The organism is Chryseobacterium artocarpi (assembly GCF_001684975.1).
Lineage (GTDB): Bacteria > Bacteroidota > Bacteroidia > Flavobacteriales > Weeksellaceae > Chryseobacterium > Chryseobacterium artocarpi.
The window spans coordinates 1-115343 of sequence record NZ_MAYH01000034.1 but is presented as its reverse complement, the minus strand read 5'-3'; the positions used below and the strand labels follow the sequence as shown (position 1 = coordinate 115343).

Here is a 115343-nt window from a genome sequence, read left to right as displayed (position 1 = left end):
GGGAATATTATTTGTTTTAATTATTCTTGTAACCTTTGTTATCAGTAATTACAAAGCATATAAAAATCGTAAACTAGCTATAAATACTTAACGTTTTAAGTACAACAGATTGAATTTCATATTGTAAATTTGCAGGTATGAATAAAGCAGAAGTTTTAAAAGAAATTATAGAGCAAAGGAAAAGTATTTTCCCAAAAGATTATACGGATGCAGAAATCTCTCAGGAGATTATTGATGAAATTTTACATTCAGCCACACTTGCTCCTAATCATAAACGTACGAAACCTTGGCGTTTTAAAATATTCAAAGGAGAGGAAAAAGCAAAATTGGCTTCAGAAATGCAGGCTATCTATAAGGCTACTCAGCCTGAACAACTTTTTTTGGAGAAAAAGTATAATGATATTGGCTTTAAAATCAATAAAGCAAATGTTATCGTTTCCATAGTTGTTAATTTCAGTGGAATGGTCCCTGAATGGGAAGAGATTGCAGCAACATCTATGGCGGTTCAGAATATGTATTTAAGCTGTACTGCTAATAATATAGGTTGCTACTGGAGTTCCCCTAAAATTGTTGACTATCTTAAAGAATCCTTGACAATAGAAGAAAACCAGAAATGCCTTGGACTTTTCTATATGGGAGAAGTATAATTAATGAAGAATATTTACCGTAATTATAATGAAGAAGATCTGCTTGTGGCTTATCTTCATATGACTGATCATACCGGCACAATAAATAATGAGATGCGTGAGGTGATCAATCAAAAATTTAATTATAATGAGTTTGTAAGTAAGGCTGAACAGCGGAAAGCTTTGATTAAAGAAAAGGGTAGAGTTGCTTTTGAGGTTTATCATAGTGTACAGAAAGGAGAAACAATCAATTCTGTTCACAATAATATCTCATCAGAAGTAATGGACCAAAGAAGATTTTAAAATTTTTATTCTTGAAAAGTTTGAACAGTTTTCGAGAGTGAGGGAAAATGATAGGATTGATAAAAAAACAATTTATAGAAGTCTTTTAGGAATTGTTATTGCTTCTATTAATGGTTTACTTTTTCTTTATACTATACTTTCGTTTACTTCTGAATTTTCATTCTTTTTACTTATACCGGTTTATATCTTAAATTATTTGGTGATTAGATGGATTACAAAGAAAACCAAGGATAATATTATTGTATTTTTGGCTGTTTTGATTTCGGTCATTATTTCAACCGTTTTGCCCTTTATTTTGCTGGTTTGAAAAAAATATAAAATTATATCAATTTAAGATTATCTAATTGGAAAATTTATTCTATCTTTGCACTCTTAAATATTTAACTGGGACGAGTTCCCGTAAAATTCAAACATTATGTCAGTAAAAATCAGATTACAAAGACACGGTAAAAAAGGAAAACCTTTCTTCCACATCGTGGTTGCAGATTCTAGAGCTAGAAGAGATGGTAGATTCATCGAGAAACTAGGAACTTACAACCCAATTACTAACCCAGCAACTATCGAGTTGAACGTTGATTCTGCTGTACAGTGGTTAAACAACGGTGCTCAGCCTACTGATACTGCTAGAGCTATTTTATCTTACAAAGGTGCTCTTTACAAAAAACACTTACAAGGTGGTGTTGCTAAAGGTGCTTTTGATCAAGCTGAAGCTGAAAAAAGATTTAACGCTTGGTTAGAAGCTAAAGAATCTAAAGTACAAGGTAAAGTTGAAGGTTTAGCTACTGCTAAAGCTGATGCTAAGAAAGCTGCTTTAGAAGCTGAAGTAAAAGTAAACGAAGCTAGAGTTGCTGCTGCTGCACAAGCTGAAGCTGATGCTAAAGCTGCTGAGGAAGCTGCAAACGCACCTGCTGAAGAAGTTGCTACAGAAGGAGAAGCTGCTGCTGAAACTGAAGAAAACACTGAAGCTTAAGAACATTCTTGTTATGCGTAAAGAAGATTGCTATTTGTTGGGGAAAATTACACGCAGACACGGACTTGCGGGCAACGTTATTCTTAAATTGGATACCGATCAGCCCGAGCTTTACAATAAATTGGAATCAATATTCGTTGAAATCAACGGATTATTGGTTCCATTTTTTATTGCAAAATCATCATGGAGCAAATTAGATGCTCTGAACATTGCGTTCAAAAACTCTTCTGAAGCTATGGTAGACCAGTCTTTAGGCAAAAATGTTTACCTTCCTTTAGCTTCTCTTCCCAAGCTTACAGGGAAACAATTCTATTACCACGAAATCATCGGATTTGAAATCTTTGATGAAAACGATAACAACTGTGGAGTGATCAGATCTGTAAATGATCAGACAGCACAGGTGTATTTCATTACCAATCTGGATGGAAAAGAAGTGGTAATTCCAATGATCAAAGACTGGATTCTTGAAGTAGATAGAGAAGAAAGAACTATCAAAATGGTACTTCCTGAAGGGCTTATTGATGTTTTTCTGGTTCCTTCTAAGAAAGACGAGTAAATAATTTTCTTTTTATGCATGATCAGTTTCCTTATTGGTCATTCGCTTTTCATAAATAATCTTTATCATTTCCCTGAAATCAATTTCTTTTTGATTTTCAGAAATACTTCCATTGTGAACATTTATAATATACTTAAATGTCTAGATCTTTTGTGATGTCTTTTCAGAGTAAAGAAATTTTATAAAACCTGCTGTAAGAATACAACCTAAAGCGGTCATCAGTACATCGTAAATATCCATTGGAGAGCCCATAAAAAACTGAATAACTTCCCAAAGTATTAATCCGAAAAAAGTAAATAATATTGAAAAGATTAATTTTTTTGAAGAAGAAGCATCTGTACGAAAAAGAAGTTTGTAGAATACAAATATTGATACACAAATTCCAGTAGCAGCGAAAAAGTTGGGCAATGTTCCCTGAAGAAAATCCTGAGCTTCAGAAAGATGCATGTGTTTGGCTCTTATCCATTTTAAGATAAATACACCAATCATAGAAAATAATCCCCAATACCAAATTGCTTTTACTTTTTTATCTGTTTTAATCTCAAGTTTAATTTCTTTCTTTATTTCGTTGAATGTCATTGTTTGTATGGGATTAGTTTTACTAAAAATTGATTATTGTTCAAATATACATAATTTAGTTTCTGGTGAAAAAATATTTTAATACAACCTATAATTATCTCAAAAGTTGATTAAATATTATAATTTTTGATTTAAATTTTCAATCTGTTCATACATTTTATTAAAGAACATCTTTCTTTCCCGGTTTCCGGATTCATTCAATGATCTTGAATTTTTGATCTGGTGTTCAAAATAGCTTAAAGAATCTTCACAGGTTATTTTATCATTGGTCATCATGTATCCAAACATACTGAAAGGGATAAAGAAAGAACATTGTTGCTCATTTTTAAACAAAATACTGTTGTTTAAAATCACCAGATCGTTGATGTAAATCTGAAAATTAGATTTTTCCAATGTTTTATTTTCCAGATCCATTAATAATTTCTTCAGGTCTTCGAGAATCAGTTCAATGTCATTTTTTCTTAGTAAACCCATTTCAGAGTAAAAGGTAATCTGTCTTAAAGCGCTCAGAATGGTAGTGTCATTCCAAATTTCTGTAACATTTTGCTTGTCATATAGGTCCTTAAGCATTTCATTTTTAACAGAATGATATTGCATATTAAATTCATGAAAAGGACTTAAAAACTTATCCTGATTCAACAGATTCATCCAGACATAAAATTTGAAACGGGACAAAACAGAATCTGAAATGGTATAGAAAAACGGAATATCTTTAGCGGAATAATATACTTTAGAATGGGTAATATCCTGAAATACATTCAGAATTTTAAGTGAGTTTTCAAAGTAATTTAAAAGATCTTCGGTAGTTTTTACTGGTTGTGTTCTCTTAACAACTAATTGATTTTCCGCGCCTAAAAACTGGTCAAGAGAGATTTGATAATATTTTGCAAGTTCCAGCGCTTCTTCAAAACTGAATTTTGCTTTTTGTGAAGTCCTCCTGTGAGCAGCATCATAGCTGATATTAAGAATATTAGCAATCTCGTCGTTTAGTGACCGGTCGCCAATTTTTCTCCGGATTTCTTTTAATAAAGCTTCCTGGTGCATAGTTTTGTGATTTTCACAAATGTAATATTTTTTTTAATGTGTTTTCACATTCAGAAATCTTCCTTGAGCGGATAATTTTGAGCTATAATTTTAAAGTTAGAAGTTATGAAAACACAATTTTTTTTAATACCAATACTTTTATTCAGTAGCATGATCTATGCATCAGACACTATAAAAGCAGATTCTTTAAGACCTCAAGTTTTTGGATTTTCACCCTCAAAAAATGTAAAAAATATAAATGGTATTTTATTTAAATACTTTGAAGAGGATGGTGATCTCGTTCCCAAGAAAGTAAACGGACTGGTTATGGGAGCAAATATAGTGGGCATTTTTTATCCTTTTTTATTGGCTTTTAATTTACCGGATGCATTAAGTAAAGGAAGTTTGAATGATGACTATGAAGTTGTTTCTGAAAATAAAATGAATAAAATCAACGGGCTTCAGTTATCTCTTATTAATATGGAGCCTACAATGACCAATGGTTTGGAGATCAATGTTTCAAGTAATATTAATTCATATGCTATCACCAATGGAATGGCTGTTTCTCCACTTTATAATTTACATCATGAAATAAAAGGTGTTTCTGTAGCTCCTTTTGCGAACGTCGGGCAGAAATGCAGAGGACTTCAGATATCATTGTATAACAGTTGTGAGGATTTTCGGGGAATACAGATCGGAGCATGGAATGAGAACGGAAAAAGAAAGCTTCCTTTTATCAATTGGAATTTTAGAAAACAAAAAAATCAAAAGCCATGAAAAATTTAGTTTTAATAATGGTATCAACAATAATGACTTTTAGCCTGAGTTCTTGTGTGAGTTTTAGAAAATCAATGATTAAAGATGATTGGCTGGAAGTGAAAAAAGAAAATGTTCACATGATTGACGGAGATTATGATTACAATGGATATGAGTATGTAAGGAATGATAATGTAAAATCAGATACAGCAGGGAATGTTGGAGATATACTTGATGTGCAAAGTTCATTGATTAATAATTGTGATCGGGTGAGGATAAAATCTGTACCATTGGTGAAAGACAAAATGTATGAGATACAGTTTGCCTTTTTAAAGGGTAATGAAGTTAAATATCTTTTTAAATATGATGCCGAGCTTAAAAAAGGAATGCTTTTACTTAAAAACTACACTTCAAAATGCCACGGAGTTCCTTATTTATTAGGAGGTTGTCAGGTTTCCCAATCAAGAATGGGATTGACAAGGGATAAAAATCTTCTTATTCAGAACTATAAGGATAATAGTGGAGCCTTACTGCTTTTCTTCTGGTCCGGATACACGATCAATTATGCAGAAAAATATAAAAGAATCAACCGATGAAAACAATATTTTTAATAGCATCTTTATTTCTTTTTCAAGGAATGATATATGCACAGGACTCTCTTGTTGCTACAAAAAGCAAAGTTGTTTCAATAACACCTTTGAGCGGAAAAATAAAAGAAGTAAACGGGTTTGCTGTAGGGTTGGGCGGAAGCCTCATGGATAATAGCAGATATAGCCAGAAGATTAATGGTTTTAATTTGGAGCTTAACCCTTTGGGACTTGTGATCTGGATGTTTTATGACCCATCAAAACCGAGAGATGATAGTTCCCCACTTACAGTAAACGGGCTTAATATTTCAAGTGCAGGGTATGGTAGAGAAGTAACTCATCACGGGCTGTCTGTCTCCCTTTACAATTATAGTAAAAAAGTAAGTGGTGTTTCAGCTTCAGGACTTATGAATTATATGGATAAAGGAAATGGTGTTTTCATTTCAATGATGGGAAATAATGTAGATGTATTGAAAGGGGTGAGCATATCAGCTTTTAATTCATCAGAAAAGATGGAAGGGGTACAAATAGGAGGTTTAAATGGAGCAGATGAAATAAAAGGAGTTCAGATAGGCATCATTAACAAGTCTAAAAAAGGAAAGGGACTTCAGATAGGGCTATGGAACAAAAATGCCAAAAGAAGTCTTCCGATCATTAATTTTTAAAAATAAAAGATGGAAAAACAGGTCTTAATCCCTTCGTCTTAACCGGTTGGATAGGGTAAAAGAAAACAGTTTCTTTCATTGGATACATTAAATAATTGATAAATGATTTTTAACGAGGGCGCAATCATCAAGTTGCGCTGTTTTTTTGTAACTTTGCAACCATTAATTTTTATACAAAAATTTATTATCAACAAATGAAAAAGCAAACGATCAAAGAAATCCTAAAGGATTACAAGAAAGTATTACATCATGACATTACAGTTTACGGATGGGTAAGATCATTCCGTGCTAATCGCTTTATAGCACTTAATGATGGTTCTACGATTAATAATTTGCAGATAGTTGTTGATTTCGAAAATTTTGATGAAGAGATCATCAAGAAAATTAGCACAGCTTCTTCCCTTAAAGTAGTAGGTGAAGTGGTGGAAAGTCAGGGAGCTGGTCAATCTGTGGAAATTGTTGCTAAAAAGATCATTATTTTAGGAGATAACTTTACAGAAGAGCTTCAGAACACGATCCTTCAGCCTAAAAAACATAGTCTTGAAAAACTTCGTGAGCAAGCACACTTAAGATTCAGAACGAATTTATTCGGAGCTGTTTTCAGAGTACGTCACGCGGTAAGTTTTGCTGTTCACTCATTCTTCAACCAAAATCAGTTCTTTTATATCAACACACCGGTAATTACAGGGGCTGATGCAGAAGGTGCAGGAGAAATGTTTGGCGTGACGAACTTTGACCTAAACAATATGCCAAGAACCGAAGAAGGTGAAATTGATTTTGCTCAGGATTTCTTCGGAAGAAAAACGAATCTTACCGTTTCAGGACAGCTTGAAGGAGAAACTGCTGCAATGGGATTAGGAAGAATCTATACTTTCGGACCTACCTTCCGTGCTGAAAATTCAAATACAACAAGACACCTTGCAGAATTCTGGATGATTGAGCCGGAAGTAGCATTCAACAACCTTGAAGATAACATCGATCTTGCAGAAGATTTCTTAAAATATGTGATCCAGTATGTATTGGATAACTGTAAAGATGATCTGGAGTTCTTAGATAACCGTTTTGCAGAAGAACAAAAGACAAAACCGGAAAAAGAAAGAGCAAAAGAAGGTCTTATTGAAAAACTTCAAAATGTAGTAGCAAAGCGTTTCAAGCGTGTAAGCTATACAGAAGCTATCGAGATCTTATTGAACTCTAAAGAGAACAAGAAAGGAAAATTTGCTTATCCTGTTGAAAAATGGGGCGCTGATCTTCAGTCTGAGCACGAAAGATATTTGGTGGAAAAACACTTCGAGTGCCCGGTTGTATTGTTCGATTATCCAAAAGAAATCAAAGCTTTCTATATGAAGCTGAACGAAGACAACAAAACAGTTGCTGCAATGGATGTTCTTTTCCCTGGCATCGGTGAAATCATCGGTGGATCAGAAAGAGAAGCAAGATTAGACGTATTAAAAGAGAAAATGGCAGATATGCATGTAGATGAGCATGAACTTTGGTGGTACCTTGATACCAGAAAATTCGGTTCTGTGCCACATGCAGGGTTCGGTTTAGGGTTGGAAAGACTGGTTCTTTTCGTAACAGGAATGACAAACATCAGAGACGTGATTCCTTTCCCAAGAACGCCGAAAAGCGCTGAATTCTAGAGTAATAAAAAAAAGCCTTAACATTTGTTTAAGGCTTTTTTTATTTATTAATAGTTTATTATACTGGATGTATAAAGCAAAAATCATGCTAAATGTATTTTTTGTCAAATAAATTTATTAAATTCGTAGAATATGTTATGTTAAAACGCCAATATTAATATGCTTAAACAACACTTACAACTCAAATTAGGACAGAAGCTGGCACCTCAGCAGATCCAATTAATGAAGCTTATTCAGCTTCATACTCTTGAATTTGAAGAGGAGTTGGAGAGAGAGTTAGAAGAAAACCCTGCTTTGGAAATTGCCAAGGATGATTCTAAGGAAGATGAGTATTCTTCTTTGGAAGATGCTTATCAGGATGAGGGTACAGAAAGCATTGAAACAGACTTCGACGTTAATGAGTATATCTATGACGACGAGCCAAGCTATAAAACCGCGTCCAGCAACTACTCTCCGGATGATGAGGAATTTGATAATGAAAGTCTTTTAACGGAAGGGCAGTCTTTGTATGATTATCTGATGGAACAGATTCATCTGGTGAATATCAGTGATGAAGATCTTAAGATTGCAGAATATTTGATCGGAAACTTAGATACAGACGGATATTTAAGAAGAGAGATCAAATCCATTGTTGATGATCTCGCTTTCTCCCAAGGAATCTACACGACCAAAGAAAAAATAGAGGATATACTCGAAAATTATGTTCAGAAGCTTGATCCACCTGGTGTGGGTGCGAGAGGTCTGCAGGAATGTTTATTATTGCAGATTGAAAAGAAAGTCAGTTCAGATAAAGCTGTTTCTTTAGCAGCCAATATTCTGAGACATCAGTTTGATGCTTTAACGAATAAACACTACAATAAGATTATTCAGAAGTATGATATTGAAGAAGATGATCTAAAGGATGCACTGGATGAAATTTCAAAACTTTCACCAAAAGTTGGAGGAAACTTTGATACACAAACGATTACCATCAACCAGGAAATTATCCCGGATTTTGTGATCCAGGTAAAGGATGGACAGGTAATTCCTATGCTTAACAGTAAAAATGCTCCTACTTTAAGAGTATCTGAGGAATATAAAGACATTCTGACAACATATTCACATGATAAAAACTCTTCAGAACACAAACAGGCTGCTTTATTTATTAAGCAAAAACTAGATGCAGCAAAATGGTATATTGATGCAATTAATCAGCGTCAGAATACATTATTGCAAACAATTACAGCTATTGTAAAGTTCCAGAAAGAGTACTTTATCACAGGTGATGAGAAATCTTTAAAGCCAATGATCTTGAAAGACGTGGCAGATATCACAGGTTTTGATATTTCTACAATCTCAAGAGTGGTAAAAAGTAAATATGCTGATACTCCAAACGGTATTGTTTATCTTAAAGACCTTTTCTCAGATAGCTTAACGAATGATGATGGGGAAGAAGTTTCTACAAAAGAGATTAAGACCCATCTTCAGGAAGTGATCAGCAAAGAGAATAAAAGAAAACCATTAACAGACGATGCTTTAGTGGTAATTTTAAAAGAACAGGGTTATAATATTGCAAGAAGAACGATTGCTAAATATCGTGAACAGCTCAATATTCCTGTGGCAAGATTAAGAAAAGAACTTTAATAAAATAAAAAGCATTTCAATTTGAAATGCTTTTTTTGTTTGTATTGGGTATCATTGAAAGTTGGGTTGTTTATTAATGACGGCTTTCATAAAACCACCTCGTCAAAAATTCGAAGAATTTTTGCCACCTCTCCAGGGGAGGAGAATATGCAGTCCTTCAACTGTAATATTCATTATAATATCAATGAAAATAAAAGATCTCGATAAATTAAGTGCTCTTCTCAAACAGTTAGTAGTATCTTAAAATAATTAAAGTGTTCAAAAAACTTTGTGGTTAAGTCATTCAATTAAGCTTTATGGCTTTCCAAACCAAGTTCTTTCATAGAGATTTCTCGCATTTCCACTTTTCTTATTTTTCCTGAAATCGTCATTGGAAATTCATCCACAAACTTCCAGTACTTTGGAACTTTATAATGAGCAATTCTTCCCTTGCAATATTCCAGAAGTTCTTCTTCGGTGATATTAAATCCTTTTCTCACCTTTATCCAAGCCATCACCTCTTCCCCGAATTTATCGCTTGGAACTCCAATGATCTGTACATCCAGAATATGAGTGTATGTATATAAAAAGTCTTCAATTTCCTTAGGTGAGATATTTTCTCCACCACGAATAATTAAATCTTTAATTCTCCCCGAAATGGTAATATATCCATCTTTATCCATTACAGCCATATCTCCGGTGTGCATCCATCGGGCATCATCCAATACTTTTTTGGTGTTTTCAGGATCATTCCAATACTTTAGCATAACGGAATAGCCCCTTGTACAAAGTTCACCATGTTCGCCACGTTTCAGAATTCTTCCATTTTCATCAACAATCTTTATTTCCAGATGATCCTGAACAGTTCCTACTGTGCTTACCTGTTTTTCGAGAGGTGTACCTATTAAAGTCTGTGTAGATACCGGAGAGGTTTCTGTCATTCCATAGCAGATGCTCATTTCTTTAATGTTCATAAGGTTTTCCACCTTTTTCATAATTTCCGGAGGGCATACAGAGCCAGCCATTACTCCAGTTCTTAGGCTTGAAAAATCATAAGAGTCGAAATCCTTAACCGCTAATTCGGCAATGAACATGGTAGGAACTCCATATAAAGATGTACATTTTTCATCCGAAACCGTTTTTAAAGTAATATCGGGATCAAAGCTATCATTGGGAATAATCATACAGGCTCCGTGAGCTGTACAACATATGTTTCCGATGACCATTCCGAAGCAGTGATAAAATGGTACAGGAATACAGACACGGTCTTTTTCAGTGTATTTTAATCGTATTCCAATAAAATAACCATTGTTCAGAATATTGTGATGTGAAAGAGTTACTCCTTTGGGAAAACCTGTGGTTCCGGATGTATATTGAATATTTACAGGATCATCAAACTGTACATGTTCTTCAAAGCTGTGAAGCACTTCATCCGATATTTCCTGTCCATTGTTTACAAATGTCTCCCAGTTATCATCAAAGAAAATTTCATGTTCAAGCGTAGGACACACCTCTTTGGCGTATTCTACCATTTCTTTGTAATTGCTGGATTTAAAACTTAAAGAAGAAAAAATAAAACGAACTTCGGACTGATTCAGAACATAAGTCAGCTCATGAGTTCTGTATGCGGGATTGATATTAACTAAAATAGTCCCAATTCTGGCGGTTGCATACTGTAATAATACCCATTCATAACGGTTGGAAGACCATATTCCTATTCGGTCGCCGGCTTTTGCACCTAAAAAGATCAATGCTTTGGCAATAGCGGTTGTCTGGTTGTAAAATTCCTGGTAAGTAGCTCTGTAATCCTGATGAACGCAGACTAATGCTTCCTGATTGGGGTATTTTTCGACAGTACTTTTAAGATTGGCTCCGATAGTCTGTCCTAATAATGGAACCTCTGAGGCTCCATAAATATAAGATAAAGGCATAGTAAAAAGATTTGGTGAAATAAAATTAACAATAATATCTTGACTATAGCCTATGAATACTAATTTTCCTGTGAGTTTATTTCTTTGAGCTGTTTTAAATTTTTATCAAGTTTTTTAATAATACTGCCGTATACCAATCTATAGTAAACCCAGATCATGGATATAGCGAGTAAAGTACTGACTATAATTCCAACAATAAAGATGGTAAGGTTGGAACTGGTAGGCTGTATATTCTGAGAATTTAAAGTATAAAATATGAAAGATGTTAATACAAGCATAAACGCAATCAATAATACGATACTGATGAGGATGAATGCATTGACTGTTTTTTTGAAATTAATAATTCGGGTAATAAGCCCTTTAAGATTTTCTTCAATCTTGATTCTGCGGTAATTTTGATAGAATTTTAATACGAAATATGCTGTGATTAATAAGCTGAGTATTTTTATGGCAAGATAAGCATGCCCGAAATTATTTTCCACTTCGGGAGCTTCTTGTGCTCCAAGTCTTTCAAGCATTTTACGGAAACTGTCTGATTCTTCCTCCTGAAAGAAGTAAAACAATCCTGCAACAGAAAAGAATAAGAACTCTACAACGCTGATCCAGAAAATATATTTTATGTAATTACGTGACTTTCTGTTCAACATTTGAAGGATCTCAAGGTTGTCATATTTTGGCTGAACAGGTTGTTCCTGCCATGTTTTCTTAAAGCTATCTAAATCAAATTCAGGCATATTTTTCCATCTGTTCTTTAAGGGTTTTCTTTAATCTGTTCATTTTCACGCGTGCATTCACTTCGGTGATTCCTAGGTTTTCTGCAATATCCTTGTAAGGCAGATCATCAAGATACATCATGACAATGGCTCTTTCTATATTAGGAAGAGTCTTGATTACAGTATACAAAAGCGATATCTGTTGTTGTTTTTCATCGTCATCTTCCACAAAATCTTTATGGTTGATGTCCAGTTCATTGGTAGGAAGGCTTTTGCTTTTTTTTCTAAAGAGGGTAATGGCTGTATTAAGCGCTACTCGGTACATCCATGTGGAAATCTTGGAATTTCCTTTAAAAGAATCATAACTCCTCCAGAGTTGTAGTACAATCTCCTGAAAAAGATCCTCCTCGTCTTCCAGAGAATTGGTGTAAAGACGCGATACCTTAATAATCAGACCCTGATTATCTTTGATAAGCTGCGCAAATTCTTTCTCTCTGGAATCCATAGATGTATAATGCCACGAAGATAATAATAATGTAGGAATCAGTGAAAAATATAATACAAAATCGTAAGGAGGTAAAAAATATAAAAATTGTATTTATGAATCAATGTCATTTGTATAGAGGTAAAACAGCTTTACCATTTACCTTTTTACCGTGAAATTTGCGTATCTTTGTCCCACGAGAAAATCGGCTTGTTGATTTCCCGTTTTACGGGAGGTAGGAAAGTCCGGACACCATAGAGCAGCAAAGCGGATAACATCCGTCACCCGTGAGGGTAGGACAAGTGCAACAGAAAGCAGGTACAGTTCGGCTGTAGTGAAACCAGGTAAACTCTTTGCGGTGCAATGGTAAGTATATCGGTTCTTTTCAGTAATGGAAATAGGGGCGGCTCGTCCTGAAAACCGAGGGGTAATCAGCTCAAGTCTTGCAGTAATGTAAGACGTAGATAAATAACAGGCACTTCTTCGGAAGGACAAAATCCGGCTTATAGGTTTTCTCGTAATTTTTTAATGAACGTAAATAGAAATAAAAAATCCTCAGAACTATCTGAGGATTTTTATTTATTCGTTTTCCAGTATTTTCTTGGATTCTAAAAGTCCCTGTTTATCTTTTTCAGACAGCTGAGGATACTTAAGATTCATTTTTTCAAGAGTATCTATGATAATCTGGATGGCAGCCATTCTTGCAAACCATTTATTGTCAGCAGGAAGTACATACCATGGTGCATGATCCTTTGAGGTTTCATTGATAGCCGTTTCGTATACCTCCATATATTGGTCAAATAAAGCTCTTTCCGGAAGATCCCCAGAAGAGAATTTCCAGTTTTTATCCGGCTCGTTTATTCTGTCCAGAAGCCTTTTCTTTTGTTCATCTTTGGATACATGTAAGAAAATTTTAATAATGGTTGTTCCATTTTGAGCAAGATGTTTTTCAAAATTTCGTATGCTTTCATAGCGGTTTTTCCAGAATTTATCATCAAAATCATCCACAGAAGACCATGTTTTTTCACTTAAATTATATTCAGGGTGAACCTTACATACTAAGACACTTTCATAATGAGAACGATTAAAGATTCCGATCATTCCTTTTTGAGGTAAGGCAAGATAATGTCTCCATAAAAAATCATGAGAATATTCTTTCGAACTTGGAGTTTTAAAGCTTGTTACATTACAGCCCTGTGGATTTACCCCACCAAAAACATGCTCAATCATACTGTCTTTCCCTGCCGCATCCATAGCCTGGAGAACTACAAGAAGAGACTGGCTTCCATCAGCATAAAGCTTTTCCTGAAGCTCACGAAGTTTTTCCTTTTCCTGAATTAATAATTGTGTACCTTCTTCTTTCGTAAGTTTTCCTTTATAAGCTGTAGCCGCTTTTTTTATTGAAAATTTTCCGTTTACTTTAAAATCGTCTGAGAAATTGATGTCCATGTGTTTTTTGATTAAAAGATTAAAAGATTAAAAGATTAAAAGATTAAAAGATTAAAAGATTAAAAGATTAAAAGATTAAAAGATTAAAAGATTTTGTTGATAAATTTCAAATGAATATAAGGTTTCATCAATAGAGGTGGACTTTAGCCCGCCTAAATAAATGAAGCAAATTCCACAGGCTTTAGCCCAAGCCTAACGGCCATTTAAGTTGCCATAATTAATCCAAATAATTTACCCCTTCTAATACTACATCTAAAGGTAATAAAAAAACCGCCTCTGATGGAGACGGTTTCTTTATTTTTTTAGTAGAGCTTACTTTGCAGCAGCCTTTTTAGCTAGTTTAGCAGCTTTTTTCTCAGCTTTAGCAGCTTCTTTCTGTTCAGCAGGAGTCAATACTTTTGCTTCTGGAGCGTTAGGATCTACATTACCTTTGATGTAGATTACACTTCTGCTGTTTGCAGGGTCATTAGAGAACACTTCGATCATTTTGTTGAATCCTCCTGTAAGAGCAGTGTTGTATCCAACTTTGATTTTAGCAGATTTTCCAGGCATGATCGGATCTTGGCTGAACTCAGGAGTTGTACATCCACAAGAAGGTTTTACGTTTGAAAGGATCAAAGGCTTATCACCTGTGTTCGTTACTGTAAAGAATCTTGTACCTTCAGAATTTGGCTTAATAGTACCATAGTCAAAAGTAGTTTTATCAAACGTAATAGTTTGTGCAGATGCTAAAGCAAATGTTCCGAATAATGCAATTCCTGCGATTAATTTCTTCATATTCTTGAATGTTAATATGTTTGTTAGATAAATTTTGTGAAACAAAGTTAAAAATTATTTTAATTCATGCTTAAAAATTTTTTTCTTTAGACTATTTTTGCAAATTGCAAGCCAAAGAAATAGAATTTATGCAGATTTCAGAAAAGTACAATCCACAGGAAACAGAACAAAAATGGTACAATTACTGGTTGGAAAACAAATATTTCCACTCAGAGCCTAATGACAAACCACCATATACCATTGTAATTCCACCACCAAACGTGACGGGAATATTACACATGGGACATATGTTGAACAATACCATCCAAGATGTTCTGGTCCGTCGTGCAAGAATGCGCGGGTTTAATGCTTGTTGGATTCCGGGAACAGATCACGCTTCCATTGCTACCGAAGCTAAAGTTGTTGCTAAATTGAAGTCTGAAGGAGTCAATAAGTCAGACATTACCCGTGAACAATTCCTTGAGCACGCTTGGGAATGGACTAATAAATACGGAGGAACAATCCTTGAACAGCTTAAAAAATTAGGTTGCTCTTGTGATTGGGACAGAACCCGTTTTACAATGGAAGACAAGCTTTCACAGCAGGTTATCAAAAGCTTTGTAGATCTTTATAATAAAGGATTAATCTACAGAGGTTACAGAATGGTAAACTGGGATCCGGAAGCAAAAACCAATATTTCAGATGAAGAGGTAATATTTAAAGAGCAGAACGGAAAATTATATTTCCTTAAATATAAGATTGAAGGTTCAGAAGAGTTCCTTTCAGTAGCCACTACACGTCCTGAAACCATTTTTGGGGATACTGCGGTGTGTATCAATCCTAATGATGAGAGATATGCTCACTTAAAAGGTAAAAATGTAATTGTACCAATTGTTGATAGAGTAATTCCTATCATTGAAGATGAATATGTTGACATTGAGTTTGGAACAGGTGCTTTAAAAATCACTCCTGCACACGATATTAATGACTACGAAATCGGACAGAAATATCAGTTAAAGATGATTGATTCTTTGGATGATGACGGAAATCTTAACGAATATGGTTTACATTATGCCGGAAAAAACAGATTTGATGTAAGAAAACAAATCGCAAAAGAATTAGAAGAAAAAGATCTTTTATTAAAGGCGGAAGACTACGTAAATAAAGTAGGTACTTCCGAAAGAACCGGAGCTGTTATTGAACCGAAAGTTTCAGTACAATGGTTCCTTAAAATGTCTGAAATCGCTAAACCTGCTTTAGATGTAGTGATGGATGATGAGGTGAAGTTCTATCCTGAGAAGTTTAAGAATACTTACAAGCACTGGATGGAGAACATCCGCGACTGGAATATTTCACGTCAGCTTTGGTGGGGACAACAGATTCCTGCGTATTACTATGGTACAGGAGATGAAGATTTTGTAGTAGCTGAAACAAAAGAAGAAGCTTTAGAATTAGCAAAACAAAAAACAGGAAATCAGGATTTAACAATAGAAGGGCTTAGACAGGATGATGACGCACTAGATACATGGTTCTCTTCATGGTTGTGGCCAATGTCTGTATTCGATGGATTACTTGATCCTGAAAATAAAGATATCAATTATTACTATCCAACTTCTGACCTGGTAACAGGACCGGATATTATTTTCTTCTGGGTAGCTAGAATGATCATGGCTGGATTGGAATACAGAAAAGAAGTTCCTTTCAAAAATGTTTACTTCACAGGAATTGTAAGAGATAAGCAGAGAAGAAAGATGTCAAAATCTTTAGGAAACTCTCCGGATCCTCTTGAGTTAATGGATAAGTATGGTGCTGATGGTGTTCGTGTAGGAATTCTATTAAGTTCTGCAGCAGGAAATGACCTTCTTTTTGATGAAGATCTGATGCTTCAGGGAAGAAACTTTATGACGAAGATCTGGAATGCATTCCGTCTGATCAACATGTGGAATCATGAAGATAAACCAGCAATAGCTACAGACAACCAGGCAATAGAATGGTTTGAAAATAAATTAAATAAAACAATCGCTGAAATTAATGATCAGTTTGAGAAATTCAGAATTTCTGATGCTCTTCACTTGATCTATAAATTAATTTGGGATGATTTTTGCGGTTGGTATCTTGAAGCGATCAAGCCTAACTACGGAGAAGGTATTTCTAAAGAAGTGTATAATAAAACAATATACTTCTTTGAAGAACTGATGAAATTACTTCATCCTTTCATGCCTTTCTTAACGGAAGAATTATGGCAGACGATTTCAGAAAGAAGCATTGAGGAAGCTTTAATGATTGCTCAACAGAAAGAAGCAGGTGCATTTGACGAAGCAATTATTAAAAACTTTGAAACGGCAGCAGAACTCATCTCCGGAGTTAGAAATTACCGTCAGACAAAAGGTATTTCACCAAGAGAAGCAGCTGAAATATATACCAACGCCTCTGAATTTGCTAATGAAGCAGTAATAAGAAAACTTGCTAACGTTTCTGAAATCCATTTTGGGCAGAAAACAGATAAGCCAAGCTTTACATTCCTGGTTGGAGCAACGGAAGTTTCAATTCCTTTAAGTGAAAACCTTGATTTAGGAGAAGAAAAAACTAAAACTGAAGAAGAATTAAAATATCTGAAAGGATTCTTAATTTCAGTAGATAAAAAACTTTCCAACGAAAAGTTTGTTGCGAATGCAAAACCTGAAATTGTAGAGGTAGAGCGTAAGAAACAAAAAGATGCTCTTGATAAGATTGCAATCTTGGAAGAGAAGCTGAAAAGTTTGTAAATTTAAAATAGGCAATACGTTTGTCTTAATATCAGGCTGGGTACAGATGAAAACTTGTATCCAGCCTGATGGTTTAAAGAAAAGAAATAAAATGACACATATAGAAAACATAAAAAAACTATTCTCGAGAGACTTTGTAGAAAGTCCGTTGTTAGAAAGTTTTGAAGTAGGAAAAATCTATCTTTCCAGTGGAAAATTAGTTGCCTGTGATCCTTTGATCACAAATGATATGCTCCCTTTTTCTACAGAATTTCCTAAAGGAGAATTTTCTGTTACCTTACATAAAGAAAGAGAAAGCAATTGTGTAGCGTATGCGGAAATTGTTTTCAATGCCAAAGAAATCGTAGATTGGAAGTTAGCAACTACCGCAGGGCAGAATATCAAAGAGCTTGCTGAAGAAGAAGTTTTCGGTTATCCTGTAGAAAGTGGAATGGGATGCTTTATGGATGTTGATACTCAAAACAGTCTTAATGAGCTGGAGCAAAAACTTTATCATAACAAAGGAGGTGACTTTATGGGAATCTATGAAGAATTTTTCCATGAATATTTCTTTGATGAAAACGGAGCGATAGATCAATATGCATTTTTAAAACCTTCAGAATCACACCCTGGAACTATATTTGCTTTTGAGACCGGATACGGAGAAGGTTTTTATGCCAGCTATATAGCTTATGATAAGGATAAATCTCCTGTAAAGATAATTACTGAATTTATTGAAATTAGTTAAGTAAAATTAGTTATTTTTGAAAGTAGAATTTTTGTCTGTTATTAATTTAAAAACTACATAAAACACAATGAATTTCTCATCAGAACAACCCAAAATTATTGTTGTAGGCAGTTCTTCAATAGATCTGGTTTTAGAAACCGATAAACTTCCTTTACCTAATGAAACTGTATTAGCAGTGAATTCAGACAGTTATTTTGGAGGAAAAGGAGCTAATCAGGCAGTAGGTACAGCAAGACTTGGAGCGAGTGTTTACTTCGTTGGTTGTGTAGGAATGGATCCCTTGGGACAACAGATTATGAGAAATCTTGTGGGTGAAAATGTGAATGTGGGTTTTGTTCATGAAACAGATAAAGAATCTACTGGCACAGCTTATGTAACTACATGTGAAGGGAATGCTGCGATTGTAGTAGTTCCTGCCGCTAATAAATATCTTAGTAAGTCTCATATTGATGAAGCGGATCGTTATTTCCATACAGCAGATTTAGTATTGGTACAACTTGAGGTTTCCATGGAAGTGGTAGAGTATACGGTGAAAAAAGCTAAGAAATATGGTAAAAAAGTAGGTTTATATGCATCTCCGGCAATGAGAGTTAGCGAAGAAATTATTGAAAACGTTGATTTTATAGTGGCAAAAAGCAGTGAACTGTATATTATTTTTGGTGAAGAGCAACGAGAAGAAGTACTTAGAAAGTATTTTAATAAGGTTTTCGTAAGAGATGATACGAATTCAACCATTTATTTTGATGGTACTGAAATGAAATATTACAGAAATAATAACGAAAATGCAGTCTATAAAATGGGAATGGGAGACGCATTTACTTCAGGATTTGCTATTGCACTTTGTCATGGAAATTCCGTGGAAGAATGTGTAAAGTTCGGAAATGAAGTTTCATCAAGAGTTTCCAGAGGTAAAGGATCGCAAACAGGATTGCCAAGAATTTCAGATTTCCTGTCTTAAAGCTATTTACGACATATTAAAAGTTCAAAACTTAACATAAAAAGATATAGAAAATGTCCACTTTTATAGTGGATTTTTTCTTTTTATCCTATGGAAAAACTAATACTGACCACAGAAGACCATGCCTCTCTCTCTGTTCATCTTTTTCACCCTGAAAAAAATAACAGAAAACTATTGCTGATTAACTCTGCGACAGGTGTAAAACAACAGGTATACTTTTCCTTTGCCAAATATTTTTCTGAACAAGGATTTACTGTAATCACTTATGATTATAGAGGAATAGGACTTTCCAAACCTAAAGAAATGAAAGGATTTCAAGGGTCTATGAGGATTTGGGGCTCTCGGGATTTTAAAACTTTAACTCAATATATCAAAACTCACTTTTCCGAATATAGAAAATATTGTTTAGGACATTCTGTAGGCGCATTGATTTTGGGAATGAATAAAGATTCGGAAATGTTTGAAGAGTTTGTATTCGTAGGAACTCAGAATGCGTTTGTCGGTAATCTGAGATTGAAAACTAAAATAGAAGCTTATCTGGGATTCGGAATTGTTCAGCCTTTAACTACTTCTTTATTAGGGTATTTTCCGGCAAATTGGTTTGGGCTTGGAGAAAGTCTTCCAAAAAATTGTGCATATGACTGGAGAACCTTAATTTTAAACAAGAAATCAACCAACCGGTTGTTGGAGAAAATTGATGATTATTCTAAAAATTTAACACAAAAAGTCTTTGTGATCCGGGCTGAAGATGATGTATGGCTTACTGAAAAAGGAGTATTAAGCTTACTGAATAATACATATCCCAACCTTAAACCTACCTATAGACTTGTAAAAACTTCCGAATCTGAGAAAAAAGAAATTGGACATGTTAATTTTTTTAGAAGCTACAATCATAAACTCTGGGATATTATTTTAAATGAATTGATAGATAAATGAAAAGTACCATTGAAAACACCGTAGAATTTGTAAAAGAAAAATTAGAAGGAGCAGAAGCTGGACACGATTGGTTCCATATTGAAAGAGTCTGGAAGCTGGCAAAAAAAATAGGAGAAACAGAAAATTGTGATCAGGATGTAGTAGAATTATCTGCATTATTACATGATATTGCTGATCCTAAATTTCACAACGGAGATGAGACGATAGCTCCAAGAATATCAAGAGAGTTTTTAGAATCACAAAATGTTCCCAACGAAACTATTGAAAAAGTTTTATTTGTTATCGAAAATATATCATTTAAAAATAGAGGAAATGCTCCGGTAAATCCATCTCTGGAATTGCAGATTGTACAGGATGCAGACCGAATTGATGCCATTGGAGCCATAGGAATTGCAAGAACATTTAACTTCGGCGGATTCAAGAATAATCCAATGCACGATCCCGCAGTGCAGCCAAGTTTGAATATGTCTAAAGAAGAGTATAAAAAATCAAACGGAACGACGATTAATCATTTCTATGAGAAATTATTACTTCTGAAAGATCTGATGAATACTGAAAAAGGAAAAAAAATGGCCGAAGAAAGACATGATTATATGCTGAATTTCCTCGACCAGTTTTATAAAGAATGGAATGTAGACTAAAAAATATTATATCCAAAAATTAAAGAAAAAGATTTAATATCTGCATGCGGTAGATCCTTATCCAATATATTGCTGCGGGTATTAAATCTTGCTTCTAAACTATATTTACTGTTATAGTTATAGCCTACTCCAAAAGAAGCATTTCTGAAACTTTGAGTAGATGCCAATTCTAATTTATCAAATAAAAATCCGTCATAATCTACATCTATAGAAGATGGAGAACTTGTTTTTATAGTAAAGACATTGATGCTGGCATTTACAAATATCTTTGATTTATCATTGATATACATATAATGTCTTACCCCTAGAGGAATACTGATAGATGAATAACTATCCATTGTTATATTATACAGATTGTCATTCGTACGAACGGTTGTTTTCTTATTGGAATACTGAGAAAATGTAGGTTCGAGAATAACAGACCATTTATTTCTGTTGAAAGGAAGAATGAGCTCTGCTTCCACACCAATCCTAAAATTAGTTTTTGATGACGCAAGTTCAGGAGAAGGATAAGACTCTTCCAATTTTAAAGGAGAATAAAAATTAACTCCGGGTCTTATATTGAGATTAAGCTTCACTTCTTTTTTCTTAGTGGAAACAGCTACTTCAGACGGACTGTTTGAATTTACTGCTGTTTTACCATTATATTCAGTGAAAATTCTTGTTAAGCTGGATGTAGAATATTGTGTCCTGTCTACCTTAGAAAGTGTGCTTGTATCATCCGCAAAAAGAGCTTTCAACTGATCCAGATACTCATCATTGGTTGCAACTAATGATTTATTACCATCCAATAAATATTTTTTATAGATCAAAGGCTTTATAACAGAATCTGAATCAGAATAAAAATATCTGGTAATATGACCTTTATAAGTGTATAATCTCTTATTTCCAGAGGCAATTTCCTTTAAAAATACTGAACTTTTAACAAGTTTAGGCTCTTTATTATGAGTCAGGCTGGCAATATCATCTGAAGAGTAATCTATGTCCCCATTATAGGTAATATACTTTACCTCATTATAAACCCCAAATTCTTTGATATTAGATGGAATACCAGTGGATTCCTGAGCGTTATCATCTTTTTTGTAGCTGAACGAATCCGGATTACTTACCCATCCTTTGTTTTTGATAAGTACTTCTGTTTTTATATTATCATTATTAATAATGTAACCTTTTTCGTATTTTACTTGAGCATAGATAGAAGTTATGCTCAAAAAAGCAAATACTGAAAATGCGTTTTTCATGGTTATTAAAATTTGACGGCAAATATAAATAAAATATAGATTAAGTATCTTTGTAAAATATGACACTGATTATTTTTATAATATTTCTAGCTTCAGTTTTGTCTTTAATGTTGTTTAAGGTCAAATCAGGAAGGATGGCAAAATGGGCAAGACTGTTTCGCATTGTGACAGTGGTTTCCTCAATCTCTGTTTTTACGTATTGGTTTATCAAAAAAAGTGCAGTGGCATTTGTGGATAATTCTGTAGGATTACAGGTTATCAATAAGCTTCCACAAGCATTGGATTTCTATCTTATTAATGTAAATAAAATTGATAATAATACAATACTGGAGCCTAAGCATATAGGAAAAGTACGTCCGGAATATTATCGAATAGAATACCTGAAAATGGATAAGTCTGATGAATATTGGATTGTCGGTTATCTTGGGAAAAAGAATCTGGTATACTTTTCCCAGCATTCAGTTCCCAATAAGAATATAGATCAGATTGTGGAAGTACAGAATTATATTAATCAGAGTATGAAGCTTTCTGAGGCTGCAAAAAAGCAGGTGGATGCCTATAATTATGAAAATACCAAGCTTGGAATCTGGATTACATTGGATTTTCTCCTTTTATTCCTGAATCTGGTATTGCTTTTAAAGAGAAATAAATAGTAAATTTATATAATGCTCTCGCAGATTTTGCTGATCGTAGATGTTTTATCAGTCTACTTTAATTGGTGAAATCTGCGAGAGTTTTTTATTAAGGATAATCAAGAATCTGCATGATTCTTTCCTTGAATTCTTCGGGACAATTCTTTATGATCTTGTCTTTACTTTGATTGCTGATTTGTTGAGGTTCCAGCCATTCAGTTTTGTTGGAATTTAAACTGTGGTTATCATATACTCTTTTTATGGTGTGATTCTCATAAAAGGTATATTCATCACCAAGCCAATTGCCCGCAACACTGATTTTACAAATTTCCTTTTCCATGATATTAATTTTTTTAAGTATACCAGATTCTTTACAATATGGTATACTCTAATGTAAATATTTTTCCAATAAGAAAAGGCGTTTGTTACTAGCTGAAGGTTAAATTAAAATGAATCTATTTAATTTTTTTATTGTTGAATAATTATTGTTTTTAAATAATATTTATCAATTTTTTCTAAAAAAGAGTACCCGTACTTTCAGTTGCCATTTGAGGAATATGGATATCAGTTTTCCATTCCTCATTCATTTTTTTAATAAAATAAGCAGAGAGTAGAGGAGATGCTTTTTCAACATTTTGATGAACGAAGAAATAAAGGTTTTGCAATCCATCCTTTTTCCATTGAGTAAGATGTTTCATCCAGTCATCCAATCTGTCATAATCACTTTCTGCATTGGCTCCAACATAACGGATAAATGCATTAGGTGTTGTAAGACGCATATGAAGCATATCTCTTCTTCCGGCTGTATCCACGATGATATTCGTGATATTATTGGCTTCAAAGAGCTCGCAAGTGGTATTTAAGATATCCTCGTTAGTAAACCATTCCGTATTTCTAAGCTCTATAGCAAGAGGAACTTCTTTAGGCCATTCTTTTACAAATTTTTCCAGCCTGTCATAATCTTTTGGCTTAAAATTATCGTGAAGTTGAAGAAAAGCCATACCCAATTTTTCATCAAAATTCATTACAGCTGATGCAAAATGGGTAACAGGTTCAGTAACGTCAATTAATCTTCTGAAGTGTGATACTGTATTGGTGATCTTAGGGAAGAATTTAAAGTCAGCTGGAGTTTTTTCCTTCCATGTTTTTACCTGATCCGGAGTTGGCATTCCATAGAAGGTGGCATTCAGCTCAATAGAATTAAACTGAGTAGCATAATAAGTCAGTTCGTCCTTGGTTCCTCTGGGATAAAATCCCTTAAGATCCGTTTTATTCCACTTGGCACATCCGATAGAGATGTTTTCCAATCCTTTTTTATTAAGACTTAAAATCTCTTTGGTTTTGGAATGATCCTTTGGAAGAGTAAAATCTATCTTTGAAGGATCTTCTACTTGTCCGAATTTCATATCTGTAATTTTGTAGTGTTAAACAATCAACACAAATATAAACCAAAAAAATCATAGAAAGTTCTATGATTTTTGGTGAAAAGAGTTGTATTGAAAAGGATTATTTCTTGATAATTTTCTCTGTTGTTTCTGATTTTTCTGTTGTAATTTTCATAAAATAAAGAGCGCTTGGATAGCTTGAAAGATCAATTTTTACTGCTTTCTGATTGAAGTTCTGATTAAAAATAATTCTTTGCTGGCTATCAATAAGCTTAATGTTTTTTACAGGATATTCTGAGTTGATTTGTAAGATGTCTTTTACAGGGTTCGGGAAAACTTTAGTTTGAGGTGTATTCGTTTTTAGATTAGCTGTAGATAAAGTCGCCCCACAATTCGTGGTAAAGTTGATATCAGGATATGAAGTTTGAAAATCACTTAATTGCGCATCATCTACACAAACAGATAAGTTAGAATTATAGTTCATGAATTCCCAGAAACTTTCTAGAGATCCGTTTCTAAGGTTTACATATGTTAGTTCTGGCATGTTAACAAGAGCGACTGCTCCAAGATGAGGTGATGTGGAAAAATCAAGATGAGTAATCTGTAGACAAATATTGAAATAAACGTTTTTTAAATTAACATTCCCGGAAGTATTGACTTGTGTAAGTAAAAACAGAGCTGAAAGTGATAATGATTCTAAGTTTGAATTATTGGAAATATTGAGTGAAGTAAGAAGGTGATTGTAAGACAAAGTTAAGGATTGTAATGCTGAACAATCTTTCGTATCCAGTGTTGAAATTTTTGTTGAGCTTACAGAGATCTCTTTGAATCCGGTACATTGCGTAAGATTAATTTCTTGTAAATTAGGGAACTTATCTGCTAAAGAGGTTCCTATTGTTAAATATTGTAGCCCTGGGCAGTTTTCCAAATCAAGCTTTCTTAAATCACTATTGTAATCAAATTGAAAACTGGTTAATGCTGTACAGTTTTTAGTGATAAGATTCTGAAGATGATCAGCACCTGTTGTACCATCAGTATAATGACGGTTGGCTCTTAAAGTATGCAGATGAGAAAGGTTACTTACGTTTACGGTATTCATATAACCACAGCTGTTCGTAATATCAATGTTTTCCAAAGCCTGTGCTGAACTGAAATTCACATTGTTGGATATTTTTTGATTAAATGCCTTTAAAACTTTAAGTTTTGGAAGACCCGCAAGATTTAATGATGTTACCTTACCAAAATAAATACCGGATGTAGTATTGTATCCATATCTGTTATAAAATGAACAGTCTAATTCCTCAAGGTTAATTAATCCTGCCGTACTGAAATCAATAGACGCAGCATTTAAACCCATTATTTTCTTTAAAGCTGAGCAGCCGTTAAGGTTTACTGAAGAAAAATAAGCGCCATTTGTTTCATAATGATCCGTATTAGCAATGATCTCCTCCAAATTTGTACAATTATTGACTATAAGTTCAATATTTTGTTCATTAACGCTGCTGTTTCCCACAACTGAAACCTTTGTTAAAGAAGTAAGATTGGGTACCGAAATTTTAGATAAGAACTTACAGGAATTAAATGTTAAAGTACTGACATTAGTGTTTTGGATATATAGTTCTCTCAGTTCAGTATTATCGATAACTAAGTAGCTGTTAGTTAACTGAATATTTTTGATGCTTAAACTATTTTCAGGTGAATACCAAGGATTTCCTGAAGCCTGATAAGCAATCACATCATTTATATCCTGAATTCCTGGACAGTTATCAAATGAAAGATTTATCGCAGCAGCAGTATATTGCCCTGATTGAGAGAAATCATAATAGAAAGGTCTTCCTTGTACCTTCTTTATCTTTCCATGATTCGTGAAGCTGATATTAGCAGCTTTTGTATTCCAGAAGTAAAGTTCTTCAAGATTGGAAAAAAGTAAAGCATCTGAAATACTATTGGGAAGGTGACTGTCGTAATAAGTCGTATTGATATTTCCAGGGTCAGATCTATTGCCATTGGGATCAATATACATTTCATCGCTGATCTTAATATTCAATATTTTTACCTGCTGTGCCTCTGAAAGTTGGATTTCACCATCCCCGTTTTGATCTATAGCAATAGAGTTTCCATTGAAATCTTTTACAATCTCATTTGTAGTATTTGAACTTAAAAGAAGAGCTTTGAATTTCGAATCTGTAAAATTGAGATTCTGCGAGTAAGCTATGGATGCACAGCTTACAGATAGTGTAAGTAGAATTTTTTTCATGATTTTAGTTTTTTCATTTATCGGATTTTAATCAAGTGTTTTTAAATTAATTTCCAGTGTGACAAAGATAGTTAATTTTTAAATTTTTGAGCATTTAAAAGATTTTATCTTGTTTTTTTTGATTTAAATAGAGGTGAAATTCAATTTTTATAGAAAAAATATTGGAATGATTTTATTATTTGTATTAAGTTTTTTTTAAGGAAATCTTAAACATTGTGTTACATAATGTTAATTTTATGTTACCATACTTCATATTTAGTAGATATACTTTTACACCAAGTTTTTAGAAGAAAAAATATGAAGAAAAAAATAATCTGTGCTTTTGCTTTATTATCTTTTGGTTTTGCATTCTCACAGGAAACCAGTTCTAAAATTTTTGGAAGATTAAAAGGAATTTCTTCCGAAGTCACCGTAAAGGTAGTGCATATTCCTACCAACAGTACCTTTGAAACTAAAACCAACAGCAAAGGACAATACAGTTTGGATAATCTTCAGCCGGGAGGACCTTATAAAATTGAGATTTCCGACGGATCACAGATTATTTATGAAAACCCCGCTCTTCAGCTTTCTTTAGGGAATAATGATTTGCCCATAGTGGAAATAGGAAATAAAGAAAAGACCATTGATGAGGTTAAAATTACCTCAAAAAGGACTGCCGTAAAAAACGGAGTAGGAATCAGTCAGGCACAAATTTCAGGATTACCTAATATCAATCGTGGTATTCAGGATGTCACAAAACTAGTTCCTCAAAGTGCCAACAATTCATTCAACGGAACAAATTTCCGCTACAATAACGTTACAATCGATGGTTCTATTAATAATGATGCCATTGGTTTCAGCCCTTCATTAGGTGGGCAGACGGGAACTTCAGGAATGCCTGGAAGTAGTACGCGTTCCAATTCTATCAGTTTGGATGCTATTCAGGATGTACAGGTGTATATCGCTCCTTATGATGTGAAACTTGGAAATTTCCTTGGCGGAAGTATCAATGCCGTTACCCGAAGTGGAAGTAATGAGGTTACCGGATCTCTTTATACCTACGGAAGAAATGCAGCAATTACAGGAAACAACAGGGTAGGAGATAATTCAAAAATGCCAAAGGATTTCTCTGACTTTATCTATGGAGGGCGAGTAGGATTACCAGTGGTGAGAGACAAAGTATTCTTATTCACGAATCTGGAATATACCAAAAGAACAGATCCTATTTTTTATAATGCCGGTGATCCAAATGCTTTGATTGATCAGACTGTTGCTCAGCAGATTTCAGATTTTGTGCAGAAGAAATATGGTTTCAATGTAGGAAGCTTTAATCAATACAATAACTTCTCCGAAAGTTCTAAGCTTTTCAATAAGTTAGATTGGAAAATTAATGACCAACATACATTATCGATTAAAAACAATACGGTATTTTCTCAGGCATCCAATTTAGAGAGGGATGGTGCCAATTTCCGGTTCTCAAGCATGGATTTTGTTCAAAAGAATACCGCTTCTACTACAACCCTTGAGTTGAAAAGCCGTTTTAACGATAAATGGAATAATAATTTAGTCGTAGGATATTCCTCAATTCATGATTACAGAGACCCTACTTCCGCAAATGCTATGTTCCCACAGGTTGAAATTACCCATAACGGAGGAACTATTCTATTAGGAAATGACAGGGAGGCAACTGTTTTCAATATGAAACAGAAAACTTTTGAAATTACAGATAACCTTACTTATAAAACAGGACATCATACCTTTTTACTAGGAACACACAATGAACTATACAATATCAATTACGGTTTTGTAAATGCCCTGAACGGAAGAATATCCTATAAAAGTTTAAATGATTTTTATAATGGAACTCCTGCAAGAATAAGAGGTACCTATCCTTTTAACGGAGAAAGCAGACAAACTCTTTTTGACAATCCTTATGCTCAGTATAAAGTGAATCTTCTTTCACTATATCTTCAGGATGAAATTAATTGGGGTAGAGTAAGACTGTCACCAGGAATCAGAGTAGATTACACTGATTTACCAAACAAACCGCAACTAAGCCCATTGGTGAACAGCTCACCTCAGGATCCTAATTATGGAAATACTTATAATTATACTCCATTGAGCCAGCTTACCAATACTTATCTTAATAAACCAACATTATCTCCAAGACTTGGATTTACTATTGATGTTACAGAAGACAGATCTATGGTGTTGAGAGGAGGTTCAGGAATCTTTGTAGGAAGAATTCCATTTGCATGGTTAGGATATGCTTATTATAATGACGGGGTAGGTTTCGGAAGCTATGATTATAATGCTCCAACTGCAGCGCAACTCGCGGCTAATGGAGATCCTTTAGTAGGTTCCAATTTCTCTAAATGGCAAAATTCTTCAAAAGTACAGGTGGATCTTATTGATAATAATTTCAAAATGCCACGAGTTTGGAGAAGTTCACTGGCATTCGATTATACGCTTGGCGGATATAAACTTACACTGGAAGGTATTTATACTAAGGTTCTTTATGATCTGAAATTCCAACAGGTGAATAAAACGGATAATGTGACCTATTACAGCTATGATGTGAATCACGAAATGCCAATCTATACAACGAATATCAACAGTAAGTTTTCAAATGCATACCTTTTATCCAATACAAAAGAAGGATACCGTTATAACCTGACGGCTCAGATTTCAAAATCATATAGCTTCGGATTTAATTTCTTCGCTGCTTATACTTATGGAGATGCAAAAGATATTACAAACGGAATCCGAAATTCAATGGAAAGTAACTGGCAGATGAATCAGTCTTTGACTCCGAATGATCCTAAGTTAACAACTTCCAATTTCGCTATCAAAAATAGAATTGTTGCTAATCTCGGATATGCTTTTAATATTTCCAATTCAAATAAACTGTATACTAATGTGTACTTTAATGCTCAATCAGGAAATCCATTCTCTTGGGGATTTGTAAACAGTACTATTGCTAATACGGGGCAGGCTGCAGGTCTTGCTTATGTGTTTAAAGATGCTGCCGAAGCTGCGAAATATATTGTTCCTATTAAAGACGGATCAGGAAATATTTTAGTAACGGCTCAGCAACAGATTGCAGATTATGAGAACTTTGTCAATAATAACGATTATCTGAAATCCAGAAGAGGTACGTTTACAGAAAGAAACGGAGATACAACTCCTTGGAATGTTCAGGCTGATATCAGAATTATGGACGAAATCAGATTGAGTGAAAAATCAAAGAGCAATATTCAGATTTCTTTGAGCATCATCAATTTTACCAATTTATTAAACAAAAACTGGGGTAAAGTATACTTTGTACCAAATACCTTTAACTCTACAGCAAGTGTAGGCTTAACGAAAGTAGGAAATGTAGCTGCGGGGCAACCTGCTGCAGGAGACCCAACTTACAACTTTAAAACCCCAGGGTTACCTTATACAATCGATCAGTTTGCTTCAAGATTTCAAGCACAGTTAGGAGTTAGATATAATTTTTAATTACTGCTTTATTTTACTTTTATACAATTCTTTCATAGGTTCGGATTTTCTTTCCGGACCTTTTTTATAGATAATAAGTAATGAAGGAAGTAATGATGTTAAATATCTATTCTTTTTTGTAAATAATCATCGGTGAATAAATATAGAAATTGATCAATCTATTTATAGTTATTAGTTTTTGTAATTCAATAGAAACGGGCTTTAGCCCGTTCTATAATTAAATTATATATCCAACGGCTTTAGCCAAAACTTATAAAGCTAAAAAACGACAAAAGCACACCTTTCGGTATGCTTTTGTAAATATAGAGTGTTTATTACTTGATCTTATGCTTCACAGCTTGAACATGATACAAAGTTCACCATCATTTCTTTTGAAACAGAAGAACTTCTTTGATAGTAAAGAGTTTTTACTCCTTTTTTCCAAGCTTCAATGTATAGATAGTTTACATCTTTTACTGGCATTGTAGAAGGAATCTGAAGGTTTAGAGATTGAGCCTGATCAATGTACTGTTGTCTCTGTGCTGCCTGTGAAATGATTTCCATAGGAGAGATTTCCTTAAACGTTTTGAATACTGCTTTTTCTTCAGGAGTAAGTTCGTTCAGGTGTTGTACAGAGCCATGGTTCAACATGATAGTTCTCCATGTTTCCTCATTATCTAAACCTTTTTCTTTCAATAGTTTTGCCAGGTATTTGTTCTTACGCATAAAGTTTCCTTTCGCAAGACCTGCCTTATAATAGTTTGATGAGAAAGGCTCGATTCCCGGAGAAGTTTGCCCTAAGATTGCAGAACTTGAAGTAGTAGGAGCAATAGCCATTGTAGTGGTATTTCTTAATCCGTATCCTTTCAGTACATCTGGTTCTCCATAGATGTTAGCTAGTTCTCTTGAAGCCTGCTCAGCCTGTTCTTTAATGTGTCTGAAAGCTCTTGCATTGAATTGAGTCGCCTCAAAGCTTTCAAACGGAATCATATTTTTCTGTAGGTAAGAGTGGTATCCTAAAACTCCTAATCCTAGCGCTCTGTGACGCATTGCGAAGTTTCTTGCTCCCTGTAAGTAGTAGTTTCCTTCAGTTTTATCAATAAATTCTGATAATACAGCATCAAGGAAGTATACTGCTAATTTAACGGCATCTGTATCTTTCCACTCATCATATAGTTCAAGGTTCATAGAAGATAGACAGCAGATGAATGATTCTTCCATTGTAGAAGGAAGCATGATCTCAGAACAAAGGTTACTTGCGTTTACCGTCATTCCAAGGTCTTTGTATACCTGAGGTTTGTTTCTGTTTACGTTATCAGTGAAGAAAATATAAGGAAGACCTTTTTGCTGACGGCTTTCTAATACTCTTGCCCAAACTTTACGTTTGTCCATATCACCATCAATCATATCCTGCATCCAATAATCCGGTACACATACTCCGGTGAACAGGTTCTGAATCGGGCTACCGATATCTTTGATTGATAGGAATTCTTCAATATCTCCGTGGTCAATATCTAAATAAGCAGCAAATGCACCTCTTCTTACTCCTCCTTGAGAAACAACATCCATTGCCGTATCAAAAAGTTTCATGAAGGAAACAGCTCCTGAAGACTTTCCGTTATCCGTTACGGCTGTACCTCTGTTTCTAAGCTCTCCAAAATAACCTGAAGTACCACCTCCGATTTTAGTCTGCATGATTACTTCACCCATTTTATGAGTAATTCCTTCAATGCTGTCCGGAATGTGAGCGTTAAAACAAGAGATAGGAAGACCTCTTTCAGTTCCCATATTAGCCCATACAGGAGAAGAGAAACTGATCCATCCTTTTGTGATCATTTCCTTGAAAGCCGGCTGAAGTTCAGGTTTGTATAACCTTTTTGCAGCAGCTGTAGTGATTCTGTCGATAGCTCCGTCTACCGTTTCACCTTTCAACAGATATCCTCTGTTCAGCATTTGCTCAGACTCCTCGTTGAGCCACCATATATTTGAATTTTGCTCTTCCATAGATGTTATATTTTCGAATTCCGGGATGAGATGATCGCCCCGGAATTTTGTTTTTTTATATTATTGGTTGTAAAATTTCGACTTTATGAGAGTCATTCAGTCCACTTTCATCTCTCAATCTTTGAAATTCCTTAAAAGACGGAACATTCAAAACTTCATGCTGAACTTCTTCATTGATATAGTTTGAATAATGTACAAAAGTAACACCGTCTTCCTTTACATAGACTTTATATTCAAATGTGGTTTGATCCAGATTTTTGAAATCATTCAAAAACTTTTGAATATTTGCCTTATTTGCAGGAACAAATTCAGGATTTACGGTATAGCTTACAATTACATTAATCATATTTTATCTTTGTGTTATTAAAAGCTTAGTGTTCTTGAAAAATAATAAATTTATTCATCATACAAAAACGCTAATACGGTGTGCTTTGACGCTCGCTTCGCTCGCGCTTTTACAATTTATATTAGAATAAATCGTTTGCCGTAATACTCTTATCGTGTTTTGTGTAATCTACAGGTCTTTTTGCAAAGAAATCATCCAGAGAATTCGCGAAAACTTCCTCTTCGAACCATACCATTGGTCTGTATTGTTCAGGAGTGATGTTGTATCTTGTTTTCATGTTGATTTTCTTCAAGCTGTCGTCTACACGATATTTCATGAAGTTCAATAAGTCTTCTTTAGATACATTGTCGATTTCTCCAAGTTCAAAAATCCAGCTAAGAATATCACCTTCTCTTGCAATAGATTCATCCACAAGGGTGTATATATCTTCAATATCGCTGTCTGTTAATAGATCAGGTTGTTCCTCACGGATTTTGTTGATTAAGTAGATTCCTGCATTAGCGTGAATTTGCTCATCTACAGAAGTCCATGCGATAATGTTAGAAACATTTTTCATGAATCCTTTGAATCTTGTGAAAGAAAGGATGATTGCAAACTGAGAGAAAAGAGAAACGTTTTCTACTAAGATACTGAATAGTAATAATGCAGAAACGTATTCTTTAGGTGTAGCAGAGTTAGCATGTTTTAACGCATTTCCAAGGAACTCAATTCTACCTTTTACAGCAGGAATTTCAATTACATTAAGGAATTCGTCATTATATCCTAATACCTCCAATAAACGGGAATATGCTTCAGAATGACGGAACTCACATTCTGCAAAAGTAGATCCTAATCCATTGAATTCCGGTTTCGGAAGGTGGTTGTATAAATTCCCCCAGAATGTCTTTACAGACACCTCGATCTGTGCAATGGCTAAAAGCGCATTTTTCACAGCATGCTTTTCATGTGGTTCCAACTGCGAATGAAAATCTTGTACATCTGCAGTAAAGTCCACTTCCGAATGTACCCAGAACGATTTGTTGATCGCTTCCACGAATTGAAGGACCTCCGGGTATTCAAATGGCTTATAACTTACTCTCTTATCAAAAATTCCCATATTAAAATATCTTTATAATTAAATAATTCAGATCTATGTGGATAACGTTCAGAAAATGTATAACTTTTTGTTTTTGTGATGGTTGTGAATTTAAGTTATTCACATTCTAAGTTTGTGCTTCTGATCAGAATCTAAATACAAAGTTCGAAAAAAAGAACTGATTTTGAAAGAGGTAAATACTAATAGGCTGACTTTTAGCTGTAAAAGTTTTCCACATTTACATGAAACAGGCTCGAATAATAGGCTAGGCAGCTTTCTTGGGGATAAATACATGGAAAACTTAAGTTACCGTTAAACAAAAAATGGTAAAATGCTTTAAATAAAGGATAAAGTCATTAAACAAAAAAATATTTGAATAAATTTTCATTCTTGTAACAATTTGAAAATATCATCTACTTATTGGGTATAAAACATAGATCACTTAATGTTAGTAATTCAGGATTTACATAAATCATACGATACGGGAAAAAGCAAACTTCATGTTCTGAAGGGAATCAATCTGAATATCTCAGAAGGCGAGTTTGTATCTATTATGGGAAGTTCCGGTTCCGGAAAGTCTACGCTTCTTAATATCATTGGGATTTTGGATGAAAAAGATTCAGGAACCTATGAATTGGACGGTGTTCCGATAGAGCACTTATCCGAGGTGAAAGCTGCGGAGTACAGAAGTAAATTTTTAGGATTTATTTTTCAGTCCTTTAACCTGATCAATTATAAAACTGCTTTAGAAAATGTAGCGCTGCCTTTATATTATCAAAATGTCCCGAGGAAAGAACGTAACCAGAAAGCAATGGAGTATCTGGAAAAAGTAGGTCTTGCACAATGGGCAAATCACCTTCCCAGTGAACTTTCAGGTGGACAGAAACAAAGAGTTGCTATTGCCAGAGCTTTGATTACAGATCCAAAAGTGGTACTGGCGGATGAGCCTACCGGAGCATTGGATTCAAAAACGACACATGATATTATGAAGCTTCTTCAGGATATTAATAATGAAGGAAAAACAATCATCGTTGTAACCCACGAACCGGATGTTGCTGCACAGACAAAACGAAACGTTGTTTTGAAGGACGGAATCATTGAAAGTGATGAGTTTATTAAGCAGATTGTGCTTTAAACAATTTGAAAATTTGAAAATGAGATAATTTGAAAATTAAATGATTTTAATTTTTCAATCTTTTAATACTAATAAAAATGTTTGACCTAGATCGTTGGCAGGAAATATTCAGTTCTATCCGTAGTAATGTACTTCGGACGGTGCTTTCAGGGTTTACGGTGGCTTTGGGCTTATTTATATTCATTGTTCTTTTCGGAATAGGGAAAGGGCTTCAGAACGCTTTCTCGGAAGGGTTTTCAGGAGATGCTAAAAACCTGATTACAATTTCTACAGGGAAGACTACTTTAGCTTATAAAGGTTTACAGTCTGAACGTACCGTAACCATGAATAATGATGATTATGATTTTCTGGTCAATGCAGAAAAGAAAAACGTTGGAGCAGCCAGCCCAAGGTATAATGCCAGTCTCATGGTAAAATACGGTAAAGAAAGCGGAATCTATCAGGTGCATGGGGCTGAACCTGGCGAGCAGATCATTGAAAACAGAAAAATGATTGATGGGCGTTACATTACTCCCAGAGATCTTGAAGGAAAACAGAATGTTGCTGTAATCGGAAGAATGGTTCAAAGAGACTTGATTAAAAACGGAAGTCCGGTTGGGAAAGAATTGGATATCAACGGAACCATGTTTAAAGTTGTAGGTGTATTCTCTGATGACGGTGGAGACTGGGATGAAAGACATATTACCGTTCCGATTACGACTTTACAGCAAATGAAGAAAGGTTCTGATACGGTAAATATTGCCTACATCACATATAGTGATAAAATGACTCCTCAGGAAGCTATTAAATATGGTGATGAGCTGAAGGATAAATTAAAATCAAGAAAAAGTGTTTCTCCTGACGATGAAAACGGTGTTCGTGTCTGGAATAATGCCAAAAACATGAACGATACTTTTACCTTCATGGCAGTTCTTACAGCTATTGTTGGTTTTATCGGGATGGGAACATTACTGGCGGGAATTATCGGGATCAGTAACATCATGGTGTATATCGTAAAAGAAAGAACCAAAGAAATAGGAGTGCGAAAAGCCATTGGTGCAAAACCAAGAGGAATTGTAGCGCTTATTGTTCAGGAAAGTGTTGTGATTACTGTGATCTCCGGTATTGTAGGAATTGCAGTCGGTGTTTTAACATTAAGCATGATTGGTGACAGCCTTGAAGAGTTTTTCATTAAAAGTCCGAGTGTAGGATGGGGTGAGATCTTTATGGCATTTATAGCATTGGTTTTCTCTGGGTTTATAGCAGGATTTGTGCCGGCTTACAGAGCTTCAAAGATCAAACCTATTGAAGCGTTGAGAACAGAGTAATGTATATCATTTATAACTAATAATTCAGAAAGGTGAATATTATATTTAAAAAAGATACCTGGCAGGAGATTTATTATTCTTTGAGAAATAATAAGCTTCGTACATTTCTTACCATGATTGGAGTGGGATGGGGAATGTTCCTGTATGTGAGCCTTCTTGGGGCAGCAAAAGGTATGGAGAATGGTTTTGATAAATTATTTTCCGGGTTTGCTACCAATTCCATTTTCCTGTGGGCACAGAAAACCTCTATTCCTTACGAAGGGTTTCCAAAAGGAAGAGAAGTTCACCTGAACCTTTCCGATATGGAAATGCTCAAAAGAAAAGTAACACAGGTAGATTATATATCGCCCCAGAATGCCAGAGGAAGCTTTACGGGAACTCCTGGAGAATCTATGTCCAGAAACGGTAAAAGTGCTACCTATTCTCTTACGGGAGATTACTCGGTGGGGAATAAAATTTCAGAAAAGAAACTTATTTTCGGACGCTATATCAATGATGCAGACGTTTCCGGTAACAAAAATGTAGTGGTTATAGGAGAAGAGATTTATAAGAACTTCTTTGATTCCAAGAAAAAAGAAAACCCAATAGGACAATCTATCAACATCAAAGGACTATTCTTTAATGTAATCGGAGTATTCAGAGTAAAAAAAGGAGGAGGTTTTGAAAATGATCAAACGGCTTTCATTCCACTCTCTACATATACGAAAATGTATAATGCAGGAGATCAGATTGATATGTTTGCGATCGTAAGTAAGCCAAATGCTAACGTGAACTCAGTGGAAGAAGAGGTAAAACAGGTCTTAAAAGCTAAAAATAAAGTCTCCCCTGAAGATACCAATGCATTCGGTAGCTTCAATCTTGGAAAAGAATTTAAAAAACTGACAGGTTTCCTTACCGGAATGCAGCTTCTGACTATTATTGTAGGAACACTAACGATTTTAGCCGGAGTAATTGCGATCTCTAATATTTTGTTGATCACCGTAAAAGAAAGAACTAAAGAGATCGGAATCAGAAGGGCATTGGGAGCAAAGCCTGCTGAAGTAAGAAATCAGATTCTTCTGGAAAGTGTTGTTATCACGCTCTCCTCAGGATTATTAGGATTTATGTTCGGGATTTTTGTACTGATGATCCTAAATGCTGTTACTCAGGGACAGGATTCCTTCCCTTTCTATAATCCTACGGTAAACTATGGAAACGTATTTGCCGCGATGGCAGTGATGGTAATATTGGGACTGATTATCGGAATGATTCCTGCGCAGAGAGCTGTAAAAATCAGACCGATCGAAGCTTTGAGAACAGAATAATAATTTGAAAATGATATAATTTGAAAATTTGAAAATGAAAAATGATCCGTAACCATGCGGTATTACTCTTTTAATTTTTAAATCTTTTACTCTTTTAATTAAAAAAAAATAAACTAGACATATGAAAAAGAAATTCACTTGGAAAAAAGCCATTTATATTGTGTTGGGGCTTTTATTTGCAGTGGCATTGTTCTCAGGGATTGGTTATCTTGTGAAATCAAATTCAAAAGAAGGCGAATCCTTCCTTACCCGTAAACCAAACATTCAGAATATGGATGATAAGGTGATGGCTACCGGAAAAATTGTTCCCAAAGAAGAAATTGAAATTAAACCCAATATTGCAGGGATTATCGATAAAATCTTAGTAAAGGAAGGAGATAAGGTAGAAGTAGGTCAATTGATTGCAACCGTGAAAATTGTACCAAGCATCTCAGAAGTAAATGCCTCTCAGCAGGAAGTTCAGAATGCTCAGATTCAGATCAGTAATGCTCAGATGAATGTGGCGAACATGCAGAAACAATTTGAAATGCAGGATAAGTTGTACAAGCAAGGCGTTGCTTCTAAACAAGAGTTCCTGAACGCTCAGCAACAATTGTACTCACAACAACAGACCCTTAAAAATGCTCAGCAACAATTGAATACTGCTCAGAAAAGATTACAAATCGCAAAAACCGGAGCTACTCCTGAACTACAGGGACAAGGGCTGGCAACTACTCAAATCCGTTCAAAAGTAGCAGGTACCGTTCTTGAAGTTCCTGTAAAAGTAGGAAGCCAGGTAATTGAAGCGAATAACTTCAACGCAGGAACTACGATCTGTTCTATCGCAGACCTAAACTCTTTGATCTTTAAAGGAGAAATTGATGAAGCACAAGCAGGAAAGCTAAGCGAAGGAATGGATATGAATATTGTAATCGGGGCGTTGCAAAATAAAACTTTCCCTGGAAAACTTACAATGATTGCTCCTAAAGGAAAAGATAACGCAGGTACGATCAAGTTTCCGGTAGAAGGAAATGTAGAAAACCCTAATAACGAATATATCAGAGCTGGTTTCTCTGCTAATGGTGAGATTGTATTAAGCTCTCAGAAAAATGCTTTATTACTGGATGAATCTTTAGTTCAATATGAGAAGAAACAAGGTAAAGATGTTCCTTTCGTAGAAGTGAAGCAAAAAGATGGTAAGTTTAAAAAAGTATACCTAAAACTTGGTGCTAGTGATGGAATCAATGTTCAGATTCTTCCTGGATCGGATATTACAAAAGATTCAGAAGTGAAAGTTTGGAATCCGTCAGATAAAGATAAAGAAGAACTGAAAGAAAAATCAAAGTCAAAATAATAAACTGACATTATAAATTGGTAAATCCCGGAGAATTTTCTTCGGGTTTTTTTATTGATAAAATTTAGCTTGATCATCAAATTAAATTTAAAATGTAATAAAAATAGAGTTTAAAATGTTTTAATTTTAGTTTTAAATTATAACCATGAAGAAAAGCTATCTGATTTTGTTTCTGTTTGTTATTGTGAAATTTATTCTTCAATACACACTGATAAATCCTGAATACGAGCTACAACGGGATGAATACTTGCATCTGGATCAGGGAAATCATCTTGCCTGGGGATATCTTTCAGTTCCTCCAGTAAGCTCATGGATTTCATGGCTCATAAAGATATTGGGTGGTTCTGTATTTTGGATTAAATTTTTTCCAGCTTTATTCGGAGCATTTACGATGATTGTTGTATGGAAGGCTATTGAAGAATTAAAAGGCGGTCTTTTTGCTCTCCTTCTTGCATCCTTAGGATTACTGTTTTCTTCATTACTTCGCTTGAATATGCTGTATCAGCCCAATTCACTAGATGTTCTGTTGTGGACTTCCTTTTTCTATATTCTGATAAAATATATCAATACTGAAAAGATAAGTTGGCTTTATTGGGGTGGAGCCATCTTTGGAATTGGAATATTAAATAAGTACAATATTGCTTTTCTTGCATTAGGATTTATTCCTGCGCTTTTATTAACAAAACAAAGAAGAATTTTTGCAAATCCTCACACATATGGTGCAGCACTCTTAGCTTTAATAATTATTTTTCCTAACCTTGTCTGGCAGTATAATAATGGTTTTCCGGTAATTCATCATATGAAAGAGCTTTCCGAATACCAGTTAGTAAATGTCAATAGATTTGACTTCTTGAAATCACAATTACTATTCTTTATCGGAGTTACTTTTGTTATCTTGTTTGGCTTTTATGCATTGCTGTTTTATAAGGCTTTTGAGAAAATCAGGTTTTTCTTCTGGGGATATGTTTTCACTATGTCATTGTTTATGTTCTTTAAAGCAAAAGACTATTATGCAATAGGTCTTTATCCTGTTTATATAGGTTTTGGTGCTGTTTATCTAGAGGATATTTTAAATGGTGGATGGAAAAAATATCTCAAACCTGTTTGTCTTCTGCATCCTGTTATTTTGTTTTTACCCATATATAACTTAGCATTTCCAAATAAAACCCCTGAATTTATAGTTCAGAATCCGGACTCTTATAAAAGATTTGGACTCTTGCGCTGGGAAGATGGTCAAGATCACCCTTTACCTCAGGATTTTGCAGATATGTTAGGTTGGAAAGAACTAGCTCAGAAAGTTGATAAAGAATATTCACGATTGTCAAAATCAGGAAATACCCTCGTACTTTGTGATAATTATGGACAGGCAGGAGCAATTAATTTTTATTCAACAAAAGGAGTAAAAGCTGTTTCATTTAATGCTGATTATATTGATTGGATGGATTTAAGTAAGAATTATAAAAATCTAATTAGAGTTAAAGATAACTCAGAAAATGAACTTGAGGAAACAGGTGATTTTTTTAAACATGCTGAAATCGCTGATTCCGTGACAAACCCATATGCAAGAGGAAGAGGAACAGTTATTTTTAGTTTTGAAGATGCGAAAATTGATATACGAAACAGGATTCAGAATGAAATTAATGAGGTGAAAGACCGATGGAGTAGTAAGTAAAGGAATGATACATAAATACTATCGCAACTGAATTGCATTAATTGGTTTTTGCTTTATCTTTGTAAAATTGAAATTTAATCTCAACTGAAACATGGAAAACAAAAAAAATGATGTTATAATCATAGGCGGAAGCTACGCAGGCTTGTCAGCAGGAATGGCATTGGGCAGATCTCTCAGAAATACCTTAATTATTGATCATGGAAAACCTTGTAACAGACAGACTCCTCATTCACATAACTTTGTAACTCATGACGGGAAAACTCCAAAAGAAATTAGTGAACTGGCAAAAAATGATGTCGAAAAATACCCCACAGTTCAATTTTATGATGGAACAGTTATTTCTATAAAAAGAAATGCATTAGGTTTTGAAATTGAAACATTTGATGGTGAAAAATTTCAGGCACGAAAAGTAATTTTAGCGTCCGGAGTGAAAGATATAATGCCGGATATTCCGGGATTTGCAGAATGTTGGGGGATTTCCGTATTACATTGTCCGTATTGCCATGGCTATGAAGTTAAAAGCGAAGAGACAGGGATTCTTGCTGATGGAGATATGGCATATGAATTTTCAAAATTGATTTTTAATATGACTAAAAATCTGACTTTGTTTACCAATGGAAAAACTCAACTTACCGTTGAGCAGATCGAAAAACTAAAAAGCAATAATATTAATCTCAATGAAGATAAAATTGAAAAACTTGAACATAAAAACGGACAGCTTCAAAAAATTGTTTTTAAAAATGGAAATAATGTTTCTTTAAAAGTATTATATGCTAAAATTCCTTTTGAGCAGAATGTCAATATTTCACAAAGTTTAGATTGTAAACTAACAGAGCAGGGATATATCCAGGTTGATTTTATGCAAAAAACAACAACGCCCGGAGTTTTTGCCTGTGGTGATAACGTAACGATGATGAGGTCTGTAGCAAATGCTATTGCACAAGGTAATTTTACAGGAGCAATGGTGAATAAAGAACTTTCAGAAGAAGATTTTTAAAACAAAATATTGATAATTTAATTTGAATTAATTCTTTTTTTGCTTCAAAAATCATCTTTTTCAATGCTAAAATCTCAACGAAAATTCCGTACATTTGGGGTGAAAAATTTCAAAAACTAAAAGTAAAATGGATATTATTTTCGACCTGATTGAAAAGGAAAGACAAAGACAAGCTCATGGATTAGAACTTATTGCATCGGAAAACTTTGTTTCTGAAAATGTAATGAAAGCAATGGGAAGCGTACTGACAAACAAATATGCTGAAGGATATCCCGGAAAAAGATATTACGGAGGATGTGAAGTTGTAGATGAGGTTGAAACATTGGCGATCAACAGAGCAAAGGAACTTTTCGGAGTAGACTATGTGAACGTACAGCCACATTCCGGTTCTCAGGCGAATGCAGCCATTTATCTTGCCGTTTTGAAACCTGGAGATAAGATTATGGGAATGGACCTTTCAATGGGAGGGCACCTTACTCACGGATCTGCTGTAAACTTCTCAGGAATCCAATATGAAGTGGTTTCTTATGGAGTTGAAAGAGAAACAGGTCTTATTGATTACAATCAGATGAGAGAAGTTGCTTTAAGAGAAAGACCAAAAATGATGATTGCTGGTTTCTCTGCTTATTCAAGAGATCTTGATTATGCAAAATTCAGAGAAATCGCAGACGAAATCGGAGCCACTCTTTGGGCGGATATCGCACACCCTGCTGGTTTAGTAGCGAAAGGATTATTAAACTCGCCATTTGAACACTGCCACGTAGTAACTACTACTACTCACAAGACTTTAAGAGGTCCAAGAGGAGGAATGATCATGATGGGGAAAGATTTTGAAAATACTTATGGGCACAAAACTCCAAAAGGAGAAACGAAAATGATGAGCCAGGTATTGGATGGTGCTGTATTCCCAGGAATTCAAGGAGGACCGCTAGAGCACGTGATTGCTGGTAAGGCAGTGGCTTTCGGTGAAGCTTTAGACGGACAATTCGAAACTTACGCAAAACAGGTTAAAGCTAATGCTCAAGCATTATCAAAAGCAATGATCGATAGAGGATTTGACATTGTAAGTGGTGGTACAGACAACCATTTAATGTTGGTAGACCTTAGAAATAAAGGAGTAAACGGTAAAGAAACTGAGAAAGCATTAGTACTTGCTGATATTACTTGTAATAAAAACATGGTTCCTTTCGATGATAAATCTCCGTTCATTACATCAGGTATCAGATTAGGAACTGCGGCAATTACAACAAGAGGTCTTAAAGAAAATGATATGGATACTATTGCAGGATTAATTTCTGAAGTGGTAGACAATATCAAGAATGAAGAAGTTCTTACATCTGTAAGAAAGAAAGTTAATGAATTAATGGAAGGTAAAGCATTATTCAACTACTAATAATAGAATATAATATCATATAAAGAATGGGCGATAGCTCATTCTTTTTTTATCCATATGGAAAAGAAGTCTTTTACTTTTGACGAAATTAAACTGAAACTGGTAAACTATTGTGTATATCAGGATCGTTGTCATGCGGAAGTTGAACAGAAAATGAAAGAGTTTCTGTTAATAGATGAAGCAAAAGAAGAAATCATTCTTTATCTGATGAAGGAAAACTATCTTAATGAGGAAAGGTTTACAAGAAGCTATATCAGAGGAAAGTTTTACATCAAGCATTGGGGACGAAATAAGATTAAAATGAATCTGAAGCAGAAACAGATCTCTGAAAAGCTGATCAATATGTGTTTTGATGAAATATATGAAGAGGATTATTTTAAGACAATTCAGAGAATTTACGAAGATTATTCGTCCAAACAAAAAGGATTACAGGAATATCAAAGAAAATCAAAGACAATAAAATATTTGATGAGCAGAGGCTTTGAATATGAGAAAATAAATGATATTTTTGACTGATTAAAAAACAAACACAAAAAGCTTGCAAGGGGAAAAGATTTGGCTGTCACCTCCACATTTGGGAGGAAATGAATTGAAATATATACAAGATGCATTTGATACCAACTGGATCTCTCAATATGGTTCAAATATAGACGCATTTGAAAAAATTATTGAAGATCATCTTGGATATAACTCATTCGTAACAGCTCTGTCTTCCGGCACGGCAGCAATACATCTTGCTTTGAGATTATTAGATGTGAAGGAAGGAGATTTTGTTCTATGTCAGTCTTTTACGTTTGTAGCTTCTGCTAATCCTGTTCTTTATCAAAAAGCTATTCCTGTTTTTATAGACAGTGAAGCTTCCACCTGGAATATGTGTCCTAATGCTTTAGAGGATGCAATTAAATACTGCCTGGAACAAGGAAAAAAACCAAAAGCTATCATTACAGTTTCGCTTTACGGAATGCCATTTATGGTAGATGAAATTATTGGGATATCCAAGAAATATGAAATTCCTATTATTGAAGACAGTGCAGAAGCTTTAGGAAGTAAATATAAGGGTAAACCATGTGGTACTTTTGGTGATTTTTCAATTATCAGTTTTAACGGAAATAAAATTATAACAACTTCGGGAGGAGGTATACTTATTTCTAGGAATCAACAATATAAAGATAAAGCACTATATTTTGCTACACAGGCAAAAGAAGATAAAGATTATTACAGCCATTCAGAGGTGGGATACAATTACAGAATGAGTAATATTTCTGCCGGAATTGGTCGAGGACAGATGGAAGTTTTGGAAGATAGAATATCAAAACGTAGAGAAAATCATAGTTTTTATAATGAAGTTTTTAAAAATTATGATGAAATATCACTTTTTAAAGAACCCAATAATGACTTTTTTTCTAATTATTGGCTAAATACAGTTATCATCGAAGAAAATGATTATGAGGTAACGAAAGAAAAGATAAAAAAAATATTTTTAGAAAATAGTATAGAAACTAGGTATTTATGGAAACCAATGCATTTGCAGGCATTGTTTAATAAGTATAAATTCTTTGGAAATAACCTTTGTGGTATACTTTTTGACAAGGGTTTATGTTTACCATCAGGCACGAATTTGTCTGATAATGATAAAGATAAAATAAAAAGTTTGCTGATTAATCTCAGATACTAAAATTTTATTTTTCTAGATTTAGGGAATTGATGAGATTTTATTTTAATTTTGCATGAATTCCCAAGTATTAATTGAATTTAATAAATAGGGTCTTGTACCGAATAATAACACTATGAACACAAATAAGGACAATGTATAATTCTTTCAGGAAAAAAATATTTGGAGGGGATAATGTTGTCAATCTCTCAGATGTAAGATACCTTCCAAGGTGGATAATACTTATAATAGATATTATAATTTTGGTAATATCTTTGTTTCTTTCTACATATATCATAGAAAAGATAACACAAAAAGAATTTGTATATCATGAAGATAAAAGTGCTGTTTTTGCTTTTATCATATTAGTGAATACTTTTTTTATGTATATTTTCAAGACTTATGCAGGAATAATCAGACATTCTACTTTTATAGATCTTTTTAAACTTTTTGTATCATGTTTTTGTACAATGTTTGTCGTTGCAACAATTAACGTGATATATTTTTGGATGACAGGAGGTAAATTTATTCTGACGCCTTACCTTGTTCTGTATTTTGTTATATCATTTATGGGCTTATTTCTCTTTAGACTGTATGTTAAAGAGTTTTTTCACATTGTAAGAGAGTATAGAAGAAGTGCTTTAAAAAAGAGAATTTTAGTATTAGGAATCGATGAACAATCTATTGCTATAGCAAGAGCCATTCTAGACAATCCAAACCTTCCGTATCATGTAGTTGGCTTTTTGACACAGAGAACTGATTCAAAAAGAGCATCACTTCTTGGTAAACCAATTTACGCTAAAGAAAAAATTGAAGAAAATACAAAAGAAGATCTTGTTATCGATGGAGTTATCATCGTCAAAGAAATGATGTCCAAAAATGAAATGAATTCTTGGGTAAATTTATTCTTGGAAAAAGATTTGAATGTATTTAAAGCTCCTTCGGTACGTAAGTTGAGAGATAGTGATTTGGGAGGCTCTATCAGAAATCTTCAAATTGAAGACCTTCTTAATAGAAAGCCTATTAAAATAGAGAATGAAGAGGTAAAAAGCAGACATTACGGTAAAAATGTGTTGGTTACGGGTGGAGCAGGTTCTATTGGAAGTGAAATTATAAGACAAGTTGCTCAGTTTACACCATCTTTAATTGTTGTTCTAGATCAAGCAGAGACACCTTTATATGATATTGAGCTTGAGATGAAGGAAAAATTTCCTCATATCAGATTCAAATTTGTACTTGCTGATGTTTCCAATATTCATAGAGTAGAGCCGTTATTTCAAACTTATAACTTCTCAATGGTATATCATGCTGCGGCATATAAGCATGTCCCTCTTGTAGAAGATAATCCAAATGAGGCAATCCGTGTAAATGTTTTAGGATCAAAAAATATTGCTCTTTTATCTAGTCGTTACAAAGTGAACAGATTTGTAATGATTTCAACAGATAAAGCTGTAAATCCAACTAACGTAATGGGAGCATCTAAAAGAGCAGCAGAGTTATTTGTTCAGTCTTTACAACATGCAGAAGGTAATACTACAAAATTCATTACAACTAGATTTGGAAATGTATTAGGATCAAATGGATCTGTTATTCCTCACTTCAAAAAGCAAATTGAGGCAGGAGGTCCGGTTACTATTACCCATCCTGATATTGTAAGATACTTCATGACTATTCCTGAAGCTTGTGAATTGGTTCTTCAGGCTGGAACTATGGGGCAAGGAGGTGAGATTTTTGTTTTTGATATGGGTGAACCGGTGAAAATCCTTGATCTTGCAAGAAGAATGATCAAACTATCAGGTTTTGAGCCTAATATTGATATTAAAATTATTTATACTGGGTTAAGACCTGGAGAAAAATTATACGAGGAACTATTAAGTGATAATGCAAAAACACTTCCTACTCATAATGAAAAAATTATGATTTCTAAAGATCCTACGATGTCGTTTTCAGAAATAGAAAGTTTGGTAAACCAGATAACCGAAGCCTCTATAATGCAGGAAAAAGTGGAAGTGGTAAAGATTCTTAAACTGATTGTACCGGAATTTATAAGTAATAATTCCATCTACGAGGTTTTGGATAAATAGGAAAAAATATAAATGTATATTTGTACAATTTTAAAATATGAAAAGTAGAATATTAGGACTGTTTTCTATACTCTTATTAGTATCATGTAAGGTTAAGGATAATGCTGGTCAGAATGATTTAAACTATATGCAGAATATAGAACAAGTGGCTATTGAATCATCTGCAAAAAACTCTGGAAATACAATTCAAACAGGAGATCAGCTGGTTATCCTGATTACTGCAAAAGATATGGATGTTGTAAAGCCATTTAACCAGAGCTATTCTTCCGCTGAAATGATTCAGACTAATAATACCTATGCTGGAGGAAATATGCCTAATCAAGGAATGTCTACATTGTCAGGACCTACTTACATTGTAGATAATAACGGTAATATTGATTTTCCGGTTATTGGTAAAGTTAACACCACTGGTAAAACTCTGATTGATGTTAAAGATGAATTAAGAGAAAAAGTAAGTCAGTATGTTATAAATCCAACTGTAAGTGTAAGAATTGCTAATTTTAAAATTACAATACTTGGGGAGGTTAACAGACAAGGAGATTATACTGTGACTAATGGGCATGCAACTATTTTGAATGCTTTAGGACTTGCTGGTGATTTAACAGGATATGGGAAAAGAACAGACGTATTGGTCATAAGAACTGAGAATGGAACCGTTACCCATGGTAAAATTAATTTACAGGATGCTAATTTAATTAACTCTCCATTTTATAACCTAAAGCAAGGTGATGCAATTATTGTTCAGTCAACTAAAGCAAAAGAAATTGCTTCACGACAGAATCCTAATACCGGGCTTTATCTAACCGCTATTTCTATTGGAGTTACAGCTATTGCCGTTGTTATAGGTTTATTTAAAAAATAAAAGTAAAGTAATTAAATTATCAAAAATATTAGTTTTAATTTTTTGATAGAATCACAAACGAATGAAATCATATAATATAGCCATTATTGGACAAGGATATGTAGGGTTACCTTTGTCTTTAGAGTTTGCTCACCATTATCCGGTTTTGGGTTTTGATATTAATATAGAAAGAATTAATGAGCTTAATAATGGCCATGATGCAACATTAGAAGCGGATATTGATAAACTTAATAAAAGTTTAAATCGTTATAATGAGTCAGCAGGAACTATAGGCTATAAAGGAACAAGTAATATTCAGGAAATCGAAGGATGTAATGTATTTATTGTAACGGTACCTACTCCTATTGATAAATATAATGCTCCGGATTTGAATCCATTGCTTACTGCATCAAAGATGTTGGGAGGAATTCTTAAGAAAGGAGATATTGTGATATTTGAATCTACTGTTTTTCCTGGTTGTACAGAAGAAGAATGTGTTCCGATTCTGGAGAAATATTCTGGATTAAAATTTAATGAAGATTTTTTTGTAGGGTATTCTCCTGAAAGAATCAATCCTGGAGATAAGATAAATACTTTAACCAGTGTAATGAAAGTAACTTCCGGATCTACAGCTGAAATAGCACAGGAAGTTGATGATTTATACAAAAAAATTATTACAGCAGGTACTCATAAAGCACCTAGTATCAGAGTAGCAGAAGCTTCAAAAGCAATTGAAAATGCACAAAGAGATGTAAATATTTCTTTTGTGAATGAATTAGCGCTCATTTTTGATAGAATGGGGATCGATACTAATGATGTCCTTGAAGCTGCCGGAACAAAATATAACTTTCTGAAATATAAACCAGGTCTAGTTGGAGGGCACTGTATTTCAGTAGATCCATATTATCTTGCACATAAAGCTGAGCAATTAGGATATCATCCTGATGTCATATTATCAGGACGCAGAGTAAATGATTCAATTGCAAAATTTATAGCATCAAAAGTGGTAAAACTGCTTATTGCTAAAGGGAATATAATTAAGAATTCTCAGTCTTTAATTTTAGGAGTAACTTTTAAAGAAAACTGTCCTGATGTAAGAAATACAAAAGTTATCGACATCTATAATGAACTAAAAGATTATGGAGTAGATGTAGATATTTTTGATCCATGGGCGGATAAGGAAGAAGTTAAGGATGAATATGGTGTAAATATTCTTGATCAACTGGATAATAATAAAAAGTATGATTCTATTATTATTGCAGTATCTCACAAAGAGTTTCTCACATTAGATTTTGAAAAAATAAAAAAAGAAGATAGTGTCATTTTTGATACTAAAGCATGTATAGACAGAAGCTTAGTTGATGCAAGACTCTAATTTAATAATAAAAACTAATCAATCTCTGTTATTAAACATAGCGGATAATTTATAAAAATATAAAACTAGATAATGGATAATCCAATTATTGAAGGATCAGAAAAGGAAATTAATATTCAGGAGATAATTAAACCCTATTTAATAAACTGGGTATGGTTTATAATTGTTCCTATCATATGTCTCATTGCAACTTACTTTTACTTAAAGTTTGCTACACCTATATTTAATGTTCAGTCATCAGTGCTGATTAAAGATGCTAAAAAAACACCTTCTGTAGGAGGTGAATTTGGTGTTTTACAAGATTTATCAGGTTTTGGAGGAATGGGAACCAATAGTATTGATAATGAAATAGAGATTTTCAAGTCTAAAAAACTCATGAATGAGGTAGTAAAGCAGAATAACCTGCAGACTTCAATATATGCGAAATCTAACTTAAATGATAACGAATTATATAAAGAAACCTCACCTATAATCATTCAGGTTATTAATGAAAAAGATTACGTAAGTAAAATAAAACCTGTAAGCATTAAAATTTCTGGACAAAATATTATTTTGACAAGTGATAATTTTCCAGAAGTTAAAACACAATTCAATAAAACAATTAGTTTACCTTATGCTAATTTATTAATTATCAAAAATCCTACATACAATAAGTCTAAAGCAGGAGATGTTAGTAATATGTATTTTACTTATTCTTCCAAAGAAGCTACTGTGAATTATTTACAAAAAATAGTAGGTGTAAGCTTAGCTAATAAAGATGTAACAGTTATAAATCTATCTTTAAACTATGCAAATATAAATAAAGCTAAAGATATTGTAAATACTTTAGTAACGGTATATAATAATGATGCTATCAGTGATAAAAATTCTGAGTCTCAGAAAACTAAAGACTTTATTGATGATAGAATCAATCTTATATCAAAAGAGCTGGGACAGGTTGAAAATGAAAAAGAACGTTTTAAATCAAGTAACCAAATTACAGACTTATCAACAGAAGCAAGAATAAGCCTTGAAACATCAGCTGAAGCTAGAGCAAAACAAATAGAATTAGAATCTCAACTTGAGCTTACCAATGCTTTAGTGGATTTTATGGGAAGACAAAATAACACACAGGTATTACCTTCCAATGTAGGGTTAAATAATTCTACAGCATCTTCTAATATAGCTGCTTATAATCAACTTGTTTTAGAGAGAAATAGATTGCTTGAAAATGCTACACCTCAAAACCCTTTAGTAATTGATCTTAATAAACAAATATCTTCATTGAGAAGTTCTGTAATGGAAAGTTTATTGAAAAATAGAACAGGATTACAATTAGCTAAAAATCAATATCAGGGTGAACAAAATACTATAAGTTCTAAAATTACCAAAATTCCTGCTCAGGAAAAAATGTTTAGAAGTATTGAGAGACAACAACAAATAAAAGAGAATTTATACTTACTCTTATTACAGAAAAGAGAAGAAACTGCAATATCTTTAGCGGTTACAGCAAATAAAGCCAGAATTATCGATTATGCTTATGCATCACCAACCCCTGTAGCTCCCAAAAAAGTACTTTTCCTATTAGGAGCATTATTAGTTGGACTTATTTTACCTGCCATTTTTATATATCTTAAAGATATATTAAATAACAAAGTTAAGAGCAAGAATGATTTAGAAAAACTTTCTCATGCCTCTGTATTAGGAGAATTACCAACGGTTTTAAAAGGAGACTCAGATATTGTACAGGTTAATGATCTTTCTCCAATGGCAGAAGCATTCCGTATTTTAATTACAAATATGAACTTTTTACTACCTAAGAAAGAAAAAGGGAAAGTAGTTTTTGTGACTTCTTCGGTTAAGGGTGAAGGTAAGACTTTTGTTTCTGTTAATTTAGCTTTGACTTTAGCAACCCCTAAAAAGAAGGTGATCATTATTGGTTCAGATATAAGAAACCCTCAGCTTCAGCGTTATAATACATCCAGAAGAGGGTTAACTGGTTTGACAGAATATTTGTATTCAGATCAAACAAGATTGGAAGATATAATACATGTTACTTCATTTAATCCACATTGTGATGTCATTTATTCCGGGATGATTCCACCAAACCCAACAGAATTACTAAGTAATGGTAGATACGAAGAGTTATTAGATAATCTGAGAACTAAGTATGACTATATTGTTATAGACACTGCTCCTCTATTATTAGTAACAGATACTTTCTTATTTGCAGATCTAGCTGATGCTACATTATACGTTGCAAGATCTAGATATACCGAAAAATCTCTTGTGGAGTTTGCTAATAATAATATTGATAGCAACAAAATTAAAAATGTAGGATTTGTACTTAATGATGTGGATAAGAATCATTATGGCTATGGAAATAAATATGGCTATGGCTATTCAGCTAAAGAAAAAACGTGGTTGGAAAAAATTAAAGAGAGACTTTAGATTGTAATGACGAAAATTATTAATGTAATACTTTCTGGAGGAGTGGGCAGCAGGCTTTGGCCTTTATCCAGAAAAAATAAGCCTAAACAGTATCTGAATATCTTTGGTGAAAAATCTCTTTTTCAGTTGACTGCAATGAGAAATATTACTCTTTGTGATGGTTTAACAGTAATAGGTAATATGGATAATTTCGAATTATCTTCTGAAGCATTAAAAGAGATTGATATTCAAAAATATCAGCAAATAATAGAAGCTTCACCAAGAAATACTGCAGCAGCTATAGCTTTTGCAGCATTCTCTGCAGATAAAAATGATATCTTACTTATTACACCTTCTGATCATTTAATAGAAGATGAAGATGAATATGAAAGAGCTGTTAACGAAGCAATTGAACTGGCAAAACAAGATTCAATTGTCACATTTGGATTAGTTCCGACTAAACCAGAAACAGGATTTGGTTATATCCAAGTAGAGGGTAATAATGTATTAGGATTTAGAGAAAAACCCAATCTTGAAACTGCTCAGGAATTTATCGTAAAAGGTAATTTTTTATGGAATTCAGGAATGTTTTGTTTTAAGGCTGGAATCTTTTTAGAAGAGCTTAAAAAGCATCAACCTGAGGTTTATACAAAATCCGAAATTGCTTTTAATGCAAGAACAGATGATAGATTACCTGTTGAGGAGAGTATGAATATTCCATCCATATCTGTAGACTATGCAGTAATGGAAAAGACAGATCGCCTTAAAGTAGTAAAATCAAATTTTAAATGGTCTGATATGGGCTCTTTTGAGTCTCTATATACTTACTTAAAAGATAATGGGCATCCAACAGATGAACATGGAAATATGGTAATAGGAACAAATATTCATACAGAATTTCTAGGGATCAAAAAAAGTATTTTGGTTGTTACTCATGACGCAATTTTAATATTGAAAAAAGAAAAATCTCAAAAAGTAAAGGACATTTACGAAAACCTTGAAACAGAGTATAAATAGATATGAGTAGAAGTAGAAACAGTTTATTTAATATTATATTCTCTGTATTTTTTTATTTAATAATTTTAATATTGACTTTTTTTTATAGAAAGTCTTTTGTTTCTAATTTAAATAATGAAATATTAGGTCTCAATACAACCCTGACAAATCTACTCAGTTTTTTAAATTTAGCAGAACTTGGTGTTGGGGCAGCTGTTACATATTTTCTATATCAACCTCTTCATGAAAGGAATAGTAATAAGATAAAGGAAATTATAGAAATACTAAAGGGAATTTATTCTAAAATTGGATTTATTGTATTATTGGTTGGAGTCGTAATTTCTCTTTTTTTTAAAATTATTTTTTCTGATGTAGATATTCCAAATTGGATTATATTTTCCACATATTTTGTATTACTATTTTCATCTTTATTCTCTTACTTTTTTAACTATAAACAAATTCTCTTACTGGCAGATCAGAAGAATTATATAAATATTTTTATATTTCAAGGTTCTCGTGCAATTAAGGTATTGCTTCAGATTTTTGTTTTAAAGTATGGGATTACAGGATATATATATTGGATTGCTCTAGAAGCTCTATATCCTATATTTTCATCAATTCTTTTACATTATTTTGTGCAAAGGTCTTATAAAAATATATTGGCAAATAAGAGTATTAATACTCAAGATGAATCAGAGAGAAAAGAGCTATCTGAAAAAATATATAGTAAAACTAAACAATTATTCTTTCATAAACTGGCTGGTTTTATTTTAATTCAAGGAAGTCCACTGATTATTTATTTTTATACCGACCTTAATTCAGTAGCAATTTATGGAAATTATTTAGTTGTTATTACTGGTATTACAACAGTTGTTACGATGATATTCTCTAGTATTACTCCTAGTGTTGGTCATTTTTTAATATCTAATAAAATAGAAAATAATTATAAATTATATCGAGAAGTTCAGATTATAGAGCTATTATTAGTTTCTGTTATTTGCCTTGTTTATTTTGTTTTAGTAAATCATTTTATGATATTCTGGATGGGAGGTAAGTATATTTTCCCAGAAAGTACTATTTTACTAATGACAGTTTTTATATTTTTATCATTGGTTAGAGTTAATGATACTTTTTTAACAGCAAATGGTCTTTTTAGTGATATCTATGCGCCAATTATTGAATTAATAATCAATTTTGTATGCTCAGTTATCTTTGGCTATTTCTGGGGAATAAACGGAGTTCTTATTGCTATTAATTTAAGTCTGTTTGTTATCGTTTTTTGCTGGAAGCCTGTTTTTCTTAATTATAAGTATTTTAATAGATCGCTACTTCGTTATTTTGTTACGATTTTTATGTCAACAACATTGCTGATTTTACTATATTTTATTTCCAAAATGTTTGTTGATAAATTTTTAAAGTTCGATTTATTAATAGAAAATTTAATTATTGTCTTCATAACCATCGTTACTTATATATTGATTTTATTTTGTTTTAATTTAACATTTAGAGAGTTATTAAAAAAAATAATATCGCATGTTCTTATATTGGTAAATAAAAAAGTTTTAAAGTAATGTTACCTAAACTATTATTTTTTATGTTAGATTCATCTCTGCTTGGAGGTGTAGAAACAGTATCTAATAGACTTATTAAGGCTCTTAGTAAAGATTATGAAATTTCCATTCTTTCATTATATTGTAAAAATAAAGAAGCTGTAAATTTATTTCCAGATTATGTAAGTCAGCATAAATTAGAATTTTCAGACGAGGTTGAGATGTTTGCTGCTATGGAATTGTTTTTTAAAAATAATTCTTTTTATGCGTGTATTAATCAAATTCAAGAACTTAACATTAGTTCTGCAGTTGCTAAAAATTGTTATGATAATGATATTAAGGTTTATAGTGTTTTACACAACAGCCCACTTTTGTATAAAGTAGGATTTGAAGACTCAAATTATTTCATTATCAATTTTTTAAAGAAAATAAAAAGAAAATTTGTTTGGCAAAAAAATAGAAAATACTTTTTAGAGTTATTAAAATATTCAAATAAGTTTGTTTGTATAAGTGAAAACTGTTTTCAGGAATTTAAAAATTTAAATTTTAATATGCAGAATGTGATCATGTTATACAATTTATTAGAGTCCTCATTTGCTAGTGAATATGATGTCTCAAATAAAGAAAATATGGTTATTTATGCGGGAAGACTTGTTGTTGAAAAAAGAGTATTAGAACTTTTACAATGTTGGGAAAGTCTTAAAAATAAAAATGACTGGACTTTGTATATTGTTGGCAGTGGGTATCAAGAGACTTTTTTGAAAGAGTATGCAGAGAAAAAACAAATCCAAAATGTTGTTTTCACAGGACATAAAAGCGATATAAGAAACTATTTAGCAAACTCTAAAATTGCAATACTTAATTCATTGACAGAAGGGTTACCAACATTTCTCATTGAAGCTGGTGTTTTTAAAAATGTTTTAATCGGAAGAGATAGCATTGGTGGAACACGAGATGTTATAAAAAACAATCAAAATGGATTTCTAATAACATCAAAAAATGAATTATTAGAAAAATTAGAATTACTTATACATAATAACGAGATACTTGATGATTTAGCTAAAAAATCAAATTATGTGAATAAGTTTTTTGATCCTAAAATCATTGAAGATTGGAAGACAATATTAAAAAATTAATGACAAAAGTAAATACTTAAAAAATGATTAAGTATAAAAAAAATAACTTTTCATGCTGTTACTCTCATTAGCTATAGTATTATTTCCATTTGCTTTTTTAGATAAATTTATTAAGAATTTTAATAAAAAAGTTATAATATTGATTTTCTCAATATTGTTTGTTTTTTTAGGAGGCTTTAGATGGCTTACCGGTACAGACTGGTATGCATACTATTATGGATTTATTGTATCCGATAATTATTATGATGCTACCCAAGATACATTTTCTTTCGAATGGGGCTTTGGAATGCTCAATTATATCATTAATATAACTTTCGGGTCATATACTGTTTTTTTAGTAGTGTTTACTTTCTTAAAAGTTTTCCTTCGATATAAAGTTTTTATAGATAAGAATTTTATTCAATATTCCTTACTGTCCTTTTTCTTATTTTATTGTTATGAAGGTGGTGCAATATTGGGTACAAGACAAATGCTAGCCGGAGGTTTTGTATTATTGTCAATTTTACCAATTATTAATAGGAAATTCTGGCATTTTTTAATTTTAGTTCTAATAGCGACCTCAATACATAGAACCGCTGTTATTTTTATGGTAGCATATCCCTTGTTTAAATACTCTTCATCACGAAACTTTTTGCTATATACTTTTTTAGGATCTTCATGTGTTTATTTTATTTTCTTAAATAGCAATGTTTCTTCATTATTAACTAATTTACCAATAATCAGTAGTTTTGATGCTTATCAGAAGAAACTTGAAGGCTATTCTGAGATTGGGCAAACAACCTATGGTCAAATAGATTCTCAAACCACTATTATTTTAGGATTTTTAAAGAAAGCTTTTGTTGTACTGCCTTTGATTTTATCATTTAATATGATGAAAAAACAATTAACTGAGCAGACTTTTACTCTATATAAAGGGATGCTAAATCTGATTGTTTTTGGTTCAGCTATTTATTTTGTTCTGGGTGGTATTGCATCTGATTTTAAAAGATTAAATGGTTTCTTTGATCCATTTGAAGTTTTAATTATTCCAATATTTGTTTATAATGTCAAAAACAAAAAACTCATACCTTTTTGGATTATATATTTTGCAGCAATAGCATTTTCAAAACTGTATACTTCAACCATGATGTTCCAAGATTTAATAGATCCTTTTTATTTTATTTTTGACAAACCATTTTATAGAAAAATGTATTAATTATACCTTTATTATCTCATGAAAGTGCTTTATATAGGAAATAGTATTGAAAAAATTACATGTGGTGCTGATGCAGTTAATAAAAGAAACATACAGCTACTGCAGGATTTTTTTTCTGAAAAACTGATATTTCAAAACTTAATAGAAAATACAACTAAAGATAAGCTATTAGGTTATATGGGAGGGCTAACTCCTTTGGTTGAAAAACAAATATTACAGACAATAAAAGATAATAATATTCAGGTTGTTTTTATTTCGCACTCTGCCTTAGGAAGGGTAGCCAAAAAAATAAAAAGTAATTTTCCTAATATTAAAATTATTACATTTTATCATAATATAGAAAAACAATACGCAAAAACATATCTTAAATACCAAGGTTTAAAAGCATTACCTTTTTATTTTTTAGCTACTACTAATGAATATCTTTCAGTGAAATATTCTGATATCCACATAGTATTGAATGATAGAGATAACAATTTGTTTTTTAATTACTATGGCAAATATGCAGATGCGGTATTGCCAGTTTCCTATGAAGATAAATTTCAGGAAGATAAATTGCAACTTTTTAGTTCGGCAAATGAAAAATTTACAATTTTATTCATAGGAGTTGCATTTTTTCCTAATGTATCAGGAATAACATGGTTTATAGACAACGTGTTGATTAATATAGAGGCTGAACTTATTATTATTGGAAAAGGGATGGATGATTATTTCAAAGATCTAAAGAATAAAAAAGTCAAAGTCTATGGGTATGTTGAAGACCTTTCGAGTTATTATTATAATGCAAATGTAGTAATAGCACCAATTTTTACGGGAGGAGGAATGAAAACCAAAATTGCAGAAGCAATGATGTATGGAAAAAATATTTTGGGGACTGAAGAAGCTTTTGAAGGATATGAGCTAATTAAGGAAACTCATTTTTTATTTAATACCGCTGAAGATTGTCATGAAATAATTACTGTTTTAAAAAATAATGAAGAAACATCTAAATATAATAAGCTGTCCAGAAAATGTTTTTTAGATAATTATTCAAACGCGATAATTAAACAAAAATTTACTGATCTTTTTGTAGAGATCAATAGTAAGTAAATGTATAATAGGACAAATGCAGAATATTATTGTAAATATCTCTGAATTTTGTGGCTACTAGTGATAATTCAATATTTTTTTTTAGAATGAACAAGGGTATTGTTTATGAATATAAGGAATTAAGATTATAAACAAAGAAATTATCAAAGAGAAGATGAATTGAAAAATATATCGAAAGCTTTGAAAATACTAATTATGAAAAAATGATTATTACAATTTTTACACCTACATATAATAGAGCAGAATACCTTCTGAAACTTTATGAGAGCCTATTAAACCAGACCTCAAAAGAATTCGAATGGGTTATTGTTGACGATGGCTCATCAGATAATACCTATGATGTTGTAACGAACTTTATAGAGGAAAATAAAATACTTATCAAGTATTTCAAACAAGAGAACTCTGGAAAACATATTGCAATCAATAAAGGGGTAGAGTTAGCCCAAGGAAAGTTATTTTTTATTGTTGATAGTGATGATTATTTATTACCTAATGCAGTTGCTTTTGTTAGTGATAAATATGAAGAAATAAAAGATGTTCCTTATATCGGCGGTTTGTCTGCTCGTCGTGGATATGATATAAATCAACCGATTGGATCCAATAATTTCTCTAGTTCTATGATAACAGATGTATTTGAATTTAGATATAAGCACAATATTATGGGAGATATGGCGGAAGTGGTTAAAACATCTGTTTTAAAGAAATTTCCGTTTCCTAAGATAAATGATGAGAGATTTTGTCCAGAAAGTTTAATATGGAACCGTATAGGAGTACAATATAAATTTTTATGGCTACCAGATATCATTTATATTGGAGAATATCTACAAGGAGGGCTTACGGACAATAATTTTAAAATTAGGAAAAAATCTCCAGAATCTACTCTTCTATTTTACAAAGAGCTACAGGAAATGCCTGTTCCATTTGTCCAGAAGTTGCGAGCTAATATTAATTACTGGAGATTTGCTAAATTTTCTAAAACAAAATTTAGCAATAAATGGAGTAATACCAATGCATTATTATCTTTATTAGGTCTTCCTCTAAGTTTAATATTTCTAATGAAAGATACTAAATGAAAATTCTTCAAATTATAGATAGCCTGGGAACAGGAGGAGCTGAAAAACTGATTTTGGAAACAGTTCCATTAATGAGTGATGCTGGACACGAAGTTGATGTATTATTGTTAAATGGTGAAAAAACACCTTTTTATGAACAACTAGAATCAACAAACTCTTGCTCAATTTTTTCTTTAGGAAAATCATTCTACAATCCGTTTTATATATTTAAAATAATTCCTTTTTTATTTAAATATGATGTCGTCCATGTACATTTATTTCCCGCTCAATATTTTGCTGTATTAGCCAAAATTCTTTCATTTTCTAAAGTTAAATTAGTTTTTACTGAACATAATACAGAAAATACCAGATTAAATAATTCAAAGTTTAGGTGGATCGAAAAATTTATATATAAGTATTATCAGAAAATTATTTGTATCACACCCGAGGTTAAAAAAGTGCTTAAGGCAAAATTAGATATTGATGACAATAAATTAATTGTTATACAAAATGGAATTAATACAAGCAATATAAAAATATCTACTGCTGCAGATAGAAAAAAAATAGGTTTTTCCGATCATGATAAATTATTAATTATGGTTGCAGGGTTTAGGGCACAGAAAGATCAGGATACTTTAATTAAGACATTGAAAGAACTTCCAGAGGAATATAAACTATTACTTGTAGGGGATGGTGAAAGGAGGAGTATTTTAGAAAATTTGATAAAAGAATTAAATATAAAAGACAGAGTTATTTTATTGGGAGTAAGATCAGATGTTTATTCTTTACTGAAAATGTCCGATATTGCAGTATTGAGTTCACATTGGGAAGGGTTTGGGCTTGCTGCAGCTGAAGCAATGGCATGTGGAATTCCAGTTTTAGCTTCAAATGTTGAAGGTCTTGCACAGGTAGTTGAAAACGGAGGTATATTATTTGAAAAAGGAAATGTCGAAGACTTAAAAACAAATATTCTAAAGTTAAATGATACACTTTATTATAAAGAAATAGTGAAAAGTGGAATAGAAAAATCTCAACAATATGAGATTCAGACAATGGTGGAGAAATTATTATGTTTATATACTGAAACTAAACACACGATATGAAAGATATAAATGATGAAACTAAAATCAATTCCAATAATGTTTTGCATATTATAACAGTTTCCTTTGTTATTAATCATTTCTTTGGAAATCAATTTAATTACTTGCAAAAAAAAGCAGGGAATAATTATTTTTTGGGCTGCTCTGTATCTAAAGAGTTTTTTGATCTTTCAGAAAGTCTCAATTATAAGACATTTCCTGTTGAAGTTACAAGAAGTATAAACCCAATTGAAGATTTGAAAGCGATCTTCAAAATTTATAGATTTATAAAAAAGAATAAAATAGATACAGTTGTAGGGCATACTCCGAAAGGAGGAATGGTAGCAATGATTGCATCCTTTCTTGCAGGAATTAAAGATAGAGTATACTTTAGACATGGGATCATATATGAAACAAGTACAGGATTTAAAAGATTACTTCTTAAAAATATTGATAGACTGTCGGGAACACTAGCTACTAAAGTAGTTTGTGTAAGTAACTCTGTAAAAAAAATCAGTGAAGATGACCATTTAAATGCTTCATCTAAAAATATTATACTAGGTCTTGGTACCTGTAATGGAATTGATACTGAAAACAAATTTAATCCACAAAAACAAGATATTACTTTAATTGAAGAAATTCGTAAGGAACTTAATATTAAAGAAGAAGATTTTGTAATAGGATATGTTGGAAGATTAGTTAAAGATAAAGGGATTAACGAACTTATCGCAGCATGGGCGATTCTTAAAGAAAAACACCAGAATATTAAGCTTCTATTAGTAGGTCCTATTGAAGAGAGAGATCCTATCAGTGAAGAGTCGAAAAGAATTATTGAAACTGATCCAAATATAATTAATACAGGATTTGTATTAAATGCTGCCCCGTATTTTAATGTAATGGACATATTTATACTTCCAACTTATCGTGAAGGATTTCCTACAGTATCTTTAGAAGCCTCTTCAATGAATCTACCTGTTTTGATTACCAAGGCTACTGGTTGTACTGAATCTATTATCGAAGGACAAACAGGGCTTTTTATAAAAAATGATCCTGAAGATATTATTAATAAAATAGAATTATATATTGAGAACAATGATATGAAAAAACTTCATGGAAGTAACGGAAGAAACTTTGTAAGACAAAACTTTGAAGAAACGAAGATTTGGGATGTTATACATGAAAAACTAGGCTATTAATTAATATGAAAATAATTATCACAGGAGTATCCGGTTTTGTAGGGCAAAACTTGTCAACATATTTAAACGAACAGAATTATTTCCTTTCAGAAATTTCTTTGAGAAAAGAATGGAAATTAGAAAAAGAAGCCCGTGCAATTATCCATTTGGCTGGTAAGGCTCATGATACCGCAAATACTTCCGCAGATGAAGAGTATTTTAAGGTAAATACAGATCTGACAAAAAAGCTTTTTGATGAATTTCTAGATTCAAATATAGAAGACTTTATATACTTTAGTAGTGTGAAAGCGACTGCAGATACCGTTGAGGGAATTTTAAATGAAGAACATGTATCAGATCCTAAAACACCTTATGGTAAATCTAAACTTTTTGCAGAAGAATATTTGTTATCCAAAACTCTTCCTGCGGGAAAAAGAGTATTTATTATCCGCCCATGTATGATACACGGTCCTGGAAATAAAGGTAATCTGAATCTTTTATATAACGTCGTAGAAAAAGGAGTTCCCTGGCCATTAGCAGCTTTCGAAAATAAACGTTCATTTCTGAGTATTGATAATTTAAATTTTTTAATACACGAAATACTTAAAAATAAAAACATTCTCTCCGGAATTTATAACTTTGCAGACGATAAAAGTATTTCTACAAATGAACTGATAGAAATTATAGGAAAGGCATCCGGAAGAAAAAGCAAATTATGGAGAGTTCCTTCAGGAATGATTTCTTTACTTGCAAAATTAGGAGACACATTAAAGCTACCTTTAAACTCTGAGAGATTGAAAAAACTGACAGAAAGCTATGAAGTTTCTAATGAAAAAATTAAGAAGGCTTTAAATCTAAACAAACTTCCTGTCTCATCAGAAGAGGGATTAATCAAGACCATAAAAAGTTTTCAATCAAAATAATGGAATATATTCTTATTACAATTATACTATTTATTTCAATTCTGATATATTTCAAAATTGCAGATAAATATAACATTATAGATAAACCTAACCATAGAAGTGCCCACACTCAAATTACATTAAGAGGAGGTGGAATTATTTTTCCTGTGGCATTTATTATTTTTGGATTGTTCAATCCAGGCTTGGTAATAGAGGAGTATTGGTCGTTTGGTTTAGGTTTGCTTGCGATATGCACGATCAGTTTTATTGATGATGTTAAAACATTGTCTAATAAAATAAGACTAGCAGTTCATTTAATTTCTGTGATTCTTCTTTTGTATTTTACAGGAGCCTTTACTTTAACACCTTTTTGGGTATGGCCTATTTTATTTGTTATCATTATTGGGACATTAAATGCCTATAATTTTATGGATGGTATTAATGGTATGACTGGGGTTTATAGTTTAGCTACATTGAGTTCTCTTGCTTATATCAATAGAGATATTATTAAGTTTACAGATAATGACTTCATTTATTACCCTATCTTAGCTTGTATTGTCTTTTTATTTTTTAACTTCAGAAAAAAAGCAAAATGTTTTGCAGGAGATGTTGGTAGTATGGGAATTGGTTTTTGGGTCATCGGTCTCATTACCCTTTTAATTATGAAAACAGGTGAATATAAATATATTCTGCTTCTTTCTATTTATGGAATGGAGGTTGTGCTGACAATAATAGAAAGACTTTTATTAAAAGAAAATATTTTTGAAGCACACAGAAGGCATTTATATCAGCTTTTTGCAAATGAAAAAAAGGTTTCCCATTTGGTAATTAGTGGTATTTACGCTATTTCACAATTGGTGATTAACATATTTTTAATTTATTCACAACTTCCACTTTGGACGATTATTTTAATTATATTTATTCCTGCAGGTGGAATTTATTTAGGATTAAAATGGAACCTGAAAAAAGAATACAACTTATAGAGCCAGATAAATGAAAATTAAACAAACTCCATTAAAAGATTGTTACATTATAGAACCTACCATCTTTGAAGATGAACGAGGCTATTTCTTTGAAAAGTACAATGAAAAGCGATTTGAAGAACTGACAGGTATGAATGGTCACTTTGTACAGGATAATATATCAAAATCTTCTTACGGAGTGTTAAGAGGAGTACACCTTCAAAAAGGAGAACATGCTCAGGCAAAATTAGTATCTTGCCTTGAAGGAAGAGTTTTTGATGTAGCCGTAGACCTTCGTAGAGAATCTCCTACATTCGGAAAGTGGTTCGGGGTGGAATTGACTCCGGAGAATAAGCTTCAACTATATGTTCCAAGAGGATTTGCCCACGGATTTTCCGTATTAAGTGAAACTGCTATATTCTCTTATAAATGTGATAATTTTTATAATAAAGATTCAGAAGGAAGTGTAATCTGGAATGATCCGGATTTGAATATCGACTGGAAATTACCACTGGATGTAATTCAGCTGTCTGATAAAGATAGAGTCTTACCAACATTTGCTGAAGGAAACTTTTAAATAAAGCACTAAAAACCACTTTTTTAAAGTGGTTTTTATTTTTTAATTTTTACTCTATCAATATTTTGTATCTTTGCACACTCAAAATCAAAAAGATGCGTACAAAATCTGTAGGGAAGAAGAAAATCAATGTAGTGACACTTGGATGTTCCAAGAATGTATACGATTCCGAAGTATTAATGAGCCAGCTGAAAGCCAATGGTAAAGAAGTGGTTCATGAAGACCGTGGAGATATTGTAGTAATCAATACCTGCGGATTTATTGATAATGCAAAAGAAGAATCCATCAATACAATTCTTGATTATGTAGACGCAAAAAACAGAGGAGAGGTAGAAAAGGTTTTCGTTACAGGTTGTCTTTCTGAAAGATATAAACCGGATTTGATAAAAGAAATACCGGATGTAGATCAATACTTTGGTACAAGAGACCTTCCGGTGCTATTGAAGCATTTAGGAGCAGATTACAAACATGAACTGGTAGGGGAGAGATTAACAACTACTCCAAAACATTATGCATATCTGAAAATTTCAGAAGGATGCGACAGACCATGTTCTTTCTGTGCCATTCCTTTGATGAGAGGTGGTCACGTTTCTACACCTATTGAAAAACTAGTTACTGAAGCTCAGAAATTAGCGAAAAAAGGAACAAAAGAATTAATTCTTATTGCACAGGATCTTACTTACTATGGATTAGATCTTTATAAAAAACGTGCACTTGGTGATCTGCTAAAAGAATTGGTAAAAGTAGAAGGGGTGGAGTGGATCCGTCTTCATTATGCTTTCCCAAGCGGTTTTCCTGAAGATGTTTTGGATATTATCCGTGAAGAACCTAAAGTTTGTAACTATATAGATATTCCACTTCAGCATATCAATTCTGATCTGTTAAAATCAATGAAGAGAGGAACTACTCATGAAAAAACAGATGCTCTTTTAGGAAAATTCCGCGAGAAAGTACCTGATATGGCAATTAGAACAACCCTGATCGTAGGATATCCGGGAGAAACTGAAGAAAGATTCCAAGAACTTAAAGATTGGGTAAGAGAACAGAAATTTGATAGATTAGGATGTTTCACATACTCTCATGAAGAAAATACAACGGCGCATGTATTGGAGGATGATATTCCACAAGAAGTAAAAGAAGCAAGAGTAGAAGAGATTATGGAATTGCAGTCTCAAATTTCTTGGGAAAAGAATCAGGAGAAAATAGGAAAAGTATTCAGATGTATTTTTGACCGTAAAGAAGGGAACTATTTTATCGGAAGAACAGAATACGATTCTCCGGATGTAGACAACACTGTTTTGGTATCTGCTGAAGATACTTATATCTCTATCGGAGAGTTTGCAGATGTGAAAATTACTTCAGCCGAAGAATTCGACTTATACGGCGAATTATTGTAAAATATAAACAGCTATTAATCAGTAAGTAAAAATCATATTTTACTTACTGAAAATTTAAAATATTAAAGGATTTTAACATAGATGTTTTTCGTTGAAAAATTTTATGTTATTGAAATTCAGTATGTTGTGTTTTTAAGGTATTAAGATTTATTTAAATTTCTTTTATAAAGTATATAAATTAAAAAATTATGTCTTAAATTTGCACAATAAGCAATGTTTTTAAATCATATGCTTTCAGTAAGTTATTCATTAAAATGAAGCAAAAATCAATTGAAAAGATATTTTCTGTATTTTAGCTTCAAGAGGATAACAAATTAGCATGTATCTTCCTTTTTGGAAATATTGATGAAAAATAATGTAATTAAAATCTTTAAAAACTTATGAAAAAATTTTTATTAACAGCGACTATGCTCGTTGCCTTTACGGCGCTTTCAAAGGCTCAGCAAGGGAGAGTGGGGATTAACACAACCACACCTGCCGCTACTTTAGATGTTGTAGCAAATACTACAGATAATGCTAGACCTGATGCTGTATTGGTCCCTCGTATGTCAAGAGCTGAATTAGAAGCTAAAAATAATGCATATGCTAATGGATCTGCAAGTGGTGCAAGTGCACAAAACGGAGCGTTAGTATTCGTTAATGCATTAGGAGGAACTGGAACCGGTAAAACAGTGAATGTTGTTGCTACTGGTTTTCACTACTATGATGGTACAAACGGTAACAATGTTTGGAGACCACTTGTTGCTAATACTGCACCAGCTGGTATGTCTGTAAGATTACAAACAGCAAATACTATTTCTGATGCTGATTTAGGTAATGCAATTATTGTAAATACTATTGGATCTTCATTTAATCTGGATGCTCTAACTAAGAGTAATGGTAAAATTATCACATTTATTGATAACACATCTGGTTTTGGTGGATTCAGCGTAACAGGTACTCCTGGAACTATCAGCCCTCAAGCAACTGTTTCCCCAACAGGACCCGGTGGAGCGTTAAGCTATATCTGTGATGGAGCAGTTTGGTATAGTTATAGTAGCTTTTAATCTTAAAAACACATTTATATTATGAAATTATATTTAACCTCAATAGTTTTAGCCATTACAGCATCTGTAAATGTAACATTTGCTCAGTTAAGAGCTAATAATGCTATTAGTACAAACATTGCAGGGCAATCTGCGTTTTTAGATGCATCTGCCAATGGATTCTCAAATGGAGCTAATAATGGTAAAGGTCTTGCGTTCCCTAGAACAGATCTAACTGTTTTTACCTTTGCTACAGCTACGACAAGTAACTTTAACTTCCCTACTGCATACGATGGTATGATAGTATATAATACTAAAGCAGGTTCTACACCAACTACTGGATCAGGTGTTGGTAGTCAGACTGTTGCTCCGGGATTCTATTATTTCTCTAATCCAACAGGAGGTGCTACCAATTCTTATGCAACTTCTACAGGTCAGTGGATTGCTGTAGGTGCTTCACCTAAAGTAACTATCGGAACTAATGAAGTAGCTACTAATACATTAATCAATGTTAGTGCAGGAGTTGATAAGCAAGTATATGCAATCAAAGGAAGCTTTACTACAACAGGTACTTCTACTTCAGTGACTATTCCTTCACCTTCAGGTATGACTTCTTTATATGGAATTACTATCTATAAAGTGAACGGAACAGGAAATAAAGTAGTTTATTCAAGAGACCTTTATTCTTATAATATCGGTGCTACGAATAATGCTGTTACAGGTTCTCCTAGTATGTCTGTTGTGTATCCTGCTGATACATATGATTATGTATTAGAATACATCAAATAAGATTAATATTTTAATTATATAGAAACCAATGAGCAATCATTGGTTTTTTTGTTTTTTAGATACTTCAATTCTTTTATAAGAACATTACATAAATCGTTTTGTGATAATAAGATGATTAACTTCTTAAATAGCTTTTTAAAGCTTAAAAATGATCTATTATAAAATAATCTTGGCTTTAGATCTTTAGCGGGAAAAAATTCAAATTTACCTTTCCAATACTTTATAGGTTGAAATTACTATCATCTCATTAAAATTTCAATACAAAACAATTCATTTTTTAGGCTAAAATTTTCTAATCTGATCATTAAAACTTATTTTTGAAGTATTCACATGAGCGCATTCGATCATTTAATTTGTTGAAATCCAAAAACTTTTTCTTTAAAATATGACCCAGTAATGATTTTTTATATTTTTTGAGGGTATTTTTATTGTTAAAATAACTATCTGTAGAGAAGCTTAATGCCATTCAGCCTTTTGTTTAACATGGATTTGAGTGATTTTAAACCTTAAGACTTTTATATCTCTTACCTATTTATCCCTTTAAAAAATATAAATTTCGCTAATATTTAAAATATTGATTATCAGTGTTTTATTATTTTAAATTTATGAAATTATGCATTGATTAGTTAAATAAATTAACATTTTAGTGTTTTTTTTAACACTTTTTAACAGTGTCTTTCAAAGTCCCTATTTATAGGTGGTTACAGAGTTAATTAACATTTTGTTTTTATTTTGTTAACAGTTTTTAACAATTGGAATAGGGAGATAAAAAGATTCCTGATACTTTTGCTCCGTCAAAACCAATAAAAGTTCAAAATGATGAAAAGATTCATTCTCGTAATCATAATGATGATTTCAACCTTAGGAGTTTATTCATTTACGAATAATACCTTAGATGCGAAAAAAACAAGTTATGCATCGTACTACCACGATAAATTTAACGGTAGAAAAACCGCTAGCGGAGAAATTTTTGATAACTCAAAGTTTACTGCAGCAAACAGAACGCTTCCATTTGGAACAAACGTTAAGGTAACAAACCTTAAAAATGGTAAAGAGGTAATAGTGAGAATTAATGACAGAGGACCTTACCATTCATCAAGATCTTTAGACATGTCTAAAGCTGCGTTCGATGAGATCGGAGATATCAGTCATGGTACAATTCCGGTTGAATATGAAATTGTCGATTAATTTTATGATTTAAATTAAAAAAAGCCAGCTGAAATCCAGCTGGCTTTTGTGTTGGTGGATATTAGCTTGTTATTATACATCTATTTCCAGTAAGGCAGGGCAATGGTCGGAATGTACAGCTTCCTTTAAAATAACAGCTCTTGTAAGCTTTTCTTTTAAGCTATAAGATGCAAAGTTATAATCTAGTCTCCAGCCTTTATTTCTTTCCCTTGAATTTTGTCTGTAGCTCCACCATGTATAATTATCGGGTTCATTATTAAAGAACCTGAAACTATCAATCAATTCACATTCATTGATGAAATTGGTCATCCATTCTCTTTCCATAGGAAGGAATCCTGAAACGTTCTTTAAGCCAACAGGATTATGAATGTCAATTGCCTCATGGCAAATATTAAAATCCCCAGATATAATAAGGTTTGGAATTTCCTTTTTTAAGTTTTTAATGTAAGCGAGAAAGTCATGGCAGAATTGCATTTTAAACTCCAGTCGCTCAATATTAGATGCAGACGGAACATAGACCGAGATGGCAGAGAAATCATCAAAATCTGCACGGATAACTCTTCCTTCATTATCATAGCTTTCAATACCGCAACCATATTCTACGTGATTGGGTTTGATTTTTGAAGCAATTCCGACGCCGCTATAGCCTTTTCTTACAGCTGAGTGCCAATAACTGTGGTAACCTAATTTTTCAAGGCTTTCGATATCTATCTGATCGTTTCCGGCTTTACTTTCCTGAATACAGATCACATCCGGGTCTGCAGTCTTTAGCCAGCCAAGGAAATCTTTGGTAAAGGCAGCCCTGATTCCGTTGACATTGTATGTAATTAATCTCATTAGTCTTTTATAAAGAATTTAAAGTTTTCGTTGTATTTCGATGGGAGAAACTCAGTGATCTCATAATCTGCAATCTGGTGGATATAAAAAGGATCCTCTTTGATGATTTCCAGAACTTCTTCCTTAGATTGAGCATTGCTTATGATAATACCACCAGTTCGAGGTTCTTTTCTTCCTGAGGCGATAAAAAATCCTGAGTCATAGTATTTCTGAAGAAAGATATTGTGTTCCGGAATATGCTGTTCCACATTCTCAAGAACAACTTTGTACGTTAGCGAAATAATAAACATGATTTATTTTTTACGAAGATATGAACTCTTGAAGACTATAAAAAAAGAAGCGGGAAAAATCAACCGATTTTTCCCGCCTAGACCCAAAATTAAATAAACTATGAAAAAAACTACTTGGGTTCTAAAATACTGATAGGAATAATACATTCTTCCAATGATATTCCACCGTGCTGGTAAGTCTCTTTATAGTAATTTACAAAATGATTGTAATTCTTTGGATAAGCAAGGAAGGTGTTGTTTTTTGCGAAAATATACTTCGAGCTTAAATTTCCTTTTGGAAGGAAAAGTTTTTCAGGATTGGTAATTGCCCAAACGTCACTATCATCGTAAGTTAAACTTTTACCTGTTTTATATCGGATGTTGGTAGATGTTTCTCTGTCTCCAACTACTTTACTTGGTTTTTTAACGTAAACAGTTCCGTGATCGGTAGTAATCACTAATTTATATCCATTTTCAGCAGCAGCTTTAATAATCTTCAATAACGAAGAGTTTTCAAACCAGTTGAATGTTAATGAACGGAAAGTTTTATCATCACGGATAAGCTGATCCACGATATGGTTATCAGTCTTAGCATGTGAAAGAATATCGATAAAATTGTAAACAATTACCAATAGATCATTGTTCTTGTGTTGGTTGAAATCATCATAGATCTTTCTTTCAAAATCTGCATTAAGTACTTTAAGGTACTTCATAGACTTAGAACCAAGTCCGATTCTTTTCATTTGATCTTCCAGGAAATCGCGCTCAAATTCGTTTTTGTTTCCTTCTTCATTGTCGTTGAACCATTTATCCGGAAATCTTTTTTCAATTTCTGACGGCATCAAGCCTGCAAAGAAAGAGTTTCTTGCATATTGAGTAGCGGTAGGAAGAATACTGTAATAATAATCTTCTGAAATTTTGTTATAATACTTTGTAAATAATGGTTCTATTACCTTCCATTGATCATAACGAAGGTTGTCTACCATCAATAAAAGTACCTTGTCTTTTTCAACCTCAGGCTTTACTTTTTCTTTGAAAAGAGTATGGCTCATCATAGGTTTGTCTGAATCGGTAAGCCAGTCCTCATAATTTTTCTCAATAAATTTAGCAAACTGAATATTGGCTTCTTCTTTCTGAGATTGTAAAAGATCTGCAAATTCATTGTCTGCTACTTTATCAAACTTAATTTCCCAACTTAGGATCTTTTTGTAATATTCAGCCCATTCCTGATACGTTCTCAGATAAGAAAGTTCCATAGAAAGGTTTCTGAATTCCTGCTGGTACTGTAAGATGGTTTTTTGTTCCACCAGATTTTCCTGCTGAAGATTTTTCTTTAATGAAAGTAATATTTGGTTTGGATTTACCGGCTTTAAGATATAATCGGCAATTTGAGACCCGATCGCCTCTTCCATAATGTGTTCTTCTTCGCTTTTGGTAACCATTACGATCTTTAAGGAACTATCTTTTTCCTTAATCATAGGAATGGCTTCCAACCCGGAAATTCCGGGCATATTTTCATCAATTAGCGTTAATGCAAATTTCTCTGAATCCATAAGTTCCAAAGCCTCATTCACGTTATTAACAGGGGTTACCTGATAACCTTTCTTTTCTAAAAATACGATATGAGGTTTAAGTAAATCTATTTCATCATCGATCCATAATATCTTTTCTGACATAATTTATTTTTTACATGATTATTCTATCAAAATGTTGACCAAATCCTTTTAAAATCTCACAAAATCGAAAGATTAAAAGTTAAATATTAGTTAAATGAAAATACTTCATAATATTTCATCTTTCCGGGCTATCTATTCATTGGTCTTTATATATTGTAAAGCCCTTTCCAGAACTTCATCTTTACCGTTTTTAATTCCTTCCACTGTAGGTTTTATAATAATATCGGGAATGATTCCTATTCGTTGTGTTTCTCTGCCGTCAGGATAATAGGCTCCAAGCCCGGTGAAGCATGTATCAAGATCCGCAATTTTAAATTTAATAATATCACCATTGGCGCCGGAAGTATTACTGCCAATTACTTTTGCCTTTGGATGTTGTTTGAACATCATTGTGGTAGTTTCTGCCTGGCTTTGGGTATTTTCATCTACCAAAACTATTACATTTCCTTTATAATAATCAGGATTTTTTCTGCCAATACTATTTACCCTGCTATAAAATTTACCTGGATAAGTTGTTTCCGGGAAATTAAACTGATAATAAAGGCTAGCGTTAGGAAGAAGTATTTCACTCAATGGAATGATGGTGAGTTTAGGATAATTTCTAAGATCGAAAATGATAGATTCTGTAGATTTCAGGTTTTTGTACATTTCATTCAAATCTTCTTTGGTAATGATTCCCATATTAACATATCCTATTTTCTTCTCCTGATCGATGAAGTACCACTTTTTAGGAGCAGGTGTTTTTTTGACAGCGATATCTTTGATCAGGTAAGTTTTAGCGATAATTTCTATATTTTGCCCTTCTCTTTCAACTTTAAGACTAAGCGAATCATCTTTACTGAAAAGAAGTTTACTTTTAATCTTATTCATTTTTCCCCAGGAATTGGAGGCAGGAATAAATTTTCCAAGACGATTAATGATCTGAGGAATTGTTTCCCCATTAATATCATAAATAACATCATCTACTTTTAAAGGTGTCTTTTCATGAAAACGATTTGTATTGATTTTTGTAACAACCAATTTACCTTCCGCATAAGAATATTCTACGGGGATTTTTTTACTTCCATACAAATGAAGACTTATTGGTGTTGAAAATAAATAGGCGTGAGAGTCATCGGTCTTAGCAACCAGTTCCGCTAATGTAAGATGATAGTCCGTATCATTATTAGCCGATAGAAATCTGGGAATCATTTCTGTTAAAACAACATTCCAGTTTTGATCTGTTTCATATTTATAAGGAAAGAAATATTCAACATAATTCCAGTATCGGAATAGTTCCAATAAACTTACGGAGCGTGACGTGAAGTTTGAACCATATAAGTTTTCATTCTTAAAATATATTTTCCTTCCGCCTTTTCCTATATAATGATTAGCTGCAATATTTCGGTTGTTTTTAATGTATTGTAGTTTTTGTGATGTGTTTTTCGTGAATACATCAGAATTGTCGATCCAGCCCAGATCAAAATTTTTCAAAAAATAAGGTGCATTGTCTTCTTTTAAACAATCTTTACAGATTTCTACTTCTCCTAAACTGTCTATCCATTGAGAATAAAGGGTATTGAGTTCAGTTTTATTATTGATTTTATCAAGCTCATCAATCTTTTGAAAAAGTTGCTGATCCCAGTTTAGATTGCCTGTTGCTACGTTTGGATGATAATATTTTAAAAATCCCCAAACTCTGCAAAGGGATTCCAGTTTTTGATTTTCGGATAAAATCTGTGCGGAAAATGGTAGACTTAGAAATAATAAAATGAAAAGAAAATATTTTCTCATCAAAAGGTATTGGTTTTTCTCAAAGATAAATGTTTAAAGTAACAACAGCAAGGGTTTTTCATGAATTATTAGAGAAAGGAAGCTAGGAAATGAAAGGAGTAAGTTATGATGAGTTCACAACGACTAAAAATCAATATATATAAAGTGCTCTGAAGAATAATATTTCTTCTTATTTGTTATATTCAATAACTGATAATCTGCCTTTTCCTGCTTTCAGTCTTTTAATACTAATTTAATCACCTTCAAATTTAAAATTCCTAACTTTGTTTACTAATATTGACGATTCAATGCAGAACAAGCTAAAAATTATCAACGATCCTGTTCATGGATTTATCAAAATTCCCCACGAAATTTTATTTGATATTGTTGAACATCCCTATTTTCAGAGATTAAGAAGAATCGGGCAGACCGGGCTTTTGAACCTGATTTTTCCGGGAGCGACACATACGAGGTTTCATCATGCCTTAGGGGCAATGCATTTGATGTTTACAGCATTGGAAACCTTAAAGCAGAAAGGGGTTAAAATTTCTGAAGAAGAGGAAAAAGGGGCTATGTTGGCAATTTTAATGCATGATATTGGGCATGGACCGTTTTCCCACGCCTTGGAAAGCATGTTGATGGACGACTGGCATCACGAAAATCTTTCGCTTTTGCTGATGAATAAATTAAATGAAGAATTTGGCGGACAGTTATCTTTAGCGATTGAAATGTTTCAGGGAAAATACCACCGAAAGTTTTTTAATCAGCTTATTTCTTCCCAATTGGATGTGGACAGACTAGATTATCTGAAAAGAGACAGCTTCTTTACAGGAGTTTCAGAAGGAAATATCAATACACAAAGGATCGTTTCTATGATGAATGTTTGTGAGGAAGGAGAGTTGGTGATTGATGCGAAGGGAATTTATTCCATAGAAAACTTTTTAACAGCAAGAATGTTCATGTACTGGCAGGTATATTACCATAAGACATCTGCTTTGGCGGAATTTCTTTTGGTTAAAATTCTTGAAAGAGCCAAATATCTGATTTCTCAAGGCATTGAACTTCCTGCAACTGAAAATCTGAAATACTTTTTATATAGAGGAAAAAGTGCTGCTACGGATGAAGATGTAGAACGTTTTACTCAGCTGGATGATAATGATATTATTCAGGCAATGAAAGAATGGCAGAATTCAGATGATTTTGTTTTGTCTTACTGGTGCAAATGCGTTATTCAGAGAAATCTTCCTAAAACAATTATATCATCACATCCTTTCGATGAAAAAATTATTGATGAAAAAGTAAAAAATATCAATGAATTTTTTGGAATAGATAATGGTAATGAATTGGTACATGAGATAAAAAGAAAGCTTTTACCTTATGACACGGAAAAGCAACCGATCTATTTGCTGCAGAAAAATGGCAGAAGAATAAAGCTTCATGAGTCTGAAGACCAGCTTTTATCAGGTTTAATGACGAATAAAACGACGCGCTATATCCTTATGTTTCCGAGAGATATATAAAGACAGACTCTTAAATAATATTAAAATTTACGATCTGAATTCAAAAAATGTTTGCAAATTATAGAATTTCTTATCTTTGCAGAATATGGAATTTACAGCTTCGCAAATTGCAAGTTTTATTGACGGAAAAATAATAGGTGACGAGAATGCACTTATTACAGGGGTTTCTCCAATTGAAAATGGAGAATCAGGACATCTTTCTTTTATAGCACAAGATAGATTTTCTCATTTTTTAGATACCTCAAAGTGCTCTGTTATCATCGTTTCGGAAAAACTTCTGAATGAAAATAGTTATATCCCTACCTTAATCGTAGTAAAAGATGCCTACTTATCTTTTCAGGTTCTGATGAATTTATATCAGGAAATGAGAGGAAGAAAAGAAGGTATTGAAGATGGTTCATCTATCCACGATTCCGCGGTGATAGGTGATCAAGTTTATATCGGAGCATTTACATATGTTTCAGAAAAAGCTAAAATAGGTGATGGTTCACAGATTTATCCACATGTATATATCGGGAAAGGGGTAAAAATTGGTAAGAACTGTAAAATAGACAGTGGTGCCAGAATTTACGATTACTGTATTATCGGGGATAATTGTGTTATTCACTCCAATACTGTAGTAGGAGGAGACGGATTCGGATTTCAGCCCACTGCTGAGGGATTCAAAAAGATTCCACAGCTTGGAAATGTAATTATTGAAGATGATGTTGAAATCGGTTCAAACTGTAGTATAGACAGAGCAACAATCGGCTCTACAATCATTGGAAAAGGAACGAAAATTGATAATCTGATCCAGATTGCTCACAATGTGAAAATCGGACAGAATAATGTAATTGCAGCACAAGCCGGAATTGCAGGTTCTACTACCATCGGAGATTGGAACCAAATTGGAGGTCAGGTAGGAGTTGTAGGACATATCAAAATCGGAAACCAAGTGAAGATTCAGGCTCAGAGCGGTGTGAATTCCAGTGTTAATGATAGAGAAACATTGTATGGTTCACCGGCAATCAGCTACAATGACTATTTGAGAAGCTATGTTCATTTCAGGAACTTACCTGGAATCGTAAACAGAATAAATAATCTTGAGAATAACTCAAAAGATAATACTAATGAGTGATATGCAAAAAACGCTTCAGGAAGAGGTAACACTTTCTGGAAAAGGTCTTCATACTGGTAAAGAAGTAAAACTTACCATCAAACCCGGGAAAGAAAATACGGGATTTGTATTTGTAAGAACAGATCTAGAGGGAAATCCTCAGGTTGAAGCTGATGTTAATTATGTAGTAGCAACAGAAAGAGGAACAACATTAGAAAAGCTTGGCGTAAAAATCACTACCTGTGAGCACCTTTTGGCTGCACTTGTAGGTTGTGACATAGACAACGCAGTGTTGGAAATGGATGCATCCGAGCCACCTATTTTGGACGGATCTTCAAAATATTTTGTTGAAGCCATTGAAAGTGTAGGAGTAGTAGAACAAAATGTAGCAAGAGAATATTTAGTAGTAAAAGAAGTTCTTACTTATAGTGACCCGGCTACAGGTTCGGAGATCACAATCATCCCTTCAGATACATACGAAGTAACTACCATGGTAGATTTTGGGACTAAAGTTTTAGGAACTCAAAATGCCACTCTTAAAAATATTTCAGAATTTAAAGACGAAATCTCTTCAGCAAGAACATTCAGTTTCTTACATGAATTAGAGATGCTTTTAGATCACGGATTGATCAAAGGAGGAGACATCTCCAACGCGATCGTTTACGTAGACAAGGATCTTACCCCTGAAACTACAGAAAAACTTAAAAAAGCCTTTGGTAAAGACAATGTGTCTATCAGACCAAACGGTATTCTTGATAATCTTAACTTAAACTATCCTAACGAAGCTGCAAGACACAAATTACTTGATGTAATCGGTGACTTAGCGCTGGCAGGTGTGAAAATTAAAGGTAAAGTTATTGCTAACAAACCAGGACACTTCGTAAATACTCAGTTTGCAAAAAAACTGAACCGTCAGTGGAAATTACAAAAGAAAAAAAATGTTCCTGATTTTGACTTAACGAAAGAACCTGTATTTGATATTAACGGAATTATGAAGCTTATGCCTCATAGACCTCCGTTCTTATTAATTGATAAAGTTCTTGAATTATCAGATTCTCATGTTGTAGGGTTGAAAAATGTAACAATGAACGAACCTTTCTTCGTTGGACATTTTCCTAAAGAGCCTGTAATGCCCGGAGTACTTCAGGTAGAAGCATTAGCTCAGACAGGAGGAATTTTAGTATTGGCAAGTGTGCCGGATCCTGAAAACTATTCTACTTATTTTATTAAAATTGATAAAGTGAAGTTCAAGAGAAAAGTAGTTCCGGGAGATACTATTATTTTCAAAATTGAATTGATAGAGCCTATCAGAAGAGGTATCGTTCACATGCAAGGGTACGGATATGTAGGAGACACAGTGGCAGTAGAAGCAGAGCTAATGGCTCAAGTTGCAAAAAATAAAGTTGATTAAATGATTCATCAATTAGCAGCCGTAGATAAACGTGCGAAAATCAGCAAAAATGTAGTTGTAGAACCTTTTACTACAATTGCAGGGGACGTAGAAATTGGAGAAGGAACATGGATTGGTCCCAATGTTACCATCATGGATGGAGCAAGAATCGGTAAAGATTGTAAGATTTTCCCAGGAACAGTAATTTCAGCTATTCCTCAGGACTTAAAGTTCGATGGTGAAGATACACAAACTATTATTGGAGATAATACTACATTAAGAGAGTGTGTAACTGTAAACAGAGGTACAAAAGCTTTAGGATTTACAAAAGTAGGAAGTAACTGTCTTATCATGGCGACTTCACACGTTGCCCACGACTGCATCATTGGTGATAATGTTATCATCGCAAATGGTTGTGGTATCGCAGGACATGTGGAAATCGGTGACTTTACCGTAATGGGAGGTTTATCAGCAGTTCAGCAGTTCGGTAAAATCGGAAAACATACGATGATTTCCGGAGGATCGTTGATCAGAAAAGATATTCCACCTTATGTGAAAGTGGCAAGAGATCCTATTTCTTATGCAGGTATCAACTCTGTTGGTTTAAGAAGAAGAGGATTCTCCAATGAGAAAATCTTTGAAATTCAAAAAATTTACAGAGCGATATTCCAAATGAAAATGAACGTTTCTCAGGCATTGGCATACATTGAAAAAGAAATGTTACCTACTGCTGAAAGAGATGAGATTCTACAGTTTATCCAAAACTCTCCAAGAGGTATTGTGAAAGGCTATGGAACAAGCAAAGACAGCAACTAATAAGACAAAAGGCTAAAATACAAATAAAGCTGAGTCAGTAGTTTGCTAATTGATGCTGGTAAAAATTAAGTAAAAAAATATAATACATATTAATGGCAACAAGTAACGATATCAAAAAAGGTCTTTGCATCGAGTATAGCAATGATATTTTTAAAGTAATCGAGTTCCTTCACGTAAAACCAGGGAAAGGACCTGCTTTCGTAAGAACAAAATTAAAGTCAGTAACTAACGGTAAAGTAATTGATAATACTTTCTCTGCAGGACATAAAATTGATGAAGTAAAAGTAATCACAAGAAAGTTCCAGTATCTTTATGATGATGAGAACGGATTCCACTTCATGAATAACGAAGATTTCTCTCAGTTATATATCAACAAAGAAATGATTGAAAATGCTCAGTTTATGAAAGCAGGTGAAGAAGTAACAATCATTCTGAAAGAAGCTGATGAAACTCCACTTTCTGCTGAACTTCCTCAGTCTGTATACTTAGATGTTATCGAGGCTGATCCAGGAGTAAAAGGAAACACTGCAACAAACGCTCTTAAAAACGCAATCGTTGAAACAGGAGCAAGAGTAATGGTTCCTTTGTTCATTGAACCGGGAGACAAAATTAAAGTAAGCACTGAAGACGGTAGCTACTTAGAAAGAGTAAAATAAATAAAATTTACATAAATTCGGGTTGCATTAGCAGTCCGAATTTTGTTTTATAAGAAAAACATTGTTATGAGGTTTCATTCTCCACAAAAGCTTAAAACAATTGCAGATTTAATAGGCTCAAAATTTGTAGGTCCTGAAGACTTTGAAGTCTTAGGCTCCAACGAAATTCATATGGTAAAACCGGGAGAGATCGTATTTGTGAATCACCCGAAATACTATGATAAAGCATTAAATTCTGCCGCTACTATTATTTTAATTGATAAAGAAGTAGAATGCCCGGAAGGAAAGGCACTTCTTGTTTCTGACGATCCGTTCAGGGATTTTAATAAAATCAATACTCATTTTACAAGAATATACAACTTCACAGAAGAACTTCATGACGTTGAAATTGGAGAAGGTACGAAAATACATTCTTCAGCAGTGATTGGAAACAATGTGAAAATTGGAAAAAATACCTTAATTTTCCCGAATGTTGTGATCGGTGACAGAACGGAAATTGGAGACAATGTAATCATTCAGTCAGGAACGGTTTTGGCAGGTGATGCCTTTTATTACAGAAAGCTTAACGGAAACTTTGACCGTCTGATATCCGTAGGAAACGTTGTTATTGAAAACAATGTTGAAATAGGGAATAACTGTACCATTGACAGAGGAGTTACTGATTCTACCATCATTGGAGAAGGATCTGTATTGGATAATCAGATTCAGATCGGGCATGACACCGTTATTGGGAAAAAATGCCTTATTGCTTCTCAGGTTGGAATTGCCGGATGCTGCGTTATCGGAGATGAGGTAACATTATGGGGACAAGTTGGGATCGCTTCCGGGAATAAAATTGAAAGCGGATCTGTGCTTTTAGGAAAAACGGGAGTGAACAGAGACCTGGAAAAAGGTACCTATATTGGGATGTTTGCAGAAGATTTTAAAACTTACCTGAAAAAAGAAGTAAAACTGAGAAATCTCAAATAAACTATTCCAAAGGTTTTATCCAAAATCAAAGAAATTTGAGTAAATTTGTGAGCATTAATAAAATAATAAATAAATTAAAACAACAATAAAATGTCAATTTTAGTAAACAAAGATTCTAAAGTAATTGTACAAGGATTTACAGGGAACGAAGGTACTTTCCATGCTAGCCAGATGATTGAATACGGAACAAACGTAGTAGGTGGTGTTACTCCAGGAAAAGGAGGTAGCGAGCACTTAGGAAAGCCAGTATTTAATACAGTAGCTGACGCTGTTGAAAAAGCAGGAGCAAACGTAAGTATTATCTTCGTACCACCGGCATTCGCAGCAGACGCTATTATGGAAGCTGCTGAAGCAGGGATCAAAGTAATTGTATGTATTACTGAAGGTATTCCTGTAGCTGATATGGTAAAAGTAAAATCTTATATCGCTGACAGAGACTGCAGATTAATCGGACCAAACTGCCCTGGAATCATTACTTCTGAAGAAGCTAAAATTGGTATTATGCCAGGTTTCGTTTTCAAAAAAGGTAAAGTAGGTATCGTTTCAAAATCAGGTACCCTTACTTACGAAGCTGCTGATCAGGTAGTAAGAGCAGGTTACGGTATTTCTACAGCTATCGGTATCGGTGGTGACCCAATCATCGGAACAACTACAAGAGAAGCTTTAGAATTATTCATCAACGACCCTGAAACTGAAGCTGTTGTAATGATCGGTGAGATCGGTGGAGGATTAGAAGCTGAAGCTGCTAGATGGTACAAAGCAAGTGGATCTACTAAACCAGTTGTAGGATTTATCGCTGGACAAACAGCTCCAAAAGGAAGAACTATGGGACACGCTGGTGCTATCGTAGGAGGTGCAGAAGATACAGCTCAGGCAAAAATGGAAATCATGAGAGAAAACGGTATCAACGTTGTTGACTCTCCTGCTGATATTGGTGCTACTGTAGCTAAAATTCTAGGATAATACAAAAACCAAAACATATGAAAAAACTTTTATTAGCCTCAGCTTTGACTCTTTCTGCTTTATCCTTTGCACAAGTGCAGTGGAAAAACACAAGATTCGGTCTTACAGGAGGTTTAAACTATTCCCGAGTTGCAAATGCCCATAACCCTTCAGGTCCAAGATACACCTTCCAAGGTGGTGCTTTGGCTCTGATTCCGGTAGGAAAAGCAAATCAGTTCTACATTCAGCCTGAAGTTCTGTATTACGGTGCAGGAGAAACAGGAAAGGATAAAGATGCAAAAGGAAAAGATGGTTACGATGCAGTGTATGCTAATAACTATTTAAGTGTGCCTTTATATTTTAAAGGTTACTTTTCTGAATCAGCATCTGAATTCTTTGGATTGGTAGGTCCAAGGTTTAATTTTCTGGTAAGCCAGGATGTTAAAAATCCACCTGCAAACAGACCTTACTATGATCCTGATGTTACAGATCCTACTCAAGCACCGGGAGTAAACGGTAAAGCAAAAAGCTTTAATTGGGGAATTGGACTGGGAATAGGATATAGCTACAAGAGACAGCTGGAAGTAGCTCTTAAATATGATTTAGGACTGTCTGATACTTATCCAGGTCTTGCAAAAGAAAAAGGAGGTAGCGACAAGAAAAAATCTGAGCAGGTTGTAGCGCTTACCTTAAGCTATATATTCAAATAGAAGTTATTCATCAGAATATAAAAATCCCGGAAAGTAATTTCCGGGATTTTTTGTTTCTTTATTGGCAACATGGTAAAAGATAAAACATCAAATTTGCATTCATTTTTTTCTAAGAAGCTTTATAACTACGAGCTTTATTTTCGTGAAATAAAAAAAGGATAAATTCACTTATGTAAATTTATCCTTCTTATTTTTTAGCTTCTCAGCTTTTTGATAATTAATTTATCCCTTAATCCATTTCCAAAGCTCTTTTAAAGTCGCTTTATTACCATACATTAAAATACCTACACGATAAATTTTTCCGGCAAGGAATATCATAAAAACAGTTGTTCCTAATAATAAAACAATAGATAATGCAATCTGCCATGCAGGAACCCCAAAAGGTATTCTTGCAATCATTGCGACCGGAGAAGTGAATGGAATGATCGATAACCAGAATCCTAGAGGACCGTCAGGGTTATTCATTAATGAGAAACTTCCATACATTCCCAGTGTTAATGGTAAAATTGCGAATAAAGTGAACTGTTGAGTTTCAGTTTCATTATCTACTGCAGAACCAATAGCAGCATAAATAGAACTATAGAAAATATATCCTAAAAGGAAAAATACGATGAATACAAAAATGATCAGCGGGAAATTCATTTCCAATAAGCTGTGGGAAATTTGAGTAGCAAGCTGCGTCATATCCAGTTTACTTGTAATCTGCTCACTTCCTCCGGGTACAGTTTGCTGAAGAGGGGAGAAGCCTGTATTTAAAACCAAAGCACCAATCACTGACATCGTAATCCAGATTAAGAACTGTGTCAAGGCAACCAAAGTTACCCCAAGGATTTTACCCATCATCAGCTCAAAAGGTTTCACGGATGAAATAATGATTTCCACCACACGGTTGTTCTTTTCCTCCAGAACACTACGCATAACTCTTACTCCGTAGATAATGATGAACATAAAGGTAACATACATCAGAACCATACTAAGCCCTGATTTTACCCCAAAAGTTAAATCAGAATCTTCTTTATTGTTATCTGCAACATTAATCGTTTTTAAACTAAAGCTTTTATCAAGATCATTAAGCTGTGCTTCCTGAATACCCAGCTGCTTGATTTTTTCCTTTTTAACAACATTACTGATATCAGAAACAATTTTTTGTTTCGTATCAAACCCCATTTTACTGTTGATCACTAGTCTTGTTCCTGTTTCAAGCTCGTCATAATTCTGACCTTTTAGCTCAGGAAGGATAAGAACACCATCTAGTGATTCATTGCCCTTTAAATTATTGATCTTGGACTTTTCATCCGCAGCAGAAACAAAAACATAATTAAGTTTATCATTGGATTTAAGTTGATTAATAAATAATCCACTTTTGTCAACCACCTCAATGATGCTGTGAGATTCATTGGCTTTAAACATCAGCCCGATTACCGCACCAAAAGCAATAATCATTACTGGAGCCAACAAAGTCAATATGATAAAGGATTTTTTCTTAACCTGTGTAAGAAACTCCCTCTTTGTAATTAAAAAAATATTATTCATAAATTAAGAATGGTTACTTACAGCATTAATAAACACTTCATTCATACTAGGAATTCTTTCATCGAATGATCTCACTTTACCTACGTTCACAAGATCAATAAGAATATTATTCTGATCAGATTCGTTTTTCAGATCAAAAGAAACAAGACTGTTTTCATTGGTGAAATTGAAGATCTCATACTTGTTCTTAAAACTTTCAAACTGCTCACTGTTTATCTCAGAAAGAGTAATTCCAAAAATATTTTTCTTAAATTTTTCCCTTACATCAAAAACTCTTCCGTCAATGATCTTCTTGGAATTATTGATCAATGCAACATAGTCACACATCTCCTCCACGCTTTCCATTCTGTGCGTAGAAAGAATAATTGTGGTTCCGTTATTCTTAAGATCAATGATTTGATCTTTAATGAGATTGGCATTTACAGGATCGAAACCAGAAAAAGGTTCATCAAGAATTAAAAGATGAGGTCTGTGAAGAACAGTTACTACAAACTGAATCTTTTGAGCCATACCTTTAGAAAGTTCAGACAGCTTCTTCTTCCACCATTGGTCAATATTCAGTTTTTCAAACCATTTTTTTGCTTCGTTCAGAGCATCATTTTTGCTCATCCCTTTCAGTTCTCCAAAATAAAGAATCTGATCGCCCACACTCATGTTCTTATAAAGCCCTCTTTCTTCCGGCATATAACCGATGTCTTTGATATGACTTGGATTCAGTTTTTCACCATTGATAAAGATATCTCCGGAATCTGCCTGAGTAATTTGATTGATGATACGAATGAAAGAAGTTTTTCCGGCTCCATTGGGTCCTAAAAGCCCATAAATACTGCCTTTTGGAACATGGATGCTAAAATCATCCAGTGCGACCTTTTTTCCGGCATTATAGGTCTTTTTAATATGTTCAGCTTTAAGCATTAAATTGTTTTTACAATTAGTATAAAAAAGTTCCTAAAGTTACGGAAATATTAAAATAAATTATTGCAAAAGAAAAAATCCTGATGATTATCAGGATTTTATTTTATTGTTTCACGATTTGAGTAACTTTCTGCGTATTGTCACTTAAAATATAACGAATCATATATTTTCCGGGTTTTAATTTTTCAATATTAATCTCACCCGAATTCATATTGACTGTGTAATTAGCGACTTGCATACCCAAAATAGAATAAAAAGTCACACTTTTGATTCTTAAAGAAGAATCTTTTGCCTTAATAATAAGGAAGTCCTTTGCAGGATTTGGATAGGCAAGTAAAACACCATCATCAGCTTTCTGTGAGATGGAACTCGGCTCTCTAAGCTGAGCTTGTAAATTGTTGGAAAATCCAACAAAAGTGCCTACAAATAAAATTAAAAGTAAAAGTTTTTTCATCAAATTTATATTTTCTCTAATATATATAACAAATATAACAAATTCTATAATCTCGTACAATAGTTTTTTATAGAACTTGTAGTAAATTTGTAGAAACTTATTCAAAAAGTATTCCAAAATGATACATTCAAGAAATAGAAGACTTAGAGTTAATGAATCTATCAGAAGTTTGGTAAGAGAAAATGTGCTTACAACTGATGATTTTGTAATGCCAATCTTCGTAATGGAGGGCGAAAACATGCAGGAACCGATCCCATCGATGCCGGGAATTTTCAGGCGAAGCATAGATTTAACAGTGAAAGAATGTAAGGAATTATTTTCTTTGGGCGTAAAATCTGTCAATTTGTACATGAAGGTGTCTGAACATCTGAAAGACAACACAGGAAAAGAAGCCTGGAACCAAAACGGATTAATGCAGAATACGATCAAAGCGATCAAAGATGCAGTGCCGGGAATGGTGGTAATGCCTGACGTAGCTTTAGATCCTTATTCTATTTACGGACATGACGGGATTATCGAAAACGGAAAAATCTTAAATGATGCAACCAATGATGCTTTGGCAAGAATGTCAGTATCTCATGCAGAAGCAGGGGCGGATCTTGTAGCGCCAAGTGATATGATGGACGGTAGAGTACAGGTAATTCGTGAAGCATTGGAAGAAAGCGGATTTACTGATGTAGGGATTGTAAGTTATGCTGCAAAATATGCTAGCTCTTTCTATGGTCCTTTCAGAAGTGCTTTAGATAGTGCTCCGAAAGATGATATGGAAATTCCGAAAGATAAAAAAACATATCAGATGGATTATCACAATTCTCGTGAGGCAATGAATGAAGTATTTAAAGATATTGAAGAAGGTGCTGATGTGATTATGATCAAACCTGGACTTCCTTATCTTGATATTGTTTCTAAAGTACGTGAAGCGATTGATCTTCCGATTGCAGTTTACAACGTAAGTGGTGAATACGCAATGGTAAAAGCTGCTGTTCAAAACGGTTGGCTGGATAATGATAAAACGATCATCGAAAGCCTTACTTGCTTCAAAAGAGCAGGTGCGGATATGATCTTTACTTATTTTGCTAAGGAAGCAGCGATGATCCTTAACAAATAATCAATTTTATATTAATAGAAAAGAGATTGCTTTATCAGCAATCTCTTTTTTGTATATAATATCTGGTTACCCATTTCCAAAGCATGCTCTGTAATGACGGTGTCCTTCATGAATAGGATTTTGTCCGCCGTCATCATCCACACAGATATTGGTTGGGCATAAATACCAGCCAGCCGGACATCTGCCTTCTGAATCAGGAAAACGAAGACTTCCTCCATTGATATTCTTCAAATCTTTTTTACTTAATTTTTTCATGATAATTATTTTTTAGTTTGTGAGCCTAAGATAATAAAAAATATCACACGGTGATGAAGTATTTAATCTTTTTGTAAACAAAATGTCTTTATGACATCTTTTAAATTAAGATATGGCTGGTTATATGTGAAAAATTGAGAGGTTAGAAGTAAATAAATTTAACAATTAAGATGATGAACGTTAAATCAGATATAAACAATGCTTTGAGGTATTCAAACTTGTTTGCATTTTTGATATATTTGCGCTATGATTTTACGCGGAGAAAACTTAATCAAAGAATACGGTCCTAAAAAAGTTGTAAAAGGCGTTTCTGTACAGGTTCAGCAGGGAGAAATTGTAGGTTTGCTTGGTCCCAACGGAGCAGGGAAAACCACATCGTTTTATATGATCGTAGGGTTGGTTAAGCCCACTTCAGGAAAGATTTTTCTTGATAAACAGGAAATTACCACAGATGCAATGTACCGAAGAGCACAAAAAGGAATCGGTTATCTGGCACAGGAAGCTTCTGTTTTCAGAAAATTATCCGTTGAAGAGAATATTATGGGAGTATTGCAGCTGACAAAGCTTTCGAAACGTGAGCAGCAAATCAAATGTGATGAGCTTATCGAAGAATTTTCTTTACAACATGTTCGTAAAAACAGAGGGGACCTTCTTTCCGGTGGAGAAAGACGTAGAACGGAAATTGCCCGTTGTCTTGCTACAAGCCCAAACTTTATCCTTTTGGATGAACCGTTTGCAGGGGTAGACCCGATTGCAGTGGAAGATATCCAGAAAATTGTAAGAAGTCTTGTAGATAAAAATATCGGAATTCTGATCACCGACCACAACGTACAGCAGACGCTGGCGATTACCAATAAAACCTATATCATGTTTGAAGGTAAAATTCTTAAGGAAGGACTTCCGGAAGATCTTGCCAATGATCCACAGGTAAGAGAAGCTTATCTTGGTGAAAACTTCGTGTATCAAAGTATTCTTGATAAGCCGAAGAAGAAAAAATATGCTTATAATATCTGGGCGGGTAATTTTGATTCAAAAAGCCAGTTACAGGGATTTGTAGATGAAAACTTCAAACAGTATGATGATCTTAGATTGATGTATGGCTTTGAAGATATCAGTTTCGCTTCCCTTGCGAATTCTGAAATCGAGCATATCTTTAATGATGTAGTAGATAAAAATGCCAATAACTCATTTGTATTCCAGAAAAAAGAAATCAATACCAATTATTCTTTGGAACAGGCACAAACAGAATCTAAAAAAGCAGGTAAACCGGAATTGCATTATCTGACGACATATATGTACGAAGGATAAATTCCCAGATTAATATTTGCTTAAAACCATAATAAAAACGTACCTTTTCTCTTGGAAACGGTACGTTTTTCAGTTTAAATAATTCCTATGGCAAAACCATTCAACAGAACAGTCACTTTATTCGGGATTTATAAACAGCTTGTTCCATTCATCAGACCTTATCGATTAATGATCTACGGAACATTGTTTCTTACTTTTCTAGGTGCTTTGGCGGCACAGGTAAACCCAATTGTATTGAAGTATACTGTGGATGAGGTGACGAAACTTACCCATCTTCCGCATCCGATGACAGAAGGTATTCATATTCTGATTATTATCTCAATCATCTTATTGGGAAAGGAGTTGTTGAATATTTTTATCAATTTCGGGCAGAAATTTTATGGTGAAAAGATCAGAATCAATGTAAGTTCGGTTCTGGCTCAATCGGCTATTGATAAAATTTTAACCTATCGTGTTGCTTACTTCAATGATGAAAACCATGAGTCAGGAAAATTACAGATCAGAATTGACCGCGGAATTGAAAGTTTAACAAAATTGGTTCAGAACTTTTTCATTGATATTTTACCTCTGTTTTCTAATGCTATTATTGCTTTGATAATCATGTATATGCAGAATGTATATGTAGGAGCGGTTTCTACGATTATTGTCCCGATTTATTTTTATATAAGCTCTTTACAGGCAAAAAAATTGGGAGGAGTACGCCGACAGCTTAGAAATCAGAGAGAGAAGAAGACTTCGGGTCTGCTGAATCTTATCAATTCCATAATGGTGATCAAAAGTTTTGTTCGTGAAAAATTCGAAGGAAAGAAACAGTATGATTTACAGATGCAGCTGATGGAAAGCCAGATGTTTACAAGAAGAACTAATTTTATTTATGATGGCTTAAAGACTTTTATTGAACAGTTTGGAGTGGTTTTAATTATCCTTCTAACTGTTTATCTGGTACTTGATCAGCAAATGACAATTGGGGCAATTATGCTTCATATTATGCTTTTCAATAATGTTTCGGCACCTATTCGTCAATTGCACAGGATTTATGATGATATGAATGATGCAATGATCTACGCCGAAGGATATTTTGAGATTCTCAATGCAGATAATGAAGCCGAACCAAATGGAAAATTCACAGAAAAAGATATCAAAGGAACCTTTGAACTTAAAAATGTAGACTTTACTTATCCCAACGGAACAAAAGCACTGCACAATGTTTCTATGAAAATTGAACATGGAAAGACTACTGCACTTGTTGGATTGAGTGGTGCCGGAAAATCTACGGTCATCAACCTTTTATGCAAATTCTACCTTCCGGATTCCGGAGAAATTTTGCTTGATCATGTGAATCTTGATGAATATAATAATACTTTTCTTAGAAGTGATTTAGGGCTTGTTCTCCAAAAGAATCATATTTTCCAGGGAAGTATTGAAGACAATATACGTTACGGGGACATGAATGCTGATTTTGAGAAAATTCAGGAAGCGGCTAAAAAAGCATATTTACATGAGCAGATTATGGATCTTCCCGATGGATATAAACATGATGCTACCCAACTTTCAGGAGGACAGCAACAGAGAATAGCCATTGCAAGGCTTTTCCTTAAAAATCCACCTATCATTTTTCTGGATGAACCTACGGCAAGTCTTGATGCCATTGCTACTGAGCAAATCAAAAACTCCCTTGATGCCATAAAAGAAGGAAGAACAGTTATCATTATTTCTCATTCACTATCCCAGATTTTAGACTCAGATATTATTTATGTCATGAAAAAAGGAAGAGTAGTGGAAAACGGAACTCATGACGAACTTTATAGTAAAGACGGTACTTATCGGGAAATTTTTGATGCTTCAGCACGCAGCTTAAATCTGGATAAACTGGTGAATACTCTAAAAGATAATTAATAATTTTGCTTACTGTAAACCTTCAGCCTGCAACGACAACACATGAACGATCACTATCTTAAAAAACTCGACAGAGTAACGGCAATTCTTACTCAGCTGCAATCAAAATCTGTTGTAAGAGCACAGGATCTTGCTGAAAAATTTGATGTCAGCATCAGAACCATCTATCGTGATGTGAAAACACTTGAAAATGCAGGAATTCCAATTGTAGGAGAAGCAGGGAACGGATATTCATTGATGGATGGATATAAGCTTCCTCCGATCATGTTTAATAAAGAAGAAGTCCTGAGCTTTATCACTGCCGAAAAGCTTATGCAGAAATTCTCCCATCAGAGTTTGGGAAATCATTATCAGACGGCAATGGAGAAAGTACGCTCTGTATTGAGACATTCCGATAAAAATTTAATTCAGAATATTGAGAAACAGATCGATGTTTTTAATTTTCATACACATCAGGCTGAAGACTCTCTGAAAAATGTAATTCCTATTATTTTGGAAAGCATAGCTGAGAAGACCCAGTTAAATATAGAATATCAGACTGTAGATTCAAAAATTTCCAACAGAACTATTGAAGCCGTTGGGATTTTCTTTGAATTTAATTTTTGGTACATCATGGCATATTGTACACTGCGGAATGATTTCAGACAGTTCAGAGTAGACCGTATTCTGAAAATTTATAAAACACAAACTCCTTTCTTACAGGAATACGGACAGATTGCTGACTACAGAAAATCACACGGAAATAAAGTGAAAGCTAAACTTTTGGTGGATAAAAAGATAATGGCTCATCTTGTGAATTCAAAAAAATACTATGGCTTGATTGAAGAGGTAGAAACCGACCAGGGTGTTGAACTTACCTTTGAAACAGAATGGATTAATGACGGATTTCCACGTTGGGTAATTACTTTTGCAGATTATGCTACAGTTCTTGAGCCGGAAAGCCTTCGTACAAGATTGAAAGAACTTCTTACCAATATGATAGAAAGGCATCAATAAAACCTCAACAAATTATATGTTGAGGTTAAGATTATGCAAATAGATGAAATGGTTTGAAGTAAAAAAGTAATGTTGCAAAAAAGTAAATTTGTTTTTCTCTTTTTGCAATTTTACCGCTTGATTAATTATTAAAACCTCTCCCAGAAGAAAGGAGGTTCCATTCCTAAAGCTCTCAGATAAACATATCCTTGTGCACGGTGATGAATTTCGTTATCTACGAAATAAAGAATATTCTCATATACCGGGAATTCATATTCACCAAATAAATTAAAAGTTTCCTGGAATCTTTCCTCAGAGATTTGTCTGAAATAATGATTGATCACTTCAGTTTCCTCATCCCATTTTTTTAGAATCTCAGCTTTTGTTGTTGGATTAAAACCTTCTTCATTATAAGCGTCCATTTTGTTTTCAACGATTCCCTTTAAAGCAGTTCCTCCAATCATGATAAGTTCTACTGCCATTTTAGCGAATGGTCTCATTCCACCTATAGAAAATTCAAATAATTCCTTCTCAGGAAAAGCGTCGATTACTCTTCTTGTCAGGTTTCTATGCCCCTGCCAGTCTTTTAATAATTGCTCAGTAGTCATGAATTGCTGTGTTGCCGTTGCTGTAGTTGTCATAATGTATCGTTTTTGTTTGTTATTGTTGATACAAAGGTAGGAGCAGGTAATGACAACAGTTTGTCAGCAGGATTTTTAATGCTGAAAAATATTTTATTTCTTTGCTAAAATATTACACCTTACTTTTCCGTTAGAAGGAAGTATATTAATAAAAACAAATTGATTAATTAAAATTATGAAGAAGTATATTTTGCCTGTAGTGACAACCTTTTTATTAGTATCATGCAACAAAATTGAGGAGAAAATTGACCAGACAGTTCAGGAAACTACTGAAAAAGTGCAGCAAAAAGCCCAACAGGCAGTAGAAGAAACCGTTAAAAAGACAGTCAATGAGTCTATAAATTCTATCACAAACTCTCAGGATGTAAAATTTAATGAAGTTTTTCCTAATTCAAAATCCCTGATTTCAGAAGAGAAAGGCAAAAAGATAAAACTTCCTACAGGTACTGAAGGATATGTCTTTAAATACAAAGCAGATATTGCAGTATTACTTCCTTTTTTAGAAAAACAGGCAACTTCTGATGAAAGTAAATCAGAAAAAACGGCAAGAAAAATTGACGGACAAAGTATTATCAGTAAAATCAGTCTTGTTTCGAAATTTTTACCTGAAAATACTTTTGATACAAGCTTTTTAGAAGATATCAAAACTGATAAAAGCATTCAGTATTATAAGCTGAAAAGATTCCCGAATAGTAGTACAATCATCTACAACCCCAAAAATCAGACCATCATACAATACGTAGAGGTAAATAAATAATTTGGATTGACCGGTTTTTAACCGGTCATTTTTTTACTTCAAGATTACCGATAGATTTGAATGTTTTTTCACCTTCAACATAAATATTCGTAAAAATCAAAGATTCGTGTTTTTTGTAGTTTAGCTTTTACAAATAATACCAGATAAGTACATCATCAGTGCATTTTACTTTTTACATTGTACAAAAAAAAGTATTTTAGTAGTATGAAAATTTATACAAAGACAGGAGATAAAGGTCAGACTGCACTTTATGGAGGAACAAGAGTTTCCAAAGCGAGTGCAAGAGTAGACAGCTACGGAAATATTGATGAGTTAAATTCATTCATCGGAATTGCAAAAAGCCATATTGAGGATGAAGAAGTTTTAAAGCAACTGAAAAAAATTCAGTTCGATTTATTTACAGTAGGTTCAGAAGCTGCAACTCCAGTAGATAAGCTAATGCTTGCTAATGGAAAATCACGTCTTCCAATCATTATTTCAGATACAGAAATTGAAGAATTGGAACAATGGATGGATGCTTTTGATGAAAAGCTGGAGCCTCTTCAGTATTTTATTCTTCCTGGCGGAGGAAAACCAGCAACATTTTTACATGCAGCAAGAACAATTTGCAGAAGAGCAGAACGTTCATTGGTTTTCTTAAATGAAGCTGAGGAAGTACGTCCGGAATTGATTAAATATTTAAACAGACTATCAGATTATCTTTTCGTATTGGCAAGATATATTTCAAAAGTAAATAACGAACCGGAAGAATATTGGAACCCGAATGAAAGATAAAGTATTACTTTTCATCAACGGAGATGCTCCAAAATCTTTACCGAATCTTGAAAATTATGAATTGATTGCCTGTACAGACGGTGCTTTTCATTATTTAAAAAGAATGGGCTTACCTTTAGATAAACTGGATTTTATTTCCGGTGACTTTGATTCCCATTCAGGATCAGATGAGGATATGTATCAGGAAAAATTTATTCTTACTCTAGATCAGGATAAGACAGATTTTCATAAGGCTCTGGAAATTATTTTGGAAAAAGGGTTCTCAGATGTGGATGTTTTTGGAGGAAGTGGAGGAGAACAGGATCATTTTCTTGGGAATTTGACGGTTGCTTTTGCCTTTAAAGATCGTATGAAGATTAAATTTTATGATGAGTTTTCAGAATATTATTTTATTCCTAACAATTTTAAATTGAAAGGAGTAAAGAATAAAATGATTTCTCTTTATCCTTTTCCATCGGTGAATAGTATAACAACCAAGGGGCTCAATTGGTCTTTAACAAACGGAAGTTTAAGTATCACCTCAAGGATTGGAACCCGTAATTTTGCTATTGAAGATGAAGTTTCGGTAGAATATGAATCAGGAGATGTGTTGTTTTTTGTTGGCATCAATGAGATAGAATATCCAACGATCTATTAATTATATTTCCGAGAAAATTATCGATAGAAACGGGCTTTAGCCCGTTTAATAAAAATAAAGTAAAGTCCATTGGCTTTAGCCAAAATTTAAAATAAACTTTAAACCACAAAAGACTTAAGTCATTTTTTGCCTTTTGTGGTAAACCTAAAAACAATTGAATACATTTGTCAAAATACCAGTGATCATTATTTCATTATTCTGTGTTTTCTCATGTAAAACACAGCATTTTGAAGCCCCTGAATATGGTAAAAATGAAACGGAAACGACTATTAATATTAAAAAAGTCAACAACTTTCGCGCTGTTGGTAACATTAAAAATTCTGAAGGAAGAAGTCTAAAAGAAGGAATGTTTTACCGAAGTGCTCACCTTCATAAACTTAAAAAGAAATCTTTTAATGATTTAGAAAAACTGGGAATAAAGGAAATCATTGATTTAAGAAATTCAAAAGAGATTTTGGATAAACCGGATAACCTTCCAAATGGAATTACTTATAAAAAATATTCAGCCTTTGAAGATGAAGGAGATCAGTTGTCACAGGCAAGAAAACTTGTGTTAAAAGGAAAAGTGAATGCTTCCGATGCTGATAAAAGGATGATCGATTTTTACCGTGAATATGTCACAGAAAACCCTGAAATGATCAAAACAATCATCAACGAAATTCTTGAATCTAAAGAACCTATACTTTATCACTGTACTGCCGGTAAGGATAGAACCGGAATTATCACAGCTTTAATCCTAACAATATTGAAGTTTGATAAAGAAACGATCTATAACGAATTTCTTTTATCCAACAACTTCAGAAAAGGTTTGGTAGAAAAGAGGATGAGCCTTGCCCATAATTTACATTTCCTGTACCCGAAGATGGATTTGCAGGTCCTGGAAAAGTTAAGCTGGGTAGAAAAAAGGTATCTTGATGCTGCTTTTGGTGAAATCAATAAAAAATATGGTTCCACAGATGCTTATATTCAGCAGGTACTAGGGATTTCTGAGGCAAAAAGAGAGGAATATATTCAAAAGTTTACCCACTGATTATCAGGAATAAATTTCTGTAAGATATAATATTGGGGCTTTATTTAAAATTATAATAATTTTAACATCCAAAAATCAAACTTTTTTAGCAATTTTGCATTTCTTAATTCACTTGTTTAGAAATGAAAATAAAGTACTCGGAACTTATTGATCAGACATTATATTTCCCTACTGAGGAGTTTAATGTTTCTGAGAACAATTTGTTGTTTCACGATGTTCCATTGATGGACGTTGTTGAGCAATTTGGCACTCCGCTAAAGATTAGCTATTTGCCGAGAATTTCTCAAAATATTCAGAAAGCCAAAAGCTGGTTTAAAGAAGCTTTTGAGAAAACCGAATATAAAAAGAGTTATACCTACTGTTACTGTACAAAATCCAGTCATTTCAATTTCGTATTGGAAGAAGCCTTGAAGAACGAAATTTCTATCGAAACTTCTTCTGCTTATGACATGGATATTGTAAAATCTCTTTATGAAAAAGAGAAAGTAGATAAAAACATTGAAGTGATCTGTAATGGATTCAAAACAGACGATTATCTGATGAAAATTTCAGATATGATTAACAATGGTTTTGAAAATATTACTCCGATTCTGGATAACTATCGTGAGCTGGATAAGCTTACAGAAAGTATTGATTCTACATTCAATATCGGAATCAGAATTGCTTCAGAAGAAGAACCAAAGTTCGAATTCTATACTTCAAGACTAGGGATAGGATATAAAGATATTATTCCATACTACAGCCAGAAAATTGCTGAGCACCCGAATGCAAGATTGAAAATGCTTCATTTCTTTATCAATACCGGGATTAAGGATACTTCATACTACTGGAACGAATTGTACAAATGTCTTCGTGTATATGCACGTTTGAAGAAAATTGCTCCGGAAGTAGATTCATTGAATATCGGTGGTGGATTCCCAATCAAAACTTCTTTGAACTTCGATTATGATTACCAGTATATGGTAGAAGAAATCGTTTCTCAGATCAAAAAATTCTGTGAAGAGGAAGGAGTAGAAGAACCAAACATCTATACTGAATTCGGAAGCTTTACTGTTGGAGAAAGTGGTGCCAACCTTTATAAAATCATTTCTCAGAAACGTCAGAACGACAGAGAAAAATGGAATATGATTGATTCTTCTTTCATGACAACTCTTCCTGATACATGGGCAATTTCAAGACACTTCATCATGCTTCCGCTAAACCGTTGGGAAGATACATATGAAAGAGTATTCTTAGGTGGATTGACATGTGATTCGGATGATTATTATAACTCTGAACAGCATACCAATGCCATCTATTTACCTGTTTTCAGTGATACAAAACCTTTGTATATCGGATTCTTCCATACAGGAGCTTATCAGGAAACAATCGGAGGTTACGGTGGAGTACACCACTGTCTGATGCCTCAGCCAAGACACGTTTTGATTCAGAAAGATGAAAATGGTGAATTACAATATGAAATTTTCCGTGAAAAACAGGAACCGGAAGATATCTTGAAACTTCTTGGATATAAATAATTTTGTTATCAATAGAAACGGGCTTTAGCCCGTTTACAAAAAAATAATAAGTCCATTGGCTTTAGCCAAAACTTATACAAAGCAAAAGCTCTCAGATTCTGAGAGCTTTTTGTTTGTGATGTTGAATCATTTATTATTTAATCTGAACTTTCTGAGAGTAATCTTTTTGTTCACCACGAATAGTAACAATATATACGCCCGGATTCATATCAATCGTTTTAGTTTCTCCTTTTTTGATAATTATTCCGGATTTAATGATTGCCCCCTTCATATCATAAACAGAAATTACTCCATGAGCTGAAGGTAAACTCACAATAATTGAATTGTTTTGAGTATAGATTTTAAAGGAACGCGTTTCTTGTGTTTCCTTGGTAGCCAATGATAAATTAGAATATTTATAAAACTGATTACCACCAACAGCATAGCCTATATTTCCAACAGATATTATATTGTTAATATAGTTATTTCCGGGAAGATTATACAAAACAGCTTGCGTTTTCATATTGTATACTTTACGCTCTGCATATCCCATAAATAAATCTCCTGGGAAAGCTGCTGTTGCAACAAAGTTAAAAAAATTACCAGTTAGTCTCTGCCATGTGTCGTTAGATGATTTAATGTATGTAGCTCCGTCATACCCTACCGACGCTCCATAGAAATATTCCCCTGTAGCATATCCTTTATAATTTATTGACGAGAATCTGCGGGATTGGGCTGTAGGACGGTCAGGCAGAGTGAAAATTTTTGTCCAGGTATTTCCATAATCATTGGTCTGATAAAGATCTATACCTGCAATGCCATAACCTGAACCTGTGGTTGGGTCAATACTTCTCCCACTAGAGTTAAGCTCAAAGTCGTCGGGGGAAAAGATTTTTTGTACTACCCAGTTTTGACCTCCATCTGTGGTTTTATATTTGGCTGTACTCGTCGTCATAATTCCTTCTGTAGGAGAGGAATATACAAGTCTTTTAAGATATCCCAGGGAATTGCTTATTGTGGATACGGTCCACGTGGTTCCATTATTTGTTGTTTTATAAATATTTTGTCCTTGGTAAGCCCATATGTTATTTTCATCCAGAAGTGTGATTGAAGGAGCAAAACTTACATTATTTTGTTTGAAAATTTCAGTCCAGGTAGTTCCCCCATCTGAAGTATACTTAATAGCTCCTTTCCCATCATTGGTGAAAGCCACAACAAAACCTTTGTTTTCATCAATAAATGAAGTGTATCGGTTTTGAAAATGGTCATCGAATGTGTACTTAATATTCCAGGTATTTTGGCTGTAAAGAGCATGATTCCCTATAGCAGCAAAGAGAGCGGCAGTCAATAATTTAAATTTCATAATTATAGTTTAAAAATAAGCTGCAAAAGTAGGGAAATTTAAGCAGAAAGAAATTCAGGAAGAAAATAGAATATTAGCTTTAACCATAAACAAAAATCTCTCAGATTCTGAGAGATTTTTTATTTAAAAATATTTTGAAATTTTATCCAGTTCTAATTCTTCATAATCAGAAACTACCGTATCAGCCAATGTGTAATCCTGATTCTTTGAATGTGGACTTCTGTACGCAGCACAGAATATTTTAGCTCTGTGGGCGGCAAGAATTCCATTGGTGGAATCTTCTATTACCATACAGTTCTCAACAGGTTCACCTGCCATTTCTGCTGCAAGAAGGAAAACTTCAGGATGAGGTTTTGATTCTTTTAAATCTGCACCGCTGATTTTTCCGCTAAAGTATTTTTCAAGCCCAAACTTTTCAAAAACCATATTGATCGTAATCATGGTTGCAGAAGAAGCTAAAATAAGTTTGATTCCGTTTTCATGATAATGCTTAATAAGATTTCTCACTCCGGGGATCAGATCAAATTCATCATCATTATCAAAATAATCTTTAAAATGAGATCTTTTGATGCCTGCAATGGATTCGTAAGTCTGATTTAAATTAAATTCCTTAATCAGAGTTTCAGAAACTCTTTTGGTAGAAGCTCCGGTAAAAGAGGTGTATAAATCTTCGGAAACTGCAATTTCCAATTCATCAAACGTTTTGAAATAGGCTTTTCTATGTAATGGTTCTGTGTCTACAATTACCCCATCCATATCGAAAAGAACAGCTTTTAAAGACATATTCTAAGTTTTTCACAAAAATAGGAAATTGAGTTGAAAAGGGAAAAACCCAATAATGCAGGAAATCTGAAGAGGGAAGCCGGAAGTTATTCTAGGATAAATTTCAATATACCGATAATAAATAGATTGAAGGTATTTGTTAAATGAACTCAAATGATTCTTTAAACATTCATTAATTCCTTCTTCTAGCCTCCAGCCTCCTGGCAAATATTCAAGGATAATTATCATTTACAAACTCTCTATGCTCTTACTCTCCAACTCACAAACTCTTCGTATCTTTGCCATCAATTACAACATTAAAATTTTTAAATAAAGCATGAAAACATACGCAGGAATTCCAGAGGAAAACGCAACGTTGGAGAATTCGAAAGTAATGTTGGTAACAGTTCCTTACGATGGAACTTCAACATGGGGTAAAGGAGCAGACAAAGGTCCTGAATTATTCTTAGACGCTTCTGAAAACATGGAACTTTATGATATTGAGACACAAACTGAGCCTTATCTTCAAGGAGTATATTTAGCTGGAGAAGTTTCTGAAAACTCTACACCTGAAGCAATGACAGAAGCTGTTTATCAAAAAACAAAAGAGCTTTTGAATAATGAAGGAAAAGTATTCACGCTATTCGGTGGAGAGCACTCTGTTTCTATCGGTTCTATCCGTGCAGTAGGAGAAAAATTTGAAAACCTTACCGTTCTTCAGTTAGATGCTCACACAGATTTACGTCCTGAATTCCACGGTTCTACTTCTAACCACGCTTGTGCAGTGTTTGAAGCTAATCAGAAGCATAACTTAGTGCAGGTGGGAATCCGTTCTATGGATGCTGAAGAAGCTCAATATTTACCAGAAGGAAGAGTTTTCTTTGCTCATGAAATTGCTAACAACGAAAACTGGGTAAATGACGTATTGGAAAAAGTTTCAGGAAACGTTTATATCACGATTGACCTTGACGCTTTTGATCCTTCTATTGCTCCATCTACAGGAACTCCTGAACCAGGTGGATTACAATGGTATCCAACACTTGAATTATTAAGAAAAGTATTCGAAAAATGTAACGTAGTAGCATTTGATATTGTAGAATTAATGGATTCTCCAATGGCTAAGCCAACTGCTTTCCTTGCGGCTAAGTTATATTATAAAATGCTTGCTTATAACGATATTTATAACAACAATAACTAATATTCCGCAAGAATCGGATTTTTTCTGTCGTGTATTCTTTGGAAATTTGTGATATAAAAACATAGTAAGATGTCTACACAAAGTCAAATAGATTACAACAGAATTGCCAAAGCGATAGAATATATCCAGAGCAATTTCAGACTTCAGCCAAGTTTGGAGGAAGTGGCAGAAAATATTCACTTGAGTCCGGCTCATTTTCAGAAGATCTTTACGGATTGGGCAGGAACAAGTCCGAAGAAATTTTTACAGTTCATAAGTCTTGAACATGCTAAAAATTTATTGAAGGAAGAAAAGGCAAGCATTTTTGATACCGCTTATGAAACGGGACTTTCAAGTACAAGCAGACTGCATGATCTGTTTGTAAAAATAGAAGGAATGTCTCCCGCGGAATATAAAAATGGTGGAAAAAGTCTTTTCATCAATTATAGTTTTTCAGAAAGTCCGTTTGGAAATATCCTGGTAGCTTCCACAGAGAAAGGAATCTGCTATATGGCTTTCGAAAATGATAAAGAAACAGCATTAGGGGATTTACAACATAAATTTCCTAATGCTTCTTTTTTTGAAAAGCAGGATTCGCTTCAGAAAAATGCACTGTCTATATTCGATAAAGACTGGACAAAACTCAACACCATTAAACTTCATTTAAAAGGAACCGATTTTCAACTTAAAGTTTGGGAAAGTTTATTGACTATTCCTATGGGAAAATTATCAACCTATGGAACTTTAGCAGAAAAAATAGGAAATCCGAAAGCTTCGAGAGCAGTAGGTACGGCAATAGGAAGTAATCCTGTGGCGTTTCTCATCCCTTGTCATCGTGTTATTCAGGCTACAGGACACCTTGGCGGCTATAGATGGGGAAGTGACAGAAAGCAGATGATTGTGGGCTGGGAAAGTTCACAGCTTTACTCTTAATATTTTTTAACCACAAATCGAAGATTCGAGGAAGTCAAAAAACACAAAAAGTTTTTGAACACTTAAGCTATTTTAAGTTACTACTATCTGTTTGAGAAGTACACTTAAGTTTTCTGAAAACCTCCGATTTTCACCAATATTTCAGTTGAAGGAAGAAACATTCCCCTCTTCTGGAGGGGTGGCAAAAATTCAAAAAATTTTTGACGGGGTGGTTCAATCCTGACTTCCTTTCCAAAAAACATTACGTAATTTGTATTATCCAAAAACAAAAAATAATGCTCAGCCTGTTCGATGAAACACCAGATTATCCTTTAAGTCTCCTTCCGCATGACGGAACCGTTCTGTACTATGGAAAAGTTTTCTCACAAGAGGAGGCTGATACGTACTATGACTATCTTTTCAATCAGATTCCCTGGCAGCATGATGAGGCAATAGTCTTTGGGAAATTAATTTTAACCAAGCGAAAAGTGGCATGGTTCGGAGAAAAAGAATTTGAATATACTTACTCAAACAGAACGAAATATGCCAAATTCTGGACGCCGGAATTATTGGAATTAAAGAAAAAATGCGAAGAGGTTTCAGGGGAAACTTACAATTCCTGTCTGCTTAATTTATACCATGACGGAAGTGAAGGTATGGCATACCACAGTGATGGAGAAACAGATTTGAAAAAGCATGGAGCAATTGCTTCTCTGACTTTTGGAGCAGAAAGAAAATTCCTATTTAAGCATAAAACGACCAAAGAAAAGGTTGAAATATTCCTGGAAAACGGAAGTTTACTCATCATGAAAGGTACTACACAAGAGAATTGGCTTCACAGGCTTCCTCCCACAACAAAAGTGACAACTCCAAGGGTAAATCTTACTTTCAGAACCATTGAAGAGTAAAAACTCACGCAGATTTTTTTAATGCAATCATCTGTGAAGATCTGCTTTATCAGTGGGAAATAAACTTGCTTTTTAGAGTAATGACCTGCAAAATCAGTTTAATCTGCGAGAGATCAAAAAACGCTGTTCAGATGAACAGCGTTTGTAATTTATTTTAAGATTTCAGCTTCAATAGAACTGTCACCGTATACTTTAATAAATGCTTTAGTATAATCTTCCTTTGTTGCAAAATTTGGATTCTGCATAAACTTCTGTGGGTTTAAAGCAAAAAGCGGGAACCACGTACTGCTGATCTGAATCTGGATTTTGTGCCCTTTTTTGAAGGTATGAACTACATCCTGAAGTCTGAAATTTACAGCAGTTTTTTGATCTGGAACCAATGCTTCTCCTTTTTCTTTAGTATTTCTGAATCTTGCAGGCATAATCTCGCTTCTTACCATCTGATGGTAGTTTCCATAGATGACTCCGTCTTTCTTTTCTGCGGGTTTAAAATCTTCAGGATAAACATCAATCAGCTTTACCGCAAAGTCTGCATCCGTAGAAGAAGAGGAAATGTTAAGCTTAGCCATGATTTCTCCGGCGAAAGTAATATCTTCTGTCAGAGCATCTGTAGTGAATGTTAATACATCAGGTCTTCCAACTGCAAATCTTTGGTCTTCCGACATATAATTTTTGGGTGTAAAACCATTAAAATCCTTTAAATGATCTGAACTTAGAACCGGATTATTAGGATCGCTGTAATATTCTGAATACCCTTGCCCTGATGTTTTCTTTAAAGTTTTATCAGCTAAATAGAAATTAACCTTCTGTGCATTTTTAGGAGGATAAGAAGCGAATTCCTTCCATACTTTTGCTCCGGTATCATACATTAAAGCTTCAGGAAGTCCTGCATCTTCTTTTGTATTTCCTTTCAGATAGTGAGTGAAAAATTTTGTTTCTATATTTTTCTGATAATAAGTAGCAATGCTGTCTCCAAAATAGGTTTCACTATGGAAATGTTTCCCTTGTTCCTGAGACCAGCCACCATGTGAGAAAGGTCCCATTACAATTGTGTTTTTAGCCTTAGGACTTGTCTTTTCAATAGTTTTGTAAATATTTAAAGGTCCGGAAAGATCTTCTGCATCAAACCAACCTCCAACGGTCATTACTGCGTGGTTGATATTCTTAAGGTGGGGAAGAAGTCCTCTTTTCTGCCAGAATTCATCATAATTGGTATGGTTCATAATCTCCGTCATGAAGAAATTATCTTTATAATATTTTTCATAACCATCTTTCAGGGTACCCATATCTCTGTAGAATTTTAAGCCATCTTCTGAAGTCTGCTTAATAAAAGAATCCATATACCATGCCTTATTTTCAGGTTTTGTCTTCTGTACTCCGAAAACAGGGAACGTTCTGAAATACCCAAGCATAAATCTTCCGTTGTGAAGGAAATCATCATTCCAGAAGTCAGAAATAGGAGCCTGAGGAGAAGATGCTACTAGTGCCGGGTGTTGTGCCAATGTCCCTACAGCAGTATAGAATCCTGGATAAGAAGTTCCGAATTGTCCCACCTTACCATTATTATCTTTAACGTTTTTCAAAAGCCATTCAATAGTATCGTAAGTATCTGTACTTTCGTCAACATCCTTTTTTGTTTTACGTTCCACCTGCGGAGTCATATTTGTAAACGTTCCTTCACTCATATATCTTCCACGTACATCCTGATATACAAAAATATATTTATCTTTCATCAGGAAAGAGTTGGGACCTACTTTCGTTTTATATTCATTTTCTCCGTATGGAGCGATGCTGTAGCAGGTTCTCTGCATCAGAAACGGATATTTATTTTTATTTGAAGCATCTTTTGGAATATAAACAGCTGTGAAAAGCTTAACTCCGTCACGCATTGGAATATAAAATTCTTTCTTAGTAAAATTATCTTTCACAAAATTATCTGGCTGTTCCGCTTTCTGTGCCTTTCCAAGAATGAAAAAGAGAATGAATAAAACTGAAATATGGGTCTTCATAAGTAAAATTTGCGGCTAATTTAGAAATAAAAATACTTTCATGGTGTTTTATCAGGCGAATCTTCCTTTAAAAATAGATTTATATTGAATTTTTACTTCTTATTGTGAAAATTGTAAAAGTTTTAGGCGTTGTACGGATGTAACCACCCCTCAAAAAATCAAAGAATTTTTGTCCCCCTCCAGAGGAGGGAATATTAGTGTTTTAGTAGAAAAGTAAGTGAAGAATGGAGATTTTCAAAAAACTCAAGTGTACTTCTCAAACACTTAGTAGTCACTCAAAAATAACTTAAGTGTTGAAAAACTTTTGTGATTTAAAAATAATGATAACAAATAAAAAGGTCAGGAATTTTCCCGACCGTTTCTAAAAATATATATAAAAGTATGGTGTTTATTTCTTTTTCGGTTTTTTACCGGCAAATTTATTCAGTTTCATACTAAGGGAAAACATGATGTATCGTTTCAGAATCAGTTCTTCTCGGTCTTCAAAATAAGAATCTGTAATGGTTCTTTTAACACTTTGATTTTGATTCAAAACATCATAAATCTTAATTCTTGCGGTAAATTGTTTGTTATAGAATGAATATCCCAAACTCGTATTCCAGAAGTAAAAATCTTTTTTAAATCCGGGTGCAATGTTGGAGTTTGTATTGTATGAAAAATCATTTCCAATGACAAATCTGCTTTGGAAGAGATAATTGGTCATTTCAAGTTTTAAGGATTGAATTGCTGTATTGGCTCTGTCTACATTATAGTTCGTATAATCTGAAAAACTGTATCCTAGGCTGTAAGATGGTTTTATTGTAAATTTATTTTTGATCTCATAATTCAGATTCAGTCCGGGTGTAAAGTTATATGACCTGCTTTTAAAGGTTTCGCCTTCAATAAACCCGTTGTTATAGCTATAGTTCATTCCGAATTTTGGTGAAATGCTGAGTTTATTATCATTCCATTTAAAAATTTTGGTTAAGCCGAAGCTGACATTGAATGTTTTATTTCCGCTGATATTACTGTAAGTGACAATCTGTTTTCCGGAGTTGTCGTACTGGGAGAAATTAGTCACATCATTATTTCTATAGGTAAATCCTGCAACGATATAGTAATTAATATTTTTTATCATATTAAAACTGTTGTAAGAAAGGTTTGTTTCATTTACCCATGTGTTTTTCAGATCAGGATTTCCGGTATAAGTAATTAATGGATTGGCTTCATCTCTATAAGGAATTAACTTTCCGGGATCAGGAATTGTAAAACTTGCCGAATTGGTGAGTGACAATGATTTTCGTTCTGCAAAAGAATATTGAAAATTGGCGGCATATCTTGGAAGAACAAAGTTTTTCTGCAAATCATACTCCTGCCCTTTGAATACAGAACTGACATCCATATCTGAAATATCAAAATTTACTGTAGCCCAGCTGCTGAATTTCTTTTTGTATAGATAAAGAGAAAGCGAGGGTGAAAGCTGATTGAATTTCTGATCCACACTATTCGAAAGGTTGGTGTTGTATTGAGAATATTTTCCTGTAATAGGATCAAAATCATTGAAATCTCTCAAATCTCGTGATATCTTTGAGCTATACTCTAATCCAAGAGTTACAGTCGCAGAATCTGAAAGAGGTTCTGTATATTCTGTACTGAAGCTGTAATTACTGTTTTGAGATAAAGTTTTTTGCAGCTGATTACGGTTATCTGTAGTTGTACCAGATTCACCATAAAATGTATTCAATGACTTATTGATATTATCATTCTTAGACTCTGAAATACTGCTGTTAATCGTTGCCGTTAAAGTTCTTTTTTTCTTCTTGAAATTTCGGAATAAATAAATGCTGGAGCCAAATGTATTATTATCTCCTTGAGTTTGGGTGGAACTTTGACTTTCATTCAGAAGCTTATCATCTTTTAAAGTAAATGATTTTGAATTCCCTAAACTGAAATTTTCTGTCTTTGAAAAAGAAGGAGAGATGTAAATATTGGTCAATGAGTCCAGATTGATTCGTACCGAACCATTAAAATTATATTGTTTGGATTCACTGTTATTACTGCTTTCAGAGTTGGTCTGAAGGGTATTATTGGGAAGAAGAGTCGTTTTGGATACTTTGGAACGGGTTTCTCCATCAGAATCAGTATACCTTAAACTAAGGTTATCGAGATCTGAATTTTTTCCAAGTTTATCATTATAATTCAGCCCGATCGTAGAATATTTCTGAATTCCACCAGCACTTTTCTGCGCACCGCCACGTCCCATACTATCAAAAACATTATCCGCCGAAGCATTTTTTGAATTGATATTATTAGAGGAAGCTAAAAGACTGATCTTGGTATCTCCTTTAAAATAATTTAGAAAAATATTGCCTTCATATCGTTTATCTGAACCATAGCCAGCAAGTATTTTGGACATAAGTCCTTTATTTTTCTTTTCATCAATATTGAAATTGATGGTTGTATTCTGAGATTTGGGAGCTTTTCCGGTAAATTCTTCCTCTTTGGTTTTAGTAGTGGTAAACTGAATGTTTTTAATAATATCAGCCGGAAGGTTCTGGAGGGCAATTTTACCATCTTTATCAAAAAATACCTTGCCATTGACCATGATCTGATCTACGGTTTTACCATTAGCTGTAATTTTTCCGTCATTACTGACTTCTACTCCCGGAATCTGCTTTAAAAGTTCTTCAACCTGACTGTCAGGACGTACTTTGATTGCTGAAGCATTGAATTCTATGGTATCATTTTTTATTTTGACTGGAGAAACAGTAATCTTTACTTCATCAATATTGATTACTTTTTTGCTTTCAAGAGTTATATCGTCTAAAGATAAAGACTGTTCAATCTTTTCAAATGATTTTGAATAGGATGACTTTTCGGTATCAATTTTTAAAAGGGACGGTTCACTTACCTCATCGATTTTTAATGAAAATTTACCCTCTTTACTGGTTGCCGTATAATTGATGATAGAAGAATCTTTAGCCTTGAGCAGATATATGGTCGCATTTTCTACAGGCTTTTTTTCCAGATCATATACTTTTCCGTCAATGTGCAGTTTTTGGGCATGAATCATCAGGAAACTGAATAGCCCAAACAATAGCAGTAAGATTTTCTTCATTTAGCATTTGAAAGCGTAAAAATAAAAAAACATCCCAAGATTGGGATGTTTCCTAGAAATATTTCTATAATTTTTTTTATGCTTTTAAATATCTTGAATAAGCATATCCTTCTTGTCCGTCAGCCGTTTTTACTTTCCACCAGTCGTCAGAAGTCTGCTCAATTAAAGTTACAGAAGCTCCTTTTGCAGCTTTACCTACTACAGCAGCTTCAGTAGAAGGCTCCTGTCTGATGTTTAGGTTAGACTCTTCAGTAGCAACAGTAAGAGAAGCACCTGAAGCAAGACCTGCAACCTGTACGTCAATATTAATATCTGAAGCTGAATAAGTAGAATCGATTGCTCCTAAAGCATTCCAAACTGCGTCTTTTGCAGCGGTATTGGAAGCATCTCCAGAAACATATAAAATTCCGTCCTGTTCCTGAACCTGTAGATTTGAAATTCCAGCAGACTGAGCAGCTGATACTACGCTTGAATATTTATCTTGTAATGTACTCATCTTAAATTAATTATTTTACAGTGTAGTTAAATTTAACTTTACCAACTTTTAAAGCGTCAACAGACTGCTTAATTTTTTTAGCCTGCTCCTGAGAAACATTTCCTGTAAGGGTAAGCTCATCATTGATCACTTCTACTTTTACGGTAGGGAAATCTTTTACAGCATCCTGAACTTTTTTCTGAACAGCAGGATCTACAGCAGATTTAGTTTCAACAGGTGCCGGAGCTGGAGTTACTTCAACTTTAGACATATCCATTACGTCTTTTACTCCGTTGATTGCCTTCAATTGTGCAATCATAGCATCTTTAGACGCTTGGTCCGCGAAAGTTCCGCTTAAGTGAGCCACACCTTCTTTTACTTCAACAGAAGCATTGGGATTAGAAGTTACTACAGTTGTAGCCTGAGTCTGAAGATCGGCATCAGAAACTTTCTTTTTACAAGAAACTGCCCCGAAAGATACAGCTACAGCTAATGCAGCCATTGCGATAGTTTTTTTCATATTGTATATTTATTAATGTTGTTATACAATCAAATGTAATAATAAAATTTGTACCAAAAGAATAAAAATTCAATAAATCTTTCTTAAAATTTTTACAATATTTTCTGAATCAGTGTTTTAATTTTTAGGTATTAAAAACTTAATGTAAAATTAACAGACATTCAAGAAAATCTTCTGCCAATTCAAAAACCATTATATTTGCGCAAATTGAACTATATATATGAAAGGACAGAATAAACTTTTTATAGCAATTATCATCGCTCTTATCCTGGGAGTCGGGATTGGAGGACTTGTACACGTGAAATATCCGGAGAGTGCAGAACCTTTTTCCAAGAATATAAAACTGTTGGGAACTGTATTCATCAGGCTGGTACAGATGATCATTGCGCCTTTGGTTTTTACAACTCTTGTAGTGGGAATTGCCAAAATGAGTGACATCAAAATGATCGGAAGAGTAGGAACAAAAGCTATGCTTTGGTTTATTTCCGCTTCCCTGGTTTCCCTTTTCATCGGGTTGATCCTTGTGAACTGGCTTGAGCCGGGACATGTTACCAAATTACCAATTCAGGATGTTGCTTCAGCAGATGAGCTATTGAAAAGCAGTAAAAGTTTTTCTTTAGAAGATTTTGTAAAGCACATGATTCCAAAAAGTTTATTTGAAGCCTTTGCGACCAATGAGGTATTACAGATTGTGGTATTTGCCATTATGTTTGGGGTTGCTTTAGCCAATTTAGGAGAAGAATATTCCAAGCCCGTTGTAAAGCTTTTTGATATCATGGCTCATGGTATTCTTAAAATGGTAGGATATATTATGTGGTTTGCTCCTCTTGGAGTATTGGGAGCTATTGCAGCGGTAGTGGCTACCAATGGTTTTGAAATCTTTAAGGTATATGCCATCTACTTAAGAGACTTCTTCTTTGCGTTAGGAGTGCTTTGGCTGGTTCTTTTACTGGTAGGATACTTTATCTTAGGAAACCGTTTATTTGATTTATTAAAAAGAATTAAAGAGCCTTTATTGATTGCGTTCTCTACAACAAGCTCAGAAGCGGTATTCCCGAAATTGGTCGAAGAGCTTGAAAAATTCGGGTGTAACAGCAGAGTAGTGTCTTTCATCTTGCCTTTAGGATATTCATTTAACCTGGATGGAAGTATGATGTATATGACGTTTGCTTCTATATTCATTGCACAGATTTATGGTATTGAAATGACGCTTGGACAGCAGATCACGATGCTTTTGGTACTGATGCTTACTTCAAAGGGAATTGCCGGAGTTCCGAGAGCTTCTTTGGTAATCATTGTGGCAACGTGTTCAATGTTTGGTATTCCACCGGAAGGGATTGCATTGATCTTACCTATTGACCACTTCTGTGATATGGGAAGAAGTATGACAAACGTATTAGGAAATACACTAGCAACTTCAGCGGTATCGAAGTGGGAAGGACAGTTAACTGAACCTTTGGACAAAATTTAAATTAATGAGTTTAAAAAACTTAGAAACATACAAAAGCCATATTGAAAAATATGGCTTTTCAGTTATAAACAAGGTCTTTTCTGATGAAGAAGTCAGACGAATAATTAATGTTTTAGATCATATTGACACTACACGAGAGAACTTCAGGAAATCGGAAGATCTTTTTGCAATAAGACAGTTTTTAAAGGAAATACCGGAGATAAAAGACCTCATCTTTAATGATAATATTAAAGAGGTTGTAAAGAATATCTTTGGAGAAAAATATTTTGTAGTTAAAAGTATCTATTTTGATAAACCTGAAACATCTAATTGGTATGTGGCTTATCATCAGGATCTGACTATTTCCGTTGATAAGAAGCTGGAATTATCTGGTTTTGGTCCCTGGACTACAAAACAGAATCAGTTTGCCGTTCAGCCTCCATTAAATGTTTTGGAAAATATTTATACTATCAGAATTCATCTGGATGATACGGATGAAAATAACGGAGCGTTAAAAGTGATTCCAACGTCTCATAGTAAAGGAATTTACAGACCGGAAACTATTGACTGGGCAGTAGAAACTGAAGAAATCTGTAAGGTGGAAAAAGGAGGAATAATGCTTATGAAACCTCTTACGTTACACGGCTCAAACAGAACAACCAATGGAAAAAAAAGAAGAGTAATTCATATTGAATTTTCCGATATGGAACTTCCGGAAGTTCTTCAATGGGCAGAAAGAATGAATTAAGATATTAAGATAAAAATAGCCTCTTCAAAAGCGAAGAGGCTATTTTTTAGAACCAGGAATCAGATATGATCTCTTTGTTCTCTGTTTTGATATTTTGTTTGTTGTAAAAAAGTAATACCAGGTATTCATTTTTTTCTGAAGTATCTTTAAACATTGGGGTTTCAATGGTCAGATTTTTTTTCATGATGGCTTCTATAGTTTTGTCTTTGCTGCCAAAAGTTGTCATTGGTGTAATTTCTTTAATTTTGAAAGAATCATTCAACTTAACTTTGTATATGGCAAATGGCTGCTTGGGTTTGAAGTTGCTTATTTTTGAAAGCTCAGATTTTGTATTAGCTCCCATTGTTTCATCATAGTAATAAGTAAATTGAAGACCTTTAAATTTGAATTTATTTTTGTCAAGATAAGAAAAAACCTTGCTCAATTTTTCCAGTTCAATACTTTCATCCTTAGTAGGCTTTTTTTGTAGTTGAGACATAGGAGAGCATGAGGAAATAGAAAAATTCTTGTTTGATCCTTTTAATAAAATCAAATATCTTTCATTAGGTTTTACATCTTTTTCACAAGCTGCAGAGGACGAATTACCGATTAATCCTCTTACATTCAATGTTGCGAATTTCGCTCCTTTGTATAACTTCTCGAACTCAATATCTGCTTTATAGGTTCTTTGCTGAGCGTTTTCACCATATACTTTTAGAATTTTGATAACGCCCACAACATCAGCATCTAAATAATTTTCTGCAAAATTACTCATGACGCATTTGCATGCTGAAACATTTATAAAACTTAAAAGAAAAAATAGAAGTAATGATAACTTTTTCATGTATTGTAATTGTTTTTATTTCGCGGAAATTTCATCAATAAAGATGTAGGCTTCTCCGCCAGCTCCTTGATGCCATTCCGGTAATTTTCCGTAATAATATGCTTTTACCTTAATATATCTGGCTTCAGTAGGAAGAATTTCAGTGGTAAAATCTTTAAGTTGTACTTTTTCATCCTTTGGATCAATATCGTTATCGATTGTTTTCAGAAGGATAAAATCTTTATTATTCATTGATGCATAATATTCTACTTTGGAAGGCATCAGGATCCATGCTTTGCTGTCCTGAAGGTAAGTGGATGACAATGATGTGATCTGTTGTGGAGATTTAAAATCAATGATTGCTTCAAAATTCTGCCCCTGATATCCGTGCCATTCACCTTTTCTCCAATTAACATCCCCTCTGATTCCGTCGATTAATGCCAGTTTTCCGTTGGCTGTATATTGAGGAGTCGCTTTTGAAAGGATATTGATGTCCCAATAATTAGGTCTTCTGTTGAAATTGGCTACAGTCACTGAACTTTTTTCGCCTTTTCTTTCCGCATATGCATGAACCTGTGTTGTTTTCGTAATGGTGAATGGTGCTTTGTAGACCGTGAATGTTTTTCTTTTGTTGGCATCACTCTCATCCATAGTCATATAATAGATTTTGTCACCTGGATTTAACGGTGTGATCTCCACTTTAGTGGAAAAATCAAAAATTCTGTCTGCAGCAATCACTGGGGAAGCCGTGAGTTGTGCATATTTGGAGTCACTGATAGGTTTTATATTTTCAAATCCCAGTTTTTTAAGTTCTGCTTTACCTGTATTTTTAGTAATGGTTTTTGTAGTTCCATCCTCAAGGTGAATTTTAATTTCATCAAAATAAGGAGTTGTCGTTTCCCATTCCGGTAATCCGGGTGTTACAGAATAGATTCCCATAGAACTTAAAATATACCATGCGCTCATCTGTCCGCAGTCTTCATTTCCGATCAGCCCGCCTGGAGTGTTTTTATAGAAATTATTGAGGATGTATTTAATTTTAGCATCTGTTTTTTCCGGTTTATCTACAAAATTGTATAGGTAAGCAATATGATGGCTGGGCTCATTTCCCTGTGCATACTGTCCCATTAAACCTGTAATATCTACCTGTTCTCTACCTGTTGTTTTGTCGGGTGCTGCAAAGATAGCATCAATGAACTGTTCAAATTTTTCTTTACCACCATGAGCTGCTATAAGCCCAGGAATATCCTGCTGTACAGAGTAAGAATAATGCCATGAATTTCCTTCTGTATAATTGTTGTTGACCTCTCTCGGATCAAATGGTTCATACCAGTTTCCGTTCTTTCTTGGCTGCATGAAACCAGTTTTAGGATTATAGAGGTTTTTCCAGTTCTGAGAACGTTTCATGAAGTACTGGTAATCTTCTTTCTTGCCTAAAATCTTTGCCATTTGGGCAATACACCAATCATCATAGGCATATTCCAAGGTTTTGGAAACACTTTCGTGTTCATCATCAATACTGATGTAGTTATTCTGTTTATAAGCATTTAAACCAAAAATATCGAGCATTGCCGAATTTTTTGAAGCCTGATATGCCTTTTCATAATCAAATCCCTTGATCCCTTTTGCCATCGCATCTGCAATCACGGAAACAGAGTGGTAACCAATCATGCATTCCGTTTCATTGGAAGCCAATTCCCATACCGGAAGTTTTCCGCCCTGTTCATATTGTTTGATAAAAGTATTGATAAAGTCAGCTGTTCTTTTTCTATCGATCAAAGTCATTAAAGGATGTGCTCCTCTGAAAGTATCCCAAAGTGAAAATACGGTGTAATAATCAAAATCTTTTGCTGTGTAAAGCTTGTTATCACGACCTCTGTATCTTCCGTCGACATCCATATTGATATTCGGCTGGGTAAAAACATGGTACATCGCTGTATAAAAAATAGACAATTTATTTTTATCGTCAGACTTTACTTCTATTTTCGACAATTCTTTATCCCAATCGGCAACTGCCTGTTTTTTTACCTGTTCAAAATTCAGGGATTGACTTTCTGCAAGCATATTCTTTTCTGCTCCTTCATATCCTGTAGGAGAAATTGCCACTTTTACATTGATCTTTTCTCCTTTTTTAACATCTGTGGAGAATGCAAGAGCCAGTTTTGTTCCGGACAACAGGTTGTTTTCATTTTTGCCATTCCCTTCCTTCTTGGAAATTTTCATTGGTTTTGAAAACTCAATTCTTGCATAAATGTATTGATTGGTTGCCCAAGCTTCACTTCTTCTGAAAACTTCGATGGTTTTATCATCAATGATTTTTACTTCCCCTTCGAGAAGCTTATCACGATGGTTGAGATCCAGTATAATGTTGGCATTTCCGGCATTATTAAAAGTATATTCGTGATACCCGACTCTTTTTGTGGTAGTCAGGCGAACGTCTATATTATTTTTATCCAGCTTCACACTGTAAAATCCAGCGGAAGCTTTTTCATTTTTGTGAGAGAATTTCGAAGAATAATCTTTGCTGTTCAAGCTTGGATTTCCCATGGTAGGCATCAGCATAATATCTCCGTAATCCCAGACTCCTGTTCCGTTGAGGTGAGTATGGGAAAAACCATAAATCACAGAATCTGAATAATGATAACCACTACAGCCATCCCAGCTTCCGTCAATTCTTGTATCGGGGGAAAGCTGTACCATTCCGAAAGGAACGATTGCTCCGGGAAAGGTATGTCCGTGACCTCCCGTACCAATAAATGGATTTACATATTGGGAATAATTTTGCGCATAAATGATTTGGGTAATCAATATAGAAAATGCTACCAGCCTGTTTTTCATGTTCTGATTTTATATAGCGAATATATTGAAAATGTAAGTATGTCTCAAGGTTCTTTTGGGTTTTATAAAGAGAACTTTAGAAGTGTCTTTTGTAGAAAGCTGATATATTGCGTCAGGTTCTGTCGCTTTGCTGTAGTAGCTTTGTGAAAGAATCGCAAATAGGTGATAAAACTAAAGTAAGAATTTGAATATTAAATCACATTAATATGATTTGTGATTATTGAAAAAAGCTAAATTTGTGAAAATTTTTAAAAACTAATCATTAAAACTCAAAAATACACGGGAATGAAGAAATTTTATCTCGGCGCATATACATTATGTGCAGCTATGGGTGTGTCGGCGCAGGAAGTGATTTGGCAAAAAGATATCAAATCCTCTACTCAGGATTTCTTAAGTCAGGTAACGACCACCATTGATCAGCAATATCTTATCACAGGAAGTTCTATACAAAGCGATAGGGTTCAGACTACAGACAGTAAGCAGAACAATGGCTATGATTTCCATTTAGTTAAACTGAATCAGCAAGGTGAGCAGGCTTGGGAAAAATATTTTTCAGGACAAAACCATGATTATTTATCTGCAACCGTCACTACTCAGGATGGAGGATTTTTACTTGCAGGAACTTCGTATTCAGGAAAAGGACAGGATAAAAAAGATGAAGCAAAAGGCGGATCGGATATCTGGCTGATCAGAATCAATGAATTTGGGGATGAATTATGGCAGAAAACCTTGGGAAGCTCTTCCGATGAAGAAGCTAGATCGGTTATCCAAACGATGGATCAGGGCTTTATTGTTGCTGGAAATATCCAAAACTCATCAAAAGGTTATGGTTCTAAAGATGTTTTAATCATTAAACTGGATAAAGACGGTAAAGAAATCTCACAAATTATCCTTGGTGGAAAAGGTCTGGATGAAGTAGAGAAAATGATTCCTACCAAAGATGGCGGAGCTTTACTGGGAATCTACTCACGAAGCGGAAATAATGGTCATAAAAAAACAGAAAATTACGGAGAAGGTGACTATTGGATCGTAAAATTGGACAAAAATGGAAAAGTAGAATGGGAAAAGAACTATGGTGGAAAAGAAGATGATCACCTCAGAACCCTTGCTTTAACTTCCAATGGTTATGTTATTGGCGGTGAATCGAGATCTGATCGTTCTGGAAACAAAACAGTAGGAATTGAAGAAGGAACAGACCTTTGGCTAGTAGCTTTGAATGAAAAAGGAGACGAGCAGTGGCAAAAATCCTACAACTTTAAAAACAGAGATGTTTTAATGGGAATGAGTGTGATTCATTCAGCAGATGATAAGTCTTCAAAAGGAATTTTATTAGGAGGTTATACTCAAGCTGAAGGAAGAATAGAAACGGATGATGAAACTTTCTGGATGCTGTATCTTGATGGAAACGGCAATGAACAGTGGCGAAAACATGTGAAAGGTGAATCCAGAAAAAGAGAAGAAAGGCTTTCTGATTTAAAACTAAACAGAGATGGCTCTATTATCCTTGCCGGAACCAGTGCTGAAGAATTAGGCAAAGAGAACTGGAAAATTGTAAAGCTTGGTGATAAGCAGGTAAATGACCTGATTGAAAAATATGACATTAAAATCTATCCAAATCCAGTCACAGATTATGCTTATGTAGAAATCGGCTTTGATTTTAAGGAAGCTGAAATTATGCTGTATGATATGAGTGGAAGGCAGTTACAAAACCTGAAAACAAAGAATAGAGTGACTAAGATTAATACCCAGGCTTTGGTTCAGGGAGCTTATGTGATTACTATAAAAACTAATGATAACAAAACAGCGAATGCGAAGCTGATTAAGAAGTAAACGATGAAAAAGAAAATTTACATAACATTACTGTTGGCTTTATTTATAAAAGGATATTCTCAAGGTCCTAATAATAATATTAATACAAGCATCAATATTTTTCCTTCATCTCCAGACTCTTATAATTTAGGAACTTACGGAAATGTTAATATCGGAGAATATACCGGTACTATGATGCAAGATATTCCTCTTTATGAATATTCAATAGGAGACATAAAAGTGCCTGTATCTCTTAAATATTCAAGCAACGGAATAAAAGTAGATGAATACACTTCTCTTCCAGGGTTGGGCTGGACAATGAGTGCTAATGGTATAATTTCTAAAATTGTAAGAGATAAAGAGGATCCTTTAAATGGTGCACTTTGGCAAAAAGATGAGACTGAAGATCAAGCCACAGGGTATAGAGCATTACAGCTTAACTTTTATGAATATACCAGTATGATGGAAAACTTTGATACGGAGAAAGATTTATACAGAGTAAATATACCCGGAGTATTTTCCACATCATTTGTACGACACGGAGCAGACACTTGGATTCAAGAGAAAAAAAGTGATTTCAAAATAAAAAAGATTCCTGAAGGCTTTTTAATTATATCACCGCAAGGTATAAAATATTATTTCACTGTCACGGAATCCAGTGAAAGCAGGGTGCAAGGTATAGGATGGGTCCCTTCAGAAGTCTCTTTTGAATCTGCATATTTCCTTACTCGTATTGAGGATACAAAAAATAACATTGTCTATTTTGAATATGGTCCCGATCCACTTAGATATACTGCAAATAATAATAATACTTATAACTTCTTTGATACGATGATGTCTATTAATTGTTCTTCTGATCAAGGAATTCCTTTTGCTTCCATAAACGGAATGAAGAAAACCTCTACAATTGTATCTTATGATAGCCATCGTCTAAAAAAAATACGAAATAATATCAATCAGAATGTTTTGGAATTTAATTATGCTCCTTTAGGAGAAAATACACAAGAGAATCGATCAGGATATTTGCATGAAATTAAAAATTTGCAAGAAAATGGTAACGGTAATCCAACTATTATTGATACCTATAAAATGGAATATTTGTTAACATCAAACAATAGGGTATTTTTAACAAAAGTTTATTCTGAAACAAATACTAAACAATATAAATTTGAATATATTAATCCTGAACTCCTTCCACGAAGATTATCTAATGCTCAGGATTTTTGGGGATATTTTAATGGGGCAACACAAAACTCTCACTTGATTGGAAAAGTAGATCATTATTATTTGGATTTTATTAATTTTTCCTTTGCAAATAGAGAGATTGATACTAATCTTTCACAATCAGGTTTATTATCAAAAATTACTTATCCCACTAAAGGATATAGTAAAATATTCTATGAGCCACATACTAAATGGGGAACTAAGATAACCCCAGCTCCCACTAAATCTGATTATATGACAGTATTGACAGATGATATAACTGATAGTAATACAACCACGAAAAAAATTTATTCTGGAAAATCTCAGATGATAAAATTTTCTGGAGGAGCTAAATTTAATCAGGATTGTTCTGCTATGACCCATCAGGTTCGGGTTTACATTAAGGTTAAAAATCTTTCAACAGGGCAATTTGAAAAGTTAAGTACCTTAAGTTCTCTTGGCTATATAAATGAAGCAAGTCCTTATTATTATCCAGGAGGGACTAATGAATATTATCTTGATGCTAAAGCTTCTGTAGAATATCAAGTTTCCATCAGCGTATCAAGACCATGTTTTGGAGGTGGAGTTAGTTTCAGGTATATTGATGCTCCTGATAGTGTTGTGGATACAAATCTTTCTATCGGAGGAAACCGTGTAGAGAAAATAGAACATTATGATAATGTTTCTTTATCTCCAAAAATTGAAAAATGGTACTATTCTCATAAAAATCAGCTTAATAAATCTTCTGGTGTAAGCTCTTTTATGCCTGTTCTTTGGAAGTATACACAAGGGGTACACTATTGCCCGCCAACTGAGCTCAATCCAATGTTTTACCAATATACACCATACAAATATGTTAGTATTTTTTCGAACAGCTTAATTCCTCTTTTTGGAAATGAATCACAAAATGTAGGGTATGAGTATGTAACAAAAAGTTATGGTGGATTAAACTTTGAAAAAGGAGGAACATTTACTGAATACGTTGCAGGAAGTGACCCAATAGCATCAAATATATTTGGAGAAGGAATTTACCGAGGAGGAAATTATTCTAATTCAAAATGGAATAAAGGACTTGTTAAAAAGACAGAAGATTTGATTCTTAAGAATGGAGTATTAAGCCCGGTTAAGGAAGTAATAAACGAATATTTCTATAACACTAGTAAAAAAGAGGAATTTTTGAATTTTACAGGAATTAAGTATGGTGATACTCAAATGATTTCAAAAAAGACCTATAAATGTACAGCTTCAGATATAGTAAAGAATAATACTGGCTTTAATCCGTGCTTTGGCAAGCCATTAGATTATGGAATCTACTACTTTCCTCCTATCGACCTTAGAATGTTTGGAGAAGTACTTCAATATAAATTCTTTTCACATGATTATTACCTGTCAAAAGTAACTACTAATGAAAACTTTGATAATGGTGTTGCCAGAACCACTGTCGAGTACTTATATAATAATCCTTTACATTATCAACAAACATCACAAAAAGTAACTTTTCCGGATTTGAAAGTTAATGAAACTTCATATGGTTATGCTCATGAAAAAGGCAATGAACTTATGGTAGGTAAAAACATGGTGGGCATTCCTTTAGAAACGGTAACTACCCAATCTATAGCTAATAATCAGAAAACTTTATCAAAATTTGAAACTTTATATCCTGTTAATCAAGCAGAAGCAGATATGAAAACGTCAGGATTGACCCTACCTTATAAAGTGAATTCAAAAGATTTGTTAGATGTTGCTTCCACAGAAATCACCTATGACAAATATGATGATAAAGGTAATCTTCAACAGTATACTACCAAAGATGGTATTTCTACAGTGATTATCTGGGGATATAACAACACATATCCAATTGCTAAAATAGAGAATGCCAGATATGCAGATGTTTCTCAATCGCTTATTAGTACTCTTGTAAATGCTTCTAATCTTGATGCATCAGCAGGTAGAAATAATGATGAAACGGATTTATTGAATGCCCTTAATACTTTCAGAAATGGACTGTCTAATAATAAGGTTACAACCTATACTTATGATCCATTGATTGGAGTAAGAAGCATCACTCCACCATCAGGGATCAGGGAATTATATCTTTATGATTCCGCAAACAGGCTTGAGAAAGTAGTGGATGTGGATGGAAAAGTGCTGAAGAAAATGAAGTACAACTATA

General features: G+C 33.7%; 98 protein-coding genes, 1 other RNA gene and 2 pseudogenes (1 of these 101 running past the window's edge). 70 read left to right on the top strand and 31 right to left on the bottom strand.

Annotated features, from left to right (window positions below; translation table 11 throughout):
• The 5 genes from BBI01_RS12110 to rimM form a co-directional block, all read left to right on the top strand.
• Positions 1-91, top strand: partial view of a DoxX family membrane protein gene (locus tag BBI01_RS12110; RefSeq protein WP_065394941.1) — the end only. It extends 545 nt beyond the left edge of the window; 91 of the gene's 636 nt are visible here — the last part of the coding sequence; its start codon lies off the left edge, out of view; the stop codon is at positions 89-91.
• A 46-nt stretch (positions 92-137) separates the two neighbouring features.
• Positions 138-647, top strand: a complete 510-nt coding sequence (locus tag BBI01_RS12105) for a nitroreductase family protein (RefSeq protein WP_065394940.1) — start codon at positions 138-140, stop codon at positions 645-647.
• A gap of 3 nt (positions 648-650) precedes the next feature.
• On the top strand, positions 651-929 hold the full coding sequence (locus BBI01_RS12100) for a hypothetical protein (RefSeq protein WP_065394939.1): 279 nt from the start codon (positions 651-653) through the stop codon (positions 927-929).
• A gap of 415 nt (positions 930-1344) precedes the next feature.
• Positions 1345-1899 carry a 30S ribosomal protein S16 gene (locus BBI01_RS12090; RefSeq protein WP_065394937.1) on the top strand — a complete coding sequence of 185 codons (555 nt, stop codon included), beginning with the start codon at positions 1345-1347 and terminating at the stop codon, positions 1897-1899.
• 13 nt (positions 1900-1912) lie between these two features.
• Positions 1913-2455 carry a ribosome maturation factor RimM gene (rimM, locus tag BBI01_RS12085; RefSeq protein ID WP_065394936.1) on the top strand — a complete coding sequence of 181 codons (543 nt, stop codon included), beginning with the start codon at positions 1913-1915 and terminating at the stop codon, positions 2453-2455.
• A 141-nt stretch (positions 2456-2596) separates the two neighbouring features.
• On the opposite strand, the gene BBI01_RS12080 is transcribed toward rimM, so the two are convergent.
• Complete coding sequence (locus BBI01_RS12080) at positions 2597-3034, bottom strand: hypothetical protein (protein ID WP_065394935.1); 438 nt, start codon at positions 3032-3034, stop codon at positions 2597-2599.
• A gap of 117 nt (positions 3035-3151) precedes the next feature.
• Positions 3152-4078, bottom strand: coding sequence for a helix-turn-helix domain-containing protein (locus BBI01_RS12075; protein WP_065394934.1), 927 nt, complete (start codon positions 4076-4078; stop codon positions 3152-3154).
• A gap of 105 nt (positions 4079-4183) precedes the next feature.
• On the opposite strand from BBI01_RS12075, the gene BBI01_RS12070 reads away from it, so the two are divergent.
• The 5 genes from BBI01_RS12070 to rpoN all read left to right on the top strand — a co-directional run bounded on the left by BBI01_RS12070 (position 4184) and on the right by rpoN (position 9331).
• On the top strand, positions 4184-4834 hold the full coding sequence (locus BBI01_RS12070) for a hypothetical protein (RefSeq protein ID WP_123862142.1): 651 nt from the start codon (positions 4184-4186) through the stop codon (positions 4832-4834).
• Positions 4831-5409, top strand: coding sequence for a hypothetical protein (locus tag BBI01_RS12065; RefSeq protein ID WP_228393996.1), 579 nt, complete (start codon positions 4831-4833; stop codon positions 5407-5409). Before BBI01_RS12070 ends, BBI01_RS12065 begins: the two co-directional genes overlap by 4 nt.
• Positions 5406-6065 (top strand): LA_2272 family surface repeat-containing protein, encoded by a 660-nt coding sequence (locus BBI01_RS12060; protein WP_065394931.1) that lies wholly within the window; start codon positions 5406-5408, stop codon positions 6063-6065. The genes BBI01_RS12065 and BBI01_RS12060 overlap by 4 nt, the downstream gene beginning before the upstream one ends.
• A 194-nt stretch (positions 6066-6259) precedes the next feature.
• The gene (asnS, locus tag BBI01_RS12055) at positions 6260-7708 is read left to right on the top strand and encodes an asparagine--tRNA ligase (RefSeq protein WP_065394930.1); all 1449 of its coding nucleotides are present in this window, start codon (positions 6260-6262) and stop codon (positions 7706-7708) included.
• Between the two features lie 159 nt (positions 7709-7867).
• Positions 7868-9331, top strand: a complete 1464-nt coding sequence (rpoN, locus tag BBI01_RS12050; RefSeq protein WP_065394929.1) for an RNA polymerase factor sigma-54 — start codon at positions 7868-7870, stop codon at positions 9329-9331.
• A gap of 287 nt (positions 9332-9618) precedes the next feature.
• Here rpoN and BBI01_RS12045 read toward each other — a convergent pair whose 3' ends face one another.
• The 3 genes from BBI01_RS12045 to BBI01_RS12035 are packed head-to-tail and all read right to left on the bottom strand — an operon-like array spanning position 9619 to position 12459.
• Positions 9619-11241 carry an AMP-binding protein gene (locus tag BBI01_RS12045; RefSeq protein WP_065394928.1) on the bottom strand — a complete coding sequence of 541 codons (1623 nt, stop codon included), beginning with the start codon at positions 11239-11241 and terminating at the stop codon, positions 9619-9621.
• 59 nt (positions 11242-11300) lie between these two features.
• Positions 11301-11975 carry a DUF8845 family protein gene (locus BBI01_RS12040; protein ID WP_065394927.1) on the bottom strand — a complete coding sequence of 225 codons (675 nt, stop codon included), beginning with the start codon at positions 11973-11975 and terminating at the stop codon, positions 11301-11303.
• Positions 11968-12459 (bottom strand): RNA polymerase sigma factor, encoded by a 492-nt coding sequence (locus BBI01_RS12035; protein ID WP_045500386.1) that lies wholly within the window; start codon positions 12457-12459, stop codon positions 11968-11970. Before BBI01_RS12035 ends, BBI01_RS12040 begins: the two co-directional genes overlap by 8 nt.
• A 176-nt stretch (positions 12460-12635) precedes the next feature.
• On the opposite strand from BBI01_RS12035, the gene rnpB reads away from it, so the two are divergent.
• Positions 12636-12960: RNase P RNA component class A (rnpB, locus tag BBI01_RS12030), an RNA gene on the top strand.
• Positions 12961-13017: 57 nt separating this feature from the next.
• Here rnpB and BBI01_RS12025 read toward each other — a convergent pair.
• Together BBI01_RS12025 and BBI01_RS12020 are read right to left on the bottom strand one after the other, a co-directional pair.
• A complete protein-coding gene (locus tag BBI01_RS12025; protein WP_065394926.1) occupies positions 13018-13887 on the bottom strand; it encodes a polyphosphate kinase 2 family protein in 870 nt (289 codons plus the stop codon).
• 312 nt (positions 13888-14199) lie between these two features.
• Entirely contained in the window at positions 14200-14664 is a 465-nt protein-coding gene (locus BBI01_RS12020; RefSeq protein ID WP_065394925.1) for a DUF1573 domain-containing protein, read from the bottom strand.
• Between the two features lie 128 nt (positions 14665-14792).
• On the opposite strand from BBI01_RS12020, the gene BBI01_RS12015 reads away from it, so the two are divergent.
• The 5 genes from BBI01_RS12015 to BBI01_RS11995 all read left to right on the top strand — a co-directional run bounded on the left by BBI01_RS12015 (position 14793) and on the right by BBI01_RS11995 (position 20670).
• Positions 14793-17408, top strand: coding sequence for a valine--tRNA ligase (locus tag BBI01_RS12015; protein WP_065394924.1), 2616 nt, complete (start codon positions 14793-14795; stop codon positions 17406-17408).
• A gap of 91 nt (positions 17409-17499) precedes the next feature.
• Positions 17500-18135 carry a DUF4241 domain-containing protein gene (locus BBI01_RS12010; RefSeq protein WP_065395401.1) on the top strand — a complete coding sequence of 212 codons (636 nt, stop codon included), beginning with the start codon at positions 17500-17502 and terminating at the stop codon, positions 18133-18135.
• 67 nt (positions 18136-18202) lie between these two features.
• Positions 18203-19093 (top strand): ribokinase, encoded by an 891-nt coding sequence (locus BBI01_RS12005; RefSeq protein ID WP_065394923.1) that lies wholly within the window; start codon positions 18203-18205, stop codon positions 19091-19093.
• A 90-nt stretch (positions 19094-19183) separates the two neighbouring features.
• Entirely contained in the window at positions 19184-20029 is an 846-nt protein-coding gene (locus BBI01_RS12000) for an alpha/beta hydrolase family protein (protein WP_065394922.1), read from the top strand.
• Positions 20026-20670, top strand: coding sequence for an HD domain-containing protein (locus BBI01_RS11995; RefSeq protein WP_065394921.1), 645 nt, complete (start codon positions 20026-20028; stop codon positions 20668-20670). The genes BBI01_RS12000 and BBI01_RS11995 overlap by 4 nt, the downstream gene beginning before the upstream one ends.
• On the opposite strand, the gene BBI01_RS11990 is transcribed toward BBI01_RS11995, so the two are convergent.
• Positions 20667-21911: a porin family protein gene (locus BBI01_RS11990; RefSeq protein ID WP_065394920.1), complete on the bottom strand. Its 1245-nt coding sequence runs from the start codon at positions 21909-21911 to the stop codon at positions 20667-20669. The genes BBI01_RS11995 and BBI01_RS11990 overlap by 4 nt on opposite strands.
• A gap of 134 nt (positions 21912-22045) precedes the next feature.
• Between BBI01_RS11990 and BBI01_RS11985 the strand changes: the two genes are divergently transcribed.
• Positions 22046-22564, top strand: coding sequence for a hypothetical protein (locus tag BBI01_RS11985; protein ID WP_065395400.1), 519 nt, complete (start codon positions 22046-22048; stop codon positions 22562-22564).
• Between the two features lie 88 nt (positions 22565-22652).
• Here the strand turns inward: BBI01_RS11985 and BBI01_RS11980 are convergent, their stop codons facing one another.
• From BBI01_RS11980 to BBI01_RS11970, 3 genes are all read right to left on the bottom strand, one after another.
• Positions 22653-22883, bottom strand: coding sequence for a hypothetical protein (locus BBI01_RS11980; RefSeq protein ID WP_065394919.1), 231 nt, complete (start codon positions 22881-22883; stop codon positions 22653-22655).
• Positions 22884-23058: 175 nt separating this feature from the next.
• A complete protein-coding gene (locus BBI01_RS11975; protein WP_065394918.1) occupies positions 23059-23949 on the bottom strand; it encodes a DUF72 domain-containing protein in 891 nt (296 codons plus the stop codon).
• A 100-nt stretch (positions 23950-24049) separates the two neighbouring features.
• A complete protein-coding gene (locus BBI01_RS11970; protein WP_065394917.1) occupies positions 24050-26185 on the bottom strand; it encodes a T9SS type A sorting domain-containing protein in 2136 nt (711 codons plus the stop codon).
• Between the two features lie 297 nt (positions 26186-26482).
• Between BBI01_RS11970 and BBI01_RS11965 the strand changes: the two genes are divergently transcribed.
• Positions 26483-29668 carry a TonB-dependent receptor gene (locus BBI01_RS11965; protein WP_065394916.1) on the top strand — a complete coding sequence of 1062 codons (3186 nt, stop codon included), beginning with the start codon at positions 26483-26485 and terminating at the stop codon, positions 29666-29668.
• A gap of 324 nt (positions 29669-29992) precedes the next feature.
• Here BBI01_RS11965 and BBI01_RS11960 read toward each other — a convergent pair whose 3' ends face one another.
• From BBI01_RS11960 to BBI01_RS11950, 3 genes are all read right to left on the bottom strand, one after another.
• On the bottom strand, positions 29993-31651 hold the full coding sequence (locus BBI01_RS11960; RefSeq protein WP_065394915.1) for a ribonucleoside-diphosphate reductase subunit alpha: 1659 nt from the start codon (positions 31649-31651) through the stop codon (positions 29993-29995).
• A gap of 55 nt (positions 31652-31706) precedes the next feature.
• On the bottom strand, positions 31707-31997 hold the full coding sequence (locus tag BBI01_RS11955) for a hypothetical protein (RefSeq protein WP_065394914.1): 291 nt from the start codon (positions 31995-31997) through the stop codon (positions 31707-31709).
• Positions 31998-32118: 121 nt separating this feature from the next.
• Positions 32119-33093 carry a ribonucleotide-diphosphate reductase subunit beta gene (locus tag BBI01_RS11950; RefSeq protein ID WP_041461620.1) on the bottom strand — a complete coding sequence of 325 codons (975 nt, stop codon included), beginning with the start codon at positions 33091-33093 and terminating at the stop codon, positions 32119-32121.
• Positions 33094-33517: 424 nt separating this feature from the next.
• On the opposite strand from BBI01_RS11950, the gene BBI01_RS11945 reads away from it, so the two are divergent.
• From BBI01_RS11945 to BBI01_RS11810, 28 genes are all read left to right on the top strand, one after another.
• Positions 33518-34207: an ABC transporter ATP-binding protein gene (locus BBI01_RS11945; RefSeq protein WP_065394913.1), complete on the top strand. Its 690-nt coding sequence runs from the start codon at positions 33518-33520 to the stop codon at positions 34205-34207.
• 77 nt (positions 34208-34284) lie between these two features.
• Positions 34285-35514 (top strand): ABC transporter permease, encoded by a 1230-nt coding sequence (locus tag BBI01_RS11940; RefSeq protein ID WP_065394912.1) that lies wholly within the window; start codon positions 34285-34287, stop codon positions 35512-35514.
• Between the two features lie 32 nt (positions 35515-35546).
• Positions 35547-36818: an ABC transporter permease gene (locus tag BBI01_RS11935; RefSeq protein ID WP_065394911.1), complete on the top strand. Its 1272-nt coding sequence runs from the start codon at positions 35547-35549 to the stop codon at positions 36816-36818.
• A gap of 121 nt (positions 36819-36939) precedes the next feature.
• A complete protein-coding gene (locus BBI01_RS11930; protein ID WP_065394910.1) occupies positions 36940-38151 on the top strand; it encodes an efflux RND transporter periplasmic adaptor subunit in 1212 nt (403 codons plus the stop codon).
• A gap of 145 nt (positions 38152-38296) precedes the next feature.
• A complete protein-coding gene (locus BBI01_RS11925) occupies positions 38297-39823 on the top strand; it encodes a glycosyltransferase family 39 protein (protein ID WP_065394909.1) in 1527 nt (508 codons plus the stop codon).
• A 91-nt stretch (positions 39824-39914) separates the two neighbouring features.
• Positions 39915-40820: an NAD(P)/FAD-dependent oxidoreductase gene (locus BBI01_RS11920; protein WP_065394908.1), complete on the top strand. Its 906-nt coding sequence runs from the start codon at positions 39915-39917 to the stop codon at positions 40818-40820.
• A gap of 127 nt (positions 40821-40947) precedes the next feature.
• The gene (gene glyA / locus BBI01_RS11915) at positions 40948-42213 is read left to right on the top strand and encodes a serine hydroxymethyltransferase (protein ID WP_065394907.1); all 1266 of its coding nucleotides are present in this window, start codon (positions 40948-40950) and stop codon (positions 42211-42213) included.
• Between the two features lie 51 nt (positions 42214-42264).
• Entirely contained in the window at positions 42265-42729 is a 465-nt protein-coding gene (locus tag BBI01_RS11910; RefSeq protein ID WP_165602254.1) for a regulatory protein RecX, read from the top strand.
• A gap of 22 nt (positions 42730-42751) precedes the next feature.
• Positions 42752-43888 carry a DegT/DnrJ/EryC1/StrS family aminotransferase gene (locus tag BBI01_RS11905; protein WP_065394906.1) on the top strand — a complete coding sequence of 379 codons (1137 nt, stop codon included), beginning with the start codon at positions 42752-42754 and terminating at the stop codon, positions 43886-43888.
• A gap of 131 nt (positions 43889-44019) precedes the next feature.
• Positions 44020-45948, top strand: coding sequence for a polysaccharide biosynthesis protein (locus BBI01_RS11900; protein ID WP_065394905.1), 1929 nt, complete (start codon positions 44020-44022; stop codon positions 45946-45948).
• 37 nt (positions 45949-45985) lie between these two features.
• Complete coding sequence (locus tag BBI01_RS11895) at positions 45986-46810, top strand: polysaccharide biosynthesis/export family protein (protein ID WP_065394904.1); 825 nt, start codon at positions 45986-45988, stop codon at positions 46808-46810.
• 61 nt (positions 46811-46871) lie between these two features.
• On the top strand, positions 46872-48164 hold the full coding sequence (locus BBI01_RS11890) for a nucleotide sugar dehydrogenase (protein WP_065394903.1): 1293 nt from the start codon (positions 46872-46874) through the stop codon (positions 48162-48164).
• A gap of 72 nt (positions 48165-48236) precedes the next feature.
• Complete coding sequence (locus BBI01_RS11885) at positions 48237-50594, top strand: GumC family protein (protein WP_065394902.1); 2358 nt, start codon at positions 48237-48239, stop codon at positions 50592-50594.
• Between the two features lie 6 nt (positions 50595-50600).
• Positions 50601-51590 carry a mannose-1-phosphate guanylyltransferase gene (locus tag BBI01_RS11880; RefSeq protein ID WP_065394901.1) on the top strand — a complete coding sequence of 330 codons (990 nt, stop codon included), beginning with the start codon at positions 50601-50603 and terminating at the stop codon, positions 51588-51590.
• Positions 51591-51592: 2 nt separating this feature from the next.
• The gene (locus tag BBI01_RS11875) at positions 51593-53140 is read left to right on the top strand and encodes a polysaccharide biosynthesis protein (RefSeq protein ID WP_065394900.1); all 1548 of its coding nucleotides are present in this window, start codon (positions 51593-51595) and stop codon (positions 53138-53140) included.
• On the top strand, positions 53140-54255 hold the full coding sequence (locus BBI01_RS11870) for a glycosyltransferase (RefSeq protein ID WP_083190093.1): 1116 nt from the start codon (positions 53140-53142) through the stop codon (positions 54253-54255). Before BBI01_RS11875 ends, BBI01_RS11870 begins: the two co-directional genes overlap by 1 nt.
• Positions 54256-54307: 52 nt before the next feature.
• Complete coding sequence (locus BBI01_RS11865; protein ID WP_065394898.1) at positions 54308-55450, top strand: EpsG family protein; 1143 nt, start codon at positions 54308-54310, stop codon at positions 55448-55450.
• 18 nt (positions 55451-55468) lie between these two features.
• On the top strand, positions 55469-56539 hold the full coding sequence (locus tag BBI01_RS11860; RefSeq protein WP_065394897.1) for a glycosyltransferase: 1071 nt from the start codon (positions 55469-55471) through the stop codon (positions 56537-56539).
• 203 nt (positions 56540-56742) lie between these two features.
• On the top strand, positions 56743-57612 hold the full coding sequence (locus BBI01_RS11855) for a glycosyltransferase family 2 protein (RefSeq protein ID WP_065394896.1): 870 nt from the start codon (positions 56743-56745) through the stop codon (positions 57610-57612).
• The gene (locus BBI01_RS11850; RefSeq protein WP_065394895.1) at positions 57609-58694 is read left to right on the top strand and encodes a glycosyltransferase; all 1086 of its coding nucleotides are present in this window, start codon (positions 57609-57611) and stop codon (positions 58692-58694) included. Before BBI01_RS11855 ends, BBI01_RS11850 begins: the two co-directional genes overlap by 4 nt.
• Positions 58691-59866 (top strand): glycosyltransferase family 4 protein, encoded by a 1176-nt coding sequence (locus tag BBI01_RS11845; RefSeq protein WP_065394894.1) that lies wholly within the window; start codon positions 58691-58693, stop codon positions 59864-59866. The genes BBI01_RS11850 and BBI01_RS11845 overlap by 4 nt, the downstream gene beginning before the upstream one ends.
• Positions 59867-59871: 5 nt before the next feature.
• Complete coding sequence (locus tag BBI01_RS11840) at positions 59872-60768, top strand: NAD-dependent epimerase/dehydratase family protein (protein WP_065394893.1); 897 nt, start codon at positions 59872-59874, stop codon at positions 60766-60768.
• The gene (locus BBI01_RS11835) at positions 60768-61730 is read left to right on the top strand and encodes an MraY family glycosyltransferase (protein ID WP_065394892.1); all 963 of its coding nucleotides are present in this window, start codon (positions 60768-60770) and stop codon (positions 61728-61730) included. Before BBI01_RS11840 ends, BBI01_RS11835 begins: the two co-directional genes overlap by 1 nt.
• Positions 61731-61740: 10 nt before the next feature.
• Positions 61741-62286 (top strand): dTDP-4-dehydrorhamnose 3,5-epimerase, encoded by a 546-nt coding sequence (rfbC, locus tag BBI01_RS11830; RefSeq protein WP_065394891.1) that lies wholly within the window; start codon positions 61741-61743, stop codon positions 62284-62286.
• Positions 62287-62381: 95 nt separating this feature from the next.
• On the top strand, positions 62382-63683 hold the full coding sequence (gene rimO / locus BBI01_RS11825; protein ID WP_065394890.1) for a 30S ribosomal protein S12 methylthiotransferase RimO: 1302 nt from the start codon (positions 62382-62384) through the stop codon (positions 63681-63683).
• A 407-nt stretch (positions 63684-64090) separates the two neighbouring features.
• Positions 64091-64729, top strand: a complete 639-nt coding sequence (locus BBI01_RS11820) for a phage tail-like protein (RefSeq protein ID WP_065394889.1) — start codon at positions 64091-64093, stop codon at positions 64727-64729.
• 21 nt (positions 64730-64750) lie between these two features.
• Positions 64751-65497, top strand: coding sequence for a phage tail-like protein (locus tag BBI01_RS11815; protein ID WP_065394888.1), 747 nt, complete (start codon positions 64751-64753; stop codon positions 65495-65497).
• A gap of 816 nt (positions 65498-66313) precedes the next feature.
• A complete protein-coding gene (locus tag BBI01_RS11810) occupies positions 66314-66685 on the top strand; it encodes a septal ring lytic transglycosylase RlpA family protein (protein ID WP_065394887.1) in 372 nt (123 codons plus the stop codon).
• A 72-nt stretch (positions 66686-66757) separates the two neighbouring features.
• On the opposite strand, the gene BBI01_RS11805 is transcribed toward BBI01_RS11810, so the two are convergent.
• The 4 genes from BBI01_RS11805 to BBI01_RS23020 form a co-directional block, all read right to left on the bottom strand.
• Entirely contained in the window at positions 66758-67522 is a 765-nt protein-coding gene (locus BBI01_RS11805) for an exodeoxyribonuclease III (protein ID WP_065394886.1), read from the bottom strand.
• Positions 67522-67812, bottom strand: a complete 291-nt coding sequence (locus tag BBI01_RS11800; protein WP_065394885.1) for a YciI family protein — start codon at positions 67810-67812, stop codon at positions 67522-67524. The genes BBI01_RS11805 and BBI01_RS11800 overlap by 1 nt, the downstream gene beginning before the upstream one ends.
• A gap of 110 nt (positions 67813-67922) precedes the next feature.
• The gene (gene porX, locus BBI01_RS11795; RefSeq protein WP_065394884.1) at positions 67923-69467 is read right to left on the bottom strand and encodes a T9SS response regulator signal transducer PorX; all 1545 of its coding nucleotides are present in this window, start codon (positions 69465-69467) and stop codon (positions 67923-67925) included.
• Between the two features lie 132 nt (positions 69468-69599).
• The gene (locus tag BBI01_RS23020; RefSeq protein ID WP_065394883.1) at positions 69600-71240 is read right to left on the bottom strand and encodes a S41 family peptidase; all 1641 of its coding nucleotides are present in this window, start codon (positions 71238-71240) and stop codon (positions 69600-69602) included.
• 287 nt (positions 71241-71527) lie between these two features.
• On the opposite strand from BBI01_RS23020, the gene BBI01_RS11785 reads away from it, so the two are divergent.
• The 8 genes from BBI01_RS11785 to BBI01_RS11750 all read left to right on the top strand — a co-directional run bounded on the left by BBI01_RS11785 (position 71528) and on the right by BBI01_RS11750 (position 79318).
• Positions 71528-72739: an HD domain-containing protein gene (locus tag BBI01_RS11785; RefSeq protein ID WP_065394882.1), complete on the top strand. Its 1212-nt coding sequence runs from the start codon at positions 71528-71530 to the stop codon at positions 72737-72739.
• Between the two features lie 85 nt (positions 72740-72824).
• Entirely contained in the window at positions 72825-73856 is a 1032-nt protein-coding gene (gene lpxD, locus BBI01_RS11780; protein ID WP_065394881.1) for a UDP-3-O-(3-hydroxymyristoyl)glucosamine N-acyltransferase, read from the top strand.
• The gene (locus BBI01_RS11775; protein ID WP_065394880.1) at positions 73849-75246 is read left to right on the top strand and encodes a bifunctional UDP-3-O-[3-hydroxymyristoyl] N-acetylglucosamine deacetylase/3-hydroxyacyl-ACP dehydratase; all 1398 of its coding nucleotides are present in this window, start codon (positions 73849-73851) and stop codon (positions 75244-75246) included. The genes lpxD and BBI01_RS11775 overlap by 8 nt, the downstream gene beginning before the upstream one ends.
• Positions 75247-76041 (top strand): acyl-ACP--UDP-N-acetylglucosamine O-acyltransferase, encoded by a 795-nt coding sequence (lpxA, locus tag BBI01_RS11770; RefSeq protein WP_065394879.1) that lies wholly within the window; start codon positions 75247-75249, stop codon positions 76039-76041.
• 92 nt (positions 76042-76133) lie between these two features.
• Positions 76134-76697: an elongation factor P gene (gene efp / locus BBI01_RS11765; protein ID WP_065394878.1), complete on the top strand. Its 564-nt coding sequence runs from the start codon at positions 76134-76136 to the stop codon at positions 76695-76697.
• A 66-nt stretch (positions 76698-76763) separates the two neighbouring features.
• Complete coding sequence (locus BBI01_RS11760) at positions 76764-77666, top strand: UDP-3-O-(3-hydroxymyristoyl)glucosamine N-acyltransferase (RefSeq protein ID WP_065394877.1); 903 nt, start codon at positions 76764-76766, stop codon at positions 77664-77666.
• 90 nt (positions 77667-77756) lie between these two features.
• The gene (gene sucD, locus BBI01_RS11755; protein WP_047488432.1) at positions 77757-78629 is read left to right on the top strand and encodes a succinate--CoA ligase subunit alpha; all 873 of its coding nucleotides are present in this window, start codon (positions 77757-77759) and stop codon (positions 78627-78629) included.
• Positions 78630-78646: 17 nt separating this feature from the next.
• Positions 78647-79318, top strand: coding sequence for a porin family protein (locus BBI01_RS11750; RefSeq protein WP_065394876.1), 672 nt, complete (start codon positions 78647-78649; stop codon positions 79316-79318).
• 222 nt (positions 79319-79540) lie between these two features.
• Here BBI01_RS11750 and BBI01_RS11745 read toward each other — a convergent pair whose 3' ends face one another.
• From BBI01_RS11745 to BBI01_RS11735, 3 genes are all read right to left on the bottom strand, one after another.
• Positions 79541-80851: an ABC transporter permease gene (locus BBI01_RS11745; RefSeq protein ID WP_065394875.1), complete on the bottom strand. Its 1311-nt coding sequence runs from the start codon at positions 80849-80851 to the stop codon at positions 79541-79543.
• Between the two features lie 3 nt (positions 80852-80854).
• Positions 80855-81766, bottom strand: a complete 912-nt coding sequence (locus BBI01_RS11740; protein ID WP_065394874.1) for an ABC transporter ATP-binding protein — start codon at positions 81764-81766, stop codon at positions 80855-80857.
• Positions 81767-81869: 103 nt separating this feature from the next.
• Entirely contained in the window at positions 81870-82220 is a 351-nt protein-coding gene (locus BBI01_RS11735; protein ID WP_065394873.1) for a T9SS type A sorting domain-containing protein, read from the bottom strand.
• 118 nt (positions 82221-82338) lie between these two features.
• Between BBI01_RS11735 and hemB the strand changes: the two genes are divergently transcribed.
• On the top strand, positions 82339-83328 hold the full coding sequence (gene hemB / locus BBI01_RS11730; RefSeq protein WP_065394872.1) for a porphobilinogen synthase: 990 nt from the start codon (positions 82339-82341) through the stop codon (positions 83326-83328).
• Positions 83329-83394: 66 nt separating this feature from the next.
• On the opposite strand, the gene BBI01_RS11725 is transcribed toward hemB, so the two are convergent.
• Complete coding sequence (locus BBI01_RS11725) at positions 83395-83583, bottom strand: bacteriocin (RefSeq protein ID WP_065394871.1); 189 nt, start codon at positions 83581-83583, stop codon at positions 83395-83397.
• A 246-nt stretch (positions 83584-83829) separates the two neighbouring features.
• Between BBI01_RS11725 and lptB the strand changes: the two are divergent.
• The 3 genes and pseudogenes from lptB to BBI01_RS11710 form a co-directional block, all read left to right on the top strand.
• Positions 83830-84555 (top strand): annotated as a pseudogene (gene lptB / locus BBI01_RS11720) (LPS export ABC transporter ATP-binding protein); the annotation flags it as partial.
• A gap of 504 nt (positions 84556-85059) precedes the next feature.
• Complete coding sequence (locus BBI01_RS11715; RefSeq protein ID WP_065395398.1) at positions 85060-86787, top strand: ABC transporter ATP-binding protein; 1728 nt, start codon at positions 85060-85062, stop codon at positions 86785-86787.
• A 42-nt stretch (positions 86788-86829) separates the two neighbouring features.
• Positions 86830-87783, top strand: a complete 954-nt coding sequence (locus BBI01_RS11710; RefSeq protein WP_065394870.1) for a helix-turn-helix transcriptional regulator — start codon at positions 86830-86832, stop codon at positions 87781-87783.
• A 128-nt stretch (positions 87784-87911) separates the two neighbouring features.
• Here BBI01_RS11710 and BBI01_RS11705 read toward each other — a convergent pair whose 3' ends face one another.
• On the bottom strand, positions 87912-88403 hold the full coding sequence (locus BBI01_RS11705; RefSeq protein ID WP_065394869.1) for a DinB family protein: 492 nt from the start codon (positions 88401-88403) through the stop codon (positions 87912-87914).
• A gap of 175 nt (positions 88404-88578) precedes the next feature.
• On the opposite strand from BBI01_RS11705, the gene BBI01_RS11700 reads away from it, so the two are divergent.
• The 5 genes from BBI01_RS11700 to BBI01_RS11680 all read left to right on the top strand — a co-directional run bounded on the left by BBI01_RS11700 (position 88579) and on the right by BBI01_RS11680 (position 93118).
• Positions 88579-89160: a hypothetical protein gene (locus BBI01_RS11700; protein ID WP_065394868.1), complete on the top strand. Its 582-nt coding sequence runs from the start codon at positions 88579-88581 to the stop codon at positions 89158-89160.
• A 204-nt stretch (positions 89161-89364) separates the two neighbouring features.
• Positions 89365-89934: a cob(I)yrinic acid a,c-diamide adenosyltransferase gene (locus tag BBI01_RS11695; RefSeq protein ID WP_065394867.1), complete on the top strand. Its 570-nt coding sequence runs from the start codon at positions 89365-89367 to the stop codon at positions 89932-89934.
• Positions 89924-90571: a thiamine diphosphokinase gene (locus BBI01_RS11690; protein WP_065394866.1), complete on the top strand. Its 648-nt coding sequence runs from the start codon at positions 89924-89926 to the stop codon at positions 90569-90571. The genes BBI01_RS11695 and BBI01_RS11690 overlap by 11 nt, the downstream gene beginning before the upstream one ends.
• A 154-nt stretch (positions 90572-90725) precedes the next feature.
• Entirely contained in the window at positions 90726-91601 is an 876-nt protein-coding gene (locus BBI01_RS11685) for a tyrosine-protein phosphatase (RefSeq protein ID WP_065394865.1), read from the top strand.
• Between the two features lie 122 nt (positions 91602-91723).
• Positions 91724-93118 carry a type III PLP-dependent enzyme domain-containing protein gene (locus tag BBI01_RS11680; protein ID WP_065394864.1) on the top strand — a complete coding sequence of 465 codons (1395 nt, stop codon included), beginning with the start codon at positions 91724-91726 and terminating at the stop codon, positions 93116-93118.
• Between the two features lie 133 nt (positions 93119-93251).
• Here BBI01_RS11680 and BBI01_RS11675 read toward each other — a convergent pair whose 3' ends face one another.
• Entirely contained in the window at positions 93252-94460 is a 1209-nt protein-coding gene (locus BBI01_RS11675; protein ID WP_065394863.1) for a T9SS type A sorting domain-containing protein, read from the bottom strand.
• A gap of 123 nt (positions 94461-94583) precedes the next feature.
• Positions 94584-95243, bottom strand: coding sequence for an HAD family hydrolase (locus BBI01_RS11670; protein WP_065394862.1), 660 nt, complete (start codon positions 95241-95243; stop codon positions 94584-94586).
• A gap of 316 nt (positions 95244-95559) precedes the next feature.
• Here BBI01_RS11670 and speB point away from each other — a divergent pair, with 316 nt between their 5' ends.
• The 3 genes from speB (at position 95560) to BBI01_RS11655 (ending at position 98219) form a co-directional block, all read left to right on the top strand.
• A complete protein-coding gene (gene speB / locus BBI01_RS11665; RefSeq protein ID WP_065394861.1) occupies positions 95560-96420 on the top strand; it encodes an agmatinase in 861 nt (286 codons plus the stop codon).
• A 69-nt stretch (positions 96421-96489) separates the two neighbouring features.
• Entirely contained in the window at positions 96490-97332 is an 843-nt protein-coding gene (locus BBI01_RS11660) for a bifunctional helix-turn-helix domain-containing protein/methylated-DNA--[protein]-cysteine S-methyltransferase (RefSeq protein ID WP_065394860.1), read from the top strand.
• Between the two features lie 275 nt (positions 97333-97607).
• Complete coding sequence (locus BBI01_RS11655; protein WP_065394859.1) at positions 97608-98219, top strand: alpha-ketoglutarate-dependent dioxygenase AlkB family protein; 612 nt, start codon at positions 97608-97610, stop codon at positions 98217-98219.
• 149 nt (positions 98220-98368) lie between these two features.
• On the opposite strand, the gene BBI01_RS11650 is transcribed toward BBI01_RS11655, so the two are convergent.
• The 4 genes from BBI01_RS11650 to BBI01_RS11635 form a co-directional block, all read right to left on the bottom strand.
• Complete coding sequence (locus tag BBI01_RS11650) at positions 98369-100228, bottom strand: CocE/NonD family hydrolase (protein WP_065394858.1); 1860 nt, start codon at positions 100226-100228, stop codon at positions 98369-98371.
• Between the two features lie 388 nt (positions 100229-100616).
• Positions 100617-103325, bottom strand: coding sequence for an outer membrane beta-barrel protein (locus tag BBI01_RS11645; protein WP_065394857.1), 2709 nt, complete (start codon positions 103323-103325; stop codon positions 100617-100619).
• Between the two features lie 76 nt (positions 103326-103401).
• Positions 103402-103821 (bottom strand): SH3 domain-containing protein, encoded by a 420-nt coding sequence (locus BBI01_RS11640; RefSeq protein ID WP_065394856.1) that lies wholly within the window; start codon positions 103819-103821, stop codon positions 103402-103404.
• A gap of 10 nt (positions 103822-103831) precedes the next feature.
• Complete coding sequence (locus tag BBI01_RS11635) at positions 103832-104320, bottom strand: BON domain-containing protein (protein ID WP_065394855.1); 489 nt, start codon at positions 104318-104320, stop codon at positions 103832-103834.
• Between the two features lie 220 nt (positions 104321-104540).
• Between BBI01_RS11635 and BBI01_RS11630 the strand changes: the two genes are divergently transcribed.
• Positions 104541-105791, top strand: a complete 1251-nt coding sequence (locus BBI01_RS11630) for a dicarboxylate/amino acid:cation symporter (RefSeq protein ID WP_065394854.1) — start codon at positions 104541-104543, stop codon at positions 105789-105791.
• A 4-nt stretch (positions 105792-105795) separates the two neighbouring features.
• Complete coding sequence (locus BBI01_RS11625; RefSeq protein WP_065394853.1) at positions 105796-106518, top strand: phytanoyl-CoA dioxygenase family protein; 723 nt, start codon at positions 105796-105798, stop codon at positions 106516-106518.
• Between the two features lie 46 nt (positions 106519-106564).
• On the opposite strand, the gene BBI01_RS11620 is transcribed toward BBI01_RS11625, so the two are convergent.
• Together BBI01_RS11620 and BBI01_RS11615 are read right to left on the bottom strand one after the other, a co-directional pair.
• On the bottom strand, positions 106565-107272 hold the full coding sequence (locus BBI01_RS11620) for a hypothetical protein (RefSeq protein WP_065394852.1): 708 nt from the start codon (positions 107270-107272) through the stop codon (positions 106565-106567).
• Between the two features lie 84 nt (positions 107273-107356).
• Entirely contained in the window at positions 107357-110158 is a 2802-nt protein-coding gene (locus tag BBI01_RS11615) for a GH92 family glycosyl hydrolase (RefSeq protein WP_065394851.1), read from the bottom strand.
• Between the two features lie 285 nt (positions 110159-110443).
• On the opposite strand from BBI01_RS11615, the gene BBI01_RS11610 reads away from it, so the two are divergent.
• Together BBI01_RS11610 and BBI01_RS11605 are read left to right on the top strand one after the other, a co-directional pair.
• Positions 110444-111988 (top strand): T9SS type A sorting domain-containing protein, encoded by a 1545-nt coding sequence (locus tag BBI01_RS11610; protein ID WP_065394850.1) that lies wholly within the window; start codon positions 110444-110446, stop codon positions 111986-111988.
• A 3-nt stretch (positions 111989-111991) separates the two neighbouring features.
• A pseudogene (locus BBI01_RS11605) lies at positions 111992-115343 on the top strand (hypothetical protein); the annotation flags it as partial.

Coding starts and splice junctions, on each gene's coding strand:
- BBI01_RS11945 (WP_065394913.1), top strand. CDS start 33,518: ATGTTAGTAATTCAGGATTTACATAAATCATACGATACGGGAAAAAGC.
- BBI01_RS11880 (WP_065394901.1), top strand. CDS start 50,601: ATGACGAAAATTATTAATGTAATACTTTCTGGAGGAGTGGGCAGCAGG.
- BBI01_RS11750 (WP_065394876.1), top strand. CDS start 78,647: ATGAAAAAACTTTTATTAGCCTCAGCTTTGACTCTTTCTGCTTTATCC.
- BBI01_RS11860 (WP_065394897.1), top strand. CDS start 55,469: ATGAAAGTGCTTTATATAGGAAATAGTATTGAAAAAATTACATGTGGT.
- BBI01_RS12065 (WP_228393996.1), top strand. CDS start 4,831: ATGAAAAATTTAGTTTTAATAATGGTATCAACAATAATGACTTTTAGC.
- BBI01_RS11870 (WP_083190093.1), top strand. CDS start 53,140: ATGTTACCTAAACTATTATTTTTTATGTTAGATTCATCTCTGCTTGGA.
- BBI01_RS11965 (WP_065394916.1), top strand. CDS start 26,483: ATGAAGAAAAAAATAATCTGTGCTTTTGCTTTATTATCTTTTGGTTTT.
- BBI01_RS11805 (WP_065394886.1), bottom strand. CDS start 67,522: ATGAGATTAATTACATACAATGTCAACGGAATCAGGGCTGCCTTTACC.
- BBI01_RS11875 (WP_065394900.1), top strand. CDS start 51,593: ATGAGTAGAAGTAGAAACAGTTTATTTAATATTATATTCTCTGTATTT.
- BBI01_RS11865 (WP_065394898.1), top strand. CDS start 54,308: ATGCTGTTACTCTCATTAGCTATAGTATTATTTCCATTTGCTTTTTTA.
- BBI01_RS11620 (WP_065394852.1), bottom strand. CDS start 107,272: ATGAGTAATTTTGCAGAAAATTATTTAGATGCTGATGTTGTGGGCGTT.
- porX (WP_065394884.1), bottom strand. CDS start 69,467: ATGTCAGAAAAGATATTATGGATCGATGATGAAATAGATTTACTTAAA.
- BBI01_RS11740 (WP_065394874.1), bottom strand. CDS start 81,766: ATGCTTAAAGCTGAACATATTAAAAAGACCTATAATGCCGGAAAAAAG.
- BBI01_RS11890 (WP_065394903.1), top strand. CDS start 46,872: ATGAAATCATATAATATAGCCATTATTGGACAAGGATATGTAGGGTTA.
- BBI01_RS11655 (WP_065394859.1), top strand. CDS start 97,608: ATGCTCAGCCTGTTCGATGAAACACCAGATTATCCTTTAAGTCTCCTT.
- BBI01_RS12025 (WP_065394926.1), bottom strand. CDS start 13,887: ATGGACATCAATTTCTCAGACGATTTTAAAGTAAACGGAAAATTTTCA.
- BBI01_RS11610 (WP_065394850.1), top strand. CDS start 110,444: ATGAAGAAATTTTATCTCGGCGCATATACATTATGTGCAGCTATGGGT.
- asnS (WP_065394930.1), top strand. CDS start 6,260: ATGAAAAAGCAAACGATCAAAGAAATCCTAAAGGATTACAAGAAAGTA.
- BBI01_RS12045 (WP_065394928.1), bottom strand. CDS start 11,241: ATGCCTTTATCTTATATTTATGGAGCCTCAGAGGTTCCATTATTAGGA.
- BBI01_RS11920 (WP_065394908.1), top strand. CDS start 39,915: ATGGAAAACAAAAAAAATGATGTTATAATCATAGGCGGAAGCTACGCA.
- rimM (WP_065394936.1), top strand. CDS start 1,913: ATGCGTAAAGAAGATTGCTATTTGTTGGGGAAAATTACACGCAGACAC.
- BBI01_RS11675 (WP_065394863.1), bottom strand. CDS start 94,460: ATGAAATTTAAATTATTGACTGCCGCTCTCTTTGCTGCTATAGGGAAT.
- BBI01_RS11800 (WP_065394885.1), bottom strand. CDS start 67,812: ATGTTTATTATTTCGCTAACGTACAAAGTTGTTCTTGAGAATGTGGAA.
- BBI01_RS11980 (WP_065394919.1), bottom strand. CDS start 22,883: ATGGAAAAGGAAATTTGTAAAATCAGTGTTGCGGGCAATTGGCTTGGT.
- BBI01_RS11725 (WP_065394871.1), bottom strand. CDS start 83,583: ATGAAAAAATTAAGTAAAAAAGATTTGAAGAATATCAATGGAGGAAGT.
- BBI01_RS11710 (WP_065394870.1), top strand. CDS start 86,830: ATGAACGATCACTATCTTAAAAAACTCGACAGAGTAACGGCAATTCTT.
- BBI01_RS11840 (WP_065394893.1), top strand. CDS start 59,872: ATGAAAATAATTATCACAGGAGTATCCGGTTTTGTAGGGCAAAACTTG.
- BBI01_RS11820 (WP_065394889.1), top strand. CDS start 64,091: ATGCTCGTTGCCTTTACGGCGCTTTCAAAGGCTCAGCAAGGGAGAGTG.
- BBI01_RS12005 (WP_065394923.1), top strand. CDS start 18,203: ATGAATTTCTCATCAGAACAACCCAAAATTATTGTTGTAGGCAGTTCT.
- BBI01_RS11760 (WP_065394877.1), top strand. CDS start 76,764: ATGAGGTTTCATTCTCCACAAAAGCTTAAAACAATTGCAGATTTAATA.
- BBI01_RS11990 (WP_065394920.1), bottom strand. CDS start 21,911: ATGAAAAACGCATTTTCAGTATTTGCTTTTTTGAGCATAACTTCTATC.
- BBI01_RS12010 (WP_065395401.1), top strand. CDS start 17,500: ATGACACATATAGAAAACATAAAAAAACTATTCTCGAGAGACTTTGTA.
- BBI01_RS11995 (WP_065394921.1), top strand. CDS start 20,026: ATGAAAAGTACCATTGAAAACACCGTAGAATTTGTAAAAGAAAAATTA.
- BBI01_RS12060 (WP_065394931.1), top strand. CDS start 5,406: ATGAAAACAATATTTTTAATAGCATCTTTATTTCTTTTTCAAGGAATG.
- BBI01_RS11660 (WP_065394860.1), top strand. CDS start 96,490: ATGTCTACACAAAGTCAAATAGATTACAACAGAATTGCCAAAGCGATA.
- BBI01_RS12040 (WP_065394927.1), bottom strand. CDS start 11,975: ATGCCTGAATTTGATTTAGATAGCTTTAAGAAAACATGGCAGGAACAA.
- BBI01_RS12090 (WP_065394937.1), top strand. CDS start 1,345: ATGTCAGTAAAAATCAGATTACAAAGACACGGTAAAAAAGGAAAACCT.
- BBI01_RS11695 (WP_065394867.1), top strand. CDS start 89,365: ATGAAAATTTATACAAAGACAGGAGATAAAGGTCAGACTGCACTTTAT.
- BBI01_RS11810 (WP_065394887.1), top strand. CDS start 66,314: ATGATGAAAAGATTCATTCTCGTAATCATAATGATGATTTCAACCTTA.
- BBI01_RS11775 (WP_065394880.1), top strand. CDS start 73,849: ATGAGTGATATGCAAAAAACGCTTCAGGAAGAGGTAACACTTTCTGGA.
- BBI01_RS11815 (WP_065394888.1), top strand. CDS start 64,751: ATGAAATTATATTTAACCTCAATAGTTTTAGCCATTACAGCATCTGTA.
- BBI01_RS12035 (WP_045500386.1), bottom strand. CDS start 12,459: ATGGATTCCAGAGAGAAAGAATTTGCGCAGCTTATCAAAGATAATCAG.
- BBI01_RS11895 (WP_065394904.1), top strand. CDS start 45,986: ATGAAAAGTAGAATATTAGGACTGTTTTCTATACTCTTATTAGTATCA.
- BBI01_RS11645 (WP_065394857.1), bottom strand. CDS start 103,325: ATGAAGAAAATCTTACTGCTATTGTTTGGGCTATTCAGTTTCCTGATG.
- BBI01_RS11650 (WP_065394858.1), bottom strand. CDS start 100,228: ATGAAGACCCATATTTCAGTTTTATTCATTCTCTTTTTCATTCTTGGA.
- BBI01_RS11925 (WP_065394909.1), top strand. CDS start 38,297: ATGAAGAAAAGCTATCTGATTTTGTTTCTGTTTGTTATTGTGAAATTT.
- BBI01_RS11855 (WP_065394896.1), top strand. CDS start 56,743: ATGATTATTACAATTTTTACACCTACATATAATAGAGCAGAATACCTT.
- rimO (WP_065394890.1), top strand. CDS start 62,382: ATGCGTACAAAATCTGTAGGGAAGAAGAAAATCAATGTAGTGACACTT.
- BBI01_RS12000 (WP_065394922.1), top strand. CDS start 19,184: ATGGAAAAACTAATACTGACCACAGAAGACCATGCCTCTCTCTCTGTT.
- BBI01_RS12015 (WP_065394924.1), top strand. CDS start 14,793: ATGCAGATTTCAGAAAAGTACAATCCACAGGAAACAGAACAAAAATGG.
- BBI01_RS11850 (WP_065394895.1), top strand. CDS start 57,609: ATGAAAATTCTTCAAATTATAGATAGCCTGGGAACAGGAGGAGCTGAA.
- rfbC (WP_065394891.1), top strand. CDS start 61,741: ATGAAAATTAAACAAACTCCATTAAAAGATTGTTACATTATAGAACCT.
- BBI01_RS11835 (WP_065394892.1), top strand. CDS start 60,768: ATGGAATATATTCTTATTACAATTATACTATTTATTTCAATTCTGATA.
- BBI01_RS11630 (WP_065394854.1), top strand. CDS start 104,541: ATGAAAGGACAGAATAAACTTTTTATAGCAATTATCATCGCTCTTATC.
- lpxD (WP_065394881.1), top strand. CDS start 72,825: ATGGAATTTACAGCTTCGCAAATTGCAAGTTTTATTGACGGAAAAATA.
- rpoN (WP_065394929.1), top strand. CDS start 7,868: ATGCTTAAACAACACTTACAACTCAAATTAGGACAGAAGCTGGCACCT.
- BBI01_RS11680 (WP_065394864.1), top strand. CDS start 91,724: ATGAAAATAAAGTACTCGGAACTTATTGATCAGACATTATATTTCCCT.
- efp (WP_065394878.1), top strand. CDS start 76,134: ATGGCAACAAGTAACGATATCAAAAAAGGTCTTTGCATCGAGTATAGC.
- BBI01_RS11640 (WP_065394856.1), bottom strand. CDS start 103,821: ATGAGTACATTACAAGATAAATATTCAAGCGTAGTATCAGCTGCTCAG.
- BBI01_RS12105 (WP_065394940.1), top strand. CDS start 138: ATGAATAAAGCAGAAGTTTTAAAAGAAATTATAGAGCAAAGGAAAAGT.
- BBI01_RS12075 (WP_065394934.1), bottom strand. CDS start 4,078: ATGCACCAGGAAGCTTTATTAAAAGAAATCCGGAGAAAAATTGGCGAC.
- lpxA (WP_065394879.1), top strand. CDS start 75,247: ATGATTCATCAATTAGCAGCCGTAGATAAACGTGCGAAAATCAGCAAA.
- BBI01_RS11900 (WP_065394905.1), top strand. CDS start 44,020: ATGTATAATTCTTTCAGGAAAAAAATATTTGGAGGGGATAATGTTGTC.
- BBI01_RS11735 (WP_065394873.1), bottom strand. CDS start 82,220: ATGAAAAAACTTTTACTTTTAATTTTATTTGTAGGCACTTTTGTTGGA.
- BBI01_RS11670 (WP_065394862.1), bottom strand. CDS start 95,243: ATGTCTTTAAAAGCTGTTCTTTTCGATATGGATGGGGTAATTGTAGAC.
- BBI01_RS11985 (WP_065395400.1), top strand. CDS start 22,046: ATGGCAAAATGGGCAAGACTGTTTCGCATTGTGACAGTGGTTTCCTCA.
- BBI01_RS11950 (WP_041461620.1), bottom strand. CDS start 33,093: ATGGGAATTTTTGATAAGAGAGTAAGTTATAAGCCATTTGAATACCCG.
- BBI01_RS11635 (WP_065394855.1), bottom strand. CDS start 104,320: ATGAAAAAAACTATCGCAATGGCTGCATTAGCTGTAGCTGTATCTTTC.
- BBI01_RS11940 (WP_065394912.1), top strand. CDS start 34,285: ATGTTTGACCTAGATCGTTGGCAGGAAATATTCAGTTCTATCCGTAGT.
- sucD (WP_047488432.1), top strand. CDS start 77,757: ATGTCAATTTTAGTAAACAAAGATTCTAAAGTAATTGTACAAGGATTT.
- BBI01_RS12020 (WP_065394925.1), bottom strand. CDS start 14,664: ATGAAGAAATTAATCGCAGGAATTGCATTATTCGGAACATTTGCTTTA.
- BBI01_RS11715 (WP_065395398.1), top strand. CDS start 85,060: ATGATCTACGGAACATTGTTTCTTACTTTTCTAGGTGCTTTGGCGGCA.
- BBI01_RS11690 (WP_065394866.1), top strand. CDS start 89,924: ATGAAAGATAAAGTATTACTTTTCATCAACGGAGATGCTCCAAAATCT.
- BBI01_RS11885 (WP_065394902.1), top strand. CDS start 48,237: ATGGATAATCCAATTATTGAAGGATCAGAAAAGGAAATTAATATTCAG.
- BBI01_RS23020 (WP_065394883.1), bottom strand. CDS start 71,240: ATGAGAAAATATTTTCTTTTCATTTTATTATTTCTAAGTCTACCATTT.
- BBI01_RS11700 (WP_065394868.1), top strand. CDS start 88,579: ATGAAGAAGTATATTTTGCCTGTAGTGACAACCTTTTTATTAGTATCA.
- BBI01_RS11745 (WP_065394875.1), bottom strand. CDS start 80,851: ATGAATAATATTTTTTTAATTACAAAGAGGGAGTTTCTTACACAGGTT.
- BBI01_RS11930 (WP_065394910.1), top strand. CDS start 36,940: ATGAAAAAGAAATTCACTTGGAAAAAAGCCATTTATATTGTGTTGGGG.
- BBI01_RS11785 (WP_065394882.1), top strand. CDS start 71,528: ATGCAGAACAAGCTAAAAATTATCAACGATCCTGTTCATGGATTTATC.
- BBI01_RS11625 (WP_065394853.1), top strand. CDS start 105,796: ATGAGTTTAAAAAACTTAGAAACATACAAAAGCCATATTGAAAAATAT.
- BBI01_RS12070 (WP_123862142.1), top strand. CDS start 4,184: ATGAAAACACAATTTTTTTTAATACCAATACTTTTATTCAGTAGCATG.
- BBI01_RS11960 (WP_065394915.1), bottom strand. CDS start 31,651: ATGGAAGAGCAAAATTCAAATATATGGTGGCTCAACGAGGAGTCTGAG.
- BBI01_RS12080 (WP_065394935.1), bottom strand. CDS start 3,034: ATGACATTCAACGAAATAAAGAAAGAAATTAAACTTGAGATTAAAACA.
- speB (WP_065394861.1), top strand. CDS start 95,560: ATGAAAACATACGCAGGAATTCCAGAGGAAAACGCAACGTTGGAGAAT.
- BBI01_RS12100 (WP_065394939.1), top strand. CDS start 651: ATGAAGAATATTTACCGTAATTATAATGAAGAAGATCTGCTTGTGGCT.
- BBI01_RS11615 (WP_065394851.1), bottom strand. CDS start 110,158: ATGAAAAACAGGCTGGTAGCATTTTCTATATTGATTACCCAAATCATT.
- BBI01_RS11970 (WP_065394917.1), bottom strand. CDS start 26,185: ATGAAAAAAATTCTACTTACACTATCTGTAAGCTGTGCATCCATAGCT.
- hemB (WP_065394872.1), top strand. CDS start 82,339: ATGATACATTCAAGAAATAGAAGACTTAGAGTTAATGAATCTATCAGA.
- BBI01_RS11955 (WP_065394914.1), bottom strand. CDS start 31,997: ATGATTAATGTAATTGTAAGCTATACCGTAAATCCTGAATTTGTTCCT.
- BBI01_RS11975 (WP_065394918.1), bottom strand. CDS start 23,949: ATGAAATTCGGACAAGTAGAAGATCCTTCAAAGATAGATTTTACTCTT.
- glyA (WP_065394907.1), top strand. CDS start 40,948: ATGGATATTATTTTCGACCTGATTGAAAAGGAAAGACAAAGACAAGCT.
- BBI01_RS11705 (WP_065394869.1), bottom strand. CDS start 88,403: ATGACAACTACAGCAACGGCAACACAGCAATTCATGACTACTGAGCAA.
- BBI01_RS11845 (WP_065394894.1), top strand. CDS start 58,691: ATGAAAGATATAAATGATGAAACTAAAATCAATTCCAATAATGTTTTG.